The organism is Acinetobacter shaoyimingii (assembly GCF_011578045.1).
In the GTDB taxonomy this organism is placed as follows: Bacteria; Pseudomonadota; Gammaproteobacteria; order Pseudomonadales; family Moraxellaceae; genus Acinetobacter; species Acinetobacter shaoyimingii.
Window position 1 is genome coordinate 1,903,155 of the sequence record NZ_CP049801.1, and the last position, 115,343, is coordinate 2,018,497.

108 protein-coding genes, 1 other RNA gene and 1 riboswitch (2 of these 110 cut by a window edge) are annotated in these 115,343 nt (G+C 37.8%); of the genes, 44 read left to right on the forward strand and 65 right to left on the reverse strand.

Going from position 1 to position 115,343, the window contains the following annotated elements; all coding sequences use genetic code 11:
- The 8 genes from G8E00_RS08540 to G8E00_RS08575 all read right to left on the reverse strand — a co-directional run.
- On the reverse strand, positions 1–372 hold the beginning of the coding sequence (locus tag G8E00_RS08540) for an adenylate/guanylate cyclase domain-containing protein (protein ID WP_166009831.1). The gene continues 1,095 nt to the left of window position 1, outside the view; 372 of the gene's 1,467 nt are visible here — the first part of the coding sequence; its start codon is at positions 370–372; its stop codon lies off the left edge, out of view.
- A gap of 62 nt (positions 373–434) precedes the next feature.
- Positions 435–872: an HIT domain-containing protein gene (locus tag G8E00_RS08545; protein ID WP_166009829.1), complete on the reverse strand. Its 438-nt coding sequence runs from the start codon at positions 870–872 to the stop codon at positions 435–437.
- Between the two features lie 376 nt (positions 873–1,248).
- Positions 1,249–4,719: a transcription-repair coupling factor gene (mfd, locus tag G8E00_RS08550; RefSeq protein WP_166223704.1), complete on the reverse strand. Its 3,471-nt coding sequence runs from the start codon at positions 4,717–4,719 to the stop codon at positions 1,249–1,251.
- A gap of 127 nt (positions 4,720–4,846) precedes the next feature.
- Positions 4,847–5,200 carry a hypothetical protein gene (locus G8E00_RS08555; protein ID WP_166009825.1) on the reverse strand — a complete coding sequence of 118 codons (354 nt, stop codon included), beginning with the start codon at positions 5,198–5,200 and terminating at the stop codon, positions 4,847–4,849.
- Between the two features lie 128 nt (positions 5,201–5,328).
- Complete coding sequence (locus G8E00_RS08560; protein WP_166223707.1) at positions 5,329–6,273, reverse strand: Dyp-type peroxidase; 945 nt, start codon at positions 6,271–6,273, stop codon at positions 5,329–5,331.
- Positions 6,274–6,610: 337 nt separating this feature from the next.
- Positions 6,611–7,396, reverse strand: a complete 786-nt coding sequence (locus tag G8E00_RS08565) for a glutathione S-transferase N-terminal domain-containing protein (RefSeq protein ID WP_166223712.1) — start codon at positions 7,394–7,396, stop codon at positions 6,611–6,613.
- 79 nt (positions 7,397–7,475) lie between these two features.
- Positions 7,476–7,988 (reverse strand): ribonuclease E activity regulator RraA, encoded by a 513-nt coding sequence (gene rraA, locus G8E00_RS08570; protein WP_166009819.1) that lies wholly within the window; start codon positions 7,986–7,988, stop codon positions 7,476–7,478.
- Positions 7,989–8,077: 89 nt separating this feature from the next.
- Complete coding sequence (locus G8E00_RS08575; protein WP_166223715.1) at positions 8,078–8,743, reverse strand: NAD(P)H-binding protein; 666 nt, start codon at positions 8,741–8,743, stop codon at positions 8,078–8,080.
- 213 nt (positions 8,744–8,956) lie between these two features.
- Here G8E00_RS08575 and rpsT point away from each other — a divergent pair, with 213 nt between their 5' ends.
- Positions 8,957–9,223 (forward strand): 30S ribosomal protein S20, encoded by a 267-nt coding sequence (rpsT, locus tag G8E00_RS08580; RefSeq protein ID WP_039622003.1) that lies wholly within the window; start codon positions 8,957–8,959, stop codon positions 9,221–9,223.
- 358 nt (positions 9,224–9,581) lie between these two features.
- On the opposite strand, the gene G8E00_RS08585 is transcribed toward rpsT, so the two are convergent.
- Together G8E00_RS08585 and G8E00_RS08590 are read right to left on the reverse strand one after the other, a co-directional pair.
- Positions 9,582–10,310 carry a histidine phosphatase family protein gene (locus tag G8E00_RS08585; protein WP_166223718.1) on the reverse strand — a complete coding sequence of 243 codons (729 nt, stop codon included), beginning with the start codon at positions 10,308–10,310 and terminating at the stop codon, positions 9,582–9,584.
- A 60-nt stretch (positions 10,311–10,370) separates the two neighbouring features.
- Positions 10,371–11,222 carry a 3'(2'),5'-bisphosphate nucleotidase CysQ family protein gene (locus tag G8E00_RS08590; RefSeq protein ID WP_166009813.1) on the reverse strand — a complete coding sequence of 284 codons (852 nt, stop codon included), beginning with the start codon at positions 11,220–11,222 and terminating at the stop codon, positions 10,371–10,373.
- A gap of 17 nt (positions 11,223–11,239) precedes the next feature.
- Here G8E00_RS08590 and G8E00_RS08595 point away from each other — a divergent pair, with 17 nt between their 5' ends.
- From G8E00_RS08595 to G8E00_RS08610, 4 genes are all read left to right on the forward strand, one after another.
- Positions 11,240–11,944, forward strand: a complete 705-nt coding sequence (locus tag G8E00_RS08595; protein ID WP_166223721.1) for an HAD-IA family hydrolase — start codon at positions 11,240–11,242, stop codon at positions 11,942–11,944.
- Entirely contained in the window at positions 11,925–12,368 is a 444-nt protein-coding gene (locus tag G8E00_RS08600; protein WP_166223738.1) for an RNA-binding S4 domain-containing protein, read from the forward strand. Before G8E00_RS08595 ends, G8E00_RS08600 begins: the two co-directional genes overlap by 20 nt.
- 148 nt (positions 12,369–12,516) lie before the next feature.
- Positions 12,517–13,557 (forward strand): recombinase RecA, encoded by a 1,041-nt coding sequence (gene recA / locus G8E00_RS08605; RefSeq protein ID WP_166009806.1) that lies wholly within the window; start codon positions 12,517–12,519, stop codon positions 13,555–13,557.
- A 140-nt stretch (positions 13,558–13,697) separates the two neighbouring features.
- Positions 13,698–14,342, forward strand: a complete 645-nt coding sequence (locus G8E00_RS08610) for a regulatory protein RecX (protein ID WP_166223740.1) — start codon at positions 13,698–13,700, stop codon at positions 14,340–14,342.
- 190 nt (positions 14,343–14,532) lie between these two features.
- Here the strand turns inward: G8E00_RS08610 and ffs are convergent.
- An RNA gene (gene ffs, locus G8E00_RS08615) (signal recognition particle sRNA small type) lies at positions 14,533–14,629 on the reverse strand.
- Positions 14,630–14,952: 323 nt separating this feature from the next.
- Here ffs and G8E00_RS08620 point away from each other — a divergent pair.
- Positions 14,953–15,846 carry a YbgF trimerization domain-containing protein gene (locus G8E00_RS08620; protein ID WP_166009802.1) on the forward strand — a complete coding sequence of 298 codons (894 nt, stop codon included), beginning with the start codon at positions 14,953–14,955 and terminating at the stop codon, positions 15,844–15,846.
- 85 nt (positions 15,847–15,931) lie between these two features.
- Here the strand turns inward: G8E00_RS08620 and lpxA are convergent, their stop codons facing one another.
- The 12 genes from lpxA to rimO all read right to left on the reverse strand — a co-directional run bounded on the left by lpxA (position 15,932) and on the right by rimO (position 28,259).
- Positions 15,932–16,720, reverse strand: coding sequence for an acyl-ACP--UDP-N-acetylglucosamine O-acyltransferase (lpxA, locus tag G8E00_RS08625; RefSeq protein ID WP_166009800.1), 789 nt, complete (start codon positions 16,718–16,720; stop codon positions 15,932–15,934).
- The gene (gene fabZ / locus G8E00_RS08630; protein WP_166009798.1) at positions 16,717–17,202 is read right to left on the reverse strand and encodes a 3-hydroxyacyl-ACP dehydratase FabZ; all 486 of its coding nucleotides are present in this window, start codon (positions 17,200–17,202) and stop codon (positions 16,717–16,719) included. The genes lpxA and fabZ overlap by 4 nt, the downstream gene beginning before the upstream one ends.
- A 1-nt stretch (position 17,203) precedes the next feature.
- A complete protein-coding gene (gene lpxD, locus G8E00_RS08635; RefSeq protein ID WP_166223742.1) occupies positions 17,204–18,274 on the reverse strand; it encodes a UDP-3-O-(3-hydroxymyristoyl)glucosamine N-acyltransferase in 1,071 nt (356 codons plus the stop codon).
- Between the two features lie 3 nt (positions 18,275–18,277).
- Positions 18,278–18,766, reverse strand: coding sequence for an OmpH family outer membrane protein (locus tag G8E00_RS08640; RefSeq protein WP_166009795.1), 489 nt, complete (start codon positions 18,764–18,766; stop codon positions 18,278–18,280).
- 46 nt (positions 18,767–18,812) lie between these two features.
- Positions 18,813–21,302 carry an outer membrane protein assembly factor BamA gene (gene bamA, locus G8E00_RS08645; RefSeq protein ID WP_196781980.1) on the reverse strand — a complete coding sequence of 830 codons (2,490 nt, stop codon included), beginning with the start codon at positions 21,300–21,302 and terminating at the stop codon, positions 18,813–18,815.
- A gap of 48 nt (positions 21,303–21,350) precedes the next feature.
- Entirely contained in the window at positions 21,351–22,706 is a 1,356-nt protein-coding gene (rseP, locus tag G8E00_RS08650; protein ID WP_166223745.1) for an RIP metalloprotease RseP, read from the reverse strand.
- Between the two features lie 3 nt (positions 22,707–22,709).
- Positions 22,710–23,903: a 1-deoxy-D-xylulose-5-phosphate reductoisomerase gene (gene ispC / locus G8E00_RS08655; protein ID WP_166223747.1), complete on the reverse strand. Its 1,194-nt coding sequence runs from the start codon at positions 23,901–23,903 to the stop codon at positions 22,710–22,712.
- Entirely contained in the window at positions 23,904–24,746 is an 843-nt protein-coding gene (locus G8E00_RS08660) for a phosphatidate cytidylyltransferase (RefSeq protein ID WP_166009789.1), read from the reverse strand.
- Complete coding sequence (gene uppS / locus G8E00_RS08665) at positions 24,746–25,498, reverse strand: polyprenyl diphosphate synthase (RefSeq protein WP_166223749.1); 753 nt, start codon at positions 25,496–25,498, stop codon at positions 24,746–24,748. Before uppS ends, G8E00_RS08660 begins: the two co-directional genes overlap by 1 nt.
- Before the next feature lie 8 nt (positions 25,499–25,506).
- The gene (frr, locus tag G8E00_RS08670; protein ID WP_166009786.1) at positions 25,507–26,061 is read right to left on the reverse strand and encodes a ribosome recycling factor; all 555 of its coding nucleotides are present in this window, start codon (positions 26,059–26,061) and stop codon (positions 25,507–25,509) included.
- Positions 26,062–26,140: 79 nt separating this feature from the next.
- Positions 26,141–26,869 (reverse strand): UMP kinase, encoded by a 729-nt coding sequence (gene pyrH, locus G8E00_RS08675; protein WP_166009783.1) that lies wholly within the window; start codon positions 26,867–26,869, stop codon positions 26,141–26,143.
- 46 nt (positions 26,870–26,915) lie between these two features.
- Positions 26,916–28,259, reverse strand: coding sequence for a 30S ribosomal protein S12 methylthiotransferase RimO (gene rimO, locus G8E00_RS08680; RefSeq protein WP_166009781.1), 1,344 nt, complete (start codon positions 28,257–28,259; stop codon positions 26,916–26,918).
- Between the two features lie 362 nt (positions 28,260–28,621).
- On the opposite strand from rimO, the gene glnL reads away from it, so the two are divergent.
- From glnL to G8E00_RS08700, 4 genes are all read left to right on the forward strand, one after another.
- Positions 28,622–29,731: a nitrogen regulation protein NR(II) gene (glnL, locus tag G8E00_RS08685; RefSeq protein WP_166009779.1), complete on the forward strand. Its 1,110-nt coding sequence runs from the start codon at positions 28,622–28,624 to the stop codon at positions 29,729–29,731.
- Complete coding sequence (gene glnG / locus G8E00_RS08690; protein WP_166009777.1) at positions 29,718–31,202, forward strand: nitrogen regulation protein NR(I); 1,485 nt, start codon at positions 29,718–29,720, stop codon at positions 31,200–31,202. Before glnL ends, glnG begins: the two co-directional genes overlap by 14 nt.
- A 756-nt stretch (positions 31,203–31,958) precedes the next feature.
- Positions 31,959–32,600, forward strand: a complete 642-nt coding sequence (locus G8E00_RS08695) for an aminotransferase (protein WP_166223751.1) — start codon at positions 31,959–31,961, stop codon at positions 32,598–32,600.
- 18 nt (positions 32,601–32,618) lie between these two features.
- Complete coding sequence (locus tag G8E00_RS08700; RefSeq protein ID WP_166223753.1) at positions 32,619–33,233, forward strand: hypothetical protein; 615 nt, start codon at positions 32,619–32,621, stop codon at positions 33,231–33,233.
- Positions 33,234–33,532: 299 nt separating this feature from the next.
- On the opposite strand, the gene prpC is transcribed toward G8E00_RS08700, so the two are convergent.
- Entirely contained in the window at positions 33,533–34,669 is a 1,137-nt protein-coding gene (gene prpC, locus G8E00_RS08705) for a bifunctional 2-methylcitrate synthase/citrate synthase (protein ID WP_166009769.1), read from the reverse strand.
- A gap of 4 nt (positions 34,670–34,673) precedes the next feature.
- On the reverse strand, positions 34,674–35,558 hold the full coding sequence (prpB, locus tag G8E00_RS08710) for a methylisocitrate lyase (RefSeq protein ID WP_166223755.1): 885 nt from the start codon (positions 35,556–35,558) through the stop codon (positions 34,674–34,676).
- A 232-nt stretch (positions 35,559–35,790) separates the two neighbouring features.
- On the opposite strand from prpB, the gene G8E00_RS08715 reads away from it, so the two are divergent.
- The 3 genes from G8E00_RS08715 (at position 35,791) to G8E00_RS08725 (ending at position 38,042) form a co-directional block, all read left to right on the forward strand.
- A complete protein-coding gene (locus G8E00_RS08715) occupies positions 35,791–36,444 on the forward strand; it encodes a TetR/AcrR family transcriptional regulator (RefSeq protein WP_166223757.1) in 654 nt (217 codons plus the stop codon).
- A gap of 114 nt (positions 36,445–36,558) precedes the next feature.
- Positions 36,559–37,479, forward strand: a complete 921-nt coding sequence (gene argF / locus G8E00_RS08720; protein WP_166009763.1) for an ornithine carbamoyltransferase — start codon at positions 36,559–36,561, stop codon at positions 37,477–37,479.
- Between the two features lie 92 nt (positions 37,480–37,571).
- Complete coding sequence (locus tag G8E00_RS08725) at positions 37,572–38,042, forward strand: hypothetical protein (RefSeq protein WP_166223759.1); 471 nt, start codon at positions 37,572–37,574, stop codon at positions 38,040–38,042.
- A 210-nt stretch (positions 38,043–38,252) separates the two neighbouring features.
- Here the strand turns inward: G8E00_RS08725 and G8E00_RS08730 are convergent, their stop codons facing one another.
- The 5 genes from G8E00_RS08730 to argC form a co-directional block, all read right to left on the reverse strand.
- Positions 38,253–38,606 carry a YnfA family protein gene (locus G8E00_RS08730; protein WP_166223761.1) on the reverse strand — a complete coding sequence of 118 codons (354 nt, stop codon included), beginning with the start codon at positions 38,604–38,606 and terminating at the stop codon, positions 38,253–38,255.
- A 199-nt stretch (positions 38,607–38,805) separates the two neighbouring features.
- On the reverse strand, positions 38,806–41,082 hold the full coding sequence (gene clpA, locus G8E00_RS08735; RefSeq protein ID WP_166009757.1) for an ATP-dependent Clp protease ATP-binding subunit ClpA: 2,277 nt from the start codon (positions 41,080–41,082) through the stop codon (positions 38,806–38,808).
- A gap of 9 nt (positions 41,083–41,091) precedes the next feature.
- Entirely contained in the window at positions 41,092–41,505 is a 414-nt protein-coding gene (gene clpS, locus G8E00_RS08740; RefSeq protein ID WP_166009755.1) for an ATP-dependent Clp protease adapter ClpS, read from the reverse strand.
- A 20-nt stretch (positions 41,506–41,525) separates the two neighbouring features.
- Positions 41,526–42,275, reverse strand: coding sequence for a DUF6776 family protein (locus G8E00_RS08745; RefSeq protein WP_166223763.1), 750 nt, complete (start codon positions 42,273–42,275; stop codon positions 41,526–41,528).
- A 78-nt stretch (positions 42,276–42,353) separates the two neighbouring features.
- Entirely contained in the window at positions 42,354–43,403 is a 1,050-nt protein-coding gene (gene argC / locus G8E00_RS08750; protein WP_166009752.1) for an N-acetyl-gamma-glutamyl-phosphate reductase, read from the reverse strand.
- Between the two features lie 800 nt (positions 43,404–44,203).
- Between argC and G8E00_RS08755 the strand changes: the two genes are divergently transcribed.
- Entirely contained in the window at positions 44,204–44,410 is a 207-nt protein-coding gene (locus tag G8E00_RS08755; RefSeq protein ID WP_166009750.1) for a hypothetical protein, read from the forward strand.
- Between the two features lie 356 nt (positions 44,411–44,766).
- On the opposite strand, the gene G8E00_RS08760 is transcribed toward G8E00_RS08755, so the two are convergent.
- Entirely contained in the window at positions 44,767–45,444 is a 678-nt protein-coding gene (locus G8E00_RS08760; RefSeq protein ID WP_166223765.1) for a M48 family metallopeptidase, read from the reverse strand.
- A 132-nt stretch (positions 45,445–45,576) separates the two neighbouring features.
- Positions 45,577–46,248 carry a ribose-5-phosphate isomerase RpiA gene (gene rpiA / locus G8E00_RS08765; RefSeq protein ID WP_166223768.1) on the reverse strand — a complete coding sequence of 224 codons (672 nt, stop codon included), beginning with the start codon at positions 46,246–46,248 and terminating at the stop codon, positions 45,577–45,579.
- A 107-nt stretch (positions 46,249–46,355) separates the two neighbouring features.
- Here rpiA and ilvA point away from each other — a divergent pair, with 107 nt between their 5' ends.
- Entirely contained in the window at positions 46,356–47,894 is a 1,539-nt protein-coding gene (ilvA, locus tag G8E00_RS08770) for a threonine ammonia-lyase, biosynthetic (RefSeq protein ID WP_166223771.1), read from the forward strand.
- 136 nt (positions 47,895–48,030) lie between these two features.
- Here ilvA and G8E00_RS08775 read toward each other — a convergent pair whose 3' ends face one another.
- Positions 48,031–48,423, reverse strand: a complete 393-nt coding sequence (locus G8E00_RS08775) for a hypothetical protein (RefSeq protein ID WP_227591349.1) — start codon at positions 48,421–48,423, stop codon at positions 48,031–48,033.
- Positions 48,424–48,879: 456 nt separating this feature from the next.
- Between G8E00_RS08775 and G8E00_RS08780 the strand changes: the two genes are divergently transcribed.
- Positions 48,880–49,536, forward strand: a complete 657-nt coding sequence (locus G8E00_RS08780; protein WP_166009740.1) for a potassium channel family protein — start codon at positions 48,880–48,882, stop codon at positions 49,534–49,536.
- Positions 49,536–50,888: a TrkH family potassium uptake protein gene (locus G8E00_RS08785; protein WP_166010063.1), complete on the forward strand. Its 1,353-nt coding sequence runs from the start codon at positions 49,536–49,538 to the stop codon at positions 50,886–50,888. Before G8E00_RS08780 ends, G8E00_RS08785 begins: the two co-directional genes overlap by 1 nt.
- A 158-nt stretch (positions 50,889–51,046) precedes the next feature.
- Here the strand turns inward: G8E00_RS08785 and G8E00_RS08790 are convergent, their stop codons facing one another.
- Positions 51,047–51,373 carry a hypothetical protein gene (locus G8E00_RS08790; RefSeq protein ID WP_166009738.1) on the reverse strand — a complete coding sequence of 109 codons (327 nt, stop codon included), beginning with the start codon at positions 51,371–51,373 and terminating at the stop codon, positions 51,047–51,049.
- Between the two features lie 174 nt (positions 51,374–51,547).
- On the opposite strand from G8E00_RS08790, the gene G8E00_RS08795 reads away from it, so the two are divergent.
- From G8E00_RS08795 to G8E00_RS08820, 6 genes are all read left to right on the forward strand, one after another.
- Positions 51,548–51,967, forward strand: coding sequence for a guanosine-3',5'-bis(diphosphate) 3'-pyrophosphohydrolase (locus G8E00_RS08795; protein ID WP_166010061.1), 420 nt, complete (start codon positions 51,548–51,550; stop codon positions 51,965–51,967).
- An 88-nt stretch (positions 51,968–52,055) separates the two neighbouring features.
- The gene (locus G8E00_RS08800) at positions 52,056–52,955 is read left to right on the forward strand and encodes a LysR substrate-binding domain-containing protein (protein ID WP_166010060.1); all 900 of its coding nucleotides are present in this window, start codon (positions 52,056–52,058) and stop codon (positions 52,953–52,955) included.
- Positions 52,956–53,046: 91 nt separating this feature from the next.
- Positions 53,047–54,132: a tRNA (uridine(54)-C5)-methyltransferase TrmA gene (trmA, locus tag G8E00_RS08805; protein ID WP_166009736.1), complete on the forward strand. Its 1,086-nt coding sequence runs from the start codon at positions 53,047–53,049 to the stop codon at positions 54,130–54,132.
- Positions 54,133–54,374: 242 nt separating this feature from the next.
- Positions 54,375–54,608: a hypothetical protein gene (locus G8E00_RS08810; RefSeq protein WP_166009734.1), complete on the forward strand. Its 234-nt coding sequence runs from the start codon at positions 54,375–54,377 to the stop codon at positions 54,606–54,608.
- 117 nt (positions 54,609–54,725) lie between these two features.
- The gene (locus tag G8E00_RS08815; protein WP_166009732.1) at positions 54,726–54,971 is read left to right on the forward strand and encodes a hypothetical protein; all 246 of its coding nucleotides are present in this window, start codon (positions 54,726–54,728) and stop codon (positions 54,969–54,971) included.
- Between the two features lie 553 nt (positions 54,972–55,524).
- The gene (locus G8E00_RS08820; protein ID WP_166009730.1) at positions 55,525–56,061 is read left to right on the forward strand and encodes a lecithin retinol acyltransferase family protein; all 537 of its coding nucleotides are present in this window, start codon (positions 55,525–55,527) and stop codon (positions 56,059–56,061) included.
- Positions 56,062–56,446: 385 nt separating this feature from the next.
- Here G8E00_RS08820 and G8E00_RS08825 read toward each other — a convergent pair whose 3' ends face one another.
- Entirely contained in the window at positions 56,447–57,493 is a 1,047-nt protein-coding gene (locus tag G8E00_RS08825) for an aldo/keto reductase (RefSeq protein WP_166009728.1), read from the reverse strand.
- Between the two features lie 100 nt (positions 57,494–57,593).
- On the opposite strand from G8E00_RS08825, the gene G8E00_RS08830 reads away from it, so the two are divergent.
- Positions 57,594–58,496, forward strand: coding sequence for a LysR substrate-binding domain-containing protein (locus G8E00_RS08830; RefSeq protein WP_166009726.1), 903 nt, complete (start codon positions 57,594–57,596; stop codon positions 58,494–58,496).
- Positions 58,497–58,546: 50 nt separating this feature from the next.
- Here the strand turns inward: G8E00_RS08830 and G8E00_RS08835 are convergent, their stop codons facing one another.
- Both G8E00_RS08835 and G8E00_RS08840 read right to left on the reverse strand, forming a co-directional pair.
- Complete coding sequence (locus tag G8E00_RS08835; RefSeq protein ID WP_166009724.1) at positions 58,547–58,867, reverse strand: pyrimidine/purine nucleoside phosphorylase; 321 nt, start codon at positions 58,865–58,867, stop codon at positions 58,547–58,549.
- A 164-nt stretch (positions 58,868–59,031) separates the two neighbouring features.
- The gene (locus tag G8E00_RS08840; protein ID WP_166223778.1) at positions 59,032–60,753 is read right to left on the reverse strand and encodes a glutamine--tRNA ligase/YqeY domain fusion protein; all 1,722 of its coding nucleotides are present in this window, start codon (positions 60,751–60,753) and stop codon (positions 59,032–59,034) included.
- 166 nt (positions 60,754–60,919) lie between these two features.
- Here G8E00_RS08840 and G8E00_RS08845 point away from each other — a divergent pair, with 166 nt between their 5' ends.
- The 4 genes from G8E00_RS08845 to G8E00_RS08860 all read left to right on the forward strand — a co-directional run bounded on the left by G8E00_RS08845 (position 60,920) and on the right by G8E00_RS08860 (position 63,598).
- On the forward strand, positions 60,920–61,429 hold the full coding sequence (locus G8E00_RS08845) for a peptidylprolyl isomerase (protein WP_166009720.1): 510 nt from the start codon (positions 60,920–60,922) through the stop codon (positions 61,427–61,429).
- 86 nt (positions 61,430–61,515) lie between these two features.
- The gene (locus G8E00_RS08850) at positions 61,516–62,232 is read left to right on the forward strand and encodes a UDP-2,3-diacylglucosamine diphosphatase (protein WP_166223781.1); all 717 of its coding nucleotides are present in this window, start codon (positions 61,516–61,518) and stop codon (positions 62,230–62,232) included.
- Positions 62,233–62,323: 91 nt separating this feature from the next.
- Entirely contained in the window at positions 62,324–63,001 is a 678-nt protein-coding gene (locus G8E00_RS08855; RefSeq protein WP_166223784.1) for a hypothetical protein, read from the forward strand.
- A gap of 177 nt (positions 63,002–63,178) precedes the next feature.
- Positions 63,179–63,598, forward strand: a complete 420-nt coding sequence (locus G8E00_RS08860) for a hypothetical protein (RefSeq protein WP_166223787.1) — start codon at positions 63,179–63,181, stop codon at positions 63,596–63,598.
- Positions 63,599–63,668: 70 nt separating this feature from the next.
- Here the strand turns inward: G8E00_RS08860 and G8E00_RS08865 are convergent, their stop codons facing one another.
- Genes G8E00_RS08865 through thiM (G8E00_RS08880) form a run of 4 tightly spaced genes read right to left on the reverse strand, consistent with a single transcriptional unit; the run spans position 63,669 to position 67,123 of the window.
- On the reverse strand, positions 63,669–64,310 hold the full coding sequence (locus tag G8E00_RS08865) for an HAD-IA family hydrolase (protein WP_166223790.1): 642 nt from the start codon (positions 64,308–64,310) through the stop codon (positions 63,669–63,671).
- On the reverse strand, positions 64,310–65,422 hold the full coding sequence (locus G8E00_RS08870; protein ID WP_166223794.1) for an LLM class flavin-dependent oxidoreductase: 1,113 nt from the start codon (positions 65,420–65,422) through the stop codon (positions 64,310–64,312). Before G8E00_RS08870 ends, G8E00_RS08865 begins: the two co-directional genes overlap by 1 nt.
- A 16-nt stretch (positions 65,423–65,438) precedes the next feature.
- The gene (locus G8E00_RS08875; RefSeq protein WP_166223797.1) at positions 65,439–66,281 is read right to left on the reverse strand and encodes a sulfurtransferase; all 843 of its coding nucleotides are present in this window, start codon (positions 66,279–66,281) and stop codon (positions 65,439–65,441) included.
- Entirely contained in the window at positions 66,278–67,123 is an 846-nt protein-coding gene (gene thiM, locus G8E00_RS08880; protein WP_166223800.1) for a hydroxyethylthiazole kinase, read from the reverse strand. Before thiM (G8E00_RS08880) ends, G8E00_RS08875 begins: the two co-directional genes overlap by 4 nt.
- Before the next feature lie 434 nt (positions 67,124–67,557).
- On the opposite strand from thiM (G8E00_RS08880), the gene G8E00_RS08885 reads away from it, so the two are divergent.
- Positions 67,558–68,715: a hypothetical protein gene (locus G8E00_RS08885; protein ID WP_166223803.1), complete on the forward strand. Its 1,158-nt coding sequence runs from the start codon at positions 67,558–67,560 to the stop codon at positions 68,713–68,715.
- 100 nt (positions 68,716–68,815) lie between these two features.
- On the opposite strand, the gene hpaI is transcribed toward G8E00_RS08885, so the two are convergent.
- Positions 68,816–69,610: a 4-hydroxy-2-oxoheptanedioate aldolase gene (hpaI, locus tag G8E00_RS08890; RefSeq protein WP_166223806.1), complete on the reverse strand. Its 795-nt coding sequence runs from the start codon at positions 69,608–69,610 to the stop codon at positions 68,816–68,818.
- A 214-nt stretch (positions 69,611–69,824) separates the two neighbouring features.
- On the opposite strand from hpaI, the gene nfsB reads away from it, so the two are divergent.
- Positions 69,825–70,478: an oxygen-insensitive NAD(P)H nitroreductase gene (gene nfsB / locus G8E00_RS08895; RefSeq protein WP_166223809.1), complete on the forward strand. Its 654-nt coding sequence runs from the start codon at positions 69,825–69,827 to the stop codon at positions 70,476–70,478.
- An 85-nt stretch (positions 70,479–70,563) separates the two neighbouring features.
- On the opposite strand, the gene G8E00_RS08900 is transcribed toward nfsB, so the two are convergent.
- The 7 genes from G8E00_RS08900 to G8E00_RS08930 form a co-directional block, all read right to left on the reverse strand.
- Positions 70,564–71,811 (reverse strand): D-amino acid dehydrogenase, encoded by a 1,248-nt coding sequence (locus tag G8E00_RS08900; protein ID WP_166223812.1) that lies wholly within the window; start codon positions 71,809–71,811, stop codon positions 70,564–70,566.
- A gap of 158 nt (positions 71,812–71,969) precedes the next feature.
- Positions 71,970–72,059: riboswitch (glycine riboswitch) on the reverse strand.
- A gap of 384 nt (positions 72,060–72,443) precedes the next feature.
- Positions 72,444–73,700 (reverse strand): D-amino acid dehydrogenase, encoded by a 1,257-nt coding sequence (locus tag G8E00_RS08905; RefSeq protein WP_166223815.1) that lies wholly within the window; start codon positions 73,698–73,700, stop codon positions 72,444–72,446.
- Between the two features lie 480 nt (positions 73,701–74,180).
- Positions 74,181–74,888, reverse strand: coding sequence for a 2-C-methyl-D-erythritol 4-phosphate cytidylyltransferase (ispD, locus tag G8E00_RS08910; protein WP_406741466.1), 708 nt, complete (start codon positions 74,886–74,888; stop codon positions 74,181–74,183).
- The gene (gene ftsB, locus G8E00_RS08915; protein ID WP_166009687.1) at positions 74,863–75,249 is read right to left on the reverse strand and encodes a cell division protein FtsB; all 387 of its coding nucleotides are present in this window, start codon (positions 75,247–75,249) and stop codon (positions 74,863–74,865) included. The genes ispD and ftsB overlap by 26 nt, the downstream gene beginning before the upstream one ends.
- 13 nt (positions 75,250–75,262) lie before the next feature.
- Complete coding sequence (gene eno, locus G8E00_RS08920) at positions 75,263–76,552, reverse strand: phosphopyruvate hydratase (RefSeq protein ID WP_166009685.1); 1,290 nt, start codon at positions 76,550–76,552, stop codon at positions 75,263–75,265.
- A gap of 62 nt (positions 76,553–76,614) precedes the next feature.
- On the reverse strand, positions 76,615–77,472 hold the full coding sequence (gene kdsA / locus G8E00_RS08925; RefSeq protein ID WP_166223821.1) for a 3-deoxy-8-phosphooctulonate synthase: 858 nt from the start codon (positions 77,470–77,472) through the stop codon (positions 76,615–76,617).
- A 52-nt stretch (positions 77,473–77,524) separates the two neighbouring features.
- Positions 77,525–79,165: a CTP synthase gene (locus G8E00_RS08930; RefSeq protein WP_166223824.1), complete on the reverse strand. Its 1,641-nt coding sequence runs from the start codon at positions 79,163–79,165 to the stop codon at positions 77,525–77,527.
- Positions 79,166–79,393: 228 nt separating this feature from the next.
- Between G8E00_RS08930 and G8E00_RS08935 the strand changes: the two genes are divergently transcribed.
- Both G8E00_RS08935 and G8E00_RS08940 read left to right on the forward strand, forming a co-directional pair.
- On the forward strand, positions 79,394–79,834 hold the full coding sequence (locus G8E00_RS08935; protein ID WP_166223827.1) for an internalin: 441 nt from the start codon (positions 79,394–79,396) through the stop codon (positions 79,832–79,834).
- A gap of 268 nt (positions 79,835–80,102) precedes the next feature.
- Entirely contained in the window at positions 80,103–80,957 is an 855-nt protein-coding gene (locus G8E00_RS08940) for a metal-dependent hydrolase (protein WP_196781981.1), read from the forward strand.
- Positions 80,958–81,070: 113 nt separating this feature from the next.
- On the opposite strand, the gene G8E00_RS08945 is transcribed toward G8E00_RS08940, so the two are convergent.
- The 3 genes from G8E00_RS08945 to G8E00_RS08955 form a co-directional block, all read right to left on the reverse strand.
- A complete protein-coding gene (locus tag G8E00_RS08945; RefSeq protein ID WP_166223830.1) occupies positions 81,071–82,171 on the reverse strand; it encodes a YheT family hydrolase in 1,101 nt (366 codons plus the stop codon).
- 96 nt (positions 82,172–82,267) lie between these two features.
- A complete protein-coding gene (locus G8E00_RS08950; RefSeq protein WP_166223832.1) occupies positions 82,268–82,672 on the reverse strand; it encodes a nuclear transport factor 2 family protein in 405 nt (134 codons plus the stop codon).
- Between the two features lie 155 nt (positions 82,673–82,827).
- Positions 82,828–84,852, reverse strand: a complete 2,025-nt coding sequence (locus G8E00_RS08955) for an NADPH-dependent 2,4-dienoyl-CoA reductase (RefSeq protein ID WP_166223834.1) — start codon at positions 84,850–84,852, stop codon at positions 82,828–82,830.
- A 165-nt stretch (positions 84,853–85,017) separates the two neighbouring features.
- On the opposite strand from G8E00_RS08955, the gene G8E00_RS08960 reads away from it, so the two are divergent.
- The 3 genes from G8E00_RS08960 to G8E00_RS08970 are packed head-to-tail and all read left to right on the forward strand — an operon-like array spanning position 85,018 to position 86,871.
- Complete coding sequence (locus G8E00_RS08960; RefSeq protein ID WP_166009671.1) at positions 85,018–85,557, forward strand: PadR family transcriptional regulator; 540 nt, start codon at positions 85,018–85,020, stop codon at positions 85,555–85,557.
- A 26-nt stretch (positions 85,558–85,583) separates the two neighbouring features.
- The gene (locus G8E00_RS08965; protein ID WP_166223837.1) at positions 85,584–86,495 is read left to right on the forward strand and encodes an alpha/beta fold hydrolase; all 912 of its coding nucleotides are present in this window, start codon (positions 85,584–85,586) and stop codon (positions 86,493–86,495) included.
- 37 nt (positions 86,496–86,532) lie between these two features.
- A complete protein-coding gene (locus G8E00_RS08970) occupies positions 86,533–86,871 on the forward strand; it encodes a hypothetical protein (protein WP_166223840.1) in 339 nt (112 codons plus the stop codon).
- A 95-nt stretch (positions 86,872–86,966) separates the two neighbouring features.
- On the opposite strand, the gene G8E00_RS08975 is transcribed toward G8E00_RS08970, so the two are convergent.
- The 3 genes from G8E00_RS08975 to G8E00_RS08985 form a co-directional block, all read right to left on the reverse strand.
- Positions 86,967–88,196 carry a CaiB/BaiF CoA transferase family protein gene (locus G8E00_RS08975; RefSeq protein WP_166009665.1) on the reverse strand — a complete coding sequence of 410 codons (1,230 nt, stop codon included), beginning with the start codon at positions 88,194–88,196 and terminating at the stop codon, positions 86,967–86,969.
- Positions 88,197–88,250: 54 nt separating this feature from the next.
- Positions 88,251–89,669, reverse strand: a complete 1,419-nt coding sequence (locus G8E00_RS08980) for an MFS transporter (RefSeq protein WP_166009663.1) — start codon at positions 89,667–89,669, stop codon at positions 88,251–88,253.
- A 251-nt stretch (positions 89,670–89,920) separates the two neighbouring features.
- Positions 89,921–91,138, reverse strand: a complete 1,218-nt coding sequence (locus G8E00_RS08985) for an acyl-CoA dehydrogenase (protein ID WP_166226492.1) — start codon at positions 91,136–91,138, stop codon at positions 89,921–89,923.
- Between the two features lie 254 nt (positions 91,139–91,392).
- Here G8E00_RS08985 and G8E00_RS08990 point away from each other — a divergent pair, with 254 nt between their 5' ends.
- A complete protein-coding gene (locus G8E00_RS08990; RefSeq protein ID WP_166223843.1) occupies positions 91,393–92,343 on the forward strand; it encodes a LysR substrate-binding domain-containing protein in 951 nt (316 codons plus the stop codon).
- 99 nt (positions 92,344–92,442) lie between these two features.
- A complete protein-coding gene (locus tag G8E00_RS08995; protein ID WP_166226494.1) occupies positions 92,443–93,141 on the forward strand; it encodes an SIR2 family NAD-dependent protein deacylase in 699 nt (232 codons plus the stop codon).
- 125 nt (positions 93,142–93,266) lie between these two features.
- Here the strand turns inward: G8E00_RS08995 and G8E00_RS09000 are convergent, their stop codons facing one another.
- The gene (locus G8E00_RS09000) at positions 93,267–94,175 is read right to left on the reverse strand and encodes a DUF4349 domain-containing protein (protein ID WP_166223846.1); all 909 of its coding nucleotides are present in this window, start codon (positions 94,173–94,175) and stop codon (positions 93,267–93,269) included.
- A 137-nt stretch (positions 94,176–94,312) separates the two neighbouring features.
- Positions 94,313–95,770 carry an aspartate ammonia-lyase gene (aspA, locus tag G8E00_RS09005; RefSeq protein ID WP_166009655.1) on the reverse strand — a complete coding sequence of 486 codons (1,458 nt, stop codon included), beginning with the start codon at positions 95,768–95,770 and terminating at the stop codon, positions 94,313–94,315.
- Positions 95,771–96,218: 448 nt separating this feature from the next.
- Here aspA and putP point away from each other — a divergent pair, with 448 nt between their 5' ends.
- On the forward strand, positions 96,219–97,718 hold the full coding sequence (putP, locus tag G8E00_RS09010; protein WP_166009653.1) for a sodium/proline symporter PutP: 1,500 nt from the start codon (positions 96,219–96,221) through the stop codon (positions 97,716–97,718).
- Positions 97,719–97,796: 78 nt separating this feature from the next.
- Here the strand turns inward: putP and G8E00_RS09015 are convergent, their stop codons facing one another.
- A complete protein-coding gene (locus tag G8E00_RS09015) occupies positions 97,797–98,285 on the reverse strand; it encodes an Lrp/AsnC ligand binding domain-containing protein (protein WP_166009651.1) in 489 nt (162 codons plus the stop codon).
- A gap of 119 nt (positions 98,286–98,404) precedes the next feature.
- On the opposite strand from G8E00_RS09015, the gene putA reads away from it, so the two are divergent.
- Positions 98,405–102,151 (forward strand): trifunctional transcriptional regulator/proline dehydrogenase/L-glutamate gamma-semialdehyde dehydrogenase, encoded by a 3,747-nt coding sequence (gene putA / locus G8E00_RS09020; protein WP_406741438.1) that lies wholly within the window; start codon positions 98,405–98,407, stop codon positions 102,149–102,151.
- Positions 102,152–102,919: 768 nt separating this feature from the next.
- Here putA and G8E00_RS09025 read toward each other — a convergent pair.
- The 3 genes from G8E00_RS09025 to G8E00_RS09035 all read right to left on the reverse strand — a co-directional run bounded on the left by G8E00_RS09025 (position 102,920) and on the right by G8E00_RS09035 (position 107,056).
- Complete coding sequence (locus G8E00_RS09025) at positions 102,920–103,135, reverse strand: hypothetical protein (RefSeq protein WP_166009647.1); 216 nt, start codon at positions 103,133–103,135, stop codon at positions 102,920–102,922.
- A 249-nt stretch (positions 103,136–103,384) separates the two neighbouring features.
- Positions 103,385–105,994, reverse strand: a complete 2,610-nt coding sequence (gene pepN / locus G8E00_RS09030) for an aminopeptidase N (protein ID WP_166223853.1) — start codon at positions 105,992–105,994, stop codon at positions 103,385–103,387.
- A 192-nt stretch (positions 105,995–106,186) separates the two neighbouring features.
- A complete protein-coding gene (locus tag G8E00_RS09035) occupies positions 106,187–107,056 on the reverse strand; it encodes an IS982 family transposase (protein WP_166221390.1) in 870 nt (289 codons plus the stop codon).
- 224 nt (positions 107,057–107,280) lie between these two features.
- On the opposite strand from G8E00_RS09035, the gene G8E00_RS09040 reads away from it, so the two are divergent.
- The 3 genes from G8E00_RS09040 (at position 107,281) to thiM (G8E00_RS09050) (ending at position 110,062) form a co-directional block, all read left to right on the forward strand.
- Positions 107,281–107,544 carry a hypothetical protein gene (locus tag G8E00_RS09040; RefSeq protein WP_166009644.1) on the forward strand — a complete coding sequence of 88 codons (264 nt, stop codon included), beginning with the start codon at positions 107,281–107,283 and terminating at the stop codon, positions 107,542–107,544.
- Between the two features lie 481 nt (positions 107,545–108,025).
- On the forward strand, positions 108,026–109,189 hold the full coding sequence (locus tag G8E00_RS09045) for a hypothetical protein (protein WP_166223856.1): 1,164 nt from the start codon (positions 108,026–108,028) through the stop codon (positions 109,187–109,189).
- Positions 109,190–109,198: 9 nt separating this feature from the next.
- Positions 109,199–110,062, forward strand: coding sequence for a hydroxyethylthiazole kinase (thiM, locus tag G8E00_RS09050; RefSeq protein WP_166223859.1), 864 nt, complete (start codon positions 109,199–109,201; stop codon positions 110,060–110,062).
- A 100-nt stretch (positions 110,063–110,162) separates the two neighbouring features.
- Here the strand turns inward: thiM (G8E00_RS09050) and G8E00_RS09055 are convergent, their stop codons facing one another.
- Entirely contained in the window at positions 110,163–110,387 is a 225-nt protein-coding gene (locus G8E00_RS09055; protein WP_166223861.1) for a hypothetical protein, read from the reverse strand.
- A gap of 261 nt (positions 110,388–110,648) precedes the next feature.
- On the opposite strand from G8E00_RS09055, the gene G8E00_RS09060 reads away from it, so the two are divergent.
- Positions 110,649–110,912 carry a type II toxin-antitoxin system Phd/YefM family antitoxin gene (locus G8E00_RS09060; RefSeq protein ID WP_166009636.1) on the forward strand — a complete coding sequence of 88 codons (264 nt, stop codon included), beginning with the start codon at positions 110,649–110,651 and terminating at the stop codon, positions 110,910–110,912.
- Positions 110,899–111,162 (forward strand): Txe/YoeB family addiction module toxin, encoded by a 264-nt coding sequence (locus G8E00_RS09065; RefSeq protein ID WP_166009635.1) that lies wholly within the window; start codon positions 110,899–110,901, stop codon positions 111,160–111,162. Before G8E00_RS09060 ends, G8E00_RS09065 begins: the two co-directional genes overlap by 14 nt.
- A 139-nt stretch (positions 111,163–111,301) precedes the next feature.
- Here the strand turns inward: G8E00_RS09065 and G8E00_RS09070 are convergent, their stop codons facing one another.
- The 3 genes from G8E00_RS09070 to G8E00_RS09080 all read right to left on the reverse strand — a co-directional run.
- On the reverse strand, positions 111,302–111,664 hold the full coding sequence (locus tag G8E00_RS09070) for a 5-carboxymethyl-2-hydroxymuconate Delta-isomerase (RefSeq protein ID WP_166223865.1): 363 nt from the start codon (positions 111,662–111,664) through the stop codon (positions 111,302–111,304).
- A gap of 64 nt (positions 111,665–111,728) precedes the next feature.
- Positions 111,729–113,444 (reverse strand): AAA family ATPase, encoded by a 1,716-nt coding sequence (locus G8E00_RS09075; RefSeq protein ID WP_166223869.1) that lies wholly within the window; start codon positions 113,442–113,444, stop codon positions 111,729–111,731.
- 131 nt (positions 113,445–113,575) lie between these two features.
- A protein-coding gene (locus G8E00_RS09080; protein ID WP_166223872.1) for a hypothetical protein crosses the window boundary here: on the reverse strand, positions 113,576–115,343 show its 3' portion. It continues 293 nt past the right edge of the window; only the last 1,768 of its 2,061 coding nucleotides appear in the window; its start codon lies beyond the right edge, outside the window — the gene reads right to left on this strand; the stop codon is at positions 113,576–113,578.

Consider the following 115,343-nt stretch of genomic DNA (forward strand, 5'->3'; position numbering starts at 1 on the left):
GATGGAAAATGAACTCATCATCATGGAAATTTTATTGTTCAATGCGGTATACAATATTCCAAAAAGCAGAACAAAAGTAACAACCAAACTTAAATGCACTGCTGCTAATGCGCTCGCAACAACAATGGTATCGATCAGAAAGAAAACATTACTTCGTAGACTTGTACCATAACGATACTGCAAAGCATGTGATATTCGAGGACCGAAAAAAATGACGAAAAAAACCAGAATTGGAAAAAAAATTTGATAATTTGAATTCGGTGAAGTGAAGTAATAGATCACAACCAAAAGCGAAATCATAAAGTACCCCATAACCCTTTGGAGTACTTCAAACTGCTTCGGTTCTTTATCTAGCAAACGATCTAATGGCAAATGCTATTACCTCATCACACTATAATATTATTATAGTTATCCCTGTGTATGAACTGCAAATTTTAGTCCATACGCCAGTCGAATGGCATATCACCTTGACCACGCAATGCCAACATTAATGTTTGACGCATATGTGCTAAAACATCACTGCTATATGGCACAGCTGGAGCAGCACCCCATACTGGCTTAGGCCAAGCAATATCATTTTGGTAACGCACAACATGGTGAAAATGCAATTGTGGTACCATATTTCCTAACGCTGCAACATTCATTTTATCTGCACGGAAAACGCGTGAAAGTTGACTTGATAACCAGCTCGATTCACGCAAAAACTGCTCTTGATCTGCTTGGCTTAATTCGTACAGTTCACCAATACCAGGAACACGTGGAATTAAAATCAGCCAAGGAAACTGCATATCATTCATTAAACGACATGTAGATAGCGGAAAATCGCCGACAAAAAATGTATCTTGAGCTAATTGTGGATGCAGACTAAACATATATTTATTAATGACGCAAAATAAAAGTGATGGCTAATACTAACACATCAGTTTTCAGCTGAATATTATTAGTATTGTGTTTCGATACAAAAAAATTGCAATCAAATTGATTTGTATCACAGTTATACTCTAATGAATCCCTTAAATAAATCAAGCCTTTATATATACTTTATTGCTATTTTTTATAAAAACAACGACCCCAAAGGCAAAAGCCAGATGGTTTAACAGTTCAAACTTTATTAATTAAGCGATATCTATCCTAAATAAAACCAACGCCCACCCATATATCCAATCAATATGAACAGGCGTTTATTCAATAAAAGGTAAAGCAAATGCTTTTTCCACCTTCATTCCATCTGAATCTTCAAGCATATATTTATGATGCTTGTTGTGATAAGCCTTTCAACAACTCATCTAAAATTTGATGCGCAAATTGAATCCGCTTTTCATTTTCCTCCAACATCACCATCACTTTTAAACGTTGTCCACCATCCATACGATAATATGTCGGCTGTTTTTGCATCATTTGAATAATACTGATCGCCTGCACGGGAGTATCTGGTGAAAACTCTACATGGCCACCACGTTCGCTCATATCAATTTTGGTGATACCCAATTGCTCCGCTTTAATACGCAGTTGATGTACGCTAAATAGCTGTTTAACTTGTTGCGGGGGCACACCAAAACGATCAATCAACTCCATACGTATATGGTCAAGCTTCTCTAAAGTATCTGTATTACTAATACGTTTATAAAATAAAAGTCGCTGATGCACATCGCCAAGATATTCATCTGGAATACGTGCAGGCATATGTAAATTAATTTCGGCTGTGAGGCTTAAAGGCGCGTCAAAATTCGGTGTTTTACCCTGCTGAATGGCTTTGGTGGCCTTTTCCAGCATTTCCATATACAAGCTATAACCAATTGCTTGCATAGAACCACTTTGTTGCTCACCCAACAACTCACCTGCACCTCGGATTTCCAAATCTTCTGTAGCCAAGATAAACCCTGCACCTAAGTCAGATGCGCGTTGAATCGCATCTAACCGTTTTTCAGCATCACCTTTTAGGCCTTTAATTGAAGGCACCATTAAGTAAGCATAAGCTTGGTGATGCGAACGACCTACACGACCACGTAGCTGATGCAACTGCGCTAATCCCAGCTTATCGGCACGTTCTATGATAATGGTATTGGCATTTGGGACATCAATCCCTGTTTCTATAATGGTTGAACATACCAAAACATTGAATTCTTTATGGTAGAACTGTTGCATGACTTGTTCGAGTTCACGTTCACGCATTTGACCATGCGCTACTGCCACACGTGCTTCTGGTACAAGGGTACGAATATTTTCAGCAGCTCGCTCAATACTATCGACCTCATTGTGTAAGAGATAAACCTGACCACCACGCAACAATTCACGCAGAATTGCCTCTTTCATGGTGGCATCAGTTTGTTCATTGACAAAGGTTTTAACTGCCAAACGACGTGCTGGTGGCGTCGCAATAATCGATAAATCACGCATCCCAGAAAATGCCATATTCAGCGTACGTGGAATAGGTGTTGCGGTTAAGGTCAACATATCGACATCAGCACGCATAGCTTTAATACGTTCCTTGTCTCGTACGCCAAAACGATGCTCTTCATCGACAATCATTAAACCAAGATTTTTAAATTGTACATTTTCTTGCAGGATTTTATGTGTACCAATGACAATATCAACTTTACCATCTTGCAAATCTTCAATGGTTTTAACATGGGATTTATTTGAACCAAAACGTGATAAGACCTCTATACGAATTGGCCAATCTGCAAAACGATCTTTAAATGACTCGAAATGCTGCTGTGCCAACAATGTTGTGGGTACCAATACTGCAACTTGCTTATTATTTTGTACCGCAACAAAAGCTGCCCGCATCGCCACTTCTGTTTTACCAAAACCGACATCGCCACACACCAAACGATCCATGGGTTTTGCCAATTGCATATCTGCCAAGGTTGCTTCAATTGCATTGGCTTGATCCAATGTCTCTTCATAAGCAAAACCACTGGAAAATTGCATATATGGTGTTTGATCTAATTCAAAACTAAAACCAGGTTTGGCTTTACGGCGTGCTGAGATATGTAGCAATTCTGCTGCGACATCATGAATTTGTTCTAAGGCTTTACGTTTTGCCTTACTCCATGCATCTGTACCGAGCTTATGTAATGGTGCCAAGTCCGGATCACCACCGCTATAACGGCTAATCAGATGTAAATTGGTCACTGGCACATAGACTTTTGCAGCATCGGCATAATCAAGTTGTAAAAACTCATAGTCTTGTTCATCGATACTGAGTGTAACCAAACCTGCATAACGCCCCACACCATGATCAATATGGACCACTGGTGCGCCAATACTCAGTTCAGTCAGACTGCGGACGAGGAATTCTTCTGAAACTTCATGTTGACGTTTACGACGGCGCTGCACCACACGATGTTCATACAGCTGGTTTTCTGAAATCACGGTCAATTGATCATTCAGCAATAATCCACGCTCCAGTGGCGCACTGGTGATCGCAACAGAATATTGCTGTTGAATGAATTGTTGATAGTTTTCAACAACAGGAATTTCACCCAAACTTGAACGTAATGAATCTTTTAGAGTTTCTCTTCGACCTGCACTTTCAGCGACCAACAATACAGGATGATTGGCTGAATCGACATAAGCCTTGACCATATGAAATGGACGTTCATGCTTTGGATCAACAGCAAGTCTTGGTGGCTGATCTGTATTTAAGTTAATTGAACCTGATTTTTCATCAATTTTCTCAGGTGATGCAATAATTCGAGAAAATTGATTAATTGCTTCAAGCACTTGATTGGGTTGTAAGAAAATTTCTTCCGGTGCTAACAAAGGATGATCAAGATCATGTCGACGATCTTCATAACGGCGTACAATTTCTTTCCAATAATTCGTTAATTCCTCACCCACGCCTTTATCTGTAATGACAACGGAATGACTTGGTAAGTATGAAGTAATGAGACTTTGTGTCTGCATCGCTTCTTTGGTGAAAAATAATGGAAAATAATAATCTAATCCAGGTGATGCAATGCCTTCCAAAGCATCCTGATACATAGGATTTTTCTTTGGATTTGCCGTTGGAAAAGTTTCTGCATAACGATCACGAAAAATTGCACGACCTTCTTTTAACGGAAATTCTTTTGCTGGTAATACGGTAAAATTGTCTAATTTTGTGGTGGTTCTTTGCGTTTCAGGATCAAAAAACTTCAGGCTATCAATTTCATCATCAAACAAATCGATTCGAATTGGAGCATCTTGACCTGAAGCATAGATATCCATGATGCTACCACGTACCGCAAACTCTCCATGATCATAAACGGTATCAACCAAATAATAGCCTGCTTGAATCAGTCGCATTTTTTGTTGTTCTAAATCGAACTTTTGACCAACTTTTATATCGAAATGCTCACCCAATACCCAAGAGGTCGGCGCGACACGTTGTGCCAAGGTTGTACTGGATAATAACAACACACCCTTTTGTGGCATATGAGATAAAATCGATAGACGTTCAGAAACAATATCTTGATGTGGAGATAAACGATCATAAGGCAAAATTTCCCAATCAGGAAAAATCGTCGGTTTAATTCCGTAAAATTCAAGCTCACTCTCTAACTGCGACAAATGCTGATTGTTCCGCGCAATCAAAACGAATAATCGGTCTGATTGCTCAGCAATTTCTTTAAACAATAATGCTGCCGATGAACCGAGCATATTGCCGATCCAGCGTTTTTCATTAATTTTGAGTTGTTTTAAATTCAGTTGAGAGATTTCTTGTTGGAACATCTAAATAGCTTCAGGTCTAAAACATAGGCGATATCTTAACATGTCGACCTGTAGCTGAGCGTGATTTTATCAGCTTTCATTTGTGCATTTTTTATCAAATAAGCTATTTAAAGTATGATGAATAGCGTTAATGATCACGGATAAATTGACGATAATATTGATTCAGTTTTTTAACGATCGCCTTGAACTGTTGTAAATTTTCTTCTGTATTGCCCAAACGAGCGACAAAACGTTGATTCGCAATTTCCAAATCAATTTTTTCATTGATGATCATAGCCTTATCATATAAAGCTTTCAAATCATCAAATGTTTTCAATTTACGGTTTGAAAAATATTCTAAGCGCTCGGATAATTCATTAACCACTATCCCATCGATAATGTAGCCTTTTTCGGCATCCCATTGGATATTCTGTTCACGTAGATAGATTTGCTCTTCCGTTTCTTTATTCGACTTGAATAAACCTACAAATTTATCAAACATGCTTTAAAGCCTTAGTACACCATCAATTCATTCATTATAACAAATAATTTAAACTGCCAATGGCTCAATGATGCGCTAGAAAATTAAACAATCAACATCTAAGCTATGTTGATTGGTCATTTCATTAACTATTCATCTGTAGATAAATCATCTAAAAAATCGACTGTGGGTACAAAAAACAGTGTCCCCGTGGTGGCTGTACTAAAATCCAGTAAACGATCAAGGTGACCCTCAGGACTACCTTTAAACATATGATTTAACATTTGATGGGTGGTACTAAATTTTCTTGAATATCCAATGAAAAAAGTACCGTATTCATTTTTAGAAGGATTTGAAAATGGCATATTAGCACGCATAATTTTCAATTCATTGCCTTCAGCGTCATGGGCTTTGCTGACCACATTATGGGCTGTTGGTGGTTTAACATCATCAGACAACTCAACATCGTTGAATTTCTTGCGCCCAATGACTTTTTCTTGTTCTTGATCGGTTAAATTACGCCACTTTTCCATATCATGCAGATACTTTTGAATAAATGCATAACTCCCCCCTTTATAATGAGGATCTTCATCCCCCACCAAAGCATATTCAGCTGCAATTTCAGGCTCAGGATTTTCTGTTCCATCTACGAAACCAATAATCGCACGTCCATCAAAATAGCGAAAACCGTGCACTTCATCGATGGAATAGCACGCATCCTGCAATTGCTCTTGAATAATACTGCCTAACTCGTAGCACAATGCTTGCCGATCCGCTCGGATATGAAACAATAGATCGCCAGGTGTTGAAACAGCTGTATATTTCGGTCCAACTATTTCTTTAAATGTGACCAATTCTCGGGGTATAAGTTTCGTTGGAAATAATCGGTCCCATGCATTACGGCTAAATCCCAGAGTCGCATTAAAATGACTCTCAGGATAACGATTGTTTAGACTCCGTGTAAGCGCAGAAAAATTTGCCGCAAAATCAATAATGGTATTCACACACTCTTGATTCTGGTTAATGCCCAATACAATAAACATTGCATTTTCACCAGGACGGCTCATTACAGGTTGAATTCTTGTATGCGACATTTTAATTTTCCAACTTTATCTATTTTGACTCTACAACAGCTTCAACGCACTTCTATGACTTCATTCCATACAAGCAATTGAATCTAAAACTTAAAACCCACAGCTTTAAAGGTGATGATGTTATTTATCAAATGATCTAATGTTCAGAATCATCAAAACCCTCTAAGCATAGAATCTCACAACATAAAATAACGCAATAGGAATAAGGAAATGACTGTTCTTTTACAGCATTTTGTAATGTCTGTTGCTAAATAACGCTGATACTTTTATTTTTCAGTCAATTCGATGACCTCATTCTTGTAGATAGATGAGATCAATCTATTGAATTTACGTGACTTTATCCGTACTGCTGATTTAAATACTGAATAATATCCTTAGACTCGAACATCTTGATACCAGTATTTGGATCAACCAAATAAGGTACTTGGATATCCTGTTTAGGACGATTCATTACCTTTACAACTTGTTCACGTTTACCACCATTTAAAGGCACATACTTCCCTGGTTTTAATCTTAACAACGCAGGTCCTTGATCTTGCCAACGTTCTTTGGCCACATTATGAAATATAAACGGTAACTCAAGTTCACTTAATGTCGCTCGAACCACACGAGTATATGGGCTCGCTTCAAACCCCCAAAGCTCTAGCAATGCATCCGGTGCTGGACGATCTATAATTTTCTTCTTGATCCATACGCCTCGTGCGCCATTAATGATCGTGCCTGCAAGTGCGACGTACGGTATATTTGGGTATTCACTGTATTTTTGAGGTGTTTCGCCTGTTTTTCCATAATGTTTAAATAAATGGCGAATAATTTTTTTGGAATGGTAAAGCTGTTCACCCGTATTTTCATCAATGAAAAATGGAAACATTTGTTTACCACCCAGCTCCTCAACGATTTTTCGATATTTAGTGCCACCTTTCGGACAGGGATACACTTCATAATCTAAATTCAGTGTGGTCAAAACTTCACGCACACGACGACAAAATGGTGATCCTTCAAACTCGTAAAGCTTTAAAGCTTTTTCAGGTTGCTTTGGAAATGGTGTCCCGTTCGCACCACGCCCACCACCTGTGATTGATGAAGCCAGTGCTTGAGCCACTTTAATTTGATGAATCACCATTTTATTGTCCTTTTCTTATTTTTCCGTAGACCTAGATACTTCAACCCATTGCAATCAATGTATCTATTTATCAATCAACTTACAGATCAACCAATTTTTCTTTTGAAACCACAATGCCATTATTATCGGCATATACATAGTCACCCGATTGAATAGTTACTCCACCAAAGTGTAATGCGATATCCACCTCACCGATGCCTTTACGATTACTCTTTTGAGGAATTGATGCTAAAGCATGAACGCCTAAGTTCAATTCAGCAATAGCATCGACATCACGGACACAACCGTAAATAATCACACCATTCCAGTGATTTTTCACTGCTGATTCAGCAATTAAATCGCCCATCAATGCACACCGCATAGATGCACCACCATCAACAACTAATACCTTCCCCGTACCATCCGTTGCCAATAACTCTTTTACACGTGAATTATCTTCAAAACATTTCACTGTCACCACTTGCCCGCCAAAACTTTTTACAGCGCCATAGCTTTTAAAAAATTTACCATCCATCGATGGAGTTACCACTTGAATCTCTAATTCTGGATGATCATCAAGCAAATCACATGTTACAAATGCTGGTGTAGTCACAGTTCAAACTCCTCTTTATTTAAATCCCACTGTTTAAATATGCATTGACGCTAGTATTCAATCCTTATTACATACATGCATTTGAAGCTTTATTTTGCATGCTGAATATACAAGTTATCATAAATCTTCAATGTTTCATTTTGGTTTTGTGCGACCTCGACCATAGTATGAGCCACTTGCTCAGCTGTCACTGGCTTATATTTGAATGTGTCGGGTACTAAATGCGAAAAACGCTGATATAAACGCTGGGTTAATCCTTCTAAGGTACGAGATTCTTCACGTTCACCCATCAACAAAGAAGGTTGCAATATAGAAACATAAGCCAGATTTGAATGTTTTAAATGATTTTCCAACTCTCCTTTGACCTGATTGTAGAAAATTGGAGATCCAGCATTTGCACCCATTGCACTGACCAAAACATAATGCGTTTCTGTTCCTTCGAACAAATCTACAAAGTGCGCATTAATTTCAAAATCAATATTATAAAAATTGGCTTTTGATCCTGCTTTTTTGATGGTTGTGCCTAAACAGCTAAATGCATGTGTAAAATCTGCAACATCTTCATCATTGAGCATTAAAAAGTCTTCAACTTCCAATTGATTGACTTTTGTGTACTGTTTAAGTGATTCATCCTCTTTACGTACAATGGCGAGAATATGTTCACACGATTCCACCTGATTGAGTTGTTTGAGCAATTCTTTCCCCACCATACCCGTGGCTCCAATCACCACTGCGCGTTTTATCAATTTAGTCATTTTTTAATCATTCCGAGTAAGATTCATATAATTTAATGCTTTAAAGTGATTTTATCTGCATCTAAAATGTTGTCAAAGCAAGTCAAGGCTTGACTTTATTCACTCATTTAATCACAATATGGCACTTGTTTACGGGCTGGTGATATTCTTCTGAGGAAGATTTCAGAATCAATTTCAGCCCGCCCAGACCAATCTATTTCAAGGAGTGCACGAGTGGCAAACTCTGCTCAAGCAAAAAAACGTGCTCGTCAAAACGTTAAAGCACGTAAACACAACGCTAGCTTACGTTCAATGGTTCGTACATATCTTAAACGCACAGTTGCAGCTATTGCTGCTGGTGACTATGCAGCTGCTACTGAAGCTTACAAAACTGCAGTACCTGTAATTGACCGTATGGCTGATAAAGGCATCATCCATAAAAACAAAGCTGCTCGTCATAAGAGCCGTTTAAATGCACAAGTTAAAGCTTTAGCTAACTAATTTATGCATGATAAAAAAAGCCCGTTAAGGGCTTTTTTTATACCTTAAAAAACATTTAGATCCAATCAAAACACAAATATTAAGCAATTAAGCAATTAAGCAATTAAGCAATTAAGCAATTAAGCAATTAAGCAATTAAGCAATTAAGCAATTAAGCAATTAAGCAATTAAGCAATATAAGCAATTAAGCAATTAAGCAATTAAGCAATTAAGCAATTAAGCAATTAAGCAATTAAGCAATTAAGCAATTAAGCAATTAAGCAATTAAGCAATTAAGCAATTAAGCAATTAAGCAATTAAGCAATTAAAAACCATAAACAAAATAAAGCATTTAATTTAGCAAAAATTATTTCATTTATTATTGTTGGCGAAAATCCCTAATATTTAGTTCATAACGCACACCACGCCAGATCCATTTTAATTTGGACTCTAAGAACTCATCCCCTTCAAACCAAACAAATAATCCTTCCATCATGGCTGGCCAATCTGCTTGATCTATGACATTACGACCTGAAATCACCGCAATAATCGCAGCTAAAATCGTGTCATGGCTCACAGCAAGACTTAATCCATTACAATCTTGAGGATGCGTGTTGTAAATGAGTTCCAATACATCCACTACACCAGTGATCGGATGCTTCATGCCCGGCAAGGCATTATTGACAAAACTATTAATAAATCCCAAAGCACCTTGCGCTTTAAAATAAGGTGCAGCTTTTTGAATATCGAGCACAAAACTACCCGGTTCAACCAGTAAACCTTGCTCAACAATTTCAATACGATGTGTATTTGGTGCAACCACCGCATCTGCACCCTGAATCATCAATGCTGCGGTATCCACACAACGTTGAATAGGACTTGAAATACAATGTTGAATGACACGATCCGATTGCTGAATTAAATAGGCACCCCATTCCTCAGCTAAATCGCGCCCTTGCTCAGTCAACTGCAAGTCATAACCTGCCAAACCCTGACCATTGACCACTTCACGTAATGAGTGGCGTGTAAATAAAGTGACAGGTGTTTTTGCATCTGGCAATAAATCGATTGCCTTCAACATACTTTCAGGCAGTAACTTCAGCGACATAGAAGATGTATTAAATCAGCAAATAAAAAACACTATACCACGCACAAAACCGCTTGGACGCTAGAAACTGACATTATTCAGCGCTTCTAGTGCTATTTCTTGATTTTCTTTATCCCTAAAAGCAATAAATCCATCATTTAAAATGGTCTCACGCTGATTATATGTAAATGGTTCAGCACTTAAACTTACCAATCCCCCACCAATACTTTCAAGCAAACCCTGACCTGAGCTTGTATCCCACTCAGATGTTGGATGAAACCGTGGATAAATATCAATTTCACCCTCAAGCATCATACAAAACTTATACGCACTGCCTGCTTCACGACGTATCACTGGATTTTCACGTTCTATATATTCGATGTATTGCTGATATTTTGGATTTTTACTGCTATGACTCAGCCCAACTTGTATTGCATCTGTTTCTGCTTCTTTAAATTTGCAAAAACGCTCCCATGTCTTTTGAGTAAATGAATATTTATAAGGCAACTCGGTTAAATAACCCAGATACATGACGTGCTCTGTAGGCACAGCAATCAGTGAAAAAATAGTTTGATTGTTTTCTATTAAACTTAAATTAATGGTGAATTCATCCCGTTCATGGATAAATTCTTTCGTACCATCCAAAGGATCAAGCATCCAACATGCTGACCACTGATGGCGCTGTGAATAGTCGCTTTCTTCAGAAATAACTGGAATATCAGGCGTTAATATAGCCAATTGCTCAAGTAAATACTGATTCACTTTCAAATCTGCTTGGGTGACAGGTGAATGATCCTGCTTTTCATTAATTTTAAACTCACGCCCAGCACAATAATTTTGGTATTCTTCTAATAGAATAATACTTGCATTCGCCAAGATCGGAACCAAACTTTGGATTTGTTGATCTTGAGGTGCTTGAGTTGTAATAAACATGGATAAAACCCTTTTTTATGTCTAATTCCGATACGAAACCCATTATCATGTTTGACATGGATGGTACGCTGCTTGACCTTGCTTTCGATGATCTCCTTTGGAATCACAAGCTCCCCGAACGTTATGCCCAGACGCATGGTTGCACGCTTGAACAGAGCCAAGCTGAACTTTACAGCTTCTATCAGCAATACAAGCATACACTATGTTGGTATTCATCGAGCTACTGGACTGAAAAAATCGGGGTAGATGTTTTACAACTCCAGTATGACTACAAAGATAAAATTCGACCACGATTAGGTTGTTTCGAGTTGTTAGATTACTTAAAACAAAATGGCTACCGTTGTTGGTTATTGACCAATGCCGATCAAGTCGGCTTAAAGCTCAAACTTGAAACCATTAATTTAACGCCCTATTTTGAAGTCATGATCAGTAGCCAAGAAATTGGTCATGCCAAAGAATTTGTTGAATTCTGGCAAATCTTGCAACAAAAGCATCCTTTCGACCCTAAAAATACTATATTTATTGATGATACCGCCCCTGTGTTACAAGGTGCTGAAAAATTCGGCATTGAAAATTTATTGACCATCACCCAACCTTCTAGTGAGAGTCCTGCACGTCATGCACTTGAACTAGAATATCCCGCCCTCAATAATCTCACTGAATTGATTTCTATTTTAGAAAATAAAACGTTTAAGGTAAGCAATGTCAAAACAACAGCTTGAAGCACAAAGCACAGTGTCCATGCGCATCGACAAATGGCTCTGGGCTGCACGTTTTTTCAAAACCCGATCAATAGCAAAAGCGGCCATTGAAGGTGGTAAGGTACATATCAATAATGAACGAGTGAAGGTTTCTCGTGAAATTCGTGTTGGCATGGAACTCACGATTCAACAAGGTTTTGAGCGAAAAACCGTCATCATAAAAGCACTTTCAAGCGTGCGTGGTGGTGCACCCATTGCCCAGCAACTCTATGAAGAAACAGAAGTTAGTATCGCTCGTCGAGAGTTGCTTTCTACACAAAGAAAATTGCATAATCTTGCTCGACCTGATCATCGACCGAGCAAAAAAGATCGGCGTGATATCAGTAAATTTAGACATGAAAATGATCAACAATTTGACCAACATTGGTCTTACAATGATGATTAAAATTATGCGACAAAACATGTCGCATCTGATCAAATAAACATAGAACAGAGCCCGTTTTTCTGTCACTATAAATGCCGTGGACATGAGACTTAATATAAGACATCCACTTAAGTTATTAGTGATATTACATCGTTTTTGAGGTTACGAGATGGATGAGAACAAAAGCAAAGCGCTGAATGCCGCATTAAGCCAAATTGAAAAACAATTTGGTAAAAATTCAGTGATGCGTTTAGGTGACAATACCGTTCAAGCAGTTGAAGCCGTTTCTACTGGCTCTATTACATTGGATATTGCACTTGGTATTGGCGGTTTACCAAAAGGTCGTATCGTTGAAATCTATGGTCCTGAATCTTCAGGTAAAACCACGATGACTTTACAAGCAATCGCTGAATGCCAAAAAGCTGGTGGTACTTGTGCTTTCATCGATGCTGAACATGCATTAGATCCACAATATGCACGTAAACTTGGTGTAGATATTGACAACCTTTTGGTTTCACAGCCAGACCACGGTGAACAAGCGCTTGAAATCGCTGATATGTTGGTTCGCTCAGGTGCAATTGACATGATTGTTGTCGATTCTGTAGCTGCTTTGACACCAAAAGCCGAAATTGAAGGCGAAATGGGCGACTCACATATGGGTCTGCAAGCACGTTTGATGAGCCAAGCCCTACGTAAAATTACAGGTAATGCAAAACGCTCAAACTGTATGGTGATCTTCATTAACCAAATCCGTATGAAGATTGGTGTGATGTTTGGTAGCCCTGAAACCACAACGGGTGGTAATGCCCTCAAGTTCTACGCATCTGTTCGTCTTGATATTCGTCGTATTGGTCAAGTCAAAGAAGGCGATGAAATTGTTGGTTCAGAAACACGCGTGAAAGTTGTGAAAAACAAAATGGCACCTCCATTCCGTGAAGCAATTTTCCAAATTATGTATGGTAAAGGTGTTAACCACTTAGCTGAGTTGGTTGATCTTTCTGTAGCACAAGAATTGGTTCAAAAAGCAGGTGCTTGGTATTCATACCAAGGCAATAAAATTGGGCAAGGTAAAAACAACGTGATTCGTCACCTTGAAGAAAACCCAGCCCTTGCTCAAGAGCTTGAAGGCATGATTCGCGAACAACTTTTAGTGAAAGTTGTGCCTGCTGCTGAAGAAAAAGATGAAGAATTAGATTTGTTAGACGTTTAATTATCAAGTAAACACGTTAAACTATAAGACGCCCTTCGGGGCGTTTTTTATTGAATGATATTGATATACATCTATTTAAATCACATTCGGTTGAAAGAACATATTTAATGTGATGAACGCAACCCCCAAAGTGACTCAAAATGACCGAAGCAAAGTTTCCTAAAATCATCGATTATGAAGCCCTAAAACGTGAATTTGAGGAAGTTGATCCCCCTGCTGACTCTAAGAAACCATTAGCATATCATTCAGAACCTCAAGATACTCAATCGTATGATTCAGATGACTCTACTTCTGAGCTAGACGACGGCATCGATCCAACTGAAAAGAAACCCGTAGGTTTGACAGGCACACGACTGCGCTCTTACGCCTTTGCAGTACTCACCCGTAAAGAATATTCAAAAAAGGACTTAATTGAAAAATTATGTTTATATGCACAAAATCGTAATGAGGTTCTAGAACTTGTCGATGAACTTGCTCGTGAGAACTATCAAAGTGATAAACGCGTTGCTGAAATGACCGTTCGTAGTCAAATACGTAAAGGCAAAGGACCTAATCGCATCAAGCTGGCACTCAAGGCCAAAAGTATTGATAAAGACTTAGCAAAAGATGATATGGCTGAAGTGGATTGGTATGAAGAAGCGTATCAGATCAAAGTGAAAAAATATGGTGTAGACGTTGCAACAGATCCAAAACTCAAAGCCAAACAAATTCGTTTTTTACAGTATCGAGGCTTTGACATGGATGCCATTATGAAAGCAATAAAACGTAAAAATGATGATGAATAAATAAAAAGTCGAATAAAAAATGAATTGAATAAGAGAGTAAGTAAGGAAATCAAGCTATAACAATGAAATCATTTAAGTGAGTAAGATAACTTATATGAAATGAAAAATGAAGTTTAGATTTGAACAATCGCAATGTTAAGAAAATAGAAAGTAAAACTAAAAATATAATTATTATTAAATCTGGTGGCAACCCCACTAGCAAGACTTCGGCACATCATAGTTCTGATACCGTTGCTACCTTCCGGTCCTGGCGGGGTTCTCAGAGTACAATTGCGAAGTAACCAGCGGGGCTACCATTGCAAGAACAGAGTATAGAGATTTTTAATGATCTTGCAAGCGACTTTTCTCAATTTAACCAAGTCTTTCTTTCGTTTGATTATTTAGCAAACAAAATGCGAGATTTTTTCTTAAGGCCTGCAAAATAAAGCTCGCAAAGCCTTTATCGATGGCTTTTATATTTGTATACGAACATTGTAAATAGATATTGCATTTAAAATCATTGGCGTTTTAAATGGGCATAGTATTTTAAATTTCAATGCGATATCTATTTTTTGAACAAATTACTTCAGCAAAATTAGATATTGGTTATGACCCATTTGGATGAATGATAATGCGCCTTAAGTATAACCTACTTACTCTTGCCCTTCTTAGCTCCACCACTGCTTTCGCTGCAAACGTTCCTATTGAATCTCATGGTTTAAGCAAAAGTTCATCTGCTAGCTCATCTTCTACTACAGCAAGCACCTCAAACAATATGAACTGGGATCTACTACAGCAAGTTCAACGCTTAGAAGCGCAAGTTCGTGAACTTCGTGGAAAAGTTGATGAACAAGATCATCAGATTGAACAACTCAACAAAGAACTCACCAACCGTTATACTGACTTAGATCAACGCCTAGAACTACTCAAACAAAAGGTTGATCCAAGTGATGAAGAAAGCACGGACAGTCAAAATCAAGGAGCAACAGAGCCGTCAAATGCGCCTTCTACATCAAATACAGAAATCAATAACACAACCAATAATACAAACCCTATCAATGCAGCAGCGCCTACACAAGATGCGCCTACAACGCAAAATGATGTAACCACAGCAAAAGATCAAACAAGCTCAAGCACCAATAATACCAATCAAGTAGAACAAGAAAAAGCAGCGTATACCATCGCATTAGATGCATACAAACAAGGGGGTGCTAAGAAAGCTATCGCACCTATGCAAAACTTTATTCGCAACAATCCAAATAGTGTATATACAGGCAATGCCTACTTTTGGTTAGCTGAATTTAATTTAGCAATAGATCCACCCAATTACACTGATGCAAAACAAAACTATGAAATTGTAGCGACCAAATTTCCAAACTCAGCCAAGGCATCTCGCGCGCTATATCAACTTTATAGCATTTCTAAAGATGTAAATAACAATACACAAACGGCAGAAGTGTATAAAAAGAAGCTATTAAGCACCTATCCTGACTCGGAAGAAGCGGGTTATTTTAAGAAAAAATAATTTGAAGAAATTTCTTAAAATATTCAAATACAAAAAAAAGACATCCTTGGATGTCTTTTTTTGTATTCGATAAAACATGGATGACTTAACGCACAATACCACGCTTAGATTCACGCAAAGAATCAATCAGTAAACTGACTTCTGAGACTTCAGGTAGAATTTTACTGCTGATTTCTTCAATGGCTTGCTCAGTGGTCAAACTAGATTTATAAATGAGCTTAAATGCTTCTCTAAGCCCCATAATCACATTCTTAGACCACCCCTTACGACGCATACCTTCAACATTTAAGCCAAATGCATGTGCAGGGTTACCAGAAACCATGACATAAGCAGGAACATCTTTCAAAATTAAAGATGCGCCACCAATCATGCTATAAGAGTCAATTTTGCAAAATTGATGAATACCAGAGTTCCCACCAATCACCACAAAATCACCAATATGCACATGACCTGCAACACCAACATTATTGGCAAAAATGTTATTGTCTCCAACAACACAATCATGCGCAATATGTGTATTGACCATCAGTAGATTATTGCTACCAATTTTGGTTAAACCTTTATCCTGAATAGTTCCACGATGAAGGGTGCAATGTTCACGAATTTTATTGTTGTCGCCAATTTCAAGCCAGGTTTCTTCACCCGCATACTTTAAATCTTGACAAACTTCGCCCACACTTGCGAACTGGAAGATTTCATTACCTTGACCAATTCGAGTATTACCACCGATCACAACATGAGAATGTAATGTCGTGCCAGATCCAATAGTGACGTTTGGTCCAATGATTGAATAAGGACCAATTTTAACATCTTGAGCAATTACTGCTGAAGAATCAATAATTGCGGTTGAGTGAATTAGATCTTTGGTGCTCATGCCTGCTCTAGTTTCTGATGAGAAATGATAATTTCAGCTGCTGCTGCCACCACACCGTCCACGCTAGCACTACATTGATATTTGTAAATACCGCGTTTTTGCATGATAAGCTCTGATTTTAGCACGAGTTGATCACCAGGAACGACTTGTTTTTTAAAACGAACCTTCTCTGCACCTGCAAATAAGAACAAAGATCCAGGAGCTGGCTTTTCGTTGTTCATTATAAAGCCAAGTACGCCAGAAATTTGCGCCATTGCTTCCACAATAAGAACACCAGGCATGATTGGATAACCAGGAAAATGCCCTTGCATGAATTCTTCGTTTATTGATACATTTTTAAAACCCACAATACCATTTTCAGAGACTTCGGTTACTCGGTCTATCAGTAAAAATGGATAACGATGCGGTAGATATTCACGAATCGCTTGAATTTGCATGGGTAATTCAGGAACTGCAAAATTTAGTGTTTGAGACTCAGTCATATTATTTACGCGATTTTAAAGTTGATTCAATGGACTCGATTTGAGATTGGATATGATCTATTTGTTTCGCCAACTTCGTCAATGGCACATCTGCTAATTGTCTAAAGCGAACAACCGTTCTTCTCCAGTGCCCTGAATCCATCAAACCCGTTCCAGAAGAATAGGTTCCAGCTTCTAAAATATTTCCTGTGACCATTGACATTCCAGTTAAGGTCACATTATCTGCGATTTTAATATGTCCAGAGACACCACATGCACCAGCAAGGATACAATTTTTGCCAATCACAGAACTACCTGCGATACCACATTTTGCAGCAATGGCTGTGTTTGAACCAATCGTCACGTTATGTGCGACTTGCACAAGGTTATCAATAATGACACCATCTTCAAGAATTGTGTCATCCAAAGCACCACGATCGATACTACAATTTGAACCAATACGAACATCATTTCCAATGCGTACTGAGCCTAATTGTGCAATTCGATGCCAGATTCCTTGATAAGGAACATAACCAAAACCTTCACCACCAATTACTGTATTGGCGTGAACTCTTACTCGATCGCCAATTTTAGCCTCACCAGTAATCGTAACATGTGAGTCAATAAATCCGTCTCGACCAACTTCGACGCCATAATCGATTTTAGCGTGTGACTGAATAATGGTGTTATCACCAATCACTGCATTTTCACCAATCACAACATAATGGCCAATATAAGTATTTTCACCAATCATGGCTGATGGATGAATTTGTGCTGTTGCTTCAATTCCACGTTCAGTGATTTTTCGCTCAAAGGTATGTGTAAGCTGTGAAAAAACTAAATATGGATTATCAACAACAATAAAGTTTGAATGATTTTTTAATTGCTTTTGAACGTCAGAAGTAACAATCAGAATACCAGCTTTACATGCTTCAGCATCTGACAGAAACTTTTCACTTTTAACATATGCAATATGATGCGATTGAGCCTGTTTTAAACTTGCAAGACCACTGACGACATAATTAAGTTGACCAATTGGTTGTCCATGAATGAGCTGTGCCAATTGGTCGAGTTGAAACTGATTCGATTTCATTGATTATTTAATTGCATTAACCTTTTGGATCATTTTAGCAGTTAAATCGTATTTTGCGTCATATGCTAGCGCAGCATTTTTATTCAAAACCAGATCTAAATGACTTTCTTGGCGCAATTGTTCAGCAACTTGCTTCACACGACCTTCAAAAGTTTTATTCGTGTTTTGAATTGTTGTTTGCACACGTGATTGAATACCTTGTTGAATTGTTTGGAATTCAGTCACTTTTGCTTGATATTGTGTATTGATTTGTTGAACATTGGCACCTTTTGCTTGCGCACTTTTTTGCAATGTTTCAATTTCTTTACCCAGTTGCTCTAACTTTTGAGTTTGTGGTTTTACAGATTGCTCTAAGCTTGCATTTTGTTGTTTTAAATAAGTACTGCTTTCAACCACTTTCTCTAAATCAATAACACCATAGCCTGCCGCATGCACTAAACCAGTTAAACTGAATGCAGCGACAGCCAGTGTTAATTTTTTAATAGATTTCATTTTCGTAATCCTAAATCAAATATCTTGAACTGCAAAAAGATCGTACTTAGAAAGTACGACCGATTTCAAATTGAATGTTTTTGGTTTCATCGCCTGGTTTATCATTTAATGGGAATGCATAGCTCAGAGATAATGGACCAATCATCGTAACCCAAGTAAAGCCTACACCAACACTATAGCGCATATTGCCTGCATCGAAACCGAAGTTATCTTTACAGTACTTTTTCGCATCTGTACCTGTGGTTGAACCATCTAAATACAAATTACCACGTGGCGTGTCACATTGTGTATCAAAGACTTGCGCACCTTCAGCAAAGATTACAGGACGAACTTGACGCGCCCAATCCCCTTTAAATGGTACAGGCAACACAAGTTCAGCACCAAATTGAATCAATGCATTACCACCCACTTCCTCTGGATCATAATCTTTAGTACGGCTTTCGTTATACGTCACACCTGGGTATTTTGGCCCTAAAGTATTGTTGTCGTAACCACGAACCGAGCCATAACCACCAGCAAAATAGTTTTTATAGAACGGTAAATCATTACCAAAACCTAACTTACCATAACCACGGATCAAGTAATTTTTACCCAAAGGAATAAGTCCTTGAGCATCATAAGTCACTTTTTGATATTCTACGTCACTGCCTGGTAACGCAATTTCAGCAGTTACACGATGCGACATCCCTGAAGTTGGGAACATTGGACGGTTTAGCGTATTATATGACCAGCCTAAGTTTAAGTTATAACTTAAGAAATCACCCTTAAATTCATTAAAGAAACTTTGTGGGGTTTTACACGTAATATTATCTGTTTCATATTCAAGACAATATTCACCTTTCTGACCCGTTTCTTTACCACCATGAGAGAGCAAATAGTCTCTAACATAAGTAGAAACATAAGGACCTGTCGTCACTTCAGTTTGGTCGATGTTAATACCCGCACTAATGCTTTGGTTTTCATCGATTGGATAACCAAAGTTCAAACCACCACCAAAACTATCAGTCACATAGTTGTTAACGTTATAGTCGTCATCTAACTTGGTTTTACGGTAGTACATGTTATAACCACGACTTACACCATCGATGGTGAAGTAAGGGTCTGTCACACTTAAGTTATAATAATCTTGTGTCTCAGAACGTGATAAATCGATCGAAACACGATTACCTGTACCCAAGAAGTTAGTTTGACTCAAACCTGCTTGGAAGGTAATACCACCGCTTTGAGAGAAACCAACTGCAAGTGTACTTGTACCTGAATGTTGTTCTTCAACTTCAATATTTAAATCGACTTGGTCAGGCGTATTCGGCACACGCACAGGTTTGACATCAACTTTACTAAAGAAACCGGTACGCTCTAAACGAATTTTAGATAATTCAATCTTTTCGTTACTTGCAAGTGCCCCTTCCATTTGGCGCATTTCACGACGTAAAACTTCATCTGCAGTTTTAGTATTACCAGAGAAGTTAATACGACGAACAGTGACTTGCTGACCTGGGTTAATGTAATAATTTAAATCAACTGTGTGATTCTCATTATTAATTTCTGGAACAACGTTCACTTCGGCATAGTAATAGCCTGCATTACCGTATTTACGAAGTAAAAGTTGTTTCACCGCATTTACTTTTTCTTGAGAGTAAATATCACCATCTTTATACAGCTTAAGCGCTTCTAAATCAGATGTTTTATAAAGTGCATCACCCAAGAATTTCGAGCTTGCAAATTTAAATTGCTCGCCTTCATTCACCCCTACTTCAATAAAGATGTGTTTTTTATCTTCACTAATATTCAAATGCGAACTGGTCACATCAAAATTGATATAACCCTTGTTGAGGTATAAAGCACGTAATGCTTCTAAACTTGCACCCATTTTTTCACGAGCATAACGATCGTTACGTGAAACAATAGACATCCAGCCACTTTCTTTGAGTGCAAAGACTTGTTTAATTTCGTCTTCTTTAAAAACTGTATTACCAATAATATTGATATCAAAAACTTTAGCCGCTTTACCTTCTTTGAAATTGATATTCAAATCTACACGGTTATTTGGGCGCGCAACAGTATCAACATTCACTTCAGCATCATAACGACCTTGTTGTGAGTATTGTTGTTCCAATTCAGTTTTTAGTGTTTGTAAAGATGATTTTGTAAGTACTTCACCCTCAGAAATTCCCATTTTCTTTAAACCTTCTTGCAAAGGCTCTTTAGGAATCAGTTTATTACCCTTCAAATTTATTTTTGAAATAATTGGACGTTCTACAACTTTAAAAACCAGAACATCGCCTTCTTTCATAGCTTGAATGTCATCAAATGAATTCGATGCATATAACGCACGAATAGCATCAGAAATAACTGGATCAGTGATTTGATCCCCACTACGAATGGGCAACATGCTTTGCACATTGGCTTGAGTTAAACGAACCAATCCATCAACACGTATATCACGTGCAATGAATGTTTCAGCTGCATAGACTTGAGTTGCTGCCGACATTGCGCTAATAAGTGCCAACGGCATAAATAAATGTTTGTGCTGCATGCCTATTGTTTTCCAGTAAAGTTAATTATCGTTCCATTTATTACGCTTTTATAAACGCATAAAGTCGTTGAATATTGCAAGGAACATCATGCTACCCAGCAATACCATACCAATTTTTAGTCCAACTAATTGTATTTGTTCAGAAACAGGTTTACCACGAATTAATTCAATAAAGTAATAAACCAAGTGACCCCCATCTAACATTGGTATTGGCAGTAAATTTAAAATCCCAAGGCTAACACTCATTAACGCCATAAAGGAAATAAAGGTCTGCCAACCCATTTCTGCACTCTGTCCCGCTACTTTCGCAATGGTTATAGGACCAGATAGATTATCCAAACCAATTAAACCGCGCACCATTTTGACCATAGAGTTCAAAATCATACTGGAAAGTTGACCTGTTTTTTCCACTGCCATAACAAAGGCTTCAGCTGGATTATATTGAATTTTATACTTATATTCAGCAGGAATGTGTAAATTTTGAGTTTTTGCTTGAACACCCAACATACCTGTCGAGTTACCCATACTATCTCGCTTACCTTGTGGCATCACTTTAAGTGAAACCAATTTACCCTCACGCAATACATCAATATTAAGTAATTTTTCAGGTGATTTTTGAACTATATCTACAACGTTGAACCAATCATTCATTTTAACGCCATCAATTGCAACGATTTTATCACCTTCTTTCATACCTTGACGAATGGCAGCACCATCTGGGCTTAGCTTATAAACCATAGCCTCGATATGAGGACGATATGGTATAAATCCCAAGACATCTAAAGCAGACTGATTCTGATCTTTTAAAAATTGCTGAATCGGTAAATTAAATGTTTTGAGCTCACCATTACGCTCTGCTTTAATCTGAATTTGACCCGTTTCTCCAACACGATCAACAAGCGCATAGTTTAATTTTTCCCATGTTGCTGTCTGTGTGCCATCGACTTGAATAATCTTATCACCAGGCATCATTTGAACTTGTGCAGCAGGCGTATTTGGAAAGACTTTACCTATACGTGTATTCAGTTGCTCTTGCGCAGGCAAAAATAAAATCCAAAATAGAAAAATCGCAAAAATCAAATTGATCAGTGGACCAGCAGCAACAATCGCAATTCGCTTAAGCGGTGATTGACGATTAAAAGCATAAGGCAGGTCTTCTTCGCTCACATTGCCTTCACGCTCATCCAACATTTTTACATAGCCACCCAGTGGCAATGCTGAAAGCTGGTATTGGATACCTGATTTTTTTGATGTCCATTTTAAAATTGTCGGGCCAAAGCCAATTGAGTAAACCAGCACTTTTACACCGAGTTTACGTGCAACCCAGTAATGCCCAAACTCATGAATCGCAATGAGTGGACCAAGTAAGAGAATCGCTGCGACAATAACAAAAAGAACATTCATATACTATGTACTCAATTGCACAACACGCTGACTTGCAATTAGACGTGCGATCTGATCAGACTTCAAAATGACCTCTAAAGATTCAGCTGGTCCATTTTCAACCTGATTCAAGGTATGGTCGACGACAGCTGGAATATCAAGGAACCCTATTTTTTCTTTTAAAAATGCTTCAACAGCCACTTCATTTGCAGCATTTAAGATTGCTGGTGCCAAACCACCACTTTGCATGGCTTGACGCGCAAGCTTCAATGCAGGAAAACGTTCAACATCAGGTACTTGGAAATTCAATTGATGACTAAAAATATCCAAAGCGGGTACATGTGTCCCAATACGCTTAGGCCATGCTAATGCATGAGCAATAGGCGTGCACATATCTGGATTTCCCATTTGTGCCAAAGTCGAACCATCTACATATTGAACCATAGAATGAATGATACTTTGTGGGTGAACGACCACTGTAACAAAATGTTCTTGAATTGAAAATAAATGACAAGCTTCGATCAGCTCTAAACCTTTGTTCATGAGTGTCGCTGAATCGACAGAAATTTTTTGTCCCATTGACCAATTGGGGTGTTTACATGCTTGTGCAGGGGTTACATGACGTAAATCTTCAAGCGAATGATTTAGAAAAGGTCCACCTGAGGCAGTTAACAATAGTTGCGAAACACCTAACTGAGGTTCTTTATTGGTTTCTATTTGTAAGTAATTTTGCGGTAAGCATTGAAAAATTGCATTGTGCTCAGAATCGACTGGCAAAAGTAATGCTTTATAGTCTTTTGCAGCTTGCATCATGATCTCACCAGACATGACCAAGGCTTCTTTATTGGCAAGTAAAACGCGTTTACCTGCTTTGACTGCAGCTAAAGTAGGTAGCAAACCTGCACCACCTACAATTGCAGCCATCACAATATCGATCTCAGCATGTGAAGCAACGGCAATTAACCCATCTTCACCCTGTAAGATTTCAATACCTGTGATATTTTTTGACTTCAATATCGTGTTGAGTTCATCCACCTTATGAGATGGCACAACCACGATTTTCGGTTTGTACTGTTTGCATATTTCACTCAGCTCTTCAATTCGACTATAAGCCGTGACTGCAAAAACTGAATAATCGTGAGGATGTTGATCTAATATTTTTAAGGTACTTTGACCAATTGAACCAGTAACACCTAATATACAAACAGTTTGAGACATCTAAAAATTTACACCAATAAGTTTCAAAATTGTGATACCTACTGCAAAAACTGGCGCTGCAGCAAGTAATGAGTCAATTCGATCTAAAATACCGCCGTGGCCGGGTAAAATGCGACCTGAATCTTTAATACCAGCACGACGCTTGATCATCGATTCAAACAAATCACCTAAAACCGAACTAAATACAGTAATAATAGATAAAATAAGGAAGAGAATATGATGTAACAATGAAAAATCCAAATAAATGGATTGAACAATGACGATCACTATACCCACAGTAATGATACCCCCAAATAACCCTTCAATGGATTTATTTGGACTCACCTCAGGTGCAAGTTTACGTCGACCAAACTTACGACCGACAAAATATGCACCGCTATCTGCTCCCCATACCAATAAAAACAGGTACATGAGCCACCAAGGTTCTGGATTTGTTGAACCAAACCAAGACCATATGGCATAAATAGCTGTCACAGCCGCACTAATCAACACCAAACCAATAATATGCAGGCTCGGATTGTACCAGCCATCATACTTCGGATAGTGTTTAACCCAATACAGACTCATTATCCAGCAAATAATGGACGCACTCCATAGGATCAAAGCTTGATCACAAAAGTAGAGTGCTATACCTGAAAAAATAGCAGTCAAAATACCAAAGCATCCTGCTTTGAATTTATTCACCTGATCAGATTGGCGAGGCATGAGTTTAAACCACTCATAACCCGCTCCCCCTGCAGCGATAATCATGAGTACCAACATTGGATATGGCGATGGTGTTGCAAACATACAAATAAGCACAACAGCAACCAAAACCAATGCGGTAATTATCCGCTCTAACATTATTCGTTCTCTATTTTCTCTTGTTGAATTTGTTCTGATGTTTTACCAAAACGTCTTTCACGCCCCACAAAAACATCAAAAGCATGATCAAGCTCTTTTATCGTAAATTCTGGCCATAAAGTTTGCGTAAAATAAAACTCTGCATAGGCTGCTTGCCAAAGCAAGAAATTAGAAATTCGATAATCTCCCCCTGTACGAATCAGCAAATCTACAGGCGGTAAATGACTTAAACTGACGTGTTGACCAAAAGTTTTCTCATCAATATCATCAACCTCAAGCCGTTGATCTTTAACCATTTGCGCTAAATTACGAGCAGCTTGAGTCAAATCCCACATTCCACCATAACTCACCGCAATAACCAAGGTCATTTGGCTGAAGTTAGCAGTCAATTGTTCAGCATGCAACATTAATTCACGCAATTTAGGTGAAAGCCGAGATCGGTCACCAATAAATTGTAAAGAAATTTCAAACTTAACCATACGAGGAATTTGCTCATGAATTGTGTCTTCCAACAATTTCATGAGTAAATCAACTTCATATTGAGGGCGATTCCAGTTTTCACTGGAAAAAGCATAGACTGTTAGCGCTTTAATACCAACTTTACGACAGTGTTCGACAATTGGGTCAAGGACATTTTTACCAGAACGGTGTCCATCACCCTTTTGCATTTGATTTTTTTTAGCAAAACGATTGTTGCCATCCATAATGATGGCAACATGTCGAGGAAGAGTTTGATCTTCATGAATGGTCATTATAAAGCTTAGACCTTCATTAATTCAGCTTCTTTAGCGGCAAGGCGTTTGTCTACTTCAGCAACAAACTTGTCTGTGATTTTTTGAATGTCATCACCTGCACGGCGCTCATCATCTTCAGAAATTTCTTTTTCTTTCAATAATGCTTTGATATCACCTAAAACATCACGACGGATATTACGAATCGCAACTTTGGCATTTTCAGCTTCGTTACGCGCAACTTTTTGCATGTCACGACGTGTTTCTTCTGTCAATGCAGGCATAGGTACGCGAATTGCATCAGCTGTAATTGGGTTTAAGCCCAAATCTGATTCACGAATCGCTTTATCAATTGCAGACACCATTGTACGTTCAAATGGTTGAACCACTAAAGTACGTGAATCTTCCACACCTACGTTTGCCACTTGGTTTAAAGGAACGTCTGAACCATAGTAAGGAACCATCACGCCATTTAAGATAGATGGGTGCGCACGGCCTGTACGTACTTTCGCAAAACCTTGCTCTAAAGACTCTAAAGTCTTATTCATGCGTGCTTCGCTGTCTTTTTTAAGATCGTTAATCATATGATCTTCCTTACTTAATTTATCTAAAGTGTTAAACTTAAATTGCGGTTAGTATAAAGAGCTTTAACCCTCACGTACATTAGTTTGTAACGTGAGTACCCTCTTTTTCACCCATAACAACTGAAAGCAATGCACCAGATTTATTCATATCGAATACTTGTAATGGCACATGGTGATCACGGCATAAACAAATCGCAGTTAAATCCATTACACCTAATTTTTCATCCAACACTTGGTCGAATGTTAATGTGTCGTATTTCACTGCATCTTCATATTTGCTTGGGTCTTTGTTATAGACACCATCAACTTTTGTTGCTTTCAAAATAAGATTTGCTTCAATTTCAATACCACGTAAGCATGCAGCTGTATCTGTAGTAAAGAATGGATTACCCGTACCTGCAACAAATACACATACCTCACCTTGAGAAAGATGACGAATCGCATCACGACTTGAGTATGACTCCACCACAGTACCAATTGGTAAAGCTGACATTAAACGGGTTTTGATGTTACGTCGTACTAAAGCATCACGTAATGCCAATCCATTCATCACCGTTGCAAGCATACCCATTTGGTCACCTGTTACACGACCAACCAAGCCATCTTGTTGTAATTGGCTACCACGGTATAAGTTACCGCCACCAACCACAATACCGACCTGAACACCCAAACCAACTAAGTGTGCAATTGCCAATGACATTTGGTCTAGGACTTGAGCATCGATACCCATGTCTTTATTTCCAGCAAGTGCCTCACCAGAAAGTTTCAACAAGATGCGCGAGTAACGCGGCTTTTTAGAATCCAACATCATCAAACTCCAAATTATTTAATTTAAATCTTTATCTATTCATTTATTACGCTGATTTGATTTGGATCAATTTCGCAAATAAATCATATTCATCGGCATCTGTGATTTCGACTTCAAGTAAATCACCTGCTTTAATTAAGCTCTTATCGATATCTTCAACAAACACATTACCATCAATCTCAGGGGCATCTGCATAAGAACGCGCAATTGCAACAGGGAACTCTTCATCTAAGTCGTCAACAAGCACAGTCATGGTTTGACCAATACGCTTTTGCAATTTAGCAGCCGAAATGGCTTGTTGAACTTCCATAAAGCGTTCATAACGTTCTTGTTTGATTTCTTCAGGCACATGATCTGGCAAATCATTGGCAGTCGCACCTTCAACAGGTGAGTAAGTGAAACAACCAACTCGATCCAATTGAGCTTCTTTCAACCAATCCAATAACATTTGGAAGTCTTCTTCAGTTTCACCTGGGAAGCCCACAACGAATGTTGAGCGAATCACAAGTTCAGGGCATTTTTCACGCCACAACTTCAAACGTTCCAATGTATTTTCACTATGAGCTGGTCGCTTCATCAATTTTAAGATGCGCGGACTGGCATGTTGAAAAGGAATGTCTAAATATGGAAGGATCTTGCCTTGTGCCATCAAGTCAATCACAGCATCCACATGTGGATACGGATAGACGTAATGCAAACGCACCCAAATGCCTAACTGACCCAATGCTTCACACATGTCATAGAATTTGGTTTTAACAGGCTGACCATTCCAAAAATCAAGTTTGTACTTGGTATCTACACCATAAGCTGAAGTATCTTGTGAAATCACTAAAACTTCACGCACACCTGCTTTTTTCAAGGCTTGAGCTTCTGACAATACTGAACCGACAGGTCGTGACACCAAGTCACCACGCATGCTTGGAATAATGCAGAATGTGCAACGATGGTTACAGCCTTCCGATATTTTTAAGTATGCATAATGTTTTGGCGTTAAACGAATACCTTGCTCAGGAACAAGATCAATAAACGGATTATGCTTTGGAGGTTCAGGTACATATTGATGTACTGCTTCCATCACTTCTTGATATGCCGCTGCACCTGTCACTTTTAGGACATTTGGATGCATTTGGCGAATTTTGTCTTCGTCTTTACCTAAACAGCCTGTCACAATCACACGACCATTTGCACTCATGGCTTCGCCGATTGCATCTAACGACTCTTGTACTGCAGATTCAATAAAACCACAGGTATTTACAACAACTAAATCAGCACCGTCATAATCTGACGCCACATCATAACCTTCAGTCTTTAACTGAGTTAAAATTCGTTCTGAATCGACCAATGCCTTAGGACAACCTAAAGAAACAAAACCGACTTTGGGGGATCTCATGAATCTGCGCTCCACTATAATCCGCGTATTGTATGTCTTTTCTAGCCATAAAAACAGTTGCAAACCGCGCAGATTTATTATCGCACCAAAATATTTCTATTTTATTTTAACAATATTATAAATGCACCATTATGGAACATAAACTTTTTAAAGTAAGATGGTTCTCTAAATAACTTGAGAATAAAGCATAAACTTTGCAGCTCAGCACCCTCATTTAAATTACCAACCAAGGGTGATTTCAAAGTTGGCTTGCATTTTGCTTTATTTAAGGACGCTTAATCTCAATAAATCCCTTTTAATGAGCAATTATCAAATGAGATCTCGAGAACATTGCGCTATTTTAACACAGGATTTTTGACCGAATGGAAGAACAAACGACAATTGACTATCGCCTGCTTGTCGACAATTTAACGACTGCGATACTTTTGGCCGACAAAAATTTAAATATTTTTTATCTAAATTCTTCTTGCGAGGCATTATTTGATGTCAGCTTGTTACGTGCATCGGGTCAGTCTGTATTAAATATACTTCAGTCACCTGATGATAGCTTTGACACTTACGAAGCGTTAACCAATACATTAACAACAGGTCAAACCTATACACGTCGTGAGGCATTGATCAGTGTCAACTTTAAAGACATGCATGTTGACTACTCCGTGGTGCGCTTAAACACAGGTAAAGAATATCACCCACTTTTATTGATCGAGCTTAATCCAATCGATCGTATGCTCAAGATTTCCAAAGAAGAGAATCTTATTCAACAGCATCAAGTGGCTCGACAGCTGATTCGAGGGGTTGCCCATGAAATTAAGAATCCATTGGGTGGCATTCGTGGTGCAACGCAATTGCTTGCACGCAGTTTAAATGACCCTCAATACAATGAATTTACCGACATTATTATTAGTGAAGTTGATCGTTTAAGAAATCTAGCGGATACCATGCTCGGTTCACGCCAATTACCAAGTTATGAATGGGTCAACATTCATGAACCCCTTGAGCGTGTACGATCACTGATTGCCAACCAAACCAAGAAAAAAATTAAAATTACACGTGACTATGATTTGTCTTTGCCTTCGGTTAAAGCCGATCGAGATCAACTGATTCAAGTAATGCTCAACATTTGTGCAAATGCTGTTCAAGCCATGACAGAAAATAAAGATTACTTTATTGAACAGCAACCTGAGCTGTTACTTAAAACACGTGTACAACGCCTAATCACAATCAATGGTGTACTCCATCGTTCTGTGATTCGAATCGACATCCAAGACAATGGTCCAGGCGTACCAGAAGACATCATAGAATCAGTGTTCTATCCTTTAGTCACTGGCCGAGCAAAAGGAACAGGCTTAGGTTTAAGTATTGCTCAAAATATTATGCATCAACATAACGGAATGATTGAATGCCAATCCATTCCAGGAAAAACAGTCTTTAGCTTATATTTACCTTGGGAGTTAAACCATGACGCGAAATAAAATTTGGGTGATTGATGATGATCGCGCCATGCGCTGGGTTCTAGAAAAAACTTTTAAAGAAGAAGGTTTTGATGTGACCAGCTTTGAAGAAGCACAATCGGCTTTGGACCAACTGGCTGACGATGCACCTGATGTCATTCTGACTGATATTCGTATGCCGGGCATTGATGGCTTAACTTTTTTAGGCAAAGTGAAAGGAAGTTATCCCGACTTACCTGTCATCATTATGACAGCACACTCTGATTTAGAATCTGCAGTGTCAAGTTACCAAACTGGTGCGTTTGAATATTTACCTAAACCCTTTGATATTGATGAAGCATTGGCATTGGTGAATCGTGCCATTATGCACATCAACAAACTTCAACAACAAGAATCTGCAAAAACTGTTCAACCGATTCAATCGACCGAAATTATTGGTGAGTCACCTGCAATGCAGGAAGTGTTTCGCGCCATTGGTCGTTTATCGCAATCTCACATTACTGTGCTAATTAATGGTGAGTCTGGCACAGGGAAAGAATTGGTTGCACATGCATTGCATCGACATTCACCTCGTAGCAGCAAGCCTTTTATTGCACTAAATATGGCAGCAATTCCGAAAGACTTGATCGAAACTGAGTTGTTTGGTCATGAAAAAGGCGCATTCACAGGTGCAAATTCACAGCGCCAAGGTCGCTTTGAACAAGCCAATGGCGGTACGCTATTTCTCGATGAAATTGGTGACATGCCATTTGAAACTCAAACGCGTTTATTGCGTGTTTTAGCCGATGGCGAGTTTTATCGTGTAGGCGGTCACATCCCTGTTCGTGTTGATGTACGTATTGTAGCGGCAACACATCAAGATCTTGAAAAGCTAGTTCAAGACGGTCGCTTCCGTGAAGACTTGTACCATCGTTTAAACGTGATTCGCATTCATATTCCAAAATTAGCACATCGCTCTGAAGATATTCCAATGCTTGCACAACACTTCTTGGCACGTGCAGGCAAAGAATTGAGCGTTAGTCCTAAAATTTTGCGTCCTGAAACCGTGGAATATATGCAACAGCTTCCATGGCAAGGCAACGTACGCCAGCTTGAAAATACCTGTCGCTGGCTTACAGTGATGATCACAGGTCGTGAAGTTTATCCTGAAGATTTACCAACTGAATTGAAACAAATTCCAATTCAAAAATCTGATGATGCAAATCCAGCGACAGCACATTCAGATCGAGTCATGATTCAGCATTGGGATGAACTACTTAACCAATGGGCCATTCAAAAACTGAAAAATGGTGAAATGAAGTTACTGGATATTGCAACACCCATGTTTGAACGCACCTTGATTAATGCTGCACTACAACAAACACGTGGTCGCAAACGTCATGCTGCTGAACTTTTGGGTTGGGGACGCAATACATTGACTCGAAAACTCAAAGAGCTCGGTATGGATATTGCTGAAGATGACGAAGAGGAAATCGCCTCTTTAACAGATTAACTTTATATTGAAAAATAAAGCCTTTTAAAGGCTTTATTTTTTATATAGAACACTATGATCTATTACTCATTACTCTTTTGATTCTATTCATGCCGAATTCAGCATGAATTCAGGATAGATGACGATTGGACACCAATTTTTTATCGATAATCAAAGCAATGCAAATTAAAGCAACCAAAATTAGGGTGCTTATCATTGTACTTTGCAACTGAGCAGGAATGAGAATATACCTAAAACATAAACCATAAATACAAAGTGATAAGAACAGCACAAGCATAGACTTTAAAAAAGATGCAAATGAGATATTCAACTCTTGTTTTTTATGATCAAGCTTGATCATAAAAATACCCCAAGCAATACCACATATGATGCAAATCAGAAAAAGTAAATAATGAGAGCCAAAAGCAGGTGGCTTATATTCAATCCAACGTAAAATTGAAAAAAATAAGGCCATGCTTAATCCCCAACCTAGACCACCATATATCAACATCCAATTGTTCTTGCCGCTCATAATTTCCACATTCAATCACCATAATGAAGAAGCATATAAAAACAAGCAGATTATTTAAGTTGTCGTTTTATTAAACACGAGATAACCCAAAGTTTTATATAAAATTTAATATAAATAGTGAATCAATAATTTCATTAACAATGACTCATTATTTGATTGATCATAGCCAACGAATTAAATCTTCTTTTTTTTCTTCGCTGTGTAGTTTATGCTCAATCAAAAATTACAACGTACGACACACCACCATGAAAAGAATATATTCGGCACTCGTATTGGCACTTGGCTTCTACCCAATCACGCTTTATGCAACAGTAGGTGGACCTGAACACGTTGATATTTTGGGTGCCGACCCAGTAGATCAAAAAATTTATTTTTTGCGTCATTACAATGATGAATCTGGTCGATTACCGACCTTGTATTATTTTCTACTCAATGGAAAATCACCTGAAAAACCCATAGAAGTTAAATCGATTTACACTAAAATGAATAGTCGAAACTATGAAGCAGCATCGCAAAAAACCTTAGATGAAATCGCAAAAATTCAAAAAAGATTAAAACCGATTGTTCCTGTGTCGAAACAAAACAGTCAATTGAAAATTATTCATCAAAATACCCAGCTTGGTCATTACTGGCTAAACGCACCTGAAGAAAAAGTGACAAAACAAACGGTTCAATATCAAATTTATAACCGCACCAATCGACAAAAGTTTCAAAGTGCAAAACAAAATTTGATCAATTACCAAAACAAACCCATTCAAATAAATTATATTTATCAAACGCCTAAAAAAATGAAACAAGCTCAAATTGCAGTGATTCAATATTTAGGCATACCCACAGAAACGGGTTATATTAAGGAAGATGCTGTATTATTAATACCACAAGAATAATCATAATCGAGATGTCAAATGCGCACAATTTTATTACCAATTTTCACTTTATTATTTTGCTTAAGTCACAGTAGCATCGCTTCAGCTCAACAATATTACAATGTTGATTTAGACATTCTCGGCTATTCTCCCAAAACAAAAAATGTGTATGTCTTTGAATCAAAGGTTCATAGCAATTCAGAGCAACATATTTATGCTCACAATCTAAAAGATAAGGAATTGAAGCAACCCTTAGGTACTGCAAAATACCTAGAGATCCATGATGCGAAACATTTCAGTCAAACACTGATGACACTCAAAAAAGAGCTAAAAAAATTACAACCTTTAGATTTCAACACACTCAAAATTGATGTCTTAGCGCAAAATTCTTCACAGCATGACGATACTGCTCAATTCAGTACAATTTATACCACCCAATTTATGATTTCCACGGAAAAGTTTCAAACGACTCCTCAAAATCTTATTCACTATTCAACTGATATCAAACTTAAACAAGCTTATCTACTCCCCGACAATAAAGGAATCATCGCTACATTTAGCTCACTCGCCTATCCTTTTGATTCAGGCTTTTATCGCGAAGAAAGCGTGTTATTAATTCCTAAAACCACATTCAAAACTGTTGTCTTGAAATAAATATTTAGTTTTCGAAAAAAATATTACATAAAAACTTTAAAATCGGAGATTTAAATTTTATTTAAATCTTTCACCAATTGAGCAATCTCCTTTTCCTGAAAAGGTGCTTTTGTTATGAGTTTTACAATTGAAATTTCACGACTCAACACTTTCTTAACGATAAAAATAACATATCAGTTATGGTTATTTTTTGAATGATTTCTAATTAAAAAACGCCCAATGAGATTCATCAGACGTTTTTATTTCAATTTTTTATCTTAAATGTATAGGAAATATCAGATGATATTTCTGCTAACAGATTAAGCTGCAGTACGCTGCTCAATTGGAACAACTTTGCGTAATTCAGGGCCAGTATAATCCGCACTTGGACGAATAATACGATTATCTGCACGTTGCTCCATCACATGTGCTGCCCAACCTGTTACACGTGACATCACAAAAATAGGGGTAAACAGTTTGGTTGGAATACCCATAAAGTGATACGCAGATGCATGGAAGAAATCAGCATTACAGAACAATTTCTTTTCACGCCACATTACTTCTTCACAGCGTACAGACACTGGATAAAGTACAGTATCCCCTACATCTTTTGCTAAACGCTCAGACCAAATTTTAATAATACCATTACGTGGATCATTATCTTTATAGATGGCATGACCAAAGCCCATGATTTTTTCTTTGCGCTCAAGTTTGCCCAGCATTTCACGTTCAGCTTCTTCTGGTGATGTCCAATTTTCAATCATTTCCATCGCAGCTTCATTCGCACCACCATGCAAAGGACCACGAAGTGAACCAATTGCACCGGTAATACATGAATGCATGTCTGAAAGTGTTGAAGCACACACACGCGCAGTAAATGTAGATGCGTTAAACTCATGCTCTGCATACAGAATAAGCGATACATTCATTACTTGTTCATGCAACTCATTTGGTTTTTCACCTCGAAGTAAATGCAAGAATTGAGCACCAATTGAATCATCATCTGTATTTTCTTCGATACGTACACCATCATGGCTAAAACGATACCAATAGCAAATGATCGCAGGCAATGTCGCTAAAATACGGTCTGCAACATCTTGCTGTTCATCAAATGATTTTTCAGTCTCAATATTACCAAGCATTGAAACACCTGTACGCATCACATCCATTGGATGAGAATCCGCTGGAATACGTTCAAGCACTTCTTTCAACGCTTGTGGTAAAGCACGTAGAGATTTAAGTTTCGCTTTATAGATTTGAAGCTGTTCAGCCGTTGGTAGTTCACCAAAGAAGATTAAATAAGCAACCTCTTCAAATTGACAGTTTTCAGCCAAGTCCTGTACATCATAACCACGGTAGGTTAAGCCTGCACCACTTTTGCCCACTGTTGATAGTGCTGTTTTACCTGCCACTTGACCGCGCAGACCAGCGCCTGTAAGTACTTTTCCTTCAGCCATTTTTTTAATGCTCCTGCTTAAATAATTTATCTAAGGTATTTTCAAAAGTGTGATAATCCAAGAATTCATACAACTCTTTACGTTGTTGCATAATGTCTAAAACATTCACTTGAGTTCCTTCTTTACGAACAGAACGCATAACTTCTAAAGCAGCTTTTTGCATCGCACGAGTTGCTGACAATGGATAAAGCACCATTGCAATCCCTTGTTCAGCAAGTTCTTCTGTAGTGTAATATGGCGTATCACCAAACTCAGTAATATTTGCCAAAACAGGCACACCCACAGCATCACATACTGTTTTATACATGGTAATGTCAGTCATTGCTTCTGCAAAAATAGCATCTGCACCCGCTTCCACACATGCGCAAGCACGGTCGATCACTGCACTTAAACCTTCTTTTTGCAACGCATCCGTACGTGCCATAACCACAAAATCAGAATCTGTTTTTGCATCTACAGCCGCTTTAATCCGATCAACCATTTCTTGTTGTGACACGATTTCTTTATTTGGACGATGCCCACAACGCTTTTGCGCCACTTGATCTTCAATATGAACAGCAGCAGCACCCGCAGCAGTCATTTGCTTGATTGCACGTGCAATATTAAAAGCACCACCCCAGCCAGTATCGATATCGACCAATAAGGGAGTATCTACACGTTCAGTGATACGACGTACATCTTCAAGAACATTGTCTAAGCTGGTCATACCCAAATCTGGAAGTCCATAGGAATAATTGGCAACACCCGCACCAGACAAATAAATCGCTTTATATCCCACCTGCTTCGCCATCATGGCTGCATAGGCATTTACAGTACCCATGATTTGAAGTGGCTTTTCAACTTCCAATGCTTGTCTAAATCTTAAGCCTGCAGACGTTAATTTTGTCATATCCCTTTTCCACAGTATTTCTATAATTATCGAAATCTGAGTATACCCAGATTTTTTTTCACTGAAATGACCTTTTAGGTTTTTTACTCTAAAACTTTAGTCATATAAAAATGAATATTCATTCATTTTTTTACAATTTATCACGATTTGATTAATCTGACTGAGCAATGCATTAGTATGGACAAGTTTGCTATAATCAATTTAATAAAACTGGAGTGAACTCACTATCACTATGCTCAATGAATTGGATCAATGTAAAGCTACAGTATGCGATATTCCACAGACACGTCGTGGTCAAGAACGTCGTTTGGCGCTTTTATTGAGTGCAACCACGCTATTTCTAGAACGTGGTTATGATGCTGTGAGCTTAGATGATGTTGTTCAACATGCTGGAGGTTCTAAGGCTTCAATTTATAAATATTTTGGGAGTAAAGAAGGACTCTTTACAGCAATATGTGATTACCGCCGTAATTTATTTTTCCAAGACATTTGCTCCACATATTTAAATGAATCGGAAAATTTGAGAACTTATTTAATTACTACGCTTTTCAACTTTTATAACCATCTAAGAAAAGCAGAAAATATCGCATTTTTACGTCTCATTATCGAGCAAACCCAAAGAAGCACTGAACTCGCGTCATATATTCATGAACAAGGTCCTAAACAGATTCAATCCGCCATTGCCAATGCTTTAGAAAATGCAAATAAAAACGGGCTTCTTTGTTGTGAAAATCCACTTTATTCCGCAAAATTATATTTCGGTATCTTAAGAGATTTGGAATGGCGTATTTTAATGAATATACCAATCACCGAGTCAGATCAAGAAATCACCAACTATGTGAGTTATTGTGTAGATCGCTTCTTAGACGGTCACCAAAAACGCTAGTTTTTTTGCAATTCTTTGCACTTATAGTATATTAGTCGATTCTCAATTTTTCACTAACCAACAATCAATTGCTTGTCGATGTATTGTCGGCATTACAATTATTGTGGAGTAACCATGGCTCTACGACATTTTCTTACTTTACGAGATCTCTCAACAGCAGAACTAAACCGTATTATCGAGCGTGCGCAAGAACTCAAGCGTATGCAGCACAACAATGAGATTTTCCAACCATTCGTTGGTAAAGTAATGGGAATGATCTTCGAAAAATCGAGCACACGTACTCGTGTATCATTCGAAGCAGGTATGACCCAATTTGGTGGTAGCGCAATTTTCCTATCATCTCGTGATACACAACTTGGTCGTGGTGAACCGATCGAAGATTCTGCACGTGTGATTTCAAGCATGCTTGACGTTGTGATGATCCGTACCTTCGGCCATGACATCGTGACTCGTTTTGCTGAATACTCTAAAGTTCCTGTGATTAATGCATTAACTGATGACCACCACCCTTGCCAATTGCTTGCAGATGTACAAACATTTGTTGAGCACCGCGGCTCAATTGAAGGTAAAACCGTAGCTTGGATTGGTGATGGCAATAATATGTGTAATTCATACATTGAAGCTGCACATATGTGGGGCTTTAAGTTAAAGATCGCCTCTCCAAAAGGCTATGAACCAAAGCCTGAATTTTTATCTGAATTTGCTCACTGTGTAGAACTTGTCAATTCAGCTGAAGATGCTGCAGTCAATGCTGACCTTATCGTGACAGATGTTTGGGCGAGCATGGGGCAAGAAGAAGAACAAAAAATCCGTGAAAAAGCATTTGCTGATTATCAAGTCAACGAACGCCTTATGGATTTAGCACACCCTGATTGTTTATTTATGCACTGCCTACCTGCTCACCGTGGTGAAGAAATTTCTGAAAATCTTCTTGAACACAAAAATGCTGTGGTTTGGGATGAAGCAGAAAATCGCTTACACGCCCAAAAAGCATTGGTTGAATTTTTAATCAATGAGAATCTAAAAAAAGATTAAGCAACATTTTTTAGATTTAAAAAAGCACCTCAGGGTGCTTTTTTCATGGATTCATGTTAATAATAAAACCATAAATAATTTATGTGATTCTTATGCGCTCAAATACTCTATTCTTCGCTGCTTTCAGCCTAATCTCGACCTCAATACATTGCGCTCATGCATCAGAACTTGATCAATTTCTTATTGAAAAAAAGATCATTCAGCAGGATTATAAAATTGCAAATAAAACAGCGCTCAATGAAATTTTAAAATCCATTAGTGTTGAAGATTCACGTGTTATGCCCTATCAGCTTGATCAAAATACACTTCTAGAAAAAATTGAGCTTTATGCAGATCATCTCAATCTTCAAGGTCGCATTACCACTCCAGACTTTGCTCAATTTATTCAAAATATCGGTGAGAAAAAATTTAAATCTTCAATACAGCATAATTTAATTCAAAATTGCGACCAGCTTTTTGAGCATCATTTTCAACGTTCAAATCCTTATACCGTCAATATCACATTGAGTTCAACGCTCAAAAATTACAGCTTCAAAATTAAAAATAGTGAATGTAAATTTTGATCGTTGCTTAAATTGAAAAGCTTTGATTAAAAAACCTTGATTAAAAAGAAAAACCTAGATTCATTAGGTCTTAGATATATACATGCTTAAATGAATAGACACTTAAATGGACAGACTGATACGCGAGGTTTAATTTAAACCTGCATATGTTAGCATTCAACAGTTAAAAAGGTCACCTGAATTTTAGCTGTTGAATTCAATATACGCATACTACCGAACTAAACCTTGTGGTTGTAAAATTATTATAGATGCGCCAATCATCACCACCAAACCACCCAATAGATCCCAACGGCTCAAAGCAACTTGGTCAACATACTTCAACCATAACAATGCAGTAAAAATATAAATCCCGCCATAAGCTGCATATATACGTCCAGAGGCGGCTGGATGTAAGGTCAACAACCATACAAATACCATCAAACTCAATGCTGTCGGTATCCATAACCACTGTGTTTTACCCTGATTTAAGATCAAGTATGGAAAATAACAGCCTAAGATTTCAGCAATAGCCGTGATAAAGAATAGAAAAAAAGTCGTTAGAATTTTATAAAATTGAATTTCCATTGATTTGGTTTACATGTCAGCTTCAGCATAATTTAACATAGTTTAAATTGTATAGTTCAAATCACATTTTTCAGTTTCAACCCACAGATAACTAATGATATGAATCTTCCTACATTATGAATAGCATTGAGTTATAAAAAAGACCCGTTTCAAAACGAGTCTTTTTTTGATTTGAAGGTTTTAAGATTTGACTGATAATCTAGGCTGGTTCAGCGGTTTGATCTTCAAAAACTTCGAGTTTGAGACCCACTGCCTTACCATTTTCTTTCTTCACAGTCACAGCCACGTTTCCGCCATTTTCAGCCAATTCACCAAATAGGATCATCTCAGCTAATGGTTTCTTCAAGTGCTCTTGAATAAGACGCTGCATCGGACGAGCACCCATCAACTTGTCATAGCCATTTTCAATCAGCCATTCACGTGCGTGCTTGTCGACCTCAATCACGACTTTCTTGTCATCCAACTGAGCTTGAAGTTCTGTTAAGAACTTATCAACCACAGACTCAATCACCACAGGAGGAAGTGATTTAAATTGGATTACACCATCAAGACGGTTTCTAAACTCTGGAGAGAACGCTTTTTTCATCGCATCTTGATTGTCTTTACTGTTGTCTTGCTCTGTAAAGCCAATACTTGTTCGAGAAATACTTTCAGCACCAATATTTGTGGTTAAGACAATAATCACATTACGGAAATCTGACTTACGACCATTGTTATCTGTCAATGAACCATGGTCCATCACTTGAAGCAACAAGTTAAAGACATCTGGATGTGCTTTTTCAATTTCATCCAGCAATAACACACAGTGTGGGTTTTTATGAATAGCGTCAGTCAGCAATCCACCTTGATCATATCCCACATAACCTGGAGGTGCACCAATCAAACGTGAAACTGCATGTCGTTCCATATATTCAGACATATCAAAACGTACAAGTTCCACACCCAACAATTTAGCCAATTGTTTGGTCACTTCGGTTTTACCGACACCTGTTGGTCCAGCAAAAACAAAATTACCCACTGGCTTATCTGGTGCTTTCAAACCTGCACGTGACAATTTAATCGCTGAAGCGAGAACACTGATTGCTTCATCTTGACCGAAGACCACACGTTTTAAATCACGCTCTAGGAACTCTAATACAGTCTTATCATCTTTAGAGACAGTTTTTGACGGAATTCGTGCAATTTTCGATACAATATCTTCAATATTTTCAACAGTAATTAAGCTGTCATCCATCTGTGCTTTTAATCGGCGCTGTGCACCTGCCTCATCAATGACATCAATCGCTTTATCTGGCAAGAAGCGATCATTGATAAATTTTGCAGATAATTCAACAGCAGAAACTAAAGATGCATCATCATATTGAACATGATGAAACTCTTCAAATTTCGATTTTAAACCACGTAAAATATCAATGGTTTCTGAAATCGATGGCTCATTGACATCAACTTTCTGGAAACGACGTGACAATGCATGATCTTTTTCAAAAACTTGACGATATTCTTGGAAAGTCGTTGAACCAATGCAGCGCAATGAACCATTGGCCAAAGCAGGCTTGATCAAATTCGAAGCATCCATGGTACTGCCCATACTTGAGCCCGCACCAATGATCATATGAATTTCATCAATAAAGAGGATCGCTTCTGGTTTCTTTTTCAATGCATTTAACAGTTGTTTTAAACGCTTTTCAAAATCACCACGGTATTTTGTGCCTGCAACCAAAGAACCGATATCTAAGCTAAAGACTTCAGCATCTTCTAGAGGTTTAGGGGCTTTACCGTTCACGATTAACCATGCCAACCCTTCAGCAATTGAGGTTTTACCTACACCAGGATCACCCACCAACAAAGGATTGTTTTTACGGCGACGACATAAAATTTGTGCAGTTCGCTCAATTTCTTTTTCACGACCAATCAACGGATCAGTTTTACCTTTTTGCGCTTCGATGTTCAGATTGACGGTATAAAGCTCTAAAGGACCTGCATTGGCAGATGCACCTGTTTCCCCATCTAAATCTTCATTTTCTTCTTCAATTTGAATCTCATCTTTACGACCGCCATGAGATAAATATTGAGTCAGTGTTAAACGATTAATTTGATGACGTTTGAGCAAGTACACAGCAAATGAGTCACGCTCAGAATACATCGCAACCAATACATCTGCACCTTCAACCGTACGGTCTCCACCACTCGATTGAACATGGAAAATTGCACGTTGCAAAATTCGATCAAAACTTTCGGTCGGATGTGGTGCTTGTTCGTTATTTTCGGCTAATTTAGGCGTATGTTGTTCAACATATTCTTCTAATTCTTTACGCAGACTCACAATTTCAGCGCCACAAGCTTTCAAGGCGTTTACTGCTGAGTCATTGTCTAAAAGAGCCAATAACAAATGTTCTACTGTAAGAAACTCATGTCTCTTTTGACGAGCCATGCTTACAGCCAAGCGTAGCGATACTTCTAATTGACGACTAAGCATGAGATCCCCTTATTCTTGTGGCTCTATCTGACAAAGCAGTGGATGGCCTTGAGATCGAGCGTAATTATTAACTTGGTTTGCTTTCGTCTCCGCGATGTCTCTTGGATAGACGCCAGCAACACCCTTACCTTCATAATGTACTGTTAGCATTACTTGCGTGGCTTGGTCAAGATTCAAAGCAAAGTATTGTTGTAAAATTTCAATAACAAAGTCCATCGGGGTATAGTCATCGTTCATTAAAACGGCGGCATATAAGGGTGGACGTTTAAATTGAGGTGGCGCTGTTTGCACTGCAATATCGCCATCCGCATCTTCATTTTGCGAATCACTTAAGCGTGGATTTACATGCCAATCGACATAACCTGATTGTTGAAATGAGGACTTAATTTCATTTAAGCACATTTGACGCTTATATCTTCGCATAATTTTCTAAATCTATATACCTATTGTGAATTTGCTGCAGCTTGAGGAACTTCAGCAGCGAATGCCGCTGTATTTTCAACAGGCTGCCCCTGTTGCCAACTAAAACGTTTGATGACGGATGATGCACCTTGTAAACGCACCTCAATAAATTGTGGATTGAATCCCTTAGGCATGGTCCAACGACCAGTCAAACGCTCATAATCATCAAAGTTAAAGTTTTTGTTTTCTAATGGAACCACAAGAACTTCAGTACCTTGAATCAATCGAATTTCTAAATTACCTGAAGCACGGCGTTTAGTTGGACTTACTTGAATTAAATCCAGTTGGTATTCATACGCATTTTCAGGCAAAGGTTTCACCATCAGATTTTGTACAGTTAAGCTTAATCCACCACGCTGACGTAACACTTCACGGTAAATTGAACTCATCCCTTGCATTTGGGTACGTTCAGATTTCGCTTGATTTAGCGCAGTAAACATATCATTCGAATTTGTCACTGCAACATCACGCTCTTGAACAGCCAAATTCAAACTTTTATTTAAAGTTTGAAGTTCATTTTTTTGCTTTTCTACAACTTCAACCAACTGTTCAGCATCTGCATCATAACCCACCACAGTTAAGCCTTGGCGATGTCCTACTGTATAACCCAACAATAAACTGCCCATACATAACACTGCACCACCAACCAGTAATGGCATGTTGTTATAAACCGCACCATGTTTGCGATTTTGATTATGCTGTGACGTTATATTCGTTTCAGTATTTTGCATCGTCATCTCTGATCTTATTTAATTGCAACCACACATTTAACGCTAAAGTTAAATGTGTGTGAAGTTGAAAAGCGTTTCTTATGGTAATAATCCAATGCCCTGTAAACCAGCATCTTCAGCAAAACCAAACATTAAATTCATATTTTGCACAGCCTGTCCTGCTGCACCTTTGACTAAATTATCTTGAACGGACAAAACAATCAATTTCTTCGGCTGTGGTTTATACAGTGCGATACGCAGTTGATTTGCACCACGGACTGAACGTGTTTCAGGTGAACTGTTTTCTGGCATAACATCAACAAAATTTTCATTGGCATAGAATTGCTCATACAAAGCTTGTATATCCAATTGATCGCCAGCATCTGTTAGATCAACGTAAATTGTACTCAGCATACCGCGAATCATAGGCACCAAATGTGGGACAAATACAATGTGGTTAAACACATCTTTTAAGCCAGAGATATTTTCTAATGCTTCAACGATTTCAGGATGGTGACGATGCCCAGCAACACCATAGGCTTTAAAATTATCTGAATTTTCAGAATAAATCATACCCAAGCTTGCTTTACGTCCGGCACCAGATACCCCAGACTTCGCATCAATAATAATAGTTTCAGGTTTAACCAAAGCTTCTTTTTGCTTAAAAAGTGGTGCTAAACCCAACTGTACTGTAGTTGGGTAACATCCTGGATTACCAATCACTTGAGCTTTTTTAATCTGTTCACGATTAAGCTCTGATAAACCATATACCGAATCTTTTAAGATTTCAGGGCAAGCATGTTGCATGCCGTACCATTTCTCAAACTGTTCCAGATTTTGCAAACGGAAGTCCGCTGCCAAGTCGATGACTTTGGTATTGGCTGCAAGAAGCTCTTCTGCATGCTTCATCGCAACACCATGCGGTGTAGCAAAAAATACAACATCACATTGTTTTAATGTTTCAATGTCAAGGTCTGAATAATGCAAGTCAGTATGCCCACGCAGACTTGGGAACATGTCATCCACACGACGGCCATTTTCAGTACGCGAAGTCAGTACATTTACTTGTACATTTGGGTGTCGTAGTAAAAGACGCAACAATTCAACGCCTGTATATCCTGTACCGCCGACAATACCAACTGAAATCACGATTTATACCTCTATTTGAAACAATCTATTTATTGCTCCACATTATGACAGGAAGTCAGGATTTTCTGAACTGTTTTACTTTTTTAATCATTGATTTTCTAGATTCTGTAACTTGGAAATGTCTTTAGTGCCATCAACATGCTTTCGAAATGCAAATGACCGAACTGAATTGCTATGCTAGATTGCTCTACAACAATAGAATAGGGTGATCTTGAAGATGTGCGCACAAGAACACCTTTTAGCTTATTGATTCACAAATTGCATGTACATGACTCGAAACCATCAAGCTTGAGTCAAACATAGCGCAATGATGGATTAATTTTCACATAATTTCATTTAAATAATTAATATAAAAGTCACGAAAAATAACGCCCTCACAACAGATTATCCTTAATTTTGAAATATCGAACATAATCAATAATTCACATCAAATTGAAATATTCTTTAAAATTGCTAAAAACAGTTCTAGACTTGATACACTTCTCACTTATTCTTTAAATTTGCTTAACTCATCAATATTTCTGCAATAAATTTGCCGATAAACGGTAAATCTCAAATGATTAAAACAAAAACAATTGATTAGACTAAAAAGCGTCAATTTGAATGTAAATAAAGTGTGAATTATTTAGTTTTTATTAACTTAAAATTACACCACGGTAACCAAAGTTAATTGTTTTATTTTGCCAAAATGAAAAGATGTGTATGTGACTTAAACACACCGTTTAAAGCACATTTAAAACCATATTTATAAATTTTACACAGTATGGTTTTTACTTAATTAAACAACCAAGGAATGAACAATGAACAACAAACCTGTAGAACTTACTCAAGAAGAAATCTTAGCTATCTCTGGTGCTGGTCTAGTTGCAGACGGTGTTAGACTTATTGGTGATGATATTGTAAACCGCCTTGAAGCTACTGTTTTAAACTTCAGCGCAAAAACTCAAGAAAGCTTAAATAACCGTGGTTGGACTTACATTGCCAGCCTAGTTAAAGTTATCGTTTAATCGCGATTAACTAAAGGCCTAGGGGAAAAATTAGGGTGTTGCCTTAACTTTCTCTTAGGCTTTTTTTATGAATTTTATTCAATTAATATAAGATTATTCAACCATACAAAAATAACAACAATTTTAATTTTTTAAATCTTTCCTAATCGTTAAATCCTTTTCACTTCATATTTTTACGATTAAAAATATCTATTAATATTTAATTTTGCTTAATAATATCAAACACCCATTAAAAGTAAGCTGACTCTACGCTTATGCCTTTTTCAGTCAAAATGATGATTCACTCTAATTTTCGATACTCGGCATTCTAATTAAATGAATTCTAATAAGATTGAAATAGCACTTATATTGTGCCTTTAGTTCCACCAATATGGTAAAGGTTTCTGCTTTAATTGCTTTCTATTCGCTTTATAGTTTGGATCATACTTTTCAACTAAATTCCAAAATGAAGTACTATGATCAAAATGTCGTGTATGTACCAGCTCATGCACACAAACATACCGAGTAATTTCTTTGGGATATAACACCAACGCACTATTTAACATGATGTCATGTCTTGCATTACAACTGCCCCATCGTGTTTTCGGTTGACGAATTGAACACAGCTTAAATAGCAAATCACATTCAGCACTTACTTGAGCGAGATAAGCAGGCAATGCTTGTTTCGCATAGGCAATCACAAAGGCTTTTAAGTATTGTTCGGGTGCACGATCACTAATCATTAACAAATTTTGACTTTGATCCCAATCATAAGATTTTTTTTGAGTACGATAGATGATCTTTAACGGCTGCACTAAATCAAATATATTCAGTTCACTGGGCAATGTTCGATCAATATTGACCATCTGAGCTTGTTGTTTTTGCCAAGTTTGAATGAGCCATTGTTCAGATTGCTGAATAAAATTTTGAATTTGACCTTGTGTGCAAAATATAGGTGCGGTGACTTTGATCTGTGTGGGCTCTACGCGAAGTCGCAACCGAGTAGATCGAATATTTCGAGTAATTTGGATTTCAGGTAGGTCAGATAAGGTCATATTTTCTTCTTTTAGTCATCCCCCAACCCTCCTTTTTCAAAGGAGGGAGAAATCTCATTTTCTTGTGCAACTTTTTTAAAAGCAGAGTTTTAAAAGGTTACTCAGAGAGATCCAGAGGGATTGGATCAATCATTAAACCGCAGTGCGCTCTTCAATACCATTGTTTGTCGCAACAATCGCAATATCTGCTTTATTGATCGCAAAGATACCATTACACACCACACCAGGAATATTATTAATGGTTTTTTCAACTTCAAGCGCATTTAAGATATTGAAATTATGCACATCCAAAATCACATTGCCATTATCTGTTACAACGCCTTCACGGTATGCAGGATCACCACCTAAGCTGACAATTTTACGAGCTACAGCTGAACGTGCCATTGGAATCACTTCAACTGGCAATGGAAAATCACGACCCAATTGTTCAACCCATTTTGAATCATCCACGATACAAACAAATTTTTTGGCGATTGATGCCACAATTTTTTCGCGTGTCAGTGCAGCACCACCACCTTTAACCATATGCATATGACGATCAATTTCGTCGGCACCATCAACATAAGCATCTAAGCCTGATACCGAGTTCATATCAACGACTTCAATGCCTAACTTTTTAAGGCGCTGCGCTGTGGCTTCTGAACTTGCAACCGCAGCTTCAAGTTGTAATTCTGGCAATAATTCAATCAGGAAATTTACAGTACTTCCTGTACCCACCCCCAAAATACCGCCTTTTGGTAAGTGCTTTAACGCAGCTTGGGCAGCAGCTTGTTTCTTTTCATCTTGGGTAGCATACAGACTCATAATTTGACTCAACTAATTTTTTGACATTTCTACTGAATTATCAGCGCAAATGTACAGGGGTTTGTTACAATGAACGCTTATTTTAAACTGTTAGATGGAAAATTAACATGCTGTCTCGTTTGGTTCGACAAATATTACAAGCAACGGTCTATGACGTTGCAATCGAAACTCCACTCGAAGCGGCACCACGAATTAGTGAAAAACTGAACAACAATATTCGTTTTAAACGCGAAGATCTCCAACCTGTCTTTTCCTTTAAGCTACGCGGTGCATATAACCGTATTAGCCAACTCCCAAAAGCACAGTTAGAACGTGGTGTAATTACGGCTTCAGCGGGTAACCATGCCCAAGGTGTAGCACTTTCAGGTCAAAAGCTTGGAGTTCGCGCTATTATCGTGATGCCAAAAACCACACCAGACATTAAAGTTCAAGCTGTGAAAAGACTCGGTGGTGAAGTTGTTTTACACGGCGACTCATTTGATGTTGCCAACAAATATGCCATTCAACGTTCAAAAGACGAAGGCATGACCCTTATTCCACCCTATGACGATGAACTCGTGATGGCTGGGCAAGGCACAATTGCGAATGAAATTTTACGCCAATGGCGTGATGTAGATTACGTATTCGTGGCTGTCGGTGGTGGCGGTTTAATTGCGGGTGTTGCAGCGTACTTAGGTGATGTTGCCCCACATGTAAAAGTCATTCCTGTTGAATATGACGAATCTGCATGCTTAAAAGCAGCATTTGACGCCAATGAACGCGTCATTTTACCGTCAGTTGGTCTTTTTGCCGATGGTACAGCAGTCGCTCAAATTGGTGAAAAACCATTTGAAGTGATTCAACTGCAAAAATCAGACAATTCGGGTCCAATCGTAGAACGTGAAGTCGTCTTGGTCAATACAGATGAAATCTGTGCAGCAATTAAAGACACCTATGACGAATGTCGTAGCATTGTAGAACCTTCTGGTGCAATGGCTTTGGCAGGTATTAAGAAATACGTGGTTGAGCATGGCTTAGAAAATAAGAACATGGTTTCTATTGTTTGCGGTGCTAACATGAACTTTGACCGTTTACGCTATATTGCGGAACGTACAGAGCTCGGTGAACGTCGTGAAGCGATTTTTGCAGTGACCATTCCTGAAGAAAAAGGATCATTCTTAAACTTCTGCCGTGCCCTACAAGGTCGCAATATCACTGAGTTTAACTATCGTGCAAGCGATGAAAGTGCCGCTCAAGTTTTTGTTGGCATCAGCCTAAAAGGCGGTGAAACAGAGCGTCAGGACATTTTTGAAGCACTGAAAGTTCAATATGATGTTGATGATTTATCTGATGATGAAGTGGCTAAACTCCATATTCGTTATTTAATTGGTGGTCATGCCAACATTGAAAATGAACGACTTTTCCGTGTCGAGTTCCCTGAACGACCAGGTGCATTGTTAACCTTCTTGGAACGCCTTGGTCCAACGCATAACATTACCCTATTCCATTACCGTAACCACGGTGCGGCTGAAGGTCGTGTTTTGGTTGGTCTTGAAGCAACAGATGCAAAGCAAAATCCAGATGGTTTGATTGAAACATTGGAAAGCATAACTTATCCATATGAAGAGATTACCAACAATTTTGGTTATCAACGCTTCTTGAAATAACACTGTTTCAAAAGATCATTATTAAAAGAGTCTCGAAATGAGGCTCTTTTTTATTGGATGATCCATGAACTCATGTAATTGTACTAGAATAAAGATCATCTAATTTTAGATAAGATCTAATTCATTCTATGAAGATTTAAGTGGATTTAAGACATTCAGATGAAAAGTAATGTTCAACACTGACATGGTCATATTGAAATTGTTCATTAAAGTTTTGGCAAAACTTTTGAATTACTTTTTCTTCACTCGGCACCATAATCCAATAATACTGTTCAGCATATATCAGCAATAACTCGTATTCACACTGATGTGCAATCAGGGAAATTTCTTTCACGCTCAGATCTATGATCTGCTGATTAACATCATAGTAATGCCCAATAATATTTTGATGTTTTTGATAATGCTCAATCAAAGGTGTCACTTTATTGCGTATTTTTGCTTGAATTGGATCAGCAGCGATCCCCTCATCTTGTAATACAGCAGCATAATCGAGTCCATTATCTAAATAGCTTTCAGGATCTATTTTCATTAAATATCCCCGATAACGATGCCCTAACTTTTCATGGGATAAAAACTGAATGAAATATTTAAATTTACGAATGTGCTTTTTTGAAGGTATTTCTCGTTCTAACAATTCGGGAAACCATTGCTTTAAAATTTTATAAATCTTCTTTTCATTCATGATGCAATCAACTCAATTGTTGAAGTTCAGATCGAGTTTAATACCACAACATGCATCAAATATGACAAATAGATCAAAGCAACCAAACTTAACAAACACAATTACAGCTGTTCAATTACATATTGGTTTTTAGAAAGATTGGATGATCATCTCAATTTTCTATAAACTATTAAAATGAATGATAAATGACTCATCAGCATCACAACTATAGCGATATCACACTAAATATGTTCATATTGATCATTCGAGTTTAAATCTGAATTCAACATAATAATCAACATTATTTACCAAGGATTTTACAGTATGGCGCTCTTTGCAGTCATTGGTTTGGGTAGTTTTGGTGCAACAGTCGCATTGGAACTGACCAGCTTAAAGCATGATGTCATTGGCATTGATACCGAGAAAAAATATGTCGAGAATATCTCAGACCAAATCAGTCATGCAGTGATTGCAGATGCGACCGATGAACATGTGCTTGAAGAGCTGAATATTAAAAATTGTGATGCTGTGGTCGTTGCAATTGGTGAAGACCTAGAAGCCAGCATTTTATGTGTATTAAATTTAAAAAATCTAGGCGTCGAAAAAATTTTAGTGAAAGCCAAATCCAAATCTCATCATATGATTTTGACGCATTTGGGTGTTGAAAAAATCATTCATCCTGAAGAAGATATGGGTATTCGTGTTGCACAATCCTTAAGCTACCCTATGGTTCGTCGTTATATGGCTTTAAATAATGATCGCTATATTGTTAAGGTTGAAGTCGGTGAACATTTGCAAGGCGTACAATTCCAAACGTTGCTTGAGCATAGTGATGGTGTAGAAACATTACTATTGCAACGTGGCTCACATGTCATTTATGAAGTCGCTCCCGGCACATTATTACAAGAAAAAGATATTTTGATTGTAGAGGGCCCTGTCGATCTGCTCAAAAAACTTTCGACGAGATTTACCTTCTTATGATGAAATTTTATCGAAAGAAATTACTAAATAAAAAAAGCAACAGCATCAATTTAAGCCCACCAAGTCTTCTGGCCTTAGGGTTTTTAAGTTTTATTGTGTTAGGTACGATATTACTTAAACTGCCTTTTTCACATGAAGGTGATTTAACGTGGATACAAGCCATGTTTACAGCAACTTCTGCTGTGACCATCACTGGCTTATCCGTTGTCAATGTTGGGGAAGCATATACCACTGTTGGGCAATTCATTATTATGCTGTTGATACAGTGTGGTGGATTGGGCTTTATGACATTTGCCATACTTGCTGCAATGAGCCTGTCGCCTAAAATTGGTTTAAAACAACAAGTTATGGCTCAAGAGACCATCGGTCAAACCAGTTTGGCACGTGCAACATTTACGGTTAAAGCAGTCCTTTTATATTCTTTATTTTTTGAAGCGATTGGTACGGCTATCCTCACGCTGGCTTGGATGCAAGAATATCCATTTTTAGATGCGCTTTTTTTTGCAGCTTTTTATAGTATTTCTGCGTTTAACAATGGCGGTTTTTCATTATTTCCGAACAGTTTAATGAGCTTTTCTGATCAATATCTCATTACTTTTACCATCAGTTTACTGTATATCATCGGCGGCATTGGCTTTGTGGTATTGATGGACATTAAGCGCAATTTTTCATGGAAAAAACTCAGTACCAACAGCAAATTGATCTTAAGCACCATTGCTGGATTGAATCTATTTGCGTTTATTGTGATTTGGAGTATTGAAGCCAGCAACCCTTTGACGCTAGCACCAATGTCTATTGGTGATCAAGCATTGAATGCGTGGTTCCATGCAACAGTACCCCGCTCGTCTGGTTTTAATAGTCTTGAAATGTCAAATATGCGTGATCCTGCAACCTTGGTGACCATGTTACTGATGTTTATTGGTGGCGGTTCACTGAGTACGGCAGGTGGAATAAAAGTCGGGACATTTATTATTGTGGTATTAAGCGTGATCACTTTCTTAAGACGCTCTGATGAAGTGACTGTTTTTAAACATTCGATTCCAGCTTCAGCAACCTACAAAGCCTTGGCTGTGATTTCAATTACCTCAATGCTGATCTTTTTAGGTTTCTTTATTCTTTTGATATTGGAACCCAATCATCGCTTTATCGACTTACTTTTTGAAGCAGTTTCAGCTGCATGTACGGTTGGACTCTCTCGTGGTGTGACATCAGAATTACATGCAAGTAGCCTATTTATGCTTATGTTGCTCATGTTTGCAGGACGTTTAGGCCCACTGACTTTGGCCTATCTGATTGCAACACCGAAAAAGAGCCGACTTAGTCATCCAAATGCTGAAATTCAAGTCGGTTAAATGGAAACACACCTTGATTTTCAAATATGCCTCAACCTTTAAGATAGCTGTATTGATTCAATACATTTAAAATCGTTGAGGCTTCTTTTTGATAGATCTTTATAGATTATGGGTTTTAGCTGAGGCATTTTTAAATACATAGGTTTTAAAACCCAGTTTTATTTGCCGCTAAAACCAATATAACGATACATCCCTTCAACACCTAAATCCGCTTTATAAATGAGAAAATCGGTGAACGTTGCACGGGTAATTTCATCAAAAACATTTGAGTTTTCATCATCTGCATGAATGTCATCCACACTACGTTGCATAGTTGTTTCAAATTCATCCGAAATATATTCAAAACCCAAATCCATGGCCATAAACAAGGTATGTTCACATGGCTGAATATATTGTTCTTGTTCCCAGTCGAGCACAGCATGCTGACAATGTGGACATGTGATATTACCCTGCTGATCATGTAGATCGATCAATTGAAAAGCCATATATTTAATTTAAATTGTTAAAACCTTAGTTTAACTGCCCAATGCAAAATTGAATAGTCTTTGCAAAGTCAGAAGCAATTTGTTTTGATTTATTGGTCAGTTTATAAAATATCACTGATTTCAGACATGATTTATCAATATACTTCTTCATTTCATGACGTGCTTATCAACATGATGTCTACACTTGAGCAGGCGATCATTCTCGCGACACAACAACATTCAGGTCAACTAGATAAGGGTGGACAGCCCTATATTTTGCATCCACTACGCGTCATGCTGAATGTGCAATCTATCGATGAAAAGATCGTCGCTGTGTTGCACGACGTATTAGAAGATACCCATATCACAGCGGATGATTTGCTTAAACTTGGTTTTAGTTCGCATATTGTCGATGCGATTATTGCATTAACCAAATATCCCAACGAAACACGTTTGGATGCCGCACATCGCGCACGACTAAACCCTATTGCACGCCGTGTAAAAATTGCCGATGTCACAGATAATATGGATTTAACCCGAATTGTAAACCCAACAGAAAAAGATCATTTACGCATGCAACAATATGTGCAAGTTTTAAAGTTATTAAATACATAAAAAGCTGATTCAAATACATTTTATATATTGACCTGATGCAACAATATTGGTTTAAATGGAGTAAATGTTGCAATTATGGAATGTCGGTATGCTGTCAGATTTGGATGATTTTTATTGTTTCGCTTTAGTCGTTGAACATGGTGGCTTCAGCGCAGCAGAACGAGCAACCGATATCCCCAAATCTAAACTCAGTCGACGCGTTTATAATTTAGAAGAAAATCTGGGTGTTCGACTGATTCAACGTAGCTCACGCCATTTTGCAGTTACTGATATTGGAATGAATGTCTACCGCCACGCTCAAGTGATGATGAGTGCTGCACAATCTGCACATGATTTAGTCGATCATTTAAGCGAACAACCCCGTGGTCTCATAAAAGTCAGTGTTCCTGTCACCATTGCCCAACATGAAATGAGTCGGATTTTACCTGGATTCCTCAAGCAATATCCTGAAATTAAAGTTCAATTTATGGTAACCAACCGACGTGTCGATATTATTAATGAAGGTGTAGATGTTGCTTTACGGGTGCGTTTCAATTTGGATGATGATCCAAGTTTAGTCATTCGTCAGTTCCGCCATGACGAACATCATTTATTTGCAAGCCAAGCCTATTTAAATGAGTTTGGCATGTTAAAAACCCCTGAAGACTTAAGTCAGCACCGTATACTCAGCATGGCCGATGAAAACACAGACCAACATATGATCCTGCATGACAAACATGATCAAGCGATTAAAATTAAAGTCAATCCTGTGGTCATGGGATCTGATCTTGCACTGCTTGCCAAACTAGCCTCTCAAAACTGCGGGATTACTTTACTGCCTGACAGCATTTCTCAAGATTATATTCAATCAGGTGAATTGGTTCGTGTTTTATCTGATTGGAAAATGCCTCTCGGAATTTTTCATGCGGTTTATCCGTCACGTCGCGGCTTACTTCCAGCAGTTCGAGTTTTTATCGACTATTTGGTGGAAGAGCTAAGCAAAAGATAAGCGAAATCTACATGTAAGCAAAGTTTATGCAGAAAAAATGATTAATCTTTGCTACCATCTCGGCTGCTCTGTGCTAGTTTTATAAATGTTTATGACTTCTTCTTACCAACAACAGCTTGATGCGAAAATTGAACGTATTCGTGATCAGTTTGCAGAATATCAACCACCCGCATTAGAAGTATTTGCTTCACCAGAACAAAATTTCCGTATGCGTGCTGAATTTCGTATTTGGCATACCGAAAATGATATGTTCTATGCCATGTTTGAACGTAGTGAGGATGGTCAACATAAAACTGTTGTTCGCATTGATGATTTCCCCATTGCAGACAAAAGCATTAATGACTTAATGCCTGTACTTTTAAATGAATTAAAAGCAGATGCGTTGTTATCCAATCGACTTTTTGAAGTTCACTTTTTAAGTACTTTAAAAGGTGAAATGCTGGTTTCACTGATTTATCGCAGTGCATTAAATACAGACTGGGAACATAAAGCCAAAACACTAGCTGAAAAACTCAATATTAAAATCATTGGTCGCAGTCGCGGTCAAAAAGTTGTATTGAGCGATGAATATGTGGTTGAAGAACTCCAAGTTTTTGATCGCACGTTTCAATATAAACAAATTGAAAGTAGTTTCACTCAACCGAATGCACAAGTCTGCCAAAAGATGCTGGAATGGGCTTGCAATGCTGCTGAACATACAGATAAAGACTTACTCGAACTGTATTGTGGTAATGGTAACTTCACCCTACCATTGTCATTAAAATTTAATCGTGTTCTGGCGACAGAATTGGCAAAATCATCTGTATATGCTGCTCAGTGGAACATTGAAAAGAATAAAATCGACAATATTCAAGTGGCTCGATTATCTGCAGAAGAATTTACTCAAGCCTATAATGGCGAAAGAGAATTTAAACGTTTAAAAGAAGCGGACATTGATATTCAAAGTTATGACTTTGATACTGTATTTGTCGATCCACCACGTGCAGGCATTGATGACGATACTTTAAAACTTCTACAAAGTTTCAAACGTATTATTTACATTTCATGTAATCCTGACACACTGTATGACAATTTAAAAACTTTAAGCCAAACTCATAAAATTCAGAAGTTCGCAATGTTTGATCAATTTCCATATACCCATCATGTAGAATCTGGCGTATTACTGGAAAAAATTTAAACAATTTATTTCAGCTAAATAAAAAGTCACTTTTCAAAGTGACTTTTTTATATTTAAAAGTTTAATAATTGAATCAAACAGTTATGGTTTTGATTAAAAATTAATCAAAGATAAAAACGTTTATAAGCAATCTTGTTATCGAAATAACAGTTTTGAAATGATAATTGCGTCACTTTCTGGGGCTTGAATTAAATTTTAAAGTGGCTATATTTCAAATCATATTAATTGCATGTGTAGACTCTATGAGTTTTTGGCAAAAGCTGTTAGCTTCGAATACTGAGCAAAATGAACATAAAAATCAGATTGCTTGTGTTGAAAATGATTGTTCTTGTAAGACCAATGACCAACTGATTCAAGCGCTTCAACAAGCGACCGATGAGGATGTCATTCAAGGGATTAAGAAAGTTTTAATTTCACGTGGCTACAGCCGTAAGGATCTTATTGAACTATTGAATCCAACAATAACAATGCAGTAACAAAAAAGCACTTATACATAAGTGCTTTTTTTATTTTTGAGTAGTGTATAAAAATAATGTTTTACATTTAAATTCATATACCTATAATTAAATTGGATAAAAACACTAGGAAAATAAATGCAAAAATCAACATTGATGTTAATACTGGGGATGAGTTTTGGTCTAACAGCATGTGGTGGTCTACCATCTGAATGTGCTGATGTTTGGGATAAAATAGCAAAAGTTGCCAAAGACAGTGGTATTCCTGAAGATGCAATCAAAAATCAAAAGAAAGAGTTTGAAGAGCAGATTGCTAAACTACCAAAAGAAGATGCAATTAAAACATGTAAAACCCAATCATCTGTACTCGATTTAATTCAATAATACAGCTCAGTATGCGGTGCTATTTAGGACTTTAAAGTAGCAAAAATGATCATTGGCTCATATTTGAATGAACACTATAGACCCTTCTCTTGTGCCGCATAACTAGAGAACAAACTTAACCCAAGCACTGAAACACCTTTCATTCTACAGCAGTATATTAAAACTTCTTACCGCAGAAATTATTGAAATAGTCTAGCTTTGAAATATTGTTTTTTAGTTCTCTTTTCTTTAGTACCTGATTAGCCATTATAAATAACCAAGTTAAAGTATAAACTGTGTCGTATGATGAAAGTTTGAATATTCACATAGATAAGAATAAGCCGTTTATTCTTTTAAAGAATATATGACTGATCAAACACGTGAGAAGTTTAGATTAAATACATAATTTTAATTGAATACCCTACTCAATTACTCTATTTTCACCCTATAATTATTACACCATAGCATTCTGCTTATCTGGTCAATGTATCCATGATTTGCATAGTCTGAGAAATATCAAACATCGTGATTTTCATTGAAATTTCAATAAAATTCCATTTATTGGAAGTTGAGTATGCGTAGTAAAGCCTTAAAAAAGTACCCGCTTGGTGCTCACCTGATCGTAAATCATTTTGGCTATAGCCATCACGGAATTTATGCAGGTAAAGGTCGTGTAATTCATTATTCAGGTCTTGCACATCTTTTTAAAAAACGTCCTATTGAAATAACGTCAATTCATCAATTTGCACGTGGAAAAAAAATCATCATTCGTGAATACAATCAACCCAAGTTTACTGGACGCATGGTTGTACGTCGTATGCGTAGTCGTATGCACGAAAACAATTACCATCTGATTATCAATAACTGTGAGCATTTATGTACGTGGGCTATTACAGGCGTCGAAAGTAGCCCTCAAGTGATTACCATGATGCGTCGTCTCACGACAATCGGGTACATCAGTTCAGCAATGAGTTATTTGAACAGTTTATTTTTAACGGTTGCCACAACCTCATTTGCTTTAGTGCTTTATATCAAGAAGAAATTAAAAGATCGTAAAAAGCTTAATGTTCCTGTTTATATCGCATTAAAGGAACAAAATACAAAGAAATAAAACGCTATTACATGAGATATAAGAGAATCAATAGTTAAAAAAAAGCCCTGCTTTCGCAGGGTTTCGAAGAGAAACAAAGTTTCAAGATGAGCTTTTAGGCTCAGCCTTAATATGATGACAAAAAGAATATTTGTCAAATAAATATTTGATTTTTATAATTAATCAATACAAAAATATTATTTAAGTATGACTTTAATAATTTTTTTTGAGAAAATATTCAAACACATTTCAGTCATATACATAGTATATATTTCAACTATTTAGACTGTTTTAATTTGGAAGTTGTAGAACTTTTTCACTGAAACTTACTTATTTAAAGTAACTTACTGAGTTACAAAAAGCCATCCTTAGCACTCGATTCAAGTTACATAAATAACAGCTGTTTTTATTCAAATTGGGAACTTACCAGTTGAACATGACGCTCAGAAAATTGACCATTCCAATAAGGATAATACGGATAAGGTGGATAAACTGCACTTATGCTATTTAATTGTTTGAGCTGGGCATCATCTAAATGAAAATCTTTTGATTTCAAATTTTCTTTCAATTGCTTCTCATTACGAGCACCAATCAGCACTGAAGATACTGTAGGACGATTCAATAACCAGTTTAGAGCCAACTGAGGAATGTTTTTCTGTGTTTCTTTTGAAAGTTCTTTTAAGACATCTAAGATTCGATAAAGATAGTCTTCATGAACCGGTGGTGCAAACTGAGCTGTTTCATGTAAACGACTTTGTTGTGGTATTGGATGATGACGATCAAACTTTCCTGTTAAACGCCCCCAACCCAAGGGGCTCCACACCACAGCACCAATGTGCTGATCATGATTTAAAGGCATGAGTTCCCATTCATAATCACGACCGATTAAAGAATAGTACACTTGGTGGCTAACAAATTTTTCATAACCATAACGATCTGCAATACTTTGAGCTTTCATGAGTTGCCAACCAGAAAAATTTGATGCGCCAATATAACGAACTTTTCCACTACTCACTAAGTCATTTAAAGTTCTCATTAACTGTTCTATGGATGTAAAACCATCAAACTGATGTAACTGTAAAACATCGATATAATCTGTTTTTAAACGTTTTAATGATTGCTCGACAGCATGTAATAGATAAGAGCGTGAATAGCCGACATGATTAATTTGGTCATCACTTCGTATGGAAACTTTTGTTGATATAATGGCTTGCTGTCGATGTGCTTTTAAAGCTTCACCCAACATAATTTCCGACTCTCCGTCAGAATACACATCGGCTGTATCAAAATAATTGATGCCCGCATCCAAACACAATCCAATCATTCGATTCGCTTCAACTTGACTGGCTTGTCCCCATGCTGAGAATATTTGACCCTTTCCACCTAAAGTCCCTGCACCAAAACCTAATTCGGATACACGCAATCCTGAATCACCTAAAAAATTGTATTTCATGATTTATACTCTTGTTTAAAATTCATGATCACAAAATAGCAATTCAATTCATTTCAGAAAATCAGGACAATAAGAAAATACTTTTTCGAATTTATGGATAATGAATACTGAAGACTTTCATTTTTTTATTCGAGTCGCTGAACTTAAGTCAATGAGTCAGGTGGCAAAAGAAACAAATCTCGCTGTTTCTGTTGTCAGTCAGAAAATACAGCGCCTAGAAAAGTCTATGTCACTTAGGCTATTTCATCGAACAACTCGCACCTTAACCTTGACGCAAGAAGGACAACAACTGCTTAAATATGGTCGTGGCTATCTTCAAGGCCTTGAAATACTCATTGACGATTTGAAAAGCATGGACCAGCAATTGATTGGAGATTTGCATATTTCTGCATCTACGACCTTCGCTACGCATGTTTTGATTCCATTACTATCAGCATTTATGATTCAACATCCCAAAATAAAAGTCCATTTAGAATTGGATGATCAAAACATCGATTTGATTGAGCAAGGCGTTGATCTTGCAATTCGTATTGGTACATTGTCAGATTCAAGCTTGGTCGCACAGCGGCTCATGGATAATCCTCGTTTGTTGTGTGCTTCGCCAAACTATTTAAGACGATTTGGAATTCCCAAAACTTTAGAAGACTTAAAAAATCATCAATGCATCATACAGAAGCATCAGCATGGGTTAACTCAGATTTGGAATTTGGTTGACGAAAATAATTCGCTTCAAAACATACACATAAATGGTCATTTTTTTTGTAATTCTGGGGAGGCTATTCGACAAGCATCATTATCAGGTTTAGGAATTTCTAATCATTCATTGTGGCATGTAAAAAAAGATCTAGATTCAGGAACATTAGTACAGGTCTTATCTGAATATAAGGTACAACCCACAGCAGTATATGCCGTCACTTCAAATAAAAAATTTATTTCCCACAAAGTTCAAGTATTGATTGATTATTTAAAACAAAACTTACTGAAATATGAAAATTTTATTTAATGACCATCGCTATTGAATCATCATTAATGTCAACAAGCTTAAGGTTACTGTTAGCCCAAATGGCAAATGTAATCTACGACATCGGTACTATACATACTAAAACGACTATTTTCAGGAACGCTAAAAGAATCGCCAACGCTATACACATAGGTTTCTTCGTCATCACCAATACGAACTTCACATGAACCAGAGATGATTTCTATTAATTCATTGACATGTGTTTCAAATGTCAGCGGTTTTTCTGTAGGCAACAATACACCAAGTGTTTTTTTTGATCCATCTTTACATTCAATCAGATAACTGATGGAACGACCTTGAAAATAAACATTGGGCTTTTTATGAATCGTGACAAAATCTAATTGTGATGTCATGTATTGTCCTTTATTTTTAAAAATTATCTTGTCATCATAAATTAATCAGTTTTTATCATAATTTCAAGAAATACCCAGCCGAAGCTGGGTAAAAATCCCGAAAATAATCACATTTTTAAAATCAGGTGATTATTTTCATCTCGTATTGTGTATCAATGTTAATACTAGGCCTTAGGTTTAAAACTATCTTTTAAATCTAAGATACGGTTAAACACTGGTTTTTCAGATGTATGATCGTGTTGATCTGCAACAAAGTAACCTTCACGTTCAAACTGGAAGCGATCTTCAGGTTTTGCTTGAGCCAAAGCAGGTTCAATCACCGCTTGAACCACTTTTAATGAATCAGGATTCAAGTTCGCCAAGAAATCATCATCAGCATCAGGTGCAGCTTCAGTAAATAGACGATCGTAAATACGAACTTCAGCAGGCACACCTTTTGTTGCAGAAACCCAATGAATCACGCCTTTTACTTTACGACCTTCAGGGTTCTTACCTAAAGTTTCAGGGTCAATTGAACATTTCAATTCAACCACTTCACCATTGGCATCTTTAATCACTTCATCGCATTTGATCACATATGCATGACGCAGGCGAACTTCACCGCCCGGAATCAAGCGCTTAAAGCCTTTAGGTGCGACTTCTTCGAAGTCTTTACGATCAATATAAATTTCAGACGTTAAAGGAATAATACGATCACCCATATCCACGTTTGGATGACGTGCATGCGTAAGATCCATGTCTGCTGGTAAATTGGTTAAAGTCACTTTCAATGGATTGAGTACCGCCATACCACGTGCAGCCGTATTTTCCAAAGATTGACGAATCGAGAATTCCAGCATTGCCACATCGACAATACCATCTGTCTTCGACACACCAACCCGCTTACAGAAATCACGAAGACCTTCTGGCGTAAAACCACGACGGCGCATACCCACAACAGTTGGCATACGTGGATCATCCCAACCATTCACATAACCACCTTCAACCAATTTACGTAATTTACGTTTCGAGGTGATGGTGTAATCAATGTTTAAACGGCTTGATTCGTACTGACGTGGCACAGCTTCAGAATGGACTTTTGCAACCACCCAATCATAGAACGGACGATGATCTTGGAATTCCAAGGTACATAATGAGTGTGTAATACCTTCAATCGCATCTGACAAAGGATGCGCATAATCGTACATCGGGTACATTTTCCATTTATCACCTGTTTGGTGATGTTCAGAATGCAGTACACGATACAAAATTGGATCACGCATATGCACGTTCGGTGACGTCATATCGATTTTGGCACGAAGGACAGCTTGCCCTTCACCCAATTCGCCATTATTCATCTGTGCAAAACGTGCAAGGTTCTCTTCAACCGAAGTATCACGGTAAGGAGAGTTTTTGCCAGGTTCGATGAAATTACCACGGTTTAGTTTAATTTCTTCTGGAGATTGCAAATCGACATAAGCATCACCTTGCTTAATCAATTGAATCGCCCAAGTATGTAATTGGTCGAAATAGCTCGATGCATAGCGTGCTTCGCCATCCCACTCAAAGCCTAACCATTTTACATCATTGGCAATACCATCGACATATTCTTGTTCTTCAGCATCTGGGTTAGTATCATCAAAACGAAGATTACATAAACCATCAAATTCTTCGGCAATACCAAAGTTTAAGCAAATAGCTTTAACATGACCAATGTGCAAATAACCATTTGGCTCAGGTGGGAACCGAGTCACCACTTTCTCTGTGCGACCAACAGACAAATCATCTGTAATGACTTGACGTACAAAGTCTAAGCCTGGCTGTTGTTCTTGCTGCGCAGCATCGACAGAGGCAGTACTAGGTGTCGGGGTATTTGGCAGGCTTGAAACAACATCATTTGGCTTCATAGTTGATAAATCACTTGTATAAGATAAAATTAGGATAATAAAAACGCTTTTCTAAATATTTAACAAAGAAATTAACGTTTTTTCTTGCCTTGTAGTTTACAGTTTGCTTATGCTTCTCTCAACCAAAAACCCATGGCTTTTTTGTCCATGATTAGGAGATTACACAATGAGTTTTCCTCAAGTCGAATTAAACACCAATAAAGGTCGTATTGTTCTTGAATTAAATGCTGAAAAAGCACCTAAAACTGTAGCAAACTTTTTAGAATATGTACGCGATGGTTTTTATGATGGCGTAATTTTCCACCGTGTTATCGATGGTTTCATGATCCAAGGCGGTGGCATGGATGAAAACTTCAAAGAAAAAGCTACTCGTGATGCTATTGAAAATGAAGCTGATAACGGTTTGACCAATGACTTAGGTACGATTGCAATGGCACGTACTCAAGCACCTCATTCAGCATCTGCTCAATTCTTCATTAACGTTGGCAACAACGGTTTCCTTAACCACTCTGGCAAAACTGCTCAAGGTTGGGGTTATGCAGTATTTGGTAAAGTAACTGATGGTATGGACGTTGTAAACGAAATCAAAGGCGTTCGCACTGGCAACCGCGGTTACCATGCAGACGTTCCTTTAGAAAACGTTGTGATTGAATCTGCTAAAATCATTTCTGAGTAATAATCCCTCCCAACCTCCCTTTATTAAAGGGAGGAGAAGTCCCTCTTTATTAAAGAGGGACTTAGGAAGACTTTAAGGAAGCTTAAGTGACCCATCTGTTTATTTCAGATCTACATTTGTCACCTGATCACCCTCGACTCATTCGAGGGTTTTTGGATTTATTAGACCAATACCAAACTCAAGAGACTCAACTTTATATTTTGGGAGATTGGTTTAATGCATGGATTGGCGATGATTACTCTGCCCCATGGTTAGACGACATTGTTGAACATTTGAAAGCATTTACCGCTGCTGGAAACCGAGTATATTTCCAAGTCGGCAATCGAGATTTTGCTTTACATCAAGTCTTTTTAAATCAGTTCAATGGTCAACTTCTTCCTGATATTGATACCCTTACGATTGGGCAAACCAAAATTCGTATTGAACATGGTGATGCACTGTGTACAGATGATGTGAAATATCAACGCTTTAAGAAAGTCATTCGTAATCCTTTTTTAATTAGTTTCTTACGCAAAACCCCGCTGAGTTTTAGAACTAAACTGGCTGAAGGTTTTCGTAAACGTAGCAATCACACTAAAGAATTTAAGTCTTATGAGGTGATGGATGTCAATCAGGGTGCTGTTGCAGAAGCATTAAAAGATGTTGATCTTTTGATTCATGGACATACACATCGACCTCAAATTCATCATGAATATGGCAAATTACGTATTGTCCTTGGCGACTGGCGTGAAGATCAGGCACAGATATTAGAAATTGATAATCCGAATGAGCATTCATTTTCATTAAAAACGTGGTCATATTAGCCTTTGTATTAAATCCAATAAAATAATTATTGGATTTATCTTCTTGACTAAAATATATTATATGACAATAAAATAACTCAATCTCATTCATATGTTAAAAAAAATTCTTTTCATCATTTTTCTTTTATATTCTACTACTGGGTTGGCAAGTACCAATAACAATCAAGATGACTTAGCTCAGATATTTTCAAATGATGTGTTAAAACTCGATTTCCCAGATGGTCTGACTTTGCAATCGATGGCAATTATTGCAGATAAAAAAGGATATCTTATTTATTTCGATGACAATATCGATACTCAACAATCAATTCCCCAAGTAAATACAAAAATCAGTTCATTGGCATTATTTAAACAATATATAGAAAAATTTAATTTGAAATATAAAATCCATAAAGATGGATTTATACACATCTATACCAAAGAAAATTATATACCCGAGGTTCCTTACTCTTATGGTTCTATGTTTTTGGTGAGTGATGAAAAGTATGGCTGTTATACCAAAGTTCACGACATAATGGATTTATATAACATGAATCTGTATGACCAATCTCCTTCAGATAAAAGCTTAAAAAAATTTGCTTTAGACACCATTTTAATTAATGCCGTTTTTAAAAATAAACGTATTAATTTCATGTGTATGACACAGGGCGATTCTACAGAATTTTTGCATCTAAACATCAATGGCTTTGATTTTATGCAAATTGTTGAACTATTTTATCAACTCAAATATGAATTTCAAACTACAAAAGGTCATGACTCAATGAAATAGTTAGGGCTATACAGCCTAGACTCTAACTCATTCACGAGAATAAAACGCTCAAACTATATAAATGCTTGTTGTATTTTATTTCGACTAACACTGTTTTAATCCGTTCTCACCGTCTTGCTTTAACACATAATTGGCAGATAATGGTCGTCATCTTTTGATTGAATCATCGAGTTTTTCATGTCCGATTTTAGCAATATTACTGTCACTTCTCACGATGATGGAAAAGTGTCTCTACTCATTGGTAATCAAGCAATTTCTGAGCGTTACGATGTTCATTTAGATGCTGGAATTATTGATGAATTGAAAGTATTAGAAGATGGAAAATCCCTCAAGTTATTCGATCAATTTATTTTTTCACATACCGACTTAAACTTTGAACACAGCTACAGCTATGCGACTGTGATTTTAAAAACTGAAACTGAATATCAACTACACCGTAATTTTGTCTATAAAATTACCGCCGAAACACAAGCACCTGTTGAACATGTCATTACCAATCAGGGACAACCGATGACGACTGAAGATGTTCAGTTATTCATTAATAAACAAGTGCAAATGTCTTTGGAAAAGTACACAGATCTAAACTACGCTTATTAATATGACCATAAAAAAGCCCTGATTCAGGGCTTTTTTTATACTCATCTTTACACTGATCAAGATTAAATTTTCATGAGTCATGTTCGATTAAAATCTGATGATAATTCTCGATAAAAACATCAGTACAAGCTTGCATCGCTGAACCTACACCCACACATTTTGCACCCGCTTTGAACACTGCTTCGATACCCGCCGCCGCATCCTCAAAAACAAGACATGCTTCAATTGGTATATCCAATATTTGAGCCGCTTTTAAATATCCTTCTGGGCTGGGTTTACCTTGTTGAATATCTTCCGCAGCTACAACCACGTTTGGCATAGGTAAACCTGATGCTTTGAGTCGTGCTTCAATTAAAATACGCTCAGAGGAACTGACAATGGCCCAAGGAATTTGCTTCGAATTAAGCGCATTGAGAATATCAAATGCACCATTCACCGCCTGTGCTTGATCTGCTGCCTGTACAAATTGAGCAGTCAATTGTTGATACTGCGCATCGACCTCAGATGCTTGAATAAACGCCCGCACGATATCAATGCTCCGTTTACCGTGACTAAAAGCAATCACTTTCGACGCATCTAATGCATTCTGCTCTGCCCAGTTCTGTAAAATTTGCCCGATGGAACCTGTCGACTCGACCAATGTTCCATCCAAATCAAAAAGAATCGCCTGAACAGCATAACAGTGTGTACTGTGTTGAAATCTAACCTGCATTAGGCGCCAATCTCTTTCAACAAGGGCAATAACAACTCAGCAGTATATTGCGCTTCTTCAATCAAAGGCCATCCCGACATAATCAATGCACTTAAACCTGTTTCGTCATGATATTTTTGTACTTGCATGGCAATATTTTCAGGGCTTCCGACCAAATATGCCGCTGAAGATGCATAACCAAAAATATCCAAAGATGACCAAGCACTCATACCTGCAAATAGGTTGTCTTCTAAACGCAAAGACTCAAGCGGTGGTAACTTGCCTTGACGAATATAATCCACCCATTCTTGACGCTGTGCATCTGGCGCTTTGAAGCTATCAATTCCCTGTTCACCATTGGTTTTACGCTTAATTGAAACATCCAATTTATGTTTCAACAGTTCTGCACCCGTTTTTTCAAAAATCTGATAAAACTGTTGTTCTGCTTCTGTTTGTGTTTTACGTACGGTCACACTGGTTAAAGCACCCAAGTCATCGTATTTTCGACCATGTTGCTCTGCCGCTAAAACTGCACGCTGAAATTGATCTTTGACTCGTGCACGTTCACGAATCATCAATAAATAGGTATTGACCACTTCCCCTGCATGCTCGATTCCTGCTTGCGAATCGCCTGTACCCCACAGTTGAATACCCTGCGGAGAAGTTGGCTCAATGGTGTAATCTGTATTGGGGAATAATGAACGATAACCTTTTTGATAATGCGCTTGGAATTCTTCCCAATAATTCTGGCCAAGTTCATACCGAGTTTCAGGCGTTAGGGTCACTCCATACGTTCCCACACGTTGTGGTGTCCCATTGATGTGATTAAATAGCAATCGACCGCCATGAAACTTTTCAAAAGTCAGCGCTTGTTCTGCAAGTAGCTTTGCAGGTGTTAACCCTGCATATTCAGCAACAAGGAATTTCATCTTCTCGGTAAAGCCTGCAACCGATGCAGCCGAGGTCAATGGATCGTTTGGCCAAGTGGCGACAAGTGCGCCAAAGAAACCGCCCTGATCGATGGTCTGTGCTAAACGCTTGTAGCGCTGAAAATCCACAGGATAAAATTCATCTTGCATCCAAGGGTAATGACCATCCGCAGTACTTAAGTACCACAATGCTTTAATTGCCATGTTGTATTCCTAAAGTTTAAATGGTGGACTGAAGCGGTAAATTTGGATTTGAACTCCATTCCGCCATTGACCCATCGTAAATTTTGACTGAATGTGCTTGAGATTGGATAAGGGCAAATGCTGCACCGCTTGCGGTAATACCACTGCCACAATAAATAATGATGTTCTTGTTGAGATCGAGCCCAAACCTTGAAGCTATATGCTCAAATGACGAATAGAATTCACCTTGCTCATTGAGAAAATGAGCAAAAGGAATATTGATACTTCGAGGTATGTGACCACGTCTTGCATAACGTAATTCTGAGCCATCAAATACCTCAGGACGCAGTACATTGATTAACTGTGCTTGAAGTTGACCAGATACAACATTTTCAATATCTTGCTGACTTGCAAAATATCGTTCATCTAAATTAAGCTGAGGTAAATCAACATTTGGGACAAATTTAGTTGAAACCTCGCCTTGCTCTACAGTCAGTCCTTTTGCAATCCAAGTATTGAATCCCCCAGACAATACATAGATATTTTCAAACCCATAAGCATGCAAAACCCACCATAACCGTGTGGCCCAAATATGATTTTCTCGATCATAAATGACAATGTTCTGCGCTGGTTGCAATTGAAAATGAACCAAAGATTTCGCGAATTGAAACTGATTTGGATGTTGATAATGCAGATCTGTTCCTAATGCACAAAAATGTAAATTTAAATCGACATATTGCGCGTTTGGGATATGTCCATTTAAATATTGCGCATATGCTTCTTGCGCCTGAAAGGATTCAGCAGTTTTCGAACCAACTTCAAGCACTTGAAATTCATCTAAATGCGCAAGCACATACTCGGCATCGACTAAAGCCTTCATGCAGCGACCAATTCCTCAACTGAAAATTCTAAATATTGCTCAAAGTCATCCGCGGTAACATTATACAATTCATTGATAAATTCACGTTGAAAATCTCCAGGTGCATCGGTTTTTAAATGTGCTTTCTTACCTGCAACGGCATAATGCGCATGCGCTGAAACAACCGCATTAAATGGATCTGTGACCGAAGTATAAGCTGCGACCAAAGCCCCCAATGAACATCCTGAAGCGGTGACCAATGGGAAAAAATGACTACCGCCTTTAATTTTAGCAAGCCAAAACTTTTCTCCAGTTTCATGACTTGTTTTCGCGACGATATGATCAATTTCACCCGATGCTGAAACTGCGGATGCATGATCAAGTAATGACTTTGCAGCCTCTACTGAATGTGCTGGATCATTTGAACTGTCAAAACCGCGTGAATTAGCCCCTAAACCAGCAAGACCAATAATCTCTGATGCATTGCCACGGATTACAGTCGGTTTAAATGATAGAAAATCAGCAGCAATTTGACCACGCCAAGACAATGCACCTGCTGCAATTGGATCTAGAACCCAAGGCTTTTTTAAATGACTCGCTTGCTGAATGGCCAATTGCATTGCTTCAACTAAAGCTGATGTAGGTGTTCCCAAATTAATAACTAAACCTTGTGCAAAATTGACAAACTCAGCAGCCTCTTCAGGATTATCAACCATTGCAGGAGATGCACCAGCACTGAGTAAAACATTGGCCATAAAGTTAACTGAGACACTGTTGGTGATGCATTGCACTAAAGGCTTTTGATTTTTTAAAGCTTGATGAGCAGCTAAAATGCTGTCTAAATTTGGAATATTTATAGCCATAAACACATCATTATGAATAAAACGTGTTTCTATTATCATTAAAATGAATTTAATCAAAAAATAATAAAATAAATAATACTTATCATAATAAAATAATTATCAATTTATTTTAAGCTAATATAAAAATATTATAAAAATCAATCATAGGTAATATGTATAACTTAATAGCTTTCACCAATACAACATAACATCAATTTTAAAATCAAACCAATCATTTTTATTCAAATCTTAATTATAAATAATATGTTTAGCTAAAAAACTTAACAATTTATACTCAATAGCAATATAAAATTAAAATTTTAAAATCAATTCATTAGATTTACATAACAATAAATCATTATAATATTTTGTATATTTATTATTCATTTTATTTTGTTTCTATTTAAATCTTAATTTTTATAATTCAGCGATCTTTTTTTTGCTCAAAGTTAACAATGAATTTTAGAAGTTTATTTATTGGTGTTTTATTTTTATCCACACTATCAAATTCTTATGCAGATGAAAATCAGTCCATTCCATCACTCCAAATCAATGGAACAGTTCGCTTCCAATATACCCATAACGATTATTTAAATACTTCTGGTAATAAAATTGATTTTAGTGATGCTGTACTTTGGCTTAATTATCAAAAAGGCGCTTTAAGTGGTCATTTAGATTATCGGGTTTATCAAGCTTACGATAAAATTGCGGGTATTCATTATCCTGTAAATGCTTGGTTAGCATATGAAGTTAAACCTGAACATGAAATTAAAATTGGATTACAGCCTGTACCCATTGGTCATAGTCGTTACTACAGTAGTGCATACAATTTGACTCAGATGTACCGTCTCGGTTTAGAAGAAATTAATCATTGGGGTTTGAGTTATCAATACCATCCAGATGACTTCAATTTAAGTCTGGCTTACTTCTTTGCCAATGCAGGCAGCCATACAGGTAAAAGCCAAAACTCCTCGCATTATTCTAGTTTTGTCACTTCAGAACCTTCATTTACTGAGGGAACACGTTTAAAGGAAAATCAATCTTATGCTGTTAAAGTGGATAAAACCTTACAGTATGAATTGAATCAGCACCAGGCAACGACACAGCTCGGTGCATCGTATTTATATAACGATCTTACCAATTTAAAAAACAAAGCTGATGCACATCGCCAAGTGTGGACAGTATTTCAAAACACACAGGTAAATCGTTTCAATTTTAACTTCACCTTTGGTGGTCAAAAAATAGATAACAAAGATCAAGATCATCCTAATTTCACGACCTTTGGTTTTTTTGATGGTTATTTTAATGTTGCAAATAAGGGTCATTTTCTCGCAACAGAAGTGAATTATACATTGCCTTATTCAACAAAAAATTGGAGCGAGCCTAAACTCTACACAACTTATTCTCGCTATTTTAAATCTGATTCAGATTATGATGATTCTGAGCGTTTGATCTATGGTGTATACACAAAGTACAAAGAAAATTTTCAATTCTATTTAGAGAATATTCAGGCTAAAAACGATGTTGGCTTTGGTTCTGTAGATGGTTTTGCGCAAGGCAAAAATGCGTCTTGGAACAGTATGCTTTTTCTGTCGCTGGGATATTATTTCTAATGTCGTTTTTGCTTTTCGATAATCAAGTTCAATAAACACATAGCGAGTATACACTCGCTATTTTCAGTATTTGAGATTTAAAATCTAATTTCGGATAGAGTTAATAACCACCTTGCCCATGATTGACCGAGACATTGGTTTTATACTTGGCTAAAAGCTCTTTTAATGAATTAATCAGTACACTGGTATCGACACCGACAGCGACAAACTCAGTCCCGATGTCCAAATATTTTTGTGTGGCTTCGTGTTGAGTCGATAAAATCCCAGCTGCCTTACCCGATTGTCGAATCCGCTGTATTGCATCAATGACCGCCTTTTGTACCTCAGGATGATTCGGATTACCCTGATAGCCCATTGTTGCTGATAAATCTACAGCGCCGATAAAAATACCATCAATTCCTTCAACATTTAAAATGTCATCTAAGTTGTTCAGTCCTGTCACAGATTCAATTTGTATTAACAAACAAATATCTTCATGTGCAGTTTGATAGTAATCTTCGATACTGTTCCAGCGCGTTGCACGTGCCAATGCTGCGCCTACTCCTCGAATTCCTTCAGGTGGATATCGCACAGCTTTCACCATTAATTCCGCCTGCTCTACAGTTTCGACCATTGGGATTAAAAGCGTCTGAGCACCAATATCCAGTAATTGTTTAATGAGTTGAACGCTGCCAATAGGTGGACGAACCACAGCTTGTGATGGATACGCTGCAATACTTTGCAATTGTGACAGCGTCGTTCTGAGATCACTTGGTGCGTGTTCACCATCAATCAACAACCAATCATAGCCTGCATTGGCAGCGATTTCGGTGCCATAGGCATCTGCCAGACCTACCCACAGACCAATCTGCTGTTCCGTTTTGAGTTTTCTTTTGAAATGATTGATGTATTTCATGGCTCAACTCACCTTTTAGGGCAATATTCATGGATAGATTATGCCGCTTTTGTAGCAGCCTAATAGCAGATAAAAATTTAATGCATTTTCAGGCAAATTATACCGCATTATCTGAACACAAATAGTGCAATAGTCTTCGTTATATTCTATTAAAGGATAGTTTTTAATAACTAAAATCGGAGTAAAATCTGAATATAAATTTAGGAGATTATTGATGGATTTACTTAACGTATCAAAAACACGATATACCACAAAAGCTTATGATGCCTCAAAAAAAATTCCACAAGAACAATTTGAACGTTTGTTGGAAGTTTTACGTTTAGCTCCATCTTCAATCAATATACAACCATGGCATTATTTCATTGCGGATCATGAGGTAGCCAAACAACGCATTGCCAAATCATTGGTAGGTAAATACGAATATAACGCGCCTAAAGTTTTGCACTCATCGCATACGATTTTATTTTGTACCCAAGCCGATATTACACCCGATCACCTCAATGCATTACTTCATCAAGATGATGTCAGTGGTCGTTTCAAAGATGATGCAGCAAAACAAGCACAAAAAGAAACGCGTTCAGGCTATATTGATTATTACCGCAATGAAAAAGGTGATATTCAACGTTGGGCAGAAAATCAAACTTTTATTGCGTTAGGTCAAATGCTGCTTGCTGCAGGCATAGAAGGTCTAGATGCCACACCGATTGGTGGCTTTAATGAAGAGATTATCAGTGAGGAGTTAAAGCTTAAAGAACAAGGTTTAGTGCCATCTGTACTTTTGACTTTAGGCTTTAGAAGTGAAAATGACTTCAATGCCAAACTGCCTAAATCACGTCTTCCTCAAGAAAAAATCTTTACTCGTTTATAATTCATCTTATTGGAATAACATAAAAGCATGAAAATAATTCATGCTTTTATTATTGCATCTATTTTTTCACCCAATCAATACAGATTTAAACGGGTATTTTCTGGGAGATTTCCTGACTGATTAGCACGGCTGTTGCAGCAGATAAAGTCCACCCCAAATGTCCATGACCCGTGTTATAAAAAACGCGTTCTCGTTTTCCTTGTTGAATCACAGGCATCATATTGGGCATCATCGGACGCAGACCCGTCCAAGGAATACTATGTTCTGTAGAAATATCGAAATTACGATTCACCCAATCAATTAAAGGCTGAATCCGTTCTGCACGAATATCACGGTTATAACCATTAAACTCAGCTGTACCCGCCACTCTAAAACGATTTGCTCCTAAACGCGAAGTTACGATTTTAGCACTTTCATCCAGTAAGCTGACCCAAGGTGCATTTTGAATGCTGCGTTCGTCATCTAATTGCACTGTGATTGAATACCCTTTGACTGGATAAACATTGACCCGATCGCCCAACTGATGCGACAACTGATAACTTCCGACACCACCACAAACTAAAACAGCATCTGCTTGAATAATTTCAGTTTCTGCTTTTTCATTGTCTTTTAAATTTTCCGAGCTGGTTTTTATTTTAATTTCGACACTTTGACTGTGATGATTAAAATCAATCACTTCTGTCCCAAATAAATATTTTGCGCCTTTTTTCTGTGTGACCTCTGCTAAACCTTTAGTAAATTTATGAATGTCACCTGTTGCATCGTCAGGGCAATAAAACCCACCATAATAATTGCCTGTTAATGTCGGCTCAATGGTTTTGATTTCATCAACACTCACTGCATGACGTGCTAAACCACCCTCACAAAGCATGTCATTCACCTGTGTTGCCACTTTATAGTCATATTCAGTGTGATAAAAATGCAAAATGCCGCGTTTTTCAAGGTCAAAATCAATATGTTCTTCATCAGCGATGGCAAATAAACGTTGACGTGCCATGAGTGCCAATCGAACAGTTTCATGGGTATTTTCTTTATAGTGTTTAATATTGCCCAGAAATTCCATCAACCAAGCATATTTATGTACACTAAAAGAAGGATTCAGCAATAATGGCGCATTTTTTTGTGTCATCCATTTGATGCCTTTAAGCACCGTAGATTTTTGATTCCACACTTCAGCATTACAGGCAGAGAGTTGCCCACCATTGGCAAAGGAGGTTTCCATGGCTGGAAATAAATGCTTGTCGATAACAGTAACCTGATACCCCAAATTAATCAGCTCATAAGCGGATGTAACGCCCGTAATTCCAGCACCAATGACAACCACATGCGGCATAAATACACTCCTTGGAAGTGATTTCCAAATATGCCCCATCTGTCACGGTACCTGAGAGCTTCGAATAACATTCAAAACATTTGAATGCGATCCATCCCCTTCGGTGAGTCTGAATTTTATGCTATGAATGATGCTTCAGACTTCTCTCCAGATGTAATGTGATTGTTACAGTCCTTTTGCCTGAGAGATTCCGGGGTCGTTGCTCCTTCGGCGTGTTCACAGAAGAACATCTCTCCTGCAACAATCATGATTTTTATTTCGTATTTGTTCTATAGCAATGTATATGCCATTCTTGAATCAAAGAGAAGTAAATAGATGTAACGATTATTAAATATATCAATAAATTCAGGGAAGTATATCTTTATTTTTAAAAATAATGATCTTAAACTGCAAGATTCTTATTCATTTTAAATAACGAGATAAAACTTTGTTATGCCGTAAAATGGCGCACTTTCACAACCACTATTTTCCTTAAGACATTATGCATGCGTTTATCTAACGCTTTTACAATGCTGATTAGTCCATTAAAAATGGGGATCATCATCAACGTAATTTTTAAAAATCTAAGTGACTTGCACCATTTATTCACATACATCATAAATACTCACCAACTTTTAAACATATTTAAAAACTTAAACATATCTAAAGACATTGAGATCATCGTATTCAATTTTCGGGGTTTTATTGGAAATAATATCGGTCAGTAACTGTGCTGAACCACACGACATGGTCCAACCTAAAGTGCCATGACCTGTATTGGTATACAGATTTTTATAAAAAGTTTGACCCACAATAGGCGTTCCATCAGGTGTCGCAGGACGCAAACCTGTCCAAAAATGCGCGTCTGAAATATCACTGGCATGTGGAAATAGCTGTTCAAGTACCATCAGTAGTGTATCTTCACGATGTATATTTAAAGTGTGGTCGAAACCATTGATTTCAGCCATCCCCCCTACGCGAATGCGATCATCAAAACGAGTTAATGCGATCTTGTAGCTTTCATCTAAAATTGTTGATACAGGGGCTTTCGACGCATCTATAATTTTTGTGGTGATTGAATATCCTTTCAGTGGGTAAACAGGTGCATCAATATTCAACAGTTTCAACATATCATGACTATAACTGCCCAATGCCATGACATAAGCATCTCCTTGGACTTTGCTACCATCTTTAAGCACCACAGCAGATATAGCATCATGCGTGAACTCAAGACGCTCAATATGTGTGTTGAATAAAAATTTCACGCCTTTTTCTTGAATTAAATCTGCCAATTCAGTGGTGAATTTTTGACAATCCCCCGTTTGGTCATTTGGAAGCCTTAAGCCACCTACAAAATCAACTGTCGCAAGTGCCAAGGCAGGTTCAACACGTATTACGCCTGCCTTATCTAATAACTCAAAAGGCACGCCTTCTTCTTTTAAAACTTCGGTATCTTTTCCTGCAATATCCAATTGATGTTGATATCTAAACAATTGCAAAGTACCCAATTGACGTTCATCAAAATGAATACCCGTGTCTAGTCGAAGTTGGTCTAGGCAATCACGGCTATATTCTGAAATCCTCACCATACGTTCTTTATTGATTTGATAACGATTAATGTTACATTCAGCGAGCATTCGTATCATCCATTGATACTGATACATATCACCTGTGAGTTTAATGGCTAGTGGCGCATGCTGTTGAAAAATCCATTTGAAAGCCTTTAAAGGTACACCTGGTGCAGCCCATGGTGATGCATAACCTGGAGAGATTTGCCCTGCATTGGCAAAACTGGTCTCCAGTGCAACATTGGGTTGACGGTCAATGACTGTGACTTCATGTCCTGCCTGATTTAAATAATATGCTGTGGTGGTGCCAATCACACCTGCACCCATAACGACTATATGCATAAAACACCGCCTTGTATAAATCTAATTTTCAGAAGTTTTTTGTTATATATTGCGTTTTAAAAATCGGTTCATATCCTTTTGAATTTAATGAATGACCATTGATCAATTCATCTTTAGCCTTACCTTGAAACAACTCATCCTTTGAGTACGTATTGCAAAATTTATTATGATTTAATAATCGAATATCATCACACCATTAAAATACACATCAAATAATACGGTGCTAAAACACTGTTAAAACCTGATATTACAACCAGTGACTCAAGTTCAGTAGACCACATGAACTAGACCCTATTGTATAAAACCATTGTAATAATATGTGATGCATTTCACTTTAAATTACGACTGAAGATTGAGAAATACAAGCAAGTTTTAGATGATTTTTAACGTGGAATTGTTATAAAAGATGTGTAGACATAAAAAAACATCACCACTGGGTGATGTTTTTTTGATTGAATAAGTTATGTTGGTATGAATGAATCACACCGATTGGGCTTGTAAGATCAAACGCGCCAAATCCAAATCTTCAGGATAAGTAATTTTAATATTGTCTGAACGCCCTGTAACGACTTTAACAGTTTCACCATAGTATTCTAAAGCACTTGCTTCATCGGTAATGGTGATGCCATCTGCTAAGGCTTTTTCAATGGCACGTCTTAAAGTACCTATTGTTGAAATTTGTGGAGTCTGTGCTTGCCATAAACAATCACGGTCTACGGTTGTTTGTATGTCTTGATGATCAACACGTTTAAGTGTATCGCGTACTGGAATCGCTAAAATTGCACTACAGTTTTGTTCCAATGCCGTATTGATCAAATTATTTAAGCATTCAACACTCACACATGGTCGTGCTGCATCGTGTATAAAAACCAAATCATCTTCATCTGCAAAGCTTGATAAATGAATAAGACCATTTAAAACAGAATCAACGCGCTCGTTTCCACCTAGACAAAATTGAGCCTTATCTTTATGACTCAGTGCTAAATTTTCAGCAATATCATCCTGCGCTGAAATCGCCAATACATAGCCTGATAAAGGCAATTGATTTAAACGTGCAACAGTATGTTCAAGCACAGTTTTATCTTGAATCATTTGATACTGTTTAAGCTGCGTTTTAGAAAAACGACTTCCTGAACCTGCAGCAGGAATGATTGCCCACAATTTATGGCAATTCTGGGGCAACTTCATCTTCATTGGTACGGGTATCTACTTGTGCATTTGGATCAATATATATGGGTTTGTAATTGGCACTAATGGTGCTCATTTGCACAAATGTTTCATGTGGCTTGATCAGACCTAAATCTAAACGTGCATGCTCTTCAATGGCTTCAACACCATTTTTTAAGTCATAAACTTCTGCCGCCAAAATGCGATTTCGTTCTTTTAATTCTTCATTCAGTTCAGCTTGTTGCTGAATTTGTTGAATTAAAGCGTGGTGAGGGAAATAACCACCCTCACCAAACCAAAACTGGTACTGGAGAAATGCGATGAGAATAATCGCAAGTCCCAGCAACATTTTGCTTGAAGTTGTATTAAATACTTCTAACATTTTCATTCAATGATTAATTCAAACCTTTGAATTCAGCTTTACCGCGATATGCAGCTTTAGTCAATTCTTCAATACGAAGTAATTGGTTATATTTCGCTACACGGTCAGAACGGCAAAGTGAACCAGTCTTGATTTGACCCGCTGCTGTACCCACTGCAAGATCCGCAATTGTAGAATCTTCAGTTTCACCAGAACGATGTGAAATCACTGTAGAGTAGCCATTTTCTTTCGCAAGATAAATTGCATCTAAAGTTTCAGTCAATGTACCAATTTGGTTGTATTTGATGAGGATCGAGTTACCGACTTTCTCATTGATACCACGTTGAAGGATTTTCGGGTTTGTAACAAACAAGTCATCACCCACCAACTGGATCTTATCGCCAAGGATAGACGTCAAGTAAGACCAACCTTCCCAATCAGACTCGTCCAAACCATCTTCAATTGAGATAATTGGGTACTGGTTTACAAGACCTGCAAGGTAGTCAGAGAATTGGTTGCTAGTGAATGCTTTGTTGCCTTCACCTGCAAGAATGTATTGACCATCTTTGTAGAATTCTGAAGATGCACAGTCAAGCGCAAGCATGATGTCAGAACCTGCTTTGTAACCAGTTTGACCAATCGCTTCAAGAATTACCGTAATCGCTTCTTCGTTAGAACGAAGGTTTGGCGCGAAACCGCCTTCATCACCAACAGCAGTGTTTAAACCTTTTTTGTTTAAAACTGATTTTAAAGAATGGAAAATTTCAGCACCAGCACGTAAAGCTTCAGAGAATGACGTGAAGCCTACAGGCTCGATCATGAACTCTTGAATATCAACGTTATTGTCTGCATGTGAACCACCATTGATGATATTCATCATTGGCACAGGCATCGTCAAAATTGATTGACCACGTAAGTCTGCGATGTATTGGAAAAGTGGAATTTTCTTTTCAGTTGCAGCAGCACGCGCAGCAGCCAAAGATACTGCCAATGTTGCGTTTGCACCTAATTTTTCTTTATTTTCAGTACCATCAAGCGCAATCATCGTATTGTCGATGTCTTTTTGCTCAAATACTGATTTACCAACTAAAGCATCACGGATCAAAGTGTTTACGTTATTTACCGCAGTTTTAACACCTTTACCTAAGTAACGTGCTTTATCGCCATCACGAAGTTCTAAAGCTTCACGAGAACCAGTTGAAGCACCAGATGGTGCACATGCACGGCCAACTACGCCAGAGGCTAAGATTACGTCAGCTTCGATGGTTGGGTTACCACGAGAGTCCAAAATTTCACGTGCACGAATGTCAACGATTTGGCTCATGAACAATTCCTCAGTTGATTAATAAAAACGATGCGTCAAAAAAGACGCATCAAAGTATTGGTTTAGTGTGTATCTAACTTTTTGAAACCTTTGACCAAGGTATCCAATTCTTTCAGTTGAGCCAAGAATGGCTCAAGTTGCGACATACGCAAGGCACACGGACCGTCACATTTGGCTTTATCTGGATCAGGATGCCCTTCCAAGAACAAACCAGCTAAACCTGTTGCCATACCTGCACGCGCCAATGTCGTAATTTGTGCACGACGACCACCCGCTGAATCTTCACGACCACCTGGTGTTTGCAACGCATGTGTTACATCAAAAAATACAGGAACATTCATCTGCTTCATGGTGTCGAAGCCCAACATGTCTACAACAAGGTTGTTGTAACCAAATGCTGAACCACGTTCACAAAGAATCAGTTTGTCATTGCCTGCTTCTAAGCACTTATTCATGATATGACGCATTTCATGCGGTGCTAAGAATTGCGCTTTTTTAATGTTAATAATGGCATCGGTTTTCGCCATCGCTTCAACCAAGTCAGTTTGACGACTTAAAAAGGCTGGTAGCTGAATAATATCCGCCACTTCAGCGACAGGTGCAGCTTGATACGGTTCATGTACATCGGTAATGATCGGAACATTAAACTGTTTTTTTATGTCGGATAACCATTCAAGCCCTTTTTCCAGACCTGGGCCGCGGAAAGAGTTTAAGCTTGAACGATTGGCTTTATCAAAGCTTGCCTTAAACACATATGGAATATCTAATCGCTTACAGATATCAATATATGATTCAGCAATTTCAAAAGCCAAATCTTTAGACTCAAGTACATTCATTCCGCCGAATAATACAAATGGCAAATGATTTGCCATTTGTATATCGCCTAAACGTACAATTTCTTGTGGTGTTAGTTGCGACATTTAAACTTCCTAGTTTATTTCGTATCGATCACGACTTTTTATACGTGCACTATTAGTTAGTTTTTTGATATTGCTTTTTAGCAGCGTCAATAAAGCTAGCAAATAATGGATGCCCATCACGTGGTGAACTTGTAAATTCCGGGTGGAATTGTACAGCAATAAACCAAGGATGTTGTGGAATTTCAACCGTTTCAACCAAATGCTGAACAGGTGAATAACCAGAAATTCGCATGCCTTTTTCTTCAAGCGCTGGAATGAAACGGTTGTTCATTTCATAACGGTGACGATGACGCTCAATAATTTCTGCGTTACCGTAAACTTCACGTGTTTTTGTGCCTTCAACCAATTCTGATTTTTGAGCACCTAAACGCATTGTTCCGCCAAGATCAGACTCGATACTACGTTGCTGAACTTCACCGCGCTCATCTAACCATTCAGTGATCAAACCAATCAATGGTGATTTTGTTGAGCGATTGAATTCAGTTGATGTTGCATCTGTAATTCCTGCAACATTACGTGCAAACTCGATCACAGCCAATTGCATACCTAGGCAAATACCCAAGAATGGAATGTCGTTTTCACGTGCAAACTGAATCGCTTTCATTTTGCCTTCAGTACCACGTTCACCGAAACCACCTGGAACTAAGATTGCATCAGCATCTTTCAATACATCGTTTACATCTTGGCTTTCAAGTTCTTCAGCATTGACATAGTCAATTTGAACTTTGACACGGTTTTGAATACCCGCATGTAAAAGTGCTTCATTTACAGATTTGTATGCATCTGGAAGTTCAACGTATTTACCGACCATCGCTACGCGAACGGTATATTCAGGGTTCAATAATGCTTCTACAACATTGTCCCAATCTGAAAGATCAGCTTCAGGCAAATCGTTATAGCCAAAACGTTCACAGATTAAATCGTCAACATTTTGTTCATAGAATGTACGTGGAATTTGGTAAATCGTACGCGCATCTTTACATACCACAACAGCACGTGCTTCAACGTTCGTAAATAATGCAATTTTACGTGTTGTGTCAGCATCTACATCATGTTCTGTACGGCAAATCAGGATATCTGGCTGAATACCAATCGATAGCAATTCTTTAACAGAATGCTGAGTAGGCTTGGTTTTAAGTTCAGCAGCAGATTTGATATAAGGAAGAAGTGTCAAATGCATGAGCATGGTGCGTTTATGACCAAGTTCAACCATGAGCTGACGTACAGATTCCATAAATGGAAGTGATTCGATGTCACCGACTGTCCCGCCGATTTCAACGATTGCAACGTCATAGCCTTCACCAGCGCGAAGAACACGTTCTTTGATATTGTCCGTAATATGTGGAATAACTTGGACTGTGCCACCAAGGTAGTCACCACGACGTTCTTTGTTTAAAACATCTTGGTAAACTCGGCCAGAAGTAAAGTTATTGAGTTTGGTCATTTTGGCACGACGTAAGAAACGTTCGTAATAACCCAAGTCTAAATCTGTTTCTGCACCATCCTCTGTGACAAAAACTTCACCATGTTGGAAAGGGCTCATTGTCCCTGGATCGACATTGATGTATGGATCCATTTTGACCATGGTCACTTTTAAACCACGGGCTTCTAAAAGTGCAGCAACTGAAGCAGCTGAAATACCTTTACCTAGTGATGAGACTACACCACCAGTCACGAATATAAAATGGGTCATTAAGTTTCTCGTACAATGGAGCCTAAATTGGCCTACAATGTTGTGCGATTTTACTTTACTCTGCACCAAGAAAGCAAAGTCATTCCGCATCAATTCATAGAACAATAAACAATTGGTTATTCTATCAGCTTTTCCGATAAAAATTTAGGGGGAATGAACAGGATTTTTCTATTTGAAATTGCTGTTATACTATGGCAACGAATATATCCAGTTTTGTTTTGAGCAATTATGAATAAGAAACTTTTAATTAGCGTAGCAATTGCGACTGCATTACTTGTTACTGCTTGTGTAAAAAAAGAAGCACCAAAGGAAGATGAACAGGATCAAAATGTTGAGACAACAGCACAAGAGCCTGTAAATGTTGAACCGATTGAGACACCAGACAGTAGTGAAATTCCTACGCGTGTTGAAGTTGAACATCAGGAAACCAACAACACTTCTGCAACCATTCGTCGTGAATATCATGATGCACCAGCTGAAGATTTAAGTGCTCGTGATACAAGTGCCAGTTCAAATGCTGCTGAAGCTGTAGAAACTAAGCCTAAAGCTGAAGCAAAACCTGCTGAATCTAAGCCTGCAAACCCTAAATCTTCATCTTCTACTAGCCAGACTGAAGATGATGCTGTTGCCGCTGCCATTGCTGCTGCAACTCCTGCTTTAGATAACTAATTTTTTTAGCTTTGTCTGACGTAAAAAAACCGAGCTATTGAGCTCGGTTTTTTATTACAGCAATTGAATACTTTTTTAATATGTAAATTAACTTACTACATCATTTTAAAATACCACCTTTACAGTTTTGTACTCTTTGTCTTTAAAGGCATCTAGATATCAATGCAGGACGATATAAACTCAAAACATCAAAACACTTTGACACACCACAAACAACTGGATACTGTTTAATGAGTTCCTTTTTAGAACTTAATTTGTGGAGAAAATAATGACAACCAATCTACCCGTTTTAAGAGAAAAATCTTCTTTTCCAGTGCGACGTATGGATTATCAATTTAATAATATTCCACGCTACTGGTGCAATAATGAGCCTTCATTTACACATTTCTTCACCGCACTTTCTACGCTTTTTCCTGAGGGTGAATCGTATTTTGTAAGATCTGTTCGCGCTTTGAGAGCAAAAGCAAAAAACAATCCCCGTCTTGATCGTGAAATTGGTGCATTTATTGGTCAAGAAGCCATGCACTCCAAGGAACACCATGCATTTCATTTAAGTGCGAAACAACATGGTTTAGACCCTGAATCGCTTGAAAAAGTAACAGGAATTATTTTAAAAGGCATAGAACGTGTATTTAGTAAAAAATGGAATTTATTGGTTACGGTTGGATTAGAGCATTACACCGCGGTATTGGTTGTGACCATGATGGAGTCAGTCAATGAACTCATGACAGATGAAACCATTCGAAATCTATGGTTGTGGCATAGTGTTGAAGAAACTGAACATAAAGCTGTCGCTTATGATCTGTACGAATATTTATATGGAACAGGTTTGAGTGCTTACCTTCCTCGTGTCACCATTTTTACGCTGAGCTTGGCGCTGATCATCACAATGTCCTCAATTTATCAAATTGTATTAATGAAACGAGATCGCCAATTATTCAATTTAAAATCTTGGGGCAAATTCCAAAAATTTGCACAACAATCTTATCAAATATTTATTCCAAAATTTATAGATTACTACCGTCGAGATTTTCATCCTAACCAAACAGATGAGTCAGAACTTGTGGCTAAAACAAAGATCAAAATTGGATTAGAACCCAGCACCAATACCTTATTCAGTTAATTCAGTTAATTCAGTTAATTCAGCTTCAATAAGATATACCCTAATCACTGATTAGGGCATTTTTATTACTTCTCGCTTAATTCTTAAATAAAGTTCAATAACCAAATGAGCCTTCAAGATTGAAGATTTTTTAAATAATCTGCCATCAATCTGGTTGCCCATGACCGTGTCGATAAACCCTCATAAAAACCACAGTGACTGCCCTTCTTGGTGGTGACCACCACAATATTTGGCATTTGACGAATCACTTCTTTATAAGGTTCAAAATTCTTAATATGACAAACAGGATCATCTTCTGCATTTAAAATCATTAAAGGAATTTTTACATTTTCAAAAACATAAATGGGATTGGTGGCTTGGGTATAACTCTCATAATCTTGATAACCCGCCATTTCAAAATAAGCTTGCTCGAATTCTAATAAATTTTTTGCTTGTAATACTTTAGACAATGATGCTGTTTGCTGCCACGTTTGTGTATAAGGCTTGATAAATTTGGTAAACAACTTTTTGGTCATCATTTTACTGTAAAAAGGATGTACATTGCCAAAGCCTGTTTCAGTGTTATACCCCGGACATAAAGCAAATGCTGCTTTTAATGGGGTATTTTCACCCTCTTCACCCAAGTATCGAACAAGAAGTCCCGTACCCGCTGATGAACCAACACCATACAAATCAGATTGTGGAAATTTGTTTTGTATGTATGCAATCTGCTCTCGTAAATCATCGGTTGAGCCGAATAAATTCATCTTAGCTACAGGCATGGGCAGACCCGCATGACCACGGCGCAAACACAGGGCAATACGCCATCCTGTATAAGCATTTAAGTCTTTCACCAGTTCACGCATACTTTCAGGCGAACCCGTAATGGTGTGCATGAGTACGATGGTAGGCGTATCTGTAGGTAAATCCAAACCATACCAAGCAATTGCTGTGACACCGCCGTCTGACATTTTTAATTGGTCGACGCGATCATACTTTAAGCGAATGGTTCTTTTCTTGATTAGATCAAAATAAATCAGATGTAAATGCGGGTTACTGAGCCACGGCGTTGGGCGATATTTTTGGTTAAGTTGTGGAAGTCGACTGAGTATCTGCTGAGAGTGACTCTGCACGTTATAATATACGGTGGGCTGTTCAGCTCCAGTGATTTGATCAAGCGTGTTTTGTAATTTATTTTGTAAATAATCCGATATATCTTTAATGACAAGATTCATGTTCACTTAACCTGTAGCGATTTATATGGATGATTTTTGAAAATTTATCCAAAAAAACATCCATAATCATTCAAGTAATATGCATTAATTCTACGCCTATAAACCTAAAGTCGCCATACGTTGTCCCATGAGTTCAGCCAAGGCATTCAAGCCACTTCTAGGTCTAATCATCACTTCAAAATCAATGATTTTGCCTTGATCATTAAACTGAATCATATCAATCCCTTTTAATTTTTTATCACCAATGTTTGCTGAAAATTCAAGCACCACATTTTGTCCGTCATCACTATAAAACTCACGATGATATGTAAAGTTCTCAAAGATCTGAATTACATTTGTTAATATAAAAAATACAATTTGTTTACCTGGATACGGCTTATAGGCCACAGGTGAACGGAATGTCACATTGTCGTCAAGCAAGTCGTTCAATATAGACATGTCTTGCGATTTAAGCATCTCATGCCAGCGTGTGATTGATTGTTGAGTGGTTTGAATCGTCATTGTTCAATTCCTTTTTTTTGTTGTGATATACCATTTGGCTGTAGGCAATCCTCCTCATTTAAAAGGAGGATTGAGAAAATTTAAAGAAACATAAACCCTCCCTTTACAAGCAATGCTGCTTAGTTTGAATAAAGGGAGAAAGAAGCCAACGTCTTTTAAATTACTGCTGCCAATTCTGCACCTTGGCGAATTGCACGTTTAGCATCGAGTTCACCTGCCTCCAATGCACCTCCAATTAAATGCACAGACTTACCATCGGTTTGTAACTGATCATACATCGCGGTATATGGCTCTTGACCTGCGCAAATAATCACATGATCCACATCTAAAACTTTCGGTTGCTCATTCACTAAAATATGTAAACCTTGGTCATCAATTTTTTCATAACTCACACCTGGAATCATATTCACCTGACGATGTTTCAAACCTGTTCGGTGAATCCAACCTGTGGTTTTACCCAAACCAGCACCTACAGAGTTAGATTTCCGTTGCAGTAGGTATATTTCTCGATCAGCTTGTTCCACGCTTGGTTGCTTTAAACCACCGACATGTGCATAAGTTTTATCAATTCCCCATTCATCATAGAACTTGTCTGGGTTTAAGCTGGCACTTTCGCCTTCATGTGTTAAAAATTCTGCGGTATCAAACCCGATCCCACCCGCACCAATAATCGCAACACGTTTGCCTACTGGCTGACCATCTCTGAGCACATCCAAATAAGACATGACTTTTGGATGATCGATACCTTCAATATCCAATTGACGAGGAGTTACACCAGTGGCAACCACAATCTCATCAAATGCTGAATCTGTTAATTCTTCATAAGTTACAGCATGATTAAGCTGAAGTTTGATGTTGGGTTGCAATTCAATTTTACGTTTAAAGTAACGTAAAGTTTCATAGAATTCTTCTTTACCTGGAATGGTCTTGGCAATATTAAATTGACCACCAATTTGATTTGACGCTTCAAATAGTGTGACTTGATGACCACGTTCAGCTGCATAAGTTGAAAAGCTTAATCCCGCAGGTCCAGCTCCAATCACAGCAATGTTTTTAACTTGATTTGACTCTTTAAAAATGAGTTCAGTTTCATAACATGCACGAGGATTGACTAAACACGTTGCAATACGCATAGAGAAAATATGATCTAGACAGGCTTGGTTACAACCAATACAGGTATTGATCTCATCACTTTTGGCTTGTTCGGCCTTTTGTACAAAAAATGCATCAGCCAATAGCGGACGCGCCATCGACACCATATCCGCATGTCCCGAAGCCAAAACATGCTCAGCCATTTCAGGAGTATTAATTCGGTTTGAGGTGATTAAAGGTACTTTCACTTGCCCTTTTAATTTTTGCGTGACCCAAGTAAATGCAGCGCGTGGCACTTTGGTCGCAATGGTCGGAATACGCGCTTCATGCCAGCCTATACCTGTATTGATAATGGTTGCACCTGCTTTTTCTATTTCTTTGGCAAGATGAACAACTTCTTCGAATGTTGAACCGCCTTCGACCAGATCAAGCATTGATAGACGATAAATAATAATAAAGTTTTCACCCACTTCTGCACGAGTACGTTTTACAATTTCAATCGGCAAACGGATACGATTTTCATAGCTCCCACCCCATTCATCATCACGATGATTAGTACGTGCAGCAATGAACTCATTGATTAAGTAACCTTCTGAGCCCATGATTTCAACGCCATCATAGCCTGCAAATTGCGCCAGCTTTGCACAATTGGCAAAATCAGCAATGGTCTGATGGACTTCAGCAGATGTCAGTGCATGAGGTTTAGTCGGGTTAATTGGCGCTTGAATTGTTGACGGTGCAACATTTTCAGCTTGATAAGAATAACGGCCAGTATGCAAAATCTGCATCGCAATTTTACCACCAGCATCATGCACAGCTTGGGTAATCACCTTATGCTTTTCAGCTTCTTCTATTGAATCTAATTTAGAGCCACCTGCAAAGGTCACCCCAGCATCATTGGGTGCAATCCCACCAGTGACAATCAGTCCAACACCACCTTGTGCACGTTCTGCATAGAAAGCAGCCATACGTTCATAGCCACCCTCGACTTCTTCTAATCCCACATGCATTGAGCCCATAAGTACACGGTTTCTCAATGTAGTGAAGCCTAAATCAAGTGGTGCAAGTAAATGAGGATAATTGGACATAAGATCTCCTTGGCTGGCTTTCGCTTGCTATTTTTATGTTTATCTAAAATTTGCTAATGCAACTTGTTGCATAATTTCCATCTAAACACTTTATAAGCGAGAATTGATTTTTATGCAACATGTTGCATAATACAGTTGATGATTTTTTTAAGATGAAAAATAACAATGTCTTTATCGTATGTGCTATTGACCAGTCTAATCGAAAAACCAAGCTCTGGTTTCGAACTAGCACGTCGTTTCGATCGCTCCATGGGTTTCTTTTGGAATGCAACGCATCAGCAAATTTATCGTGAATTGGGCGCAATGCAAAAAAAAGGTTGGATCTCTGTTATTGAAGATGAAAATGACACAGGTAGAAAAAAAACCTATCGCGTTGAACAGTTAGGTCGTACAGAACTTGCAGACTGGATGGTTAAACAAAGCCCGCCTGCGCAACTGCGTGAAGAACTCATGGTTCGTCTACGTGCAGAAGCACAATTGGGTGGCAATACCGTACTGCCTGAGCTAGAGCGACACTTAACATTACATCAACAAAATTTAAAAGTTTATCAAAGTATTTATGATAAAGATTTTAAACAGGGTGATGATCAAGACCGCACACTTTACATTCATAAAATGATTTTGCAGTTAGGTATTGAATTAGAGATCGGTTGGATTGGCTGGCTTGAACGCGTTATTTCACACCTAAGAACATTTAAAATTTAATTATGATCGATGGATAAAATTTAAATATGCCACATTATCACATGCCAGATGGTGAACAACTTTACGTTCGTGAAATAGGACAAGGTGAGCCTGTACTGGTGCTATCTGGTCTGGGAATGCAAAGCTGGCAATGGTTGCCTTTTCTTTTACCTTACGTCCAGAAGTTTAAATTTATTATTCCAGATTGGCGTGGTTTTGGTGGCTCTAAACATTGCAAAATTCCAGCAAATTTAGATGCGATTGAAAGCCATTGGTTAGACATTGAAGCACTGCTCAAATTGTTAAATCTTGAACGTACCATTGTGATTGCATATTCTATGGGTGCAACCACTGCTATGCACGGTATGCAATATGGTCAGTTTAAAGACCAAATTAAAAGCTATTTACATATTGATCAAACGCCTAAAATAACTGCTGATGATGTTTGGCCTTATGGACTATTAGGCAAAAAGCATCCTCAACTTAAACAACTACTCGAAGAATTATCAGGTGTTCTGCATCAACATGAAGATGTCAAAAATATCTCTGACTTAAGCCAAGTCGATCAACAGCACTTAACACAACTATGGATTTCATTTATCGAATTACAAGCATCCGATAAAATCACACCTAAAGTTTTTAAGCTGGCGTTTCATTTTCCTAAATTACAAAAACATATTTTGCCGATTCAGCGCTTAGATTATTTGACTTGGTATATTGATAGTTATTTCAATCATAACGAAGATTATCGTGAAGCAGTGACTTCATTGAAACAGCCTGCAACCTTCTTCATTGGTGAGCAATCGACATTGTATCCATCTCAGGGGCAGCTATTTATCGCCAACTCTCTTGAAAATAGCCAACACGTATTGTTTCATAAATCTGGGCATACACCACTGATTACAGAGCCAGTTAAATTCAGCCAAGAAATTGGAAGATTTTTAAAAAATAGCGTATAAAGCATACATAAAAATAATGATTTATAGAGATAACAAAATGAAGCAAATCGTTTTAATGGCTATTTTACTTTCAACATCGAGTTTCAGCTTAGCAAAAATGCAGACCTATACCATCGTTAATGGTGGTGGTATTGATGATACTGCTCTGACATTAAAAGATGCCAAAAATAAAGAAATACATGCCTATTGCATGGATCAGTGTGGAAATTGGTTCAAATCTTCTTCAGAACATGAAGGTGTCACTTTAAACACCAAATATAAAGGTAAAAAAGTGCTCGCCGAATTTTCCTATGAAAATAATAATGACAGAATTGCCGGCCCCAGTGCTGACGAAAAATTATATTTTATTAAAAAGATTAAACTCTTAAATAAATAATCCATATAATGTCGTTAAATAAATATAAAAGCTCAAGACTGAATACTTGAGCTTTTTTAATTAGTCTCTCACCAATGTTTTGACCTGATTAAAATCTAAGCCACTTCACCATCAATAATGCCTTGGGCTTTGAGTTGAAGTAGTTCTTCTTTGCTTTTAAATCGCGACAGAATGCTTTGTGTATGCTCGCCCAATTGTGGTGGTGCACGATGATACTCCACAGGTGTTTCTGATAATTTCATTGGAGATGCAATCACTTTAAAATCAGGATTCAACTCATGTGGAATATTGACCACCATGTTGCGATGCTGGATTTGTGGTTCATCCAAAGCATCAGCCACTGAATTAATCACCCCTACAGGGACTTTGACCGCATGAATCGCATCGACCCAGTCCTTGGCATTTTTCGTTAAAAAATACGTCGACAACAACGGAATCAATTCATCCCGATGTTTAACTCGGTCTTGATTACGTAAATATCTCGTATCTTCTAATAATTCAGGTCGACCAATGGCAATGCACAAATCCTTAAACTGTTTATCATTACCACAAGCGATAATAAATTCTTTATCTTTGGCTTTAAACGTTTGATACGGCACAATATTCGGATGATTATTTCCCATACGCTTTGGTGCAACACCTGAAGTCAAATAGTTCATCCCTTGGTTGGCCAATGCTGCCACTTGCACATCAAGCAATGACATATCAATATATTGACCACGCCCCGTATGTTGTCGTGCCAATAAAGCGGCTTGAATGGCAATGGTCGAATACAATCCCGTTTGAATATCGACCACTGCTACTCCAACTTTCTGCGCACCACCACCGGGTAAGTCATCCTTTTCGCCGGTAATGCTCATCAAGCCTGACATACCTTGGATAATAAAATCATAACCGGGTTCTTCTGCACGCGGACCATCTTGTCCAAAGCCTGTGATCGAACAATAGACCAAATCAGGATTGAGTGCACTTAAACTGGCATAATCCAAACCGTATTTTGCCAAAGAACCTGCTTTATAATTTTCAATCACGACATCTGAAGTTAGAGCAATCTCACGAATCAAAGCTTGACCTTGTTCTGATGAAATATCCACGGCAACTGAATATTTATTGCGGTTGGCACATTGATAATAACCAGACTCACGGGTTGCTTGACCATCCTGATCTGGCATCCACGGCGGCCCCCATGAACGGGTATCATCACCGACATGCGGGCGCTCAATTTTGATGACTTCAGCACCCAGATCAGCCAAGATTTGACCACACCAGGGACCTGCCAATACTCGACTCAAATCTAATACACGAATTCCTTGTAAGGCACCCATTTTTGACTCCTGATGCCAAGTGTATAAACACTTGGCGATTATTGTATTGATGCTTTATTTGACTGTTACTGTTTTTTCTACATTTGGTTGTATGCTTGAAGATTGGTCATCCGTATCCTGATCAACTGAGCTTATTAAAGACGATTGCTGTGGATCATACTGCCGTTCACGAATAAACAAGCCTGGAATAACCCCTGCAATGAAATAAGCTCCACCCATCACAATAAATGCCATAGTAAATGAGCCACCTGCTGCAATAATACCAATGGTCGCTGGTGCAACAGCTGCGCCTAGACGCCCCATATTGTATGCACCACCAATTGCTGTACCACGCACATCGGTAGAGAAAGTTTCAGCCATATAGGTCGCATTGACACCATATGGAATGCCATATAAAAAGCCGAAGGTAATGAGCAAATAAGCAATATTATCTGGTGTGTTAAAGAAAATAATTACAGGAAGGAATGCAGCCGTACTGACCGTACCAAACACGAAAGTAACACGACGACCTAATTTATCAGCTGCATAGCCTGCAATAATTTTGCCTAATATCATTGCCGTATATGCACCCACCATATAACCTGTGAGGGCTTTAAAATTCATATTGAGTTCGGTTTCTAAATAGGTCGGCATCCAGTTATTTACGCCATAATAACCAAACTGTAGAAAAGCAGCGGTTGTCATCCACAATAAAAACATTTTACGATGTTGTTGATGACTAAAAATACGCTTATAAATACTTTCCGATGGTGCTTTTGTTGTCGCACTTATTTGAACTTGAGGCTGAATAATATTTTGTTCTTTACGTTTCAATTGTTCAATTTTCGCTTCTTGCCAAGATGCAGGTTCTGGAATAAAACGCATGAAGATTAAAGCAAAAGCTGCTGGAATAATGGTGACATAAAACAACATGCGCCACCCATGATCTGGAATAATCGCACCAGCCAAGAGTGTTGCTACGATATAACCAACTGTTTGCCCAGTCTGTAATGTTCCCAAAACAGTAGTACGATATTTAGTTGGTACATATTCAGCCATGAGCGTATTACATGCCATGTAAAGTGAACCCAAACCAAATGCACCGATAAAACGCAGAATCATGAATTGTTCATAGGTTTGAGTAAAACCTAAAATACAGGTCATGATCGAGAAGAACACCACTGACCAAGCAATTGTTCTAACTCGACCAAATTTATCACATGCCCATCCGCCAGTAATACCACCCAATGCCATTCCTGCGAGTGAGCTACTTCCCAGCATTCCAGCTTGAAATGAAGACAAGCCAAATTCAGCTTTGAGACTCGTCAAGCTAAAAGACAGCAGCATAATATCCACGCCATCAATCACCAATGAAACAAATGCAAAGATGAATGCCAGTTTCCAAGTATTTGCGCCTATGCGATGTGCTGTCCCAAGATTTGATGGTAATTTCGTGCTGAGCGTTCCTGCTCCAGCGTGATTTTGATTATTCATATCCATTTACCTCATTTTCCCAAATGAGTCATCGACATTCCTATGTCTTTACATCAGATTGCGAGCGCTTTGATCGTTTGTTTTAATCCGATTATTGAGCATGCAATTCATCTCATGTACGGGTGTTAGAAATGTTCACGATGAATCCCTTAACATTAAAAACAGTTTGAACTTCGTCTTTTTTAGGACAAAGAAACCCTAAGGATGTTCTTCTTTTGAAAGAACATCCTATTGTTTAAATTGAATTAATTTTAAAAAGCTGGAATGCCAGTTTGTGCACGACCAAGGATCAAGGCATGTACATCATGCGTACCTTCGTAAGTATTGACGACTTCAAGATTGACCAAATGACGCGCAACACCGAATTCATCTGAAATCCCGTTCCCGCCCATCATGTCACGCGCCACACGTGCGATATCAAGTGCTTTACCACAGTTATTACGTTTAATCAGGGATGTACCTTCGACTGAAGCAATTCCTTCATCTTTCATACGACCAAAACGTAAAGCAGCTTGTAAACCTAAAGTAATTTCAGTTTGCATATCGGCCAATTTCTTTTGCACCAATTGATTGGCTGCTAAAGGACGACCAAATTGCTTACGATCCATGGTGTATTGATGCGCTGTATGCCAACAGAATTCTGCCGCACCCATTGCACCCCAAGCGATACCATAACGAGCACTGTTTAAGCAGGTAAATGGACCACGCAAACCACGAATCTCTGGAAATGCATTTTCTTCAGGAACAAAAACATTATCCATCACGATTTCACCCGTGATTGAAGCACGTAAACCCACTTTACCGTGAATTGCTGGAGCAGACAGTCCTTCCCAGCCTTTTTCTAAGATAAAACCACGAATGTCGCCGACATTGCCTTCAGGCGATACTTCTTTCGCCCAAACCACAAAGACATCTGCAATTGGACTGTTGGTAATCCACATTTTTGCACCAGTGAGACGGTAGCCACCATCAACTTTTTTGGCACGTGTAATCATACTGCCTGGATCCGAACCATGATCAGGCTCAGTTAAACCGAAACAGCCAATGTATTCACCTGTTGCAAGTTTCGGTAAATATGTTTGCTTTTGTTCTTCTGAACCAAATTCATTGATGGGTACCATGACCAATGAACTTTGCACACTGGCCATTGAACGGTAACCTGAATCGACATATTCAATTTCACGTGCTACGAGACCATAACTGACATAGTTCAGTCCTGCACCGCCGTATTGCTCAGGAATGGTTGGTCCTAAAAGACCCAACTCACCCATTTCACGAAAAATGGTTGGATCGGTTTTTTCATGGCGAAATTGCTCAAGAACTCTCGATGCCAATTTATCTTGGCAGTATGCTTTAGCCGCATCACGAATCATTCGCTCTTCTGCGCTAAGTTGCTGTTCAATCAAAAAAGGATCTTGCCAATTAAATTGAACACGTGCTTTTTTTGCGGTATTGACCATTTGATTCATCGCTTCCTCTGCTTGAATATACATTTTCTTTGTTTTACTCGATCCTATGCATGAATCGTCGTACACGCAAACGATATATTTTCATGCAGATATGCATTTTACACATATCTCAACCTATAAATGCGCAATCAAATGCTTTAATCTGGGTTGAATCTATCGAGTGTCGCGATATATTACGACCAAAGTTGTATCGCTTAGCTTCCTAAGCTCTATTTATGTCATTTTTAAATAACTGATTGGATAAAGGATAATCCATGCGAAGGAACATTCCATCTTTACAAGGTTTATTGTGTTTTGAAGCAGCGGCCAAACATTTAAGTTATACCTTTGCTTCTCAAGAACTTTTTATTACTCAAAGTGCTGTATCACGTCAAATACAACAACTCGAACAGTTTTTAGGGCTTAGTTTATTTACCCGCACCCGTCACGGCGTAGAACTCACACCAGCGGGACAACAATATTATAAAAGCATCAAACCATTATTATTGGGCATTGAACAAAGCACTTTGGATGTCATGTCCCATAAAGGCTTAGGTGGGACGTTAAAGTTGGGTGTAGTACCTACATTTGCGACGCGCTGGTTATTGCCTAAATTACATCGTTTTAATGCCAATCATCCTGAAATCACCGTTCATTTAGAAACAAGTACCAAACCTTTTTTATTTAACGAACATATTTTCGATGCAGCCATTTATGCTGGAACACAGCAGCAGATTGATCATTGGCCAGGAACACAAACGCATTTTTTGATGAAAGAAGATGTTGTTCCTGTATGTTCACCGCAACTGATTCAGCAGTATTTTCCACATGCACAAATGGTAGATGACTTTAGTTATGATCTAACGGATGATCAGTTGATTCAGCTTCCTTTATTACAACAGACGACGCGTCATGGTATCTGGCAAGAATGGTTTGAAATGTGCCAAATCCCACATCCAAAACCCTATGACGGTCAAAGACATGAATTATTTTCCATGTTGGCTGTTGCTGCACATCATCACATGGGGATGGCTTTGATCCCACAAATGTTAATCGAGCAAGAGCTAATAAAAAAAGAATTGGTCATTGCTTCACGTCGTAGACTAGAAGGTGTACGCTCATACTATTTGGTTCATTCGAGTCAAGAAATCACGCCTATTATTCAAAAATTTGTTGATTGGATTAAACAAGAACTTGAAAATTCATCATTTTTTGATAAATATTGATTGTTGCGTGCTCGACAATCAAGTCATTTAAAATCCATACATTAGGTAGTGTTTCGATTTTTCCGCATAAAACAATGAAACTTGTTGAAGGAAATCATGATGCAAAAATTAGTGGTGTTTTCAGGTGCAGGAATGAGTGCTGAAAGTGGAATCAGCACATTTAGAGACAGCAATGGTTTATGGGAAAACTATGATGTCAAACAAGTGGCGACGCCTGAAGCATGGGCAATCAACCCAGAACTGGTTCAACGTTTTTACAATGAACGTCGTAAACATATTTTAGATGCACAACCCAATTCTGCACACCAACTTATTGCCACTCTCGAGCATAAATTTGAAGTACATGTGATTACACAAAATATTGATGACCTACATGAACGTGCTGGCAGTCAACATGTACTCCATTTACACGGCAATATACGTCTAGCCAAAAGTTCAGGGCCTCATGCCCAATACTCTAAAACATTCTACCCTATAGAAGGTTGGGAACTTGATTTAGATCGCGACAAATGCCCACAAGGTTATCCACTACGCCCTCATGTGGTGTGGTTTGGTGAAGCAGTTCCAGCCTATGATGATGCGATTCAAATCGTTAATGATGCCGATATTTTTATTGTCATAGGATCAACGCTGACTGTTTATCCTGTTGCAGGTTTAATTCATGAGATTACCGCCCATTGCAAAGCTTATTATATTGACCCTGCAGCGGATTACACACGTGTTCCCCGTCAATATGAATGTTTTAAAATGCCTGCAACTTTAGGTATGCAAAAAGTGATTGAACAGCTATCCAAATAATTTAATCATTTGATCAAAGGCTCATTGATTCTGATCACACAAGATAAAAGCCCATAATGCATGGACTTTTATCTAAGACTTTTTGATATTTTTGCCATGCGTTATAACATTGGCTAAAACAACATTTACTTCATTTTGTCTATATATGGCTTCACAATTCTATAAATAATGATCGCAATGAACACCAGAAGATAGAGTGGCCAAATCGTAATTAAAATCACCATGAGATCTAAGACAAATTGCCATCCATATTGAATACCATTCCAAGCACGTTTCCAGAAGCTATCACCGTTCAGGCGTGCTACTGCATCAATATCCACATCAATTCGCTCTCTAACTAACGTCGGTTGGCTGATGGTGATTGAGATCGTGCTATATCGTACACGGTCATTAACCTCCAACTGAGTTAGACGGTCAATTTCATTCAATTGCTTATTCTTAGTATCGCTTGGTACATATTGCGTTTGTGAAATTTTGTCCTGTAATAAGCGCAATTCATAACGTTTTGCAGAATATTGTTGTTGATTTAAAAAATACATCAATGGCAATAATTGATTGACGACACTGGCTGCTTTTTCACTCGGAATACGAATAATCATTGAAGCAAGCGGGTCTACTTTTTCAAAAATTTTAATCTTACCTTCTGCGATACTTTGTGCATTCTTATCAACCACATTAAAGTCGATATTTTTTTGCTCGATAAAACCACCCGCTTGCATGGTGATTTTTTCGATTTCCAATGCCGTTTTCACCACATCTTTGGCGGTAAAATTAACATTGGCTTCACGTACCATACGTCTGTTTGCTTCTGCTGGATTTGGTGCAGACAAAATCACATCTGGTTTTTGTTCAGTCACTGGAGAAGTGTTGGGTTGATGATCGGCAGCTTCTGCTTCAACACCATTCGGTTCAGCTTCGACTGCAACCGCCGTATTTTCTGCACTGTCTGCTACTGCAGCAGATTCATCAGTTTTTTTTGAACAACTCGCAATCATGACGCTTGCTAAAGCTAGAACTAATATTTTTTTATTCATTGGTTTTCTCAAGTTTATTAGAATTTAAATCATTGTTGTTTTTGAACAAAAGGATTATACGTGAATTATTCCCAACGGGTATACATAAAAAAAAGGCCTTAAATAAGACCATTTTTAATCGTTAGTGAAATGAAAACTTAACTTACTTTTTCAATCACACGCTCTTCAAAAGGCTGAACAGCAATTTCAGAAATCATGTTTTCAAAAGAGAAAATTTCATCCAACTGTTGTTGTGTTAAAAGCCCTTGTTCCAATACCACTTCTTGAATGGTTTTGTTTTCAGCAATACATTGTTTACCAATTTCATCACATTTTGCATGACCTAAAATCGGATCAAGCAAGGTAATAATACCAACACTGCGCATGACTGCATCGAAGCAAACTTTTTCATTGGCTGTGATGCCCTGTACACATTTTTCATCCAAGGTCTGAATTGCATTGGTCAGTAAATCAATCGATTCATTTAAAGAGACCGCAATGACCGGTTCCATCACGTTGAGCTGCAACTGTCCTGCTTCAGCTGCAAAAGTAATGGTTAAATCATTACCAATCACTTTAAATGCAACTTGATTGACCACTTCAGGAATCACAGGATTGACTTTTGCAGGCATAATTGAAGAACCTGCTTGGAGTTCAGGTAAGCGTATTTCTGCAAGCCCCGTTCTAGGACCTGAACTTAATAATCTTAAATCATTACAGATCTTAGAAAGTTTCACTGCCAGACGTTTTAGAGTACTGGATAAAATAATAAAGACACCACAATCACTGGTCGCTTCAACATAATCTTCAGCTCCAATGAGTTTTAAGCCTGTTATTTCACTTAAATAATCATTCACCACATGCGCATAACCTTGTGGGGTATTTACACCTGTACCAATAGCAGTCGCACCTAAATTGATTTCCAATAATAATTCACGTGTTTTTTTAATGAGACGAACATCTTCTTTTAATAAAGTGGCAAAGGCATGAAACTCTTGACCTAAAGTCATGGGTACAGCATCTTGCAACTGCGTTCTACCCATTTTTAAAACATAATTAAATTCACTTGATTTAAAAATCAAGCTACTAATTAAATGATTCATCTGAACAAATAAAGCATCTAAGGCATAGTATGTTGCCAAACGAAGTGCCGTTGGATAAACATCATTGGTAGATTGTGATTTATTGACATGATCATTTGGGTGAATAATATCGTAACGCCCCTTTTCATATCCCATCATTTCTAATGCAATATTAGCGATAACTTCGTTACTATTCATATTAATTGATGTACCTGCACCACCTTGAAATACATCACTTGGAAAGGAATTGCTCCATTTTTCAGGATGATGAATTAACACATCACATGCTTTTTGTATCGCTAAACTCTTCTCTTCACTTAATTTTTCAAAATTTAGATTCGCTTGTGCTGAGGCTTTTTTGACTTGTGCCAATGCTCGAATAAAATTAGGTTGCTCACCCACCGTATGCTTAGAGATTTTAAAATTATCTAAAGCTCTTATTGTATGAATGCCATAATAACGATCAGCAGGAACTTCTCGCTCCCCTAACAAGTCTTTTTCTATACGTGTCAAATTCGAATTTAATGTATCCACAATTTATACTCACTATGTGCAGGTTTCGGTACATGATGATTAATACTAGTCTTGTGATTAAGATTAATCAGATACAAATCTGGATTATTTGGAAATGCAATATTGTGAATTAGAGGTCTAATGTATTCATTGTGAAAGTATGTAAATAAATCCAGTTTGACTATTTTTATCTTGTTTTATATTTCCTACATTATCAATTTATTTAAATGATATAAAATAAATTGGTATTTATATTTTTTATACCACTTTAATTTAAAAAATCGCTTATGTATCTAAATGTACATTCAGATACATAAAATAATCATAATTACCTTATAAAAATCACAGCAAAAAAAAATGCTTATGTGTTTGAATCTCCTCATTCATTTTCTTGCTTTAACATTTAAAAAAATAATCTTTGTTTAAAGTTTAAATTGGCTCTCATGGACAGATGACAGAAGGATACGTTATGAATTTTCTCAACCCCACAGTGGTCACATTTTTATTTTATATCGTGGTCATGATATGTATTGGACTATATGCATATAGAAAAACCACCGACTTTTCCGACTATATTTTAGGTGGTCGTAGTTTAGGTAGCTTTGTTACTGCACTTTCTGCAGGCGCATCCGACATGAGTGGTTGGTTGCTTATGGGTTTACCGGGTGCAATTTTCGTCGCTGGTCTTTCTGAGTCATGGATTGCCATTGGTTTAATTATTGGCGCTTGGTTTAACTGGTATTTGGTTGCAGGGAAACTTCGTGTCCATACAGAAATTCAAAATAATGCCCTGACACTTCCAGATTATTTCACCTATCGTTTTGGCGATACCAAGAAAGTTCTACGGATTATTTCCGCACTTGTTATTTTAGTTTTTTTTGCGATTTATTGCGCTTCAGGCATGGTTGCAGGTGCTCGCCTGTTTGAAAATTTATTTGGTATGGATTACACCACAGCCTTATGGATTAGTGCAATTGCGACCATGAGTTATGTATGTATTGGTGGATTCTTGGCCATCAGTTGGACCGACACCTTTCAGGCAGGTTTAATGATTTTTGCCTTGTTACTTGCGCCAATCATGACATATTTCGCCATTGGTGATACTAGTCAATTTACTCAACTGATTGAAACTGCACGTCCACATGCATCAAATATGTTTACAGGTATTAGTACCATTGCGATTATATCCTCATTGGCTTGGGGCTTAGGCTATTTTGGTCAACCGCATATTTTAGTGCGTTTTATGGCAGCAGATTCGGTACGCTCCATTCCAAATGCACGTCGTATTGGAATGATCTGGATGGTGCTATGTTTAGCTGGTGCGGTAGCGGTTGGTTATATTGGCATCGCTTATTTCCAATTACACCCTGAATTGGCTGCAGGAGTTCAAAAAAATCCTGAAACGATCTTTATTGAACTCACCAAAATTCTATTCAACCCTTGGGTCGCAGGCGTAATTTTAGCTGCAATTTTAGCTGCTGTCATGAGTACATTAAGCTGCCAGTTGTTGGTGTGTTCAAGTACATTGACAGAAGATTTATATAAAGCTTTTTTACGCAAAACAGCCAGTGAAAAAGAGTTGGTTTGGGTCGGTCGTTTGATGGTATTGGCTATTACTGTATTGGCCATTATTTTAGCCATGAACCCTGAAAGTAAAGTATTGGGCTTGGTTGCCTATGCTTGGGCAGGTTTCGGTGCAGCCTTCGGTCCATTGATTCTTTTATCACTGTTCTGGCGTCGTATGACCACCAATGGCGCTTTGGTGGGAATGATCGTCGGTGCTGTAACGGTGATCTTGTGGAAAAACACCATGGGGCATATCGGTTTATATGAAATTGTGCCGGGCTTTATCTTGTCATTTATCAGCATCATTGTGGTCAGCTTGATGGGTAAACCGCCTACACAAGACGTTGAACAACGTTTTGATCAAGCCAATGAAATCTATGAACGTGAAATGAAAAATATTTAACAGCTTGATGCTTTTACAGTTCAATTATTGGAAATAAAAAAATGAGGCGCTATGCCTCATTTTTTTAACTGCATAATTTCATTTTACTTTTTGTGGTAGTTTAAATTGTGAGCTGTCTTTAATAACTTCCATGACTGGATAGCTTCGCGTTTCTTTGACTCCAGGCAATTGCCATAAAGTCTGTCCAGAAATACGGCGGAAATCTTCCATATTTTGGCAACGAATCTTCACCAGAAAATCGAATCCACCACTGATCATATGACATGCCACAATTTCAGGGTATTCAACCACAGCTTCTGAGAAGTCCTCCAGTACATGTGGTGTGGTTTTATCGAGCAAAATTTCAACAAATACCACAAAATTGGCGTCCAAAAGTACAGGATTAAGCTTGGCTTCGAAGCCTAAAATAAAACCTTCATTGGTGAGTTTTTGCACTCTCGCTAATGCAGCGGTAGCTGAAAGATTGACCGCCTCAGCCAATTTAATATTTGAAATCCGACCATCTTTTTGCAGGATGTCCAAAATTTTTATATCGATTCGATCAAGGGTTAAAGAAGCAGCAGACATATGAATTATTCTCTAAATATGCATGAAATTATAGTGAGTTATTCGTCAAATATTCTGTAATGATAAATTAAATATGGTTAATTACTCAACAGAAATTTACAGCTTCACAGGATGTGAATATGAACACATTTGAAATAACAGCAACTGAATCTTTGAAGCCGAGCTTAGATTACATTACAGCGTTTTCTGAGAAATCAGAATTTGAACTCGCGATAAATACTGCATGGAGACGTGCAGAACCTGAATGCGTCGAGAATCTAATTGAACATACGCAAATTGATGCTGAACTCAATCAAAAAATTTATGCCACTGCGTTCAATTTAGCACATAGCTTACGGGAACGTAAAAGCTCAGGTGGTAAAGCAGGTATTGTACAAGGCTTATTACAAGAATTCGCCCTCTCTTCTCAAGAAGGCATTGCCCTCATGTGTTTGGCAGAAGCGTTATTACGTATTCCTGACAGCGCAACTCGTGACTTACTCATCCGTGACAAAATTAATCAAGGCAACTGGAAAGAACATCTAGGTCAAAGCCAGCTCATGTTTGTCAATGCCGCAGCTTGGGGTTTAATGCTGACAGGCAAGCTGATGGAAACACCGAAGCAAACCAGTTTGTCGAGTATGTTGACGTCCCTACTTGCACGTAGTGGTCGCGGGATTATCCGTAAAGCGGTTGATGTTGCTATGCGTATGATGGGTGAACAGTTCGTCACAGGTGAAACCATTGAAGAAGCATTAAAGCATGCTGAAACTTTAGAAGATAAAGGCTTTCGTTACTCATATGACATGTTAGGTGAAGCTGCTTTAACTGAGCATGATGCGGATCGTTATATGGATGATTATACGCAAGCCATTCACGCAATTGGTAAAGCATCTAAAGATAAAGATGTCTATACTGGCCCTGGTATCTCCATTAAATTATCTGCGTTGCATCCACGTTATCAACGTGCGCAAGTTGCTCGCATGCATGATGAACTTTATCCAAAAGTCTTAAATTTGGCTTTACTCGCAAAGCAATATGATATTGGACTGAATATTGATGCTGAAGAAACAGATCGTTTAGAAATTTCATTAGAACTTCTTGAACGTCTTTGCTTTGAACCAGCACTCGCAGACTGGAAAGGCATCGGTTTTGTCATCCAAGCTTATCAAAAACGATGTTTCTATGTGGTTGACTATATTATCGACTTGGCAAAACGTAGCCACAAACGTTTAATGATTCGTTTAGTAAAAGGTGCGTATTGGGATAGCGAAATCAAAAAAGCACAAATTGATGGTATGGATGATTATCCAGTGTTTACCCGTAAGGTACATACCGATTTGTCTTATATCGCTTGTGCCAAAAAATTACTGGCAGCGCCTGAGCAGATTTACCCTCAATTTGCGACACACAATGCGCAAACGCTTGCGACTATTTACCACTTAGCAGATCCAAGCACGTATTATGCAGGTCAATACGAATTCCAATGCCTACATGGTATGGGTGAACCTTTATATGAACAAGTCGTTGGACAACGTAGTGATCATAAACTTGGTGTACCTTGTCGTATCTACGCACCTGTAGGTAACCATGAAACACTTCTGGCTTATTTGGTTCGTCGTTTATTGGAAAATGGTGCAAATACGTCATTTGTCAATCGTATTGCAGATAAAACGCTTAAAGTTGAAGACTTAATTGAAAACCCAGTGCATGAAATTGAATCAAATGCCAAGCAAAGTGGTCATGTCGGTGAAAAACATCATGCCATTCCATTGCCAGTTGATTTACTCCAACCTGTACGCACCAATTCTAAAGGCATTGATTTAGCAAATGATGCTGATCTTGAAGAATTAAATGCTATTGTTGCTCAATATTCAAAACAACAATGGCAAAGTCATAGCCTAATTGATGGTTTGAGTTTTGATGGTTTCCAGCAAGGTAAAGCTGAATCTATTATCAATCCCGCAGATCACCATGATGTGGTGGGTGTGGTCTATGAGGCAACATCAGAACAGGTCAATCAAGCCTTAGTGAATGCACAAAATGCAGCTCCAATCTGGCGAAGTATTCATCCTGATGATCGTGCACAAATGCTAATGAAAGCTGCAGATTTAATGGAAAACCGCATGCAAGAGCTGATGGTTCTACTCTGCCGTGAAAGTGGTAAAACCTATGCCAATGGTATTGCTGAAGTTCGTGAAGCTGTCGATTTTCTCAGATATTATGCAGCTCAAGCACAGTCCTTTAAAGTTGATGCACAGCTTAAACCATTGGGTACAGTGTTGTGCATTAGTCCATGGAACTTTCCACTGGCGATTTTCACAGGTCAACTTTCTGCGGCACTTGCAGTCGGCAACTGTGTGATTGCTAAGCCTGCTGAACAAACGCCTTTAATTGCATCAGAAGCCGTAAAAATTTTATGGGAAGCGGGAGTCCCACATTCAGCACTTCAACTTATTCCAGGTCGCGGTGAAACAATTGGATCGCAGTTGTCTCAAGATGAACGCATTCAGGGCATCATGTTCACAGGCTCAACCGAAGTAGCAAAAATTTTACATAAAACAGTATCTAAGCGTTTAAGTCCTGCAGGATTACCTATTCCGCTGATAGCAGAAACAGGTGGTCAAAATGCTATGATTGTTGATTCATCAGCATTGACTGAACAGGTGGTATTAGATGCAGTCAATTCAGCTTTTGATAGTGCGGGTCAACGCTGCTCTGCCCTTCGCGTGCTTTGTGTGCAAAAAGACAATGCAGATACGCTCATCAAAATGCTTAAAGGTGCAATGCAACAGCTGAATGTTGGCAATCCTAAATATCTGAATACCGATGTTGGACCCGTAATTGATACCGAAGCGCAAGACAATATTCAAAAACATATTGAAACTATGCGTGCCAAAGGTTATCCAGTTCATCAATTAATGCGCAACACTCATCAAAATGATTTACTTGCAGGCACATTTATAGCACCTACATTAATTGAGTTGCCGAACCTCAATGATTTAAAACGTGAAGTTTTTGGTCCTGTCTTGCATGTCATTACCTATAAATACGGTGAGTTAGATCAATTATTGAAACAAATCAATGATAAAGGCTATGGTTTAACCATGGGTTTACATACCCGTATTGATGAAACGATTCAGACCGTAATAGCAAAAGCCCATGTCGGTAACCTATATATCAACAGAAATATTGTGGGTGCTGTTGTGGGTGTACAACCTTTCGGTGGTGAAGGTTTATCTGGTACAGGACCTAAAGCTGGCGGTCCAATGTATTTGTATAAATTGATGCAACCAAGCTCAATATCATTCAATCGTCCATTTGGAACACTCAATCAGATTGCGAAACCTGAACACAATGAGGCATATCTCGCTTTCCAAAATTGGGCGAAAAAACAATATGCACAACATGATCTTGCACAAATTGATTCACCCATTGGGATATATGAGTTGCCTGGACCAACGGGTGAAGATAATCACTATACGGTTTTAGCAAGACAACGTGTATTGTCCATTGCCAAAAAAGATATTCAATACTTAAAACAGATGGCCAGTATTTTAGCAATTGGCAGTGAAGTTGTTGTTCTAGATACCAACAGTTTTATTATCAAGAACATGCAAAGTATGCCTGAAGCATTACGTAAGCGTATTCATATTATTCAAGATGTACAAACTGGTGATTTCGATGCTGTACTTCATGTGGGTAATGAACAAGAACTCATGCAGTTACAAACTAAAATCGCACAACGTGATGGCGCTATTATTGCAATTACCCACTTAAGTGATGATCAAGCAATTTCACTTGAACCTTTGCTTATCGAACGTGCTTTAAGTGTAAATACTGCTGCCGCGGGTGGTAATGCAAGTTTAATGACACTGCAAGATTAATGACCCGATAAAATGAATCAAAGACGGATAACAGCTATATAAATGATGGCTGTTATCCTTTTATTTATATCCACGGATATTGTTTTACAGGACGTTTTAAACATGGATGATATTGGGCAATAAATAAAATGACTTATTTCCTGTCTTTTTTAATTCAATCTAAAAATGTTTATGTCTACATGAAACTTTAAATACGAGACTGTATTTTTCCATGTAATTTTCCCATGTAACAATTTAGTAAAAGCAATTCCATTTCAAAATAAACTGAGTTTAACAATGTGCTCAATTGAAGCATGACATCATATTGACCATTTTTCCATTTCCAAATGAGCGAACATTTTCATTTGGATTTTTTTTGTTTTGAATAAGTATCTTTCATTAATCAAAAAATGATCATTGAATCGTATTTAAATTAACAATAAAAGTTCCGTCTCTTGCACCATATATGGCTCAGGGAATAGGTGAATAATGAGAGATTTTAAGCTTAATAATACCCTCTCTCTAGCCCTCACTTGCGCTTCATTTTAAAACAGTGCTTTAAAAATTGCTCAGGAGATGGAACTTTATATAGTGGTCAACAAATATTGGACATATTTTTAAGTTTGTTTTTATTTTTAAATCCTTGCACTTTTCTTCTTAAGCCTTCTATGACCTAAAACAAGAATTTGTATTGATAAGATGAATCGTTTTGCTTTTAAAAAACACTGCAATTAAATAAAAAATCCTTCAATTTTGAAGGATTTTTAAGGCATCTTGAACAAGATTACTTTACGACTTTAGCATCTCTTTATGCAACGTTTGCAAATATAGTTCCGCTTCTGATTTGTTATCGAATTCTTTTTGAAAGAGTCCTGTGGTTTGCACACTATTGGGCGTATATTCAATATTCATGATAAAACGACCATTTAGCGTATCTTTTGCGACCTTAACTGCAATGATATGTTGCGAATTAAGGTAAAACCCTTTTTCAATTTTTACCAACATAATAAACCCCTGATGTACAAAATACCCAATAAAAAAACAGGCTTAAAAGTAGTCTGTATTTATTGATTCATCACGTGATGATGATCTTAATATAAAATCATCATAAACCAACATATGTGATTAATACAATAAAAAATAAATATATTTTGATACATATCACATATTATTATTTTTTGTGATTTAAAAACACAAAAACACCCCTAAAAAGGGGTGCTGTTATAGGATTTAAATGAATAATATGGTGATAAATTAAACACTCAACATACTATTCAGGGTTTCTGACACATTTTTAGATTTCACTAAAGGTTTTAAAGCCTCAAGTTCATTTTTCACTTGTGATCGCTGTGGTTCTGCCAATGTATACCAACGTGACAAGACTTGAAGAAGACGAGAACCTAAAATTGGATTTTTCTCATCTAAGTATTTTGCTAAACCAATATAATGCTGAACACCAAAACTCCACGTGTTGGCAGGATTATTACTCAAGCCACCACTCACTGAGCGAATACGATTTGGTGTACCTAAATCATAGTCTGGATGTTGAGTGAGTGCCTCAATGGTTTGTGCTGTCGCATTTGGATGTGCTGCTTGCACCATAAACCATTGATCAAGTGATAAAGGCTCATCCTTAAAGCGTGCATAAAAATCAGTTAAAGCTTGCTTCGCTTGGGGAGCATCATTCCATACCAAGACACGCAATGCACCTAAACGCTCTGACATATTATGTGTCGTTTGATATTGCTGATAAGCAAAATCGAAAGCATCAGTATCGCCTTGTCGGGCAATCAAACTGAGCATAATATTTTTAATAGCACGTACACCCATGGCTTGAGAGAAATCTTTTTGTATTGCTGGATCCAGTGCCAAATACGTCTCTTTACAGAATGAACCCAATTCACGTGCCAATGTATCCAGCAAGGCATTACGTTGTTGCTTGATTTGATCAGGGTTGTATTCAACATCGATACGACTACCCAAATAACCTTCAGTTGGCACATCAAATAAACGTGAAGCCAAAAGTGGATCTTTTTCAACGACATCTGGCACTGTTTTTTTCATGGCTTGAATATAAATTGATGCATCATGACCATTGAGTAAAATACGTTCCAATAAGGTTTGAGTTGCCTGCCATTGGTTAAAGCCATTGGTTTCATATCGCATCAGGAACGCCAATTGCTCATCTGTATAATTAAAAACTAGATTTACAGGTGCTGAGAAATTACGCAATAAAGACACCACAGGTTGAGAAGTTACACCTGTAAGTTCAATACTCGCCTCTAATTGATCAAATAAATAAACACCATCTTTGACATTGTTTTCTACCAATGCATCTGAATGAAGTGTGTATTGTTCGCCTGTTTCAGCATTGAATAATGCTAAAGCGACAGGAATTGGCACTGCTTTTAAGTTTGGATACTTTGGATGCGGTTTTAAACTTTGTTTAAAGCTTAGACGGTACGTTTGATTTAGTGCGTCGTACTCACCTTTTGCCTCAAGCTTTGGTGTGCCTGGTTGGTTATACCATGTTAAGAATGCTGATAAATCGACACCAGAACCTGCTGTGAGTGCTGCAACCCAGTCTTCAACTGTTACAGCTTGACCATCATGGCGTTTAAAGTATTCATCTGTACCTGCACGGAATTTTTCTTTTCCAAGCAAGGTCGCCATCATGCGGTTAATTTCTGCACCTTTCTCATACACTGTAGCAGTATAGAAGTTATTAATTTCAACAAAATGATCCGGACGTGGCGGATGAGACAATGGACCTGAATCTTCAGGGAATTGATGTGCTTTTAATACTGCAACATCATCAATCCGTTGTACCGCAGCCGATTGTAGATCTTCTGAGAAGGACTGATCACGGAAAACGGTTAAACCTTCTTTTAAGCACAATTGGAACCAGTCACGACAAGTAATCCGATTCCCTGTCCAGTTATGGAAATATTCATGGGCAATGACTGACTGTACACGCATAATTGCTGCATCTGTCGTGAATTCTTCATCTGCTAATACACAAGAGGTATTGAAGATATTTAAACCTTTATTTTCCATTGCGCCCATATTGAATTGGCTGGTGGCCACAATCATATAATTGTCTAAATCATACGGACGACCATAATGTTCTTCATCCCAACGCATAGAATGCTTCAAAGCTTCCATTGCGATATGACATTTTGGAATATCTTTTTCTTCAGCATAAATTTCTAAAGCAACATTTCGACCTTCAGAAGTGACATATGAGCCCTTAAGAACAGCTAAATCACCTATCACACATGCAAATAGATAAGAAGGTTTTTTGGTTGGATCTTGCCAAATCGCATAATGACGACCTTCACCAGCCTCGCCTTTTTCAAGCAAATTACCATTTGCCAATAGCACAGGAAATTTCTTGTCAGCTTCAACACGTGTGGTGAATTCTGCTAATACATCTGGACGGTCAGGATAGAAGGTAATTTTACGGAAGCCTTCAGGCTCATTTTGAGTAACAAATAAATCACCCCCCGCCAAATAAAGCCCTTCCAATTGAGTATTGGTTTCTGGATGGATCACCACAGAGGTTTCAATAATGGCATGATCTGGTGCATTCTTAATCACCAACTGTTCAGAATCGAGCACATATTGTGAGTTAGAAAGTTGCTCACCATTGAGTTGTATCGATTTCAACTCTAAATCACGCCCTAAAAGCACCAAGTCACCTTGAGTTTGACGCTTCATGACCAGTGTTGAATTCACATTGGTATGATCAGCAAAAACCTGTATATCTAAATTGATAGATTCAACAAGAAAGGTAGGTTTTTGATAATCTTTTAAATAAACAGTTTGGTCTGCTTCAACCACTGGATTTGCTGCGATATTCATATGATGTCCTGATCCCTATTGTCTCAGCCAGATATAAGCTTAGTATGTCTTGATCATACGACAAGTTGATTGCTCTGTCTGCGCTATTCATTTGAAATATATATGGGCACTTTATCTATTTTTTTCAATTGTCACCCGACAGGATTTATACAAATTCTGCACTTTGATTATTATTCTTAACCCGAATCCTGCTTAAGCCGATGACTCCATAATTTGAATCGTTGGCTTATTTCGATGGGTTAATTGATATGCACATAACGAAGCATAAATTCCGCTGAGAAATCCATAAGTACTACGTGCTTTACTCGTCACTAAATGATATTGCCCTTTCAATAAGCTGAATAATGTTTCTATCTTATTGCGTTGCCTTAGGTGATATTCATCTGATGCACTGAGTTGAACAGATTCCATGTTCCTCCGATGATAAGTAATTAAGTCAATACCTTGAACTTGCAGCCTGCGCTTTAATTCTTGGCTGATGTAGCCTCGATCCCCGTAAATTTTTCCTTTTAGGCCATCAACTAATTGCTCAACCATTTTTATGTCAGCAACATGTCCATTCGATAAAGCAGAACAGGTAATTTCACCAAATTGATTCATCGCAATATGTAATTTACAGCCATAGAACCAACCCATTGAGCTTCTACCGCGTGATGCAATTTGGACTAATGATTTATGGCGTTGAATACGTTGATTTTTACAAACTGGCAGAGTTGTTGAATCAATCCATAAATATTGTGTTTCTTGACCTTTCATCAGCGCCACATGCAAAGCGTGTAGAGCCAATTGGTGCATATTGATCAGATGAATCATCCTTTGATAGCAAGGCAAGTATTTAAATAAATAGCTTTTATCTTCTTTTAACCAAGTGAAAAAGGCTTTGAAATTAGTGAAATGAGAGGATTTATACCAAATAGCAATAAAGATAATTTCTGAAAGACTGAGTTGAGCAACTCGGATTCTTGAAAGTTTGCCATCTTGCTTGAGAAATTTCCAATAAGTTGCTTCAAATTGTAGAAAAAAGTCATCAATTAAGCAGAATAATTCGGTACTATTGAACATTAGGACTAGGGTTGTGAGTTTGGTGTGGTAACTCAACTGATGGCTCTAGTCCTTCTATTTTTCAAGTCAATTTCTTATCCGCGATTCGGGTTATTCTTAATCGAAACTATTCTCAAAAATATATTTTAAAAAATCCAAACTGGTTACATTTTGAGCACGATTATTGCTTATACATAGGTGTAATACTTCACTAAGATTATAAAAGTTATCACAAGGAGCTAAAAATGAGTTTAAAAAATCATGTGGTTCGCGCAGGAAATGTAAAGGCTATCCAAACGCTTCATGCAGCTGGTTTGGATCATAAAGTCATTTCAATGTTTATGAATTGTGAGGGAATACAATTACAACCTTCGGATGTTTTATCGATTCTAAAAAGCTATGATCTTTTGGGTCATCAAAAACTATCGAATAAAAAAGTACAGGCTTTGATTGCTGCTAAAAAGCTTGTTGAAGATGATGACTCACTGCCTTGCCCTGCATCATATTAAGTTCCAATTTTCTCATAAGATTTGAACTTAAAATGCAATACCAAAATCCAGTGACATCGTTAATATTTATTTTAATCTACCAATTAAATACCTAAGGCATGAAGATCAAACCTTGTTCTTCATGCCTTTTGTTTTGGATATATAATTTAGATATATAAAACAGATGTTTCAGTAGAAGATTCTTTATTAGATCATACAATGATGACTATGGAATGCACTTCTAAGCATTTCTTGTGAACACAAATAAACACATGAAAATTCATCAACAATCGTTAACTATTTTTCATTTTAATACATAAAGCGATTTCATTGATCCTAACGCTTAGGCTATTTTGACTATCAAATAGCGCTTGTTTTGTATATTAGCGTTTCAGTCTTAAAAATAAATCATCAGAATGAATCGACATGAATATACGCATACCAATTCTAGTCAGATGTGTATAATCAAATTTATCTCTACCATTATGTGTCGTCGCTATTCATGTTGCTTCAAATTCTGCAAAAACAGTTAGATGAAAGTACCAATTGTCCTTTGTGTCAGGCTGCGATGTATTGGATTGAGGCGGAACAATATGATCAGCCTATCCTTTTTCATGAATGCAGTAATTGTCAGCATCGTGTTTATCAGGATACTAAAATCAATTGTCATTGTAATCGTTGCTTAGTTAAACGTAAGAAAATGATGGCTGAAACTCGTTTACAGGAACAACGTAAATTTAACGCGAAAAATAAAGATGTTTTTGAGTTTGATCTTAATCAACTGAGTTTTATGCACAAATTATTTTTACTCAGCATTTTAGATAATCACGTGCAAGAAAATAGCAGTTATCAAGAGTATATCGATTGGGATACCATTAAATATCACAGTATTACCCCGAATTACTTATTTCAAAATTCACTCATTAAACAATTAGTTAAAGATCAAATTTTATTGCCTAAAGATTTTTCTGATGAAGCACAACATTATTATATTAACGTTCGTTTAGATGGATATTCAGAACCCAGCTTATTTAGTATTACGCAGCATTTAAGACATCAATTTTATGAAAATTTAACTCTTGGTGTACCATTTAAAGACGCTGAGGAAGTTAAAAGTGCTTTATATACGGTACTTTATCAAGAAATTGTCCAATTTATGCAGTTTTATTGCCGTACTTGGGGTATTCAAATTGCTGGTAATCAAAATTTTCAAAAATTTTGTTTCCGTTTGATGGATGGATTGGCCGTGGGTCAAATTTATTATTTGATTCAAACAGCACTGGAATATCTGCACAAAAGTAATGCGCTACAAAAGAAAAATGACAATTTTATTAATACCAATATTTTAAAGAAAACTTTAGAACAATATCGTGAACGTTCACTGACTGAAAAGTGGGAAACATCGACTTTACCTCGCCCACCAAATATTCAATTCAGTAAAATGAGTGAAATTTTATTTTTCGAATTTTTAGGCTACGATGAAAGTATTTTCTTCCAACCGATTTGGCGTTCATGGAAAAAAATAGAACCACGCCTAAATTTTTATTCACAAAAACGTTGTATGCATTGTGGCTCAAATCAGCTTACGGTTGAATATGATGCAAATGACTATGTTTCGTTATATTGCCAAAATTGCAAACACCAAGACCATTATTTCACCCGTTGAGGGATTGCTATGAATCATCCAGAACTATTATCCAATTCTTTATCGCATGAGCAATTAGATACTCAGGTGATTTTGCAACACGTCGTCAATGCTTGGAAACAATTACAGACTCAGCAACCTTTGGTGCAATGTATTACCAATATTGTTGCTGCTAATTATGCCGCGAATATTTTATTGGCTGCAGGTGCATCACCTGCCATGGTGGATAATCCTTTTGAGGCGGAGAGTTTTACCACCATTTCAGGGGCGCTCAGTATAAATGTAGGTACACCTCATACTGAACAGATGCAAGCCATGCGTATTTCTGCACAAACTGCCCAGCGCACAGATACCCCTTGGGTATTGGACCCTGTAGGATATGGCGCGGTATTGCCTTGGCGAACTGAAATGGTGAATGAGTTATTAACCTATAAACCAACTGTAATACGTGGCAATGCGTCTGAAATCAGCACACTTGCGGGTGATCAGAATGTTGAAAGCAAAGGCGTTGACAGTACTTTAAAGAGTGCAGATGTGTATGAACATGCTAAAGTGTTACTGGAACATTGTGAATGCGTGGCGATTTCTGGTGAATCTGACTACATTATTTCTAAAGAATATAATGCCGTAATTCAAGTCAATGGTGGTTCGCACTTGCAACCTAAAGTCACGGCAACTGGATGTGCCTTAGGTGCGTTAACTGCAGCATATTGTGCTGTAACCACCCCCACTATTGCGTGTATTGCGGCACATGTTCATTTTGCAATAGCTGGAAAATTGGCATTTCAGAAAGCACAAACTGTCGGCAGTTTTAATGTGGCATTTTTAGATCATGTCCATGGATTAACGGATGAAACTATTGAGCAGTATGGTGATGTGCAGGTTTTAACATAAATTTTAAAAATTAATTCAATAATTGGACCATACTTAAATCAATATGGTCCAATTATCCCATTCATAAACCTCCCTTCAACTCTTATAGCTGGAAGATGATTTAAAACCCTCTCATATCTTGCGCTATTGTTTTGGCAAAATTTGCTAAACTAATATCTTTGAACATTAGAAACTTAGAAAGTTCAAACCACTCCCTAATCGACAAATCTTCTATAGCTTTTAGTGGAGTCATCTTTGAAGGTAAATTTTTGTTGATGTCTGCCAAAAACATTTTTTCCATTGTGTCATACTGTTCTTCACTAACTGTAACATCTAGATTTTTCATAAGAAATCACCTTAAATTTAGGAGTTTTAATTCTAGCTTACAAAAAAATGTGCTTATTTTATTATTCCTAATTTACTTAATGTACAGAATTCTGTACATTAAAATTCAGAGCTTAAGTTAGAATCTATCCTAAAAGGTCAATACAATTTTAAAGCCTTCGGTATTTACATCAGCCAGTGGTGCGATAAACTGATCGGATATTACAAAGTATTTGGTCAATATTATATTCATCACGCTCCTTCTCTATTTATAGGAAAATTTATGCACGTATTCACCTATACCGATGCACGTAACAATCTAAAATCGGTTTTAGACAAAGTTATTGAAGATGCAGATGTAGCTGTTATTACACGTAAAGAAGGTAGCCATGCTGTAGTGATGGGACAGGAACATTACGACAGTTTAATGGAAACCCTCTATTTACTTTCCTCTCCTAACAATGCAACACGCTTAAATGAATCCATAGCTCAGTTACGAGCGTCACAAACAAAACAAAAGGATTTAATTGAAGATGACGATTCGTAACATTGAATGGACTGATCATGCTTGGGAAGAATATGTCTACTGGCAGACACAGGATAAAAAGGTACTCAAGCGTATAAATGCTTTAATCAAAGAGTGTCAACGCACTCCATTTGAAGGAACAGGTAAACCAGAACCATTAAAGGCAAATCTATCAGGTTTCTGGAGTAGACGAATTGATGAAAAGCATAGATTGGTCTATGAGGTTTGTGATGAACGGATTAGTATTGTGCAATGTCGTTTCCATTATTAGCTAGTAAAGCCAAACTTAGTTATGAGGCTTTTTTGATTCTTAATATCGAATTAACGTCAAAGTGTTAAACCTAATCTCAAGAAATTTTCATTAAAAGTATTCAAACCATAATTACTACTAAGCGCACTAAACCCTGTCTTTACTGAGTTGTTTTACGATAAAACGCTCTCGGCATTTCTGAAATTTCGACGCAGAGCTGAACATTTGAACCAGAAGCATCATAGCTCTTAAAGGCATTTAAGCATTTACTTAAATCATCTGCCATTTTTGCCTTTTGTTCATCTGTGCGACCCATCAAAATGTATAAACAGACGTGAATATAAGCTTGATGGGTATCACCAAAGCCAATCAGAAAATTTTCATTGGCACGAATACGCGTCTTAATTTCATCTGGATGACCAATGAGTCCTGTATCAAATAATGCGTGATTTAAATCTTGCATCAATGATTGACAGTTTAAATCTTGAATATTGTCAGAATATTCAACAATCATTTGTGGCATAACATGTATTCCTATTCATCATCAAACTGATGATGAATCAATCAATTTCAAATTGCTCACAACATTATTCGATGTAAAGTAATGCCAAACGCACTTGGTCATAGCCCATGCGTGGACTTGTCGCCTCAACAATTGGACGAAGTTTAATACTTCCATCTTCAGCAAAATGTTCAGGACTTTGACGTTTCTTCAATTTTTTATAAATTTTACGCACTTGCTCTACGATTTCTTCACCAGGATGCGCCACAGAAATATCTAGCCCCTGCTCTTTATGCAATTTTCCTAAGTGATTAATAATGGTTGCAGGCGTTAAACCACGCTCTACCGCAATATCTTGGATCTCATACCCCCCCAAGAACAACTCCTTGGTTTCATCCAAAGTTGCTGTCGCATAGTTTTGCTTGCCTGCATTTCTCGCAATTTTTTTCTCATTGCGTGCAATTTCAGTTTCATTCAATGTTCCACCACAATGGCGAATAAATGCTTTGTGCTGTGGTTCTAAATCAATATCTGCAAAGTGTTCTTCAGCTTCTTGTGACAACTCTTGGAAACGTCGATCAGCCTTAATCGCCAAACTATCCAGTTCTAAAGCTTGCTCGTTAAAACCGAGTAAACGCAGCCCTTCTATCGACTTTAAACGAGAAAGTGCAACATAACCCTGACCTTTTTCAAAGGTACTGGCCAAATTGATTTCTGCGGCAGCCAAGGTCATGCCTTGCGACTTATGAATGGTAATAGCCCAAGCTAAACGTAATGGAATTTGTTGAAAACTGGCAATGGTTTTACCTGCATCATTATCTACAGACCATGTTTCAGGCTCGACCAATAAAACCGTGCCATCCGTCAGTTTAACTTTGGGTAAAATGCCATAGTCATCGACCTCTTCAAAACTAATCACTTCGCCCAAACTGCCATTGATATAGCCCATATCGAAGTTATTTTTTACAAACATCACTTTGGCGTGCTTTTTCAATGTCAGTTCTTCAGGTGCGCGTACAGAAGACTTTAAGGTTTCAATCAGCTTTTCATTTCCATCAATATTGGCATTAAATTGATGACTATCCCCTTCAATATCATTGAGATGCTGAAAGTTAATATTATCGACATCCATGTTGTGGGTATACAGACGTGTAAATGTGTCACCAATATCTTGCTGACGTGTTGCTTGCAAGGCACGAATATGTTCAGCCTGAATGCTCTGTGAACGTATTGCATTTAAAATATCATTCAATGCTGAATCATCTTGACGATGTTGCTCAGTTAAATAACAAACTCTAAATTTAGCTTCCACCCACGCCTGCGACATAAAACAAAATTTATCGCGATTCTTTTCATCATTACGCCCCACAGGCGGTAACTGGAAAAAGTCTCCTGCGGCAATCACTTGTATGCCACCAAAAGCTTCATCGGATTCTTTGAAATATTTAAGGACTTGATTGACCAAATTCAGTTGCTTGGCATGGAGCATCGATATTTCATCAATAATTAAAACCTGAGCGCTCTCAAGATGTTCCTTGAGATATTTACGCTCTTTCATGCGTTTTAAATCATCATCCGATAAAAAATCTTTAATACCAATGCCAGCCCAAGTATGAATGGTCATGCCATTCATATGCGTTGCGGCAATCCCTGTAGATGCGGTGATCGCCACAGGAACTTTACGCGCTTTTAAATAATTGATGTACTGATTTAAGGTATAGGTTTTCCCTGCACCGGCAGAACCTGTCAAAAAGACACTTTCACCCGCTTTCATTAATTTAAGTGCAGTTTCTTGCTTCATATCAACCCAACCTTATCAGACCGTCATAGCCTAACCATTTTTAAAGAAAAAGTTAAGTTGAAAATCAGTTGTCTAACTTTGCCACGACAAATCATGACCAGTTTATAGTTCATACAAAATCTAATGGATGATCATGCATTTAAACTTTGATTAAGTGATTGAATAAATTTTTGAGCAATTTCTTCAATTTCTTCAGATGCTTTTTCATTGTTCGCAAAACGTAATTGATCAAAATGCAATTGTTTATTTTTTAAATAACATCCCAAAGTTAAATGAAGATGTTCATCATCAAGCGATGCCATATGAAATGCCGCATAGCCACCATCAACAATAAGTTCAGTATAGGACAACGCCAAACAATGCTTATACACCAGTGACTCATTGATAATCTGTTTCAAACTATTGAGTTCACTAAAGATCCAAGCATCATATTGAATTGGTTTCTGATGTGTAACGCTCGGCCATTCATCAACATTTACCCGTCTACGTAGCTGATTCAATGTGTCTTCCAAGTAGACCTGTTCATGCCATTTGATCGCCTTTTGATACAACCCTGTCCATGTCACATTTTTAGCAATATTGGGTTGTCGTTGAAACAGATCAATTAAATAATCTGCAACATAGGATTCAAAGATACCCATATTTTGGTTGAGGTAACGATGCTGATGTTTAAATAAACTTCTAAAATCTTGCACTTCCAATTGGTGCTTTTTCAAACTGTGAAAAAAAAATGGACTTTGCTGTGTTTCTGGTTCAATAAATTGGATTAAATCGGCTGGAATATTTTGAACAATATCATTCAGATATTGTATAAATGCTTGTATCACTCGATTGATATGCTTAAACACTTGCTTTGCAATTTTGGGATCCAATGCAACCTGCTTATGGAAAATTTGCAACCATTCTTCAACATACAATACGTTTGCAGGAATGTCTTGGCATCCGTGTTGATCATCGCTTACAGCTTTTGATTGATTACTTATAAATGGATCATGCGTTTTGACATGAGTATGTTTAATCCAATCATTGCGTAATGCAAATTTTGCACATTCTTGAACAAATAAACGTGCAGATGACGATTTAAAATATTTTAAAGTCGCCAAAATCACGTGTGGAGGGTACGGCGTGGTATGTAAAAAACTCAGCGCTATCATGGTCATTCTGACATTTGCATCGTCAATGTGTTGCGATATCCAATCATTAACGATTTGATCTTGTCTAAACAACCAATTCACTGTTCTTTTTAAATAACAAATCGGATAGTTAAGCGTACGTTCAGACTTTTCATGCGAATTATTCAAGCCAAATTGATCATCCCAATATTCATGATCTGGCTCTAAAAAAATGTCTTTGCTGAAAATATCTTGGTATTGCCAATAACCACGTTTGATGCGACGGGCAAATCCCAACAAATGAGGATTTTCTTGAGCATGGTGTCGCAGCAAATCATAATCCTGTTGATGTTGAAGCAGATCTGCTAAACAGTAGCGCTCAGGCATCGTTATTTGCATAATCCGATAAATATATGCAGGAATAAAAGCTTGTGCTGATAAACAGAAATGTTCATAAGCAGGAATAACTTTTTGAATCGCTAAAAAACTTTCGCCAATGATTGAGTTTATTAAACATAAATGTTTAATATTCACTTCAACATGCAAAGGGATTGCCTGTCCTAAACCAGCATAGTTTTTTAAATAGGAAACATTGTAATAACCTGCTTCAATCATCAGCTGATCAATACATTCTGCTTCTTGTTCAGTTAAGTTATATAAATACTGCTCTACACGGTTTTCACCATCTACCCACTCAAATACAGATTCAACAATAATTTGCCTAAAAATTTGAACTTTGCTTTGTAAAAATAAAGCGTCGACGGTGTTAGAACTATTCAGAAAAAAA

Excerpts from the sequence above, each read along its gene's own strand:
- G8E00_RS08600 (WP_166223738.1), top strand. The coding sequence starts at position 11,925 with ATGTCAAAACAACAGCTTGAAGCACAAAGCACAGTGTCCATGCGCATC.
- G8E00_RS08965 (WP_166223837.1), top strand. The coding sequence starts at position 85,584 with ATGCCACATTATCACATGCCAGATGGTGAACAACTTTACGTTCGTGAA.
- G8E00_RS08780 (WP_166009740.1), top strand. The coding sequence starts at position 48,880 with ATGGCGCTCTTTGCAGTCATTGGTTTGGGTAGTTTTGGTGCAACAGTC.
- G8E00_RS08775 (WP_227591349.1), bottom strand. The coding sequence starts at position 48,423 with ATGAAAATAGATCCTGAAAGCTATTTAGATAATGGACTCGATTATGCT.
- G8E00_RS08950 (WP_166223832.1), bottom strand. The coding sequence starts at position 82,672 with ATGACGATTCAAACCACTCAACAATCAATCACACGCTGGCATGAGATG.
- G8E00_RS09000 (WP_166223846.1), bottom strand. The coding sequence starts at position 94,175 with ATGAATAAAAAAATATTAGTTCTAGCTTTAGCAAGCGTCATGATTGCG.
- ftsB (WP_166009687.1), bottom strand. The coding sequence starts at position 75,249 with ATGTTAGAAGTATTTAATACAACTTCAAGCAAAATGTTGCTGGGACTT.
- G8E00_RS08815 (WP_166009732.1), top strand. The coding sequence starts at position 54,726 with ATGCAAAAATCAACATTGATGTTAATACTGGGGATGAGTTTTGGTCTA.
- G8E00_RS08590 (WP_166009813.1), bottom strand. The coding sequence starts at position 11,222 with ATGTTTATTACAACTCAAGCACCTCAAGATCAACAAATCCAAAGTTTG.
- glnG (WP_166009777.1), top strand. The coding sequence starts at position 29,718 with ATGACGCGAAATAAAATTTGGGTGATTGATGATGATCGCGCCATGCGC.
- trmA (WP_166009736.1), top strand. The coding sequence starts at position 53,047 with ATGACTTCTTCTTACCAACAACAGCTTGATGCGAAAATTGAACGTATT.
- pepN (WP_166223853.1), bottom strand. The coding sequence starts at position 105,994 with ATGAATATCGCAGCAAATCCAGTGGTTGAAGCAGACCAAACTGTTTAT.
- G8E00_RS08970 (WP_166223840.1), top strand. The coding sequence starts at position 86,533 with ATGAAGCAAATCGTTTTAATGGCTATTTTACTTTCAACATCGAGTTTC.
- eno (WP_166009685.1), bottom strand. The coding sequence starts at position 76,552 with ATGAGCCAAATCGTTGACATTCGTGCACGTGAAATTTTGGACTCTCGT.
- G8E00_RS09075 (WP_166223869.1), bottom strand. The coding sequence starts at position 113,444 with ATGAAGCAAGAAACTGCACTTAAATTAATGAAAGCGGGTGAAAGTGTC.
- G8E00_RS08870 (WP_166223794.1), bottom strand. The coding sequence starts at position 65,422 with ATGGCAATTAAAGCATTGTGGTACTTAAGTACTGCGGATGGTCATTAC.
- thiM (WP_166223859.1), top strand. The coding sequence starts at position 109,199 with ATGAATCATCCAGAACTATTATCCAATTCTTTATCGCATGAGCAATTA.
- nfsB (WP_166223809.1), top strand. The coding sequence starts at position 69,825 with ATGGATTTACTTAACGTATCAAAAACACGATATACCACAAAAGCTTAT.
- thiM (WP_166223800.1), bottom strand. The coding sequence starts at position 67,123 with ATGGCTATAAATATTCCAAATTTAGACAGCATTTTAGCTGCTCATCAA.
- prpC (WP_166009769.1), bottom strand. The coding sequence starts at position 34,669 with ATGGCTGAAGGAAAAGTACTTACAGGCGCTGGTCTGCGCGGTCAAGTG.
- putP (WP_166009653.1), top strand. The coding sequence starts at position 96,219 with ATGAATTTTCTCAACCCCACAGTGGTCACATTTTTATTTTATATCGTG.
- G8E00_RS08565 (WP_166223712.1), bottom strand. The coding sequence starts at position 7,396 with ATGGTGATTCATCAAATTAAAGTGGCTCAAGCACTGGCTTCATCAATC.
- G8E00_RS08810 (WP_166009734.1), top strand. The coding sequence starts at position 54,375 with ATGAGTTTTTGGCAAAAGCTGTTAGCTTCGAATACTGAGCAAAATGAA.
- G8E00_RS08820 (WP_166009730.1), top strand. The coding sequence starts at position 55,525 with ATGCGTAGTAAAGCCTTAAAAAAGTACCCGCTTGGTGCTCACCTGATC.
- G8E00_RS08640 (WP_166009795.1), bottom strand. The coding sequence starts at position 18,766 with ATGAAATCTATTAAAAAATTAACACTGGCTGTCGCTGCATTCAGTTTA.
- G8E00_RS08995 (WP_166226494.1), top strand. The coding sequence starts at position 92,443 with ATGCAAAAATTAGTGGTGTTTTCAGGTGCAGGAATGAGTGCTGAAAGT.
- G8E00_RS08790 (WP_166009738.1), bottom strand. The coding sequence starts at position 51,373 with ATGGCTTTTCAATTGATCGATCTACATGATCAGCAGGGTAATATCACA.
- G8E00_RS08620 (WP_166009802.1), top strand. The coding sequence starts at position 14,953 with ATGCGCCTTAAGTATAACCTACTTACTCTTGCCCTTCTTAGCTCCACC.
- G8E00_RS08980 (WP_166009663.1), bottom strand. The coding sequence starts at position 89,669 with ATGAATAATCAAAATCACGCTGGAGCAGGAACGCTCAGCACGAAATTA.
- glnL (WP_166009779.1), top strand. The coding sequence starts at position 28,622 with ATGGAAGAACAAACGACAATTGACTATCGCCTGCTTGTCGACAATTTA.
- rimO (WP_166009781.1), bottom strand. The coding sequence starts at position 28,259 with ATGAGATCCCCCAAAGTCGGTTTTGTTTCTTTAGGTTGTCCTAAGGCA.
- G8E00_RS08745 (WP_166223763.1), bottom strand. The coding sequence starts at position 42,275 with ATGCAAAATACTGAAACGAATATAACGTCACAGCATAATCAAAATCGC.
- mfd (WP_166223704.1), bottom strand. The coding sequence starts at position 4,719 with ATGTTCCAACAAGAAATCTCTCAACTGAATTTAAAACAACTCAAAATT.
- G8E00_RS08795 (WP_166010061.1), top strand. The coding sequence starts at position 51,548 with ATGTCTACACTTGAGCAGGCGATCATTCTCGCGACACAACAACATTCA.
- G8E00_RS08715 (WP_166223757.1), top strand. The coding sequence starts at position 35,791 with ATGCTCAATGAATTGGATCAATGTAAAGCTACAGTATGCGATATTCCA.
- G8E00_RS08785 (WP_166010063.1), top strand. The coding sequence starts at position 49,536 with ATGAAATTTTATCGAAAGAAATTACTAAATAAAAAAAGCAACAGCATC.
- putA (WP_406741438.1), top strand. The coding sequence starts at position 98,405 with ATGAACACATTTGAAATAACAGCAACTGAATCTTTGAAGCCGAGCTTA.
- G8E00_RS08885 (WP_166223803.1), top strand. The coding sequence starts at position 67,558 with ATGAATTTTAGAAGTTTATTTATTGGTGTTTTATTTTTATCCACACTA.
- pyrH (WP_166009783.1), bottom strand. The coding sequence starts at position 26,869 with ATGTTGGATTCTAAAAAGCCGCGTTACTCGCGCATCTTGTTGAAACTT.
- G8E00_RS08610 (WP_166223740.1), top strand. The coding sequence starts at position 13,698 with ATGACCGAAGCAAAGTTTCCTAAAATCATCGATTATGAAGCCCTAAAA.
- G8E00_RS08955 (WP_166223834.1), bottom strand. The coding sequence starts at position 84,852 with ATGTCCAATTATCCTCATTTACTTGCACCACTTGATTTAGGCTTCACT.
- G8E00_RS08985 (WP_166226492.1), bottom strand. The coding sequence starts at position 91,138 with ATGAATCAAATGGTCAATACCGCAAAAAAAGCACGTGTTCAATTTAAT.
- kdsA (WP_166223821.1), bottom strand. The coding sequence starts at position 77,472 with ATGTCGCAACTAACACCACAAGAAATTGTACGTTTAGGCGATATACAA.
- G8E00_RS08930 (WP_166223824.1), bottom strand. The coding sequence starts at position 79,165 with ATGACCCATTTTATATTCGTGACTGGTGGTGTAGTCTCATCACTAGGT.
- G8E00_RS08975 (WP_166009665.1), bottom strand. The coding sequence starts at position 88,196 with ATGGGTGCCTTACAAGGAATTCGTGTATTAGATTTGAGTCGAGTATTG.
- G8E00_RS08660 (WP_166009789.1), bottom strand. The coding sequence starts at position 24,746 with ATGTTAGAGCGGATAATTACCGCATTGGTTTTGGTTGCTGTTGTGCTT.
- rpiA (WP_166223768.1), bottom strand. The coding sequence starts at position 46,248 with ATGAGTCTGTATGCTACCCAAGATGAAAAGAAACAAGCTGCTGCCCAA.
- G8E00_RS09060 (WP_166009636.1), top strand. The coding sequence starts at position 110,649 with ATGCACGTATTCACCTATACCGATGCACGTAACAATCTAAAATCGGTT.
- G8E00_RS08695 (WP_166223751.1), top strand. The coding sequence starts at position 31,959 with ATGAAAAGAATATATTCGGCACTCGTATTGGCACTTGGCTTCTACCCA.
- G8E00_RS08730 (WP_166223761.1), bottom strand. The coding sequence starts at position 38,606 with ATGGAAATTCAATTTTATAAAATTCTAACGACTTTTTTTCTATTCTTT.
- G8E00_RS08700 (WP_166223753.1), top strand. The coding sequence starts at position 32,619 with ATGCGCACAATTTTATTACCAATTTTCACTTTATTATTTTGCTTAAGT.
- G8E00_RS08935 (WP_166223827.1), top strand. The coding sequence starts at position 79,394 with ATGAATAAGAAACTTTTAATTAGCGTAGCAATTGCGACTGCATTACTT.
- G8E00_RS08555 (WP_166009825.1), bottom strand. The coding sequence starts at position 5,200 with ATGTTTGATAAATTTGTAGGTTTATTCAAGTCGAATAAAGAAACGGAA.
- fabZ (WP_166009798.1), bottom strand. The coding sequence starts at position 17,202 with ATGACTGAGTCTCAAACACTAAATTTTGCAGTTCCTGAATTACCCATG.
- G8E00_RS09015 (WP_166009651.1), bottom strand. The coding sequence starts at position 98,285 with ATGTCTGCTGCTTCTTTAACCCTTGATCGAATCGATATAAAAATTTTG.
- G8E00_RS08900 (WP_166223812.1), bottom strand. The coding sequence starts at position 71,811 with ATGCCGCATGTGGTTGTCATTGGTGCTGGAATTACGGGCGTTACATCC.
- ilvA (WP_166223771.1), top strand. The coding sequence starts at position 46,356 with ATGCTGTCTCGTTTGGTTCGACAAATATTACAAGCAACGGTCTATGAC.
- G8E00_RS08545 (WP_166009829.1), bottom strand. The coding sequence starts at position 872 with ATGTTTAGTCTGCATCCACAATTAGCTCAAGATACATTTTTTGTCGGC.
- G8E00_RS08905 (WP_166223815.1), bottom strand. The coding sequence starts at position 73,700 with ATGCATATAGTCGTTATGGGTGCAGGTGTGATTGGCACCACCACAGCA.
- G8E00_RS08990 (WP_166223843.1), top strand. The coding sequence starts at position 91,393 with ATGCGAAGGAACATTCCATCTTTACAAGGTTTATTGTGTTTTGAAGCA.
- G8E00_RS08595 (WP_166223721.1), top strand. The coding sequence starts at position 11,240 with ATGTCTAATTCCGATACGAAACCCATTATCATGTTTGACATGGATGGT.
- G8E00_RS09025 (WP_166009647.1), bottom strand. The coding sequence starts at position 103,135 with ATGTTGGTAAAAATTGAAAAAGGGTTTTACCTTAATTCGCAACATATC.
- G8E00_RS08760 (WP_166223765.1), bottom strand. The coding sequence starts at position 45,444 with ATGACCTTATCTGACCTACCTGAAATCCAAATTACTCGAAATATTCGA.
- clpS (WP_166009755.1), bottom strand. The coding sequence starts at position 41,505 with ATGCGAAGATATAAGCGTCAAATGTGCTTAAATGAAATTAAGTCCTCA.
- rseP (WP_166223745.1), bottom strand. The coding sequence starts at position 22,706 with ATGAATGTTCTTTTTGTTATTGTCGCAGCGATTCTCTTACTTGGTCCA.
- G8E00_RS08940 (WP_196781981.1), top strand. The coding sequence starts at position 80,103 with ATGACAACCAATCTACCCGTTTTAAGAGAAAAATCTTCTTTTCCAGTG.
- G8E00_RS09040 (WP_166009644.1), top strand. The coding sequence starts at position 107,281 with ATGAGTTTAAAAAATCATGTGGTTCGCGCAGGAAATGTAAAGGCTATC.
- hpaI (WP_166223806.1), bottom strand. The coding sequence starts at position 69,610 with ATGAAATACATCAATCATTTCAAAAGAAAACTCAAAACGGAACAGCAG.
- G8E00_RS08875 (WP_166223797.1), bottom strand. The coding sequence starts at position 66,281 with ATGAAGGCTTTAGTCGATGCCGAGTATGTGCTTGCGCATTTAGATGAA.
- G8E00_RS08575 (WP_166223715.1), bottom strand. The coding sequence starts at position 8,743 with ATGACTAAATTGATAAAACGCGCAGTGGTGATTGGAGCCACGGGTATG.
- prpB (WP_166223755.1), bottom strand. The coding sequence starts at position 35,558 with ATGACAAAATTAACGTCTGCAGGCTTAAGATTTAGACAAGCATTGGAA.
- G8E00_RS08945 (WP_166223830.1), bottom strand. The coding sequence starts at position 82,171 with ATGAATCTTGTCATTAAAGATATATCGGATTATTTACAAAATAAATTA.
- lpxA (WP_166009800.1), bottom strand. The coding sequence starts at position 16,720 with ATGAGCACCAAAGATCTAATTCACTCAACCGCAATTATTGATTCTTCA.
- recA (WP_166009806.1), top strand. The coding sequence starts at position 12,517 with ATGGATGAGAACAAAAGCAAAGCGCTGAATGCCGCATTAAGCCAAATT.
- G8E00_RS08825 (WP_166009728.1), bottom strand. The coding sequence starts at position 57,493 with ATGAAATACAATTTTTTAGGTGATTCAGGATTGCGTGTATCCGAATTA.
- G8E00_RS08800 (WP_166010060.1), top strand. The coding sequence starts at position 52,056 with ATGCTGTCAGATTTGGATGATTTTTATTGTTTCGCTTTAGTCGTTGAA.
- ispD (WP_406741466.1), bottom strand. The coding sequence starts at position 74,888 with ATGAAGTTGCCCCAGAATTGCCATAAATTGTGGGCAATCATTCCTGCT.
- argF (WP_166009763.1), top strand. The coding sequence starts at position 36,559 with ATGGCTCTACGACATTTTCTTACTTTACGAGATCTCTCAACAGCAGAA.
- G8E00_RS08725 (WP_166223759.1), top strand. The coding sequence starts at position 37,572 with ATGCGCTCAAATACTCTATTCTTCGCTGCTTTCAGCCTAATCTCGACC.
- ispC (WP_166223747.1), bottom strand. The coding sequence starts at position 23,903 with ATGTCTCAAACTGTTTGTATATTAGGTGTTACTGGTTCAATTGGTCAA.
- G8E00_RS09055 (WP_166223861.1), bottom strand. The coding sequence starts at position 110,387 with ATGAAAAATCTAGATGTTACAGTTAGTGAAGAACAGTATGACACAATG.
- lpxD (WP_166223742.1), bottom strand. The coding sequence starts at position 18,274 with ATGAAATCGAATCAGTTTCAACTCGACCAATTGGCACAGCTCATTCAT.
- bamA (WP_196781980.1), bottom strand. The coding sequence starts at position 21,302 with ATGCAGCACAAACATTTATTTATGCCGTTGGCACTTATTAGCGCAATG.
- G8E00_RS08855 (WP_166223784.1), top strand. The coding sequence starts at position 62,324 with ATGTTAAAAAAAATTCTTTTCATCATTTTTCTTTTATATTCTACTACT.
- G8E00_RS08830 (WP_166009726.1), top strand. The coding sequence starts at position 57,594 with ATGAATACTGAAGACTTTCATTTTTTTATTCGAGTCGCTGAACTTAAG.
- uppS (WP_166223749.1), bottom strand. The coding sequence starts at position 25,498 with ATGACCATTCATGAAGATCAAACTCTTCCTCGACATGTTGCCATCATT.
- frr (WP_166009786.1), bottom strand. The coding sequence starts at position 26,061 with ATGATTAACGATCTTAAAAAAGACAGCGAAGCACGCATGAATAAGACT.
- G8E00_RS09070 (WP_166223865.1), bottom strand. The coding sequence starts at position 111,664 with ATGCCACAAATGATTGTTGAATATTCTGACAATATTCAAGATTTAAAC.
- G8E00_RS08840 (WP_166223778.1), bottom strand. The coding sequence starts at position 60,753 with ATGAAGCCAAATGATGTTGTTTCAAGCCTGCCAAATACCCCGACACCT.
- G8E00_RS08960 (WP_166009671.1), top strand. The coding sequence starts at position 85,018 with ATGTCTTTATCGTATGTGCTATTGACCAGTCTAATCGAAAAACCAAGC.
- G8E00_RS08560 (WP_166223707.1), bottom strand. The coding sequence starts at position 6,273 with ATGTCGCATACAAGAATTCAACCTGTAATGAGCCGTCCTGGTGAAAAT.
- G8E00_RS08585 (WP_166223718.1), bottom strand. The coding sequence starts at position 10,310 with ATGTCGCTGAAGTTACTGCCTGAAAGTATGTTGAAGGCAATCGATTTA.
- G8E00_RS08860 (WP_166223787.1), top strand. The coding sequence starts at position 63,179 with ATGTCCGATTTTAGCAATATTACTGTCACTTCTCACGATGATGGAAAA.
- clpA (WP_166009757.1), bottom strand. The coding sequence starts at position 41,082 with ATGCTTAGTCGTCAATTAGAAGTATCGCTACGCTTGGCTGTAAGCATG.
- G8E00_RS08845 (WP_166009720.1), top strand. The coding sequence starts at position 60,920 with ATGAGTTTTCCTCAAGTCGAATTAAACACCAATAAAGGTCGTATTGTT.
- G8E00_RS08755 (WP_166009750.1), top strand. The coding sequence starts at position 44,204 with ATGAACAACAAACCTGTAGAACTTACTCAAGAAGAAATCTTAGCTATC.
- G8E00_RS08835 (WP_166009724.1), bottom strand. The coding sequence starts at position 58,867 with ATGACATCACAATTAGATTTTGTCACGATTCATAAAAAGCCCAATGTT.
- G8E00_RS09035 (WP_166221390.1), bottom strand. The coding sequence starts at position 107,056 with ATGTTCAATAGTACCGAATTATTCTGCTTAATTGATGACTTTTTTCTA.
- G8E00_RS09065 (WP_166009635.1), top strand. The coding sequence starts at position 110,899 with ATGACGATTCGTAACATTGAATGGACTGATCATGCTTGGGAAGAATAT.
- G8E00_RS09045 (WP_166223856.1), top strand. The coding sequence starts at position 108,026 with ATGTTGCTTCAAATTCTGCAAAAACAGTTAGATGAAAGTACCAATTGT.
- G8E00_RS08865 (WP_166223790.1), bottom strand. The coding sequence starts at position 64,310 with ATGCAGGTTAGATTTCAACACAGTACACACTGTTATGCTGTTCAGGCG.